This is a genomic window from Streptomyces sp. NBC_01116 (assembly GCF_041435495.1).
Taxonomy (GTDB): domain Bacteria; phylum Actinomycetota; class Actinomycetes; order Streptomycetales; family Streptomycetaceae; genus Streptomyces.
The window spans coordinates 5,887,882-6,002,020 of the sequence record NZ_CP108644.1 but is presented as its reverse complement, the minus strand read 5'-3'; the positions used below and the strand labels follow the sequence as shown (position 1 = coordinate 6,002,020).

General features: G+C 72.1%; 103 protein-coding genes, 1 tRNA gene and 1 pseudogene (2 of these 105 running past the window's edge). 44 read left to right on the top strand and 61 right to left on the bottom strand.

Features of this window, described 5'->3' with window-relative positions:
- Positions 1–447, bottom strand: the 5' portion of a protein-coding gene (locus OG245_RS26585; RefSeq protein WP_371625940.1) for a hypothetical protein. 126 nt of this gene lie to the left of the window's left edge; only the first 447 of its 573 coding nucleotides appear in the window; its start codon is at positions 445–447; its stop codon lies off the left edge, out of view.
- A gap of 150 nt (positions 448–597) precedes the next feature.
- Here OG245_RS26585 and OG245_RS26580 point away from each other — a divergent pair, with 150 nt between their 5' ends.
- From OG245_RS26580 to OG245_RS26570, 3 genes are all read left to right on the top strand, one after another.
- Positions 598–1,839: a sensor histidine kinase gene (locus OG245_RS26580; protein ID WP_371625939.1), complete on the top strand. Its 1,242-nt coding sequence runs from the start codon at positions 598–600 to the stop codon at positions 1,837–1,839.
- Positions 1,836–2,498, top strand: a complete 663-nt coding sequence (locus OG245_RS26575) for a response regulator (RefSeq protein ID WP_371625938.1) — start codon at positions 1,836–1,838, stop codon at positions 2,496–2,498. Before OG245_RS26580 ends, OG245_RS26575 begins: the two co-directional genes overlap by 4 nt.
- A gap of 153 nt (positions 2,499–2,651) precedes the next feature.
- Positions 2,652–4,523: a glycosyl hydrolase family 18 protein gene (locus OG245_RS26570; protein WP_371625937.1), complete on the top strand. Its 1,872-nt coding sequence runs from the start codon at positions 2,652–2,654 to the stop codon at positions 4,521–4,523.
- A gap of 242 nt (positions 4,524–4,765) precedes the next feature.
- On the opposite strand, the gene OG245_RS26565 is transcribed toward OG245_RS26570, so the two are convergent.
- From OG245_RS26565 to OG245_RS26440, 26 genes are all read right to left on the bottom strand, one after another.
- The gene (locus OG245_RS26565; protein WP_056702475.1) at positions 4,766–5,212 is read right to left on the bottom strand and encodes a DUF2550 domain-containing protein; all 447 of its coding nucleotides are present in this window, start codon (positions 5,210–5,212) and stop codon (positions 4,766–4,768) included.
- 133 nt (positions 5,213–5,345) lie between these two features.
- Complete coding sequence (locus tag OG245_RS26560) at positions 5,346–5,720, bottom strand: F0F1 ATP synthase subunit epsilon (protein WP_003966248.1); 375 nt, start codon at positions 5,718–5,720, stop codon at positions 5,346–5,348.
- A gap of 109 nt (positions 5,721–5,829) precedes the next feature.
- Positions 5,830–7,272 carry a F0F1 ATP synthase subunit beta gene (atpD, locus tag OG245_RS26555; RefSeq protein ID WP_371625936.1) on the bottom strand — a complete coding sequence of 481 codons (1,443 nt, stop codon included), beginning with the start codon at positions 7,270–7,272 and terminating at the stop codon, positions 5,830–5,832.
- On the bottom strand, positions 7,272–8,189 hold the full coding sequence (locus tag OG245_RS26550) for a F0F1 ATP synthase subunit gamma (RefSeq protein WP_371625935.1): 918 nt from the start codon (positions 8,187–8,189) through the stop codon (positions 7,272–7,274). The genes atpD and OG245_RS26550 overlap by 1 nt, the downstream gene beginning before the upstream one ends.
- Before the next feature lie 3 nt (positions 8,190–8,192).
- Positions 8,193–9,764, bottom strand: a complete 1,572-nt coding sequence (gene atpA / locus OG245_RS26545; RefSeq protein ID WP_030626271.1) for a F0F1 ATP synthase subunit alpha — start codon at positions 9,762–9,764, stop codon at positions 8,193–8,195.
- A 128-nt stretch (positions 9,765–9,892) separates the two neighbouring features.
- Positions 9,893–10,708, bottom strand: coding sequence for a F0F1 ATP synthase subunit delta (locus OG245_RS26540; protein WP_371625934.1), 816 nt, complete (start codon positions 10,706–10,708; stop codon positions 9,893–9,895).
- A complete protein-coding gene (locus OG245_RS26535; protein WP_003966253.1) occupies positions 10,705–11,241 on the bottom strand; it encodes a F0F1 ATP synthase subunit B in 537 nt (178 codons plus the stop codon). Before OG245_RS26535 ends, OG245_RS26540 begins: the two co-directional genes overlap by 4 nt.
- A gap of 37 nt (positions 11,242–11,278) precedes the next feature.
- The gene (gene atpE, locus OG245_RS26530; RefSeq protein WP_003966254.1) at positions 11,279–11,515 is read right to left on the bottom strand and encodes an ATP synthase F0 subunit C; all 237 of its coding nucleotides are present in this window, start codon (positions 11,513–11,515) and stop codon (positions 11,279–11,281) included.
- A 94-nt stretch (positions 11,516–11,609) separates the two neighbouring features.
- Positions 11,610–12,437: a F0F1 ATP synthase subunit A gene (gene atpB / locus OG245_RS26525; RefSeq protein ID WP_003966255.1), complete on the bottom strand. Its 828-nt coding sequence runs from the start codon at positions 12,435–12,437 to the stop codon at positions 11,610–11,612.
- A 200-nt stretch (positions 12,438–12,637) separates the two neighbouring features.
- A complete protein-coding gene (locus OG245_RS26520) occupies positions 12,638–13,078 on the bottom strand; it encodes a hypothetical protein (RefSeq protein ID WP_371625933.1) in 441 nt (146 codons plus the stop codon).
- Between the two features lie 270 nt (positions 13,079–13,348).
- On the bottom strand, positions 13,349–14,737 hold the full coding sequence (locus OG245_RS26515; RefSeq protein WP_371625932.1) for an MraY family glycosyltransferase: 1,389 nt from the start codon (positions 14,735–14,737) through the stop codon (positions 13,349–13,351).
- A 132-nt stretch (positions 14,738–14,869) separates the two neighbouring features.
- Positions 14,870–16,150, bottom strand: a complete 1,281-nt coding sequence (glyA, locus tag OG245_RS26510; RefSeq protein WP_371625931.1) for a serine hydroxymethyltransferase — start codon at positions 16,148–16,150, stop codon at positions 14,870–14,872.
- Between the two features lie 151 nt (positions 16,151–16,301).
- Positions 16,302–16,943, bottom strand: coding sequence for a low molecular weight phosphatase family protein (locus tag OG245_RS26505; protein WP_007447717.1), 642 nt, complete (start codon positions 16,941–16,943; stop codon positions 16,302–16,304).
- Entirely contained in the window at positions 16,940–17,587 is a 648-nt protein-coding gene (locus OG245_RS26500) for an L-threonylcarbamoyladenylate synthase (protein WP_007447713.1), read from the bottom strand. Before OG245_RS26500 ends, OG245_RS26505 begins: the two co-directional genes overlap by 4 nt.
- 52 nt (positions 17,588–17,639) lie before the next feature.
- On the bottom strand, positions 17,640–18,485 hold the full coding sequence (prmC, locus tag OG245_RS26495; protein ID WP_003966261.1) for a peptide chain release factor N(5)-glutamine methyltransferase: 846 nt from the start codon (positions 18,483–18,485) through the stop codon (positions 17,640–17,642).
- A 46-nt stretch (positions 18,486–18,531) separates the two neighbouring features.
- Complete coding sequence (gene prfA, locus OG245_RS26490; RefSeq protein WP_073802672.1) at positions 18,532–19,608, bottom strand: peptide chain release factor 1; 1,077 nt, start codon at positions 19,606–19,608, stop codon at positions 18,532–18,534.
- 157 nt (positions 19,609–19,765) lie between these two features.
- Positions 19,766–19,990 carry a 50S ribosomal protein L31 gene (gene rpmE / locus OG245_RS26485; protein WP_018958997.1) on the bottom strand — a complete coding sequence of 75 codons (225 nt, stop codon included), beginning with the start codon at positions 19,988–19,990 and terminating at the stop codon, positions 19,766–19,768.
- Positions 19,991–20,144: 154 nt separating this feature from the next.
- On the bottom strand, positions 20,145–21,248 hold the full coding sequence (locus OG245_RS26480; RefSeq protein WP_371625930.1) for an LCP family protein: 1,104 nt from the start codon (positions 21,246–21,248) through the stop codon (positions 20,145–20,147).
- A gap of 188 nt (positions 21,249–21,436) precedes the next feature.
- On the bottom strand, positions 21,437–23,158 hold the full coding sequence (locus OG245_RS26475; protein ID WP_371625929.1) for a trypsin-like serine protease: 1,722 nt from the start codon (positions 23,156–23,158) through the stop codon (positions 21,437–21,439).
- Between the two features lie 150 nt (positions 23,159–23,308).
- A complete protein-coding gene (gene rho, locus OG245_RS26470; protein WP_371625928.1) occupies positions 23,309–25,354 on the bottom strand; it encodes a transcription termination factor Rho in 2,046 nt (681 codons plus the stop codon).
- A gap of 391 nt (positions 25,355–25,745) precedes the next feature.
- Positions 25,746–26,663: a homoserine kinase gene (gene thrB / locus OG245_RS26465; protein ID WP_371625927.1), complete on the bottom strand. Its 918-nt coding sequence runs from the start codon at positions 26,661–26,663 to the stop codon at positions 25,746–25,748.
- A 398-nt stretch (positions 26,664–27,061) separates the two neighbouring features.
- A complete protein-coding gene (gene thrC / locus OG245_RS26460) occupies positions 27,062–28,132 on the bottom strand; it encodes a threonine synthase (protein ID WP_371625926.1) in 1,071 nt (356 codons plus the stop codon).
- Positions 28,133–28,139: 7 nt separating this feature from the next.
- Positions 28,140–29,438 (bottom strand): homoserine dehydrogenase, encoded by a 1,299-nt coding sequence (locus tag OG245_RS26455; RefSeq protein ID WP_371627995.1) that lies wholly within the window; start codon positions 29,436–29,438, stop codon positions 28,140–28,142.
- Positions 29,439–29,536: 98 nt separating this feature from the next.
- Positions 29,537–30,928, bottom strand: coding sequence for a diaminopimelate decarboxylase (gene lysA, locus OG245_RS26450; RefSeq protein ID WP_371625925.1), 1,392 nt, complete (start codon positions 30,926–30,928; stop codon positions 29,537–29,539).
- Positions 30,929–30,960: 32 nt separating this feature from the next.
- Positions 30,961–32,202: an ArgS-related anticodon-binding protein NrtL gene (gene nrtL, locus OG245_RS26445; protein WP_371625924.1), complete on the bottom strand. Its 1,242-nt coding sequence runs from the start codon at positions 32,200–32,202 to the stop codon at positions 30,961–30,963.
- Positions 32,203–32,378: 176 nt separating this feature from the next.
- Complete coding sequence (locus OG245_RS26440; RefSeq protein WP_371625923.1) at positions 32,379–32,813, bottom strand: response regulator; 435 nt, start codon at positions 32,811–32,813, stop codon at positions 32,379–32,381.
- Between the two features lie 190 nt (positions 32,814–33,003).
- Between OG245_RS26440 and OG245_RS26435 the strand changes: the two genes are divergently transcribed.
- Positions 33,004–33,075 (top strand) — tRNA-Arg (locus tag OG245_RS26435).
- A 123-nt stretch (positions 33,076–33,198) separates the two neighbouring features.
- On the opposite strand, the gene OG245_RS26430 is transcribed toward OG245_RS26435, so the two are convergent.
- Positions 33,199–33,771: a hypothetical protein gene (locus OG245_RS26430; RefSeq protein ID WP_371625922.1), complete on the bottom strand. Its 573-nt coding sequence runs from the start codon at positions 33,769–33,771 to the stop codon at positions 33,199–33,201.
- A 226-nt stretch (positions 33,772–33,997) separates the two neighbouring features.
- Complete coding sequence (locus OG245_RS26425) at positions 33,998–34,324, bottom strand: hypothetical protein (RefSeq protein WP_371625921.1); 327 nt, start codon at positions 34,322–34,324, stop codon at positions 33,998–34,000.
- Between the two features lie 256 nt (positions 34,325–34,580).
- Here OG245_RS26425 and OG245_RS26420 point away from each other — a divergent pair, with 256 nt between their 5' ends.
- Positions 34,581–35,207: a hypothetical protein gene (locus OG245_RS26420; RefSeq protein ID WP_371625920.1), complete on the top strand. Its 627-nt coding sequence runs from the start codon at positions 34,581–34,583 to the stop codon at positions 35,205–35,207.
- A 130-nt stretch (positions 35,208–35,337) separates the two neighbouring features.
- Positions 35,338–36,990, top strand: a complete 1,653-nt coding sequence (locus OG245_RS26415) for a hypothetical protein (protein ID WP_371625919.1) — start codon at positions 35,338–35,340, stop codon at positions 36,988–36,990.
- Here the strand turns inward: OG245_RS26415 and OG245_RS26410 are convergent.
- Positions 36,959–38,845: a protein kinase gene (locus tag OG245_RS26410; protein ID WP_371625918.1), complete on the bottom strand. Its 1,887-nt coding sequence runs from the start codon at positions 38,843–38,845 to the stop codon at positions 36,959–36,961. The genes OG245_RS26415 and OG245_RS26410 overlap by 32 nt on opposite strands.
- Before the next feature lie 159 nt (positions 38,846–39,004).
- A complete protein-coding gene (locus OG245_RS26405) occupies positions 39,005–40,120 on the bottom strand; it encodes a Ku protein (RefSeq protein WP_371625917.1) in 1,116 nt (371 codons plus the stop codon).
- A 125-nt stretch (positions 40,121–40,245) separates the two neighbouring features.
- On the opposite strand from OG245_RS26405, the gene ligD reads away from it, so the two are divergent.
- From ligD to OG245_RS26355, 10 genes are all read left to right on the top strand, one after another.
- Positions 40,246–41,136: a non-homologous end-joining DNA ligase gene (ligD, locus tag OG245_RS26400; protein ID WP_371625916.1), complete on the top strand. Its 891-nt coding sequence runs from the start codon at positions 40,246–40,248 to the stop codon at positions 41,134–41,136.
- A gap of 223 nt (positions 41,137–41,359) precedes the next feature.
- Positions 41,360–43,594: a PBS lyase gene (locus OG245_RS26395; RefSeq protein WP_371625915.1), complete on the top strand. Its 2,235-nt coding sequence runs from the start codon at positions 41,360–41,362 to the stop codon at positions 43,592–43,594.
- Positions 43,591–43,908 (top strand): zinc-ribbon domain-containing protein, encoded by a 318-nt coding sequence (locus tag OG245_RS26390; protein ID WP_371625914.1) that lies wholly within the window; start codon positions 43,591–43,593, stop codon positions 43,906–43,908. The genes OG245_RS26395 and OG245_RS26390 overlap by 4 nt, the downstream gene beginning before the upstream one ends.
- Before the next feature lie 208 nt (positions 43,909–44,116).
- Positions 44,117–44,872 (top strand): hypothetical protein, encoded by a 756-nt coding sequence (locus OG245_RS26385; protein ID WP_371625913.1) that lies wholly within the window; start codon positions 44,117–44,119, stop codon positions 44,870–44,872.
- The gene (locus OG245_RS26380) at positions 44,869–46,248 is read left to right on the top strand and encodes a histidine kinase dimerization/phospho-acceptor domain-containing protein (RefSeq protein ID WP_371625912.1); all 1,380 of its coding nucleotides are present in this window, start codon (positions 44,869–44,871) and stop codon (positions 46,246–46,248) included. Before OG245_RS26385 ends, OG245_RS26380 begins: the two co-directional genes overlap by 4 nt.
- Positions 46,249–46,340: 92 nt before the next feature.
- Positions 46,341–46,841, top strand: coding sequence for an SH3 domain-containing protein (locus tag OG245_RS26375; protein WP_371625911.1), 501 nt, complete (start codon positions 46,341–46,343; stop codon positions 46,839–46,841).
- A gap of 147 nt (positions 46,842–46,988) precedes the next feature.
- Entirely contained in the window at positions 46,989–48,368 is a 1,380-nt protein-coding gene (locus OG245_RS26370; protein WP_371625910.1) for an FtsW/RodA/SpoVE family cell cycle protein, read from the top strand.
- Positions 48,365–49,822 (top strand): penicillin-binding transpeptidase domain-containing protein, encoded by a 1,458-nt coding sequence (locus tag OG245_RS26365; RefSeq protein WP_371625909.1) that lies wholly within the window; start codon positions 48,365–48,367, stop codon positions 49,820–49,822. The genes OG245_RS26370 and OG245_RS26365 overlap by 4 nt, the downstream gene beginning before the upstream one ends.
- Before the next feature lie 38 nt (positions 49,823–49,860).
- Positions 49,861–50,943, top strand: coding sequence for an amidase family protein (locus tag OG245_RS26360; RefSeq protein WP_371625908.1), 1,083 nt, complete (start codon positions 49,861–49,863; stop codon positions 50,941–50,943).
- Complete coding sequence (locus tag OG245_RS26355) at positions 50,940–51,425, top strand: DUF3291 domain-containing protein (protein WP_371625907.1); 486 nt, start codon at positions 50,940–50,942, stop codon at positions 51,423–51,425. The genes OG245_RS26360 and OG245_RS26355 overlap by 4 nt, the downstream gene beginning before the upstream one ends.
- Positions 51,426–51,483: 58 nt before the next feature.
- Here the strand turns inward: OG245_RS26355 and OG245_RS26350 are convergent, their stop codons facing one another.
- Together OG245_RS26350 and OG245_RS26345 are read right to left on the bottom strand one after the other, a co-directional pair.
- Positions 51,484–52,371 carry a hypothetical protein gene (locus OG245_RS26350; RefSeq protein WP_371625906.1) on the bottom strand — a complete coding sequence of 296 codons (888 nt, stop codon included), beginning with the start codon at positions 52,369–52,371 and terminating at the stop codon, positions 51,484–51,486.
- 172 nt (positions 52,372–52,543) lie between these two features.
- A complete protein-coding gene (locus tag OG245_RS26345) occupies positions 52,544–53,656 on the bottom strand; it encodes a ferritin-like domain-containing protein (RefSeq protein ID WP_371625905.1) in 1,113 nt (370 codons plus the stop codon).
- A gap of 247 nt (positions 53,657–53,903) precedes the next feature.
- On the opposite strand from OG245_RS26345, the gene OG245_RS26340 reads away from it, so the two are divergent.
- From OG245_RS26340 to OG245_RS26320, 5 genes are all read left to right on the top strand, one after another.
- Positions 53,904–54,839 carry a diiron oxygenase gene (locus tag OG245_RS26340; RefSeq protein ID WP_371625904.1) on the top strand — a complete coding sequence of 312 codons (936 nt, stop codon included), beginning with the start codon at positions 53,904–53,906 and terminating at the stop codon, positions 54,837–54,839.
- Positions 54,840–54,889: 50 nt separating this feature from the next.
- Entirely contained in the window at positions 54,890–55,666 is a 777-nt protein-coding gene (locus OG245_RS26335) for a TetR/AcrR family transcriptional regulator (RefSeq protein WP_371625903.1), read from the top strand.
- A gap of 4 nt (positions 55,667–55,670) precedes the next feature.
- A complete protein-coding gene (locus tag OG245_RS26330) occupies positions 55,671–55,958 on the top strand; it encodes a hypothetical protein (protein WP_371625902.1) in 288 nt (95 codons plus the stop codon).
- A 104-nt stretch (positions 55,959–56,062) separates the two neighbouring features.
- Positions 56,063–58,939 (top strand): PQQ-binding-like beta-propeller repeat protein, encoded by a 2,877-nt coding sequence (locus OG245_RS26325; protein WP_371625901.1) that lies wholly within the window; start codon positions 56,063–56,065, stop codon positions 58,937–58,939.
- Between the two features lie 184 nt (positions 58,940–59,123).
- Positions 59,124–60,488 (top strand): NlpC/P60 family protein, encoded by a 1,365-nt coding sequence (locus OG245_RS26320; RefSeq protein WP_371625900.1) that lies wholly within the window; start codon positions 59,124–59,126, stop codon positions 60,486–60,488.
- Positions 60,489–60,559: 71 nt separating this feature from the next.
- On the opposite strand, the gene OG245_RS26315 is transcribed toward OG245_RS26320, so the two are convergent.
- The 5 genes from OG245_RS26315 to OG245_RS26295 form a co-directional block, all read right to left on the bottom strand.
- Positions 60,560–61,795 carry a styrene monooxygenase/indole monooxygenase family protein gene (locus OG245_RS26315; RefSeq protein ID WP_371625899.1) on the bottom strand — a complete coding sequence of 412 codons (1,236 nt, stop codon included), beginning with the start codon at positions 61,793–61,795 and terminating at the stop codon, positions 60,560–60,562.
- 219 nt (positions 61,796–62,014) lie between these two features.
- Entirely contained in the window at positions 62,015–62,665 is a 651-nt protein-coding gene (locus OG245_RS26310; protein ID WP_371625898.1) for an ATP/GTP-binding protein, read from the bottom strand.
- Complete coding sequence (locus OG245_RS26305; RefSeq protein ID WP_371625897.1) at positions 62,646–63,062, bottom strand: DUF742 domain-containing protein; 417 nt, start codon at positions 63,060–63,062, stop codon at positions 62,646–62,648. The genes OG245_RS26310 and OG245_RS26305 overlap by 20 nt, the downstream gene beginning before the upstream one ends.
- Positions 63,059–63,538 carry a roadblock/LC7 domain-containing protein gene (locus OG245_RS26300; protein WP_371625896.1) on the bottom strand — a complete coding sequence of 160 codons (480 nt, stop codon included), beginning with the start codon at positions 63,536–63,538 and terminating at the stop codon, positions 63,059–63,061. Before OG245_RS26300 ends, OG245_RS26305 begins: the two co-directional genes overlap by 4 nt.
- Positions 63,535–66,867 (bottom strand): nitrate- and nitrite sensing domain-containing protein, encoded by a 3,333-nt coding sequence (locus OG245_RS26295; RefSeq protein ID WP_371627994.1) that lies wholly within the window; start codon positions 66,865–66,867, stop codon positions 63,535–63,537. Before OG245_RS26295 ends, OG245_RS26300 begins: the two co-directional genes overlap by 4 nt.
- Before the next feature lie 363 nt (positions 66,868–67,230).
- On the opposite strand from OG245_RS26295, the gene OG245_RS26290 reads away from it, so the two are divergent.
- A complete protein-coding gene (locus tag OG245_RS26290) occupies positions 67,231–68,025 on the top strand; it encodes a hypothetical protein (protein ID WP_371625895.1) in 795 nt (264 codons plus the stop codon).
- Between the two features lie 22 nt (positions 68,026–68,047).
- On the opposite strand, the gene OG245_RS26285 is transcribed toward OG245_RS26290, so the two are convergent.
- Positions 68,048–68,530, bottom strand: coding sequence for a MarR family winged helix-turn-helix transcriptional regulator (locus tag OG245_RS26285; RefSeq protein WP_371625894.1), 483 nt, complete (start codon positions 68,528–68,530; stop codon positions 68,048–68,050).
- A gap of 259 nt (positions 68,531–68,789) precedes the next feature.
- On the opposite strand from OG245_RS26285, the gene OG245_RS26280 reads away from it, so the two are divergent.
- Both OG245_RS26280 and OG245_RS26275 read left to right on the top strand, forming a co-directional pair.
- The gene (locus OG245_RS26280) at positions 68,790–69,653 is read left to right on the top strand and encodes a lysozyme (RefSeq protein WP_371625893.1); all 864 of its coding nucleotides are present in this window, start codon (positions 68,790–68,792) and stop codon (positions 69,651–69,653) included.
- A gap of 187 nt (positions 69,654–69,840) precedes the next feature.
- Positions 69,841–70,593, top strand: coding sequence for a polysaccharide deacetylase family protein (locus tag OG245_RS26275; protein ID WP_371627993.1), 753 nt, complete (start codon positions 69,841–69,843; stop codon positions 70,591–70,593).
- Between the two features lie 135 nt (positions 70,594–70,728).
- Here OG245_RS26275 and lon read toward each other — a convergent pair whose 3' ends face one another.
- Entirely contained in the window at positions 70,729–73,173 is a 2,445-nt protein-coding gene (gene lon, locus OG245_RS26270; protein ID WP_371625892.1) for an endopeptidase La, read from the bottom strand.
- A 253-nt stretch (positions 73,174–73,426) separates the two neighbouring features.
- On the opposite strand from lon, the gene OG245_RS26265 reads away from it, so the two are divergent.
- From OG245_RS26265 to OG245_RS26245, 5 genes are all read left to right on the top strand, one after another.
- Complete coding sequence (locus OG245_RS26265; protein ID WP_371627992.1) at positions 73,427–74,146, top strand: spermidine synthase; 720 nt, start codon at positions 73,427–73,429, stop codon at positions 74,144–74,146.
- 233 nt (positions 74,147–74,379) lie between these two features.
- The gene (locus tag OG245_RS26260) at positions 74,380–75,117 is read left to right on the top strand and encodes a response regulator transcription factor (protein WP_267001914.1); all 738 of its coding nucleotides are present in this window, start codon (positions 74,380–74,382) and stop codon (positions 75,115–75,117) included.
- A complete protein-coding gene (locus tag OG245_RS26255; protein WP_371625891.1) occupies positions 75,114–76,190 on the top strand; it encodes an ATP-binding protein in 1,077 nt (358 codons plus the stop codon). The genes OG245_RS26260 and OG245_RS26255 overlap by 4 nt, the downstream gene beginning before the upstream one ends.
- A 282-nt stretch (positions 76,191–76,472) precedes the next feature.
- On the top strand, positions 76,473–80,282 hold the full coding sequence (locus OG245_RS26250) for a multifunctional oxoglutarate decarboxylase/oxoglutarate dehydrogenase thiamine pyrophosphate-binding subunit/dihydrolipoyllysine-residue succinyltransferase subunit (protein WP_371625890.1): 3,810 nt from the start codon (positions 76,473–76,475) through the stop codon (positions 80,280–80,282).
- 136 nt (positions 80,283–80,418) lie between these two features.
- Positions 80,419–80,613: a DUF6104 family protein gene (locus OG245_RS26245; RefSeq protein WP_175515220.1), complete on the top strand. Its 195-nt coding sequence runs from the start codon at positions 80,419–80,421 to the stop codon at positions 80,611–80,613.
- Between the two features lie 10 nt (positions 80,614–80,623).
- Here OG245_RS26245 and OG245_RS26240 read toward each other — a convergent pair whose 3' ends face one another.
- Positions 80,624–81,469, bottom strand: a complete 846-nt coding sequence (locus tag OG245_RS26240) for a hypothetical protein (protein WP_371625889.1) — start codon at positions 81,467–81,469, stop codon at positions 80,624–80,626.
- 221 nt (positions 81,470–81,690) lie between these two features.
- Here OG245_RS26240 and OG245_RS26235 point away from each other — a divergent pair, with 221 nt between their 5' ends.
- Together OG245_RS26235 and OG245_RS26230 are read left to right on the top strand one after the other, a co-directional pair.
- Positions 81,691–82,548 carry a DUF4097 domain-containing protein gene (locus tag OG245_RS26235; protein WP_371625888.1) on the top strand — a complete coding sequence of 286 codons (858 nt, stop codon included), beginning with the start codon at positions 81,691–81,693 and terminating at the stop codon, positions 82,546–82,548.
- Between the two features lies 1 nt (position 82,549).
- Complete coding sequence (locus tag OG245_RS26230) at positions 82,550–83,608, top strand: helix-turn-helix transcriptional regulator (RefSeq protein ID WP_371625887.1); 1,059 nt, start codon at positions 82,550–82,552, stop codon at positions 83,606–83,608.
- Positions 83,609–83,678: 70 nt separating this feature from the next.
- Here OG245_RS26230 and OG245_RS26225 read toward each other — a convergent pair whose 3' ends face one another.
- From OG245_RS26225 to OG245_RS26200, 6 genes are all read right to left on the bottom strand, one after another.
- Positions 83,679–84,260, bottom strand: coding sequence for a Clp protease N-terminal domain-containing protein (locus tag OG245_RS26225; RefSeq protein ID WP_371625886.1), 582 nt, complete (start codon positions 84,258–84,260; stop codon positions 83,679–83,681).
- Positions 84,260–84,469, bottom strand: coding sequence for a sigma factor-like helix-turn-helix DNA-binding protein (locus OG245_RS26220; protein WP_007447814.1), 210 nt, complete (start codon positions 84,467–84,469; stop codon positions 84,260–84,262). Before OG245_RS26220 ends, OG245_RS26225 begins: the two co-directional genes overlap by 1 nt.
- Positions 84,470–84,500: 31 nt before the next feature.
- Entirely contained in the window at positions 84,501–85,040 is a 540-nt protein-coding gene (locus tag OG245_RS26215; RefSeq protein WP_371625885.1) for a GNAT family N-acetyltransferase, read from the bottom strand.
- Positions 85,018–86,448 (bottom strand): cellulase family glycosylhydrolase, encoded by a 1,431-nt coding sequence (locus OG245_RS26210; protein ID WP_371625884.1) that lies wholly within the window; start codon positions 86,446–86,448, stop codon positions 85,018–85,020. Before OG245_RS26210 ends, OG245_RS26215 begins: the two co-directional genes overlap by 23 nt.
- Before the next feature lie 99 nt (positions 86,449–86,547).
- Entirely contained in the window at positions 86,548–87,516 is a 969-nt protein-coding gene (locus OG245_RS26205; RefSeq protein WP_371625883.1) for a zinc-binding dehydrogenase, read from the bottom strand.
- A 179-nt stretch (positions 87,517–87,695) separates the two neighbouring features.
- Positions 87,696–88,937, bottom strand: a complete 1,242-nt coding sequence (locus OG245_RS26200; RefSeq protein ID WP_371625882.1) for an NADP-dependent malic enzyme — start codon at positions 88,935–88,937, stop codon at positions 87,696–87,698.
- 524 nt (positions 88,938–89,461) lie between these two features.
- Here OG245_RS26200 and OG245_RS26195 point away from each other — a divergent pair.
- Genes OG245_RS26195 through OG245_RS26185 form a run of 3 tightly spaced genes read left to right on the top strand, consistent with a single transcriptional unit; the run spans position 89,462 to position 92,182 of the window.
- Positions 89,462–90,424: an ABC transporter substrate-binding protein gene (locus tag OG245_RS26195; protein WP_371625881.1), complete on the top strand. Its 963-nt coding sequence runs from the start codon at positions 89,462–89,464 to the stop codon at positions 90,422–90,424.
- A 28-nt stretch (positions 90,425–90,452) separates the two neighbouring features.
- Positions 90,453–91,421, top strand: a complete 969-nt coding sequence (locus OG245_RS26190; protein WP_371625880.1) for an amino acid ABC transporter permease — start codon at positions 90,453–90,455, stop codon at positions 91,419–91,421.
- Positions 91,418–92,182 (top strand): amino acid ABC transporter ATP-binding protein, encoded by a 765-nt coding sequence (locus OG245_RS26185; RefSeq protein WP_097962994.1) that lies wholly within the window; start codon positions 91,418–91,420, stop codon positions 92,180–92,182. The genes OG245_RS26190 and OG245_RS26185 overlap by 4 nt, the downstream gene beginning before the upstream one ends.
- Positions 92,183–92,261: 79 nt before the next feature.
- Here OG245_RS26185 and OG245_RS26180 read toward each other — a convergent pair.
- Both OG245_RS26180 and OG245_RS26175 read right to left on the bottom strand, forming a co-directional pair.
- Positions 92,262–92,480: pseudogene (locus OG245_RS26180) on the bottom strand (SigE family RNA polymerase sigma factor); the annotation flags it as partial.
- A 38-nt stretch (positions 92,481–92,518) separates the two neighbouring features.
- Positions 92,519–93,280, bottom strand: a complete 762-nt coding sequence (locus OG245_RS26175; protein WP_371625879.1) for a trans-aconitate 2-methyltransferase — start codon at positions 93,278–93,280, stop codon at positions 92,519–92,521.
- A 98-nt stretch (positions 93,281–93,378) separates the two neighbouring features.
- On the opposite strand from OG245_RS26175, the gene OG245_RS26170 reads away from it, so the two are divergent.
- Positions 93,379–93,999 (top strand): ABATE domain-containing protein, encoded by a 621-nt coding sequence (locus OG245_RS26170; RefSeq protein ID WP_018959073.1) that lies wholly within the window; start codon positions 93,379–93,381, stop codon positions 93,997–93,999.
- On the opposite strand, the gene sodX is transcribed toward OG245_RS26170, so the two are convergent.
- Positions 93,912–94,340 carry a nickel-type superoxide dismutase maturation protease gene (gene sodX, locus OG245_RS26165; protein ID WP_003966341.1) on the bottom strand — a complete coding sequence of 143 codons (429 nt, stop codon included), beginning with the start codon at positions 94,338–94,340 and terminating at the stop codon, positions 93,912–93,914. The two genes, OG245_RS26170 and sodX, sit on opposite strands and share 88 nt — an antisense overlap.
- A 188-nt stretch (positions 94,341–94,528) precedes the next feature.
- Here sodX and sodN point away from each other — a divergent pair, with 188 nt between their 5' ends.
- The 8 genes from sodN to OG245_RS26125 all read left to right on the top strand — a co-directional run bounded on the left by sodN (position 94,529) and on the right by OG245_RS26125 (position 102,947).
- The gene (sodN, locus tag OG245_RS26160; RefSeq protein WP_032794992.1) at positions 94,529–94,924 is read left to right on the top strand and encodes a superoxide dismutase, Ni; all 396 of its coding nucleotides are present in this window, start codon (positions 94,529–94,531) and stop codon (positions 94,922–94,924) included.
- A 161-nt stretch (positions 94,925–95,085) separates the two neighbouring features.
- A complete protein-coding gene (locus OG245_RS26155) occupies positions 95,086–95,958 on the top strand; it encodes an alpha/beta fold hydrolase (protein WP_371625878.1) in 873 nt (290 codons plus the stop codon).
- 246 nt (positions 95,959–96,204) lie between these two features.
- Complete coding sequence (locus OG245_RS26150; RefSeq protein ID WP_371625877.1) at positions 96,205–97,173, top strand: alpha/beta hydrolase; 969 nt, start codon at positions 96,205–96,207, stop codon at positions 97,171–97,173.
- Positions 97,166–98,338 (top strand): acyltransferase, encoded by a 1,173-nt coding sequence (locus OG245_RS26145; protein WP_371625876.1) that lies wholly within the window; start codon positions 97,166–97,168, stop codon positions 98,336–98,338. Before OG245_RS26150 ends, OG245_RS26145 begins: the two co-directional genes overlap by 8 nt.
- A gap of 37 nt (positions 98,339–98,375) precedes the next feature.
- Positions 98,376–99,725: a sensor histidine kinase gene (locus OG245_RS26140; RefSeq protein ID WP_371627991.1), complete on the top strand. Its 1,350-nt coding sequence runs from the start codon at positions 98,376–98,378 to the stop codon at positions 99,723–99,725.
- Positions 99,722–100,396, top strand: coding sequence for a response regulator transcription factor (locus OG245_RS26135; RefSeq protein WP_050360462.1), 675 nt, complete (start codon positions 99,722–99,724; stop codon positions 100,394–100,396). Before OG245_RS26140 ends, OG245_RS26135 begins: the two co-directional genes overlap by 4 nt.
- 218 nt (positions 100,397–100,614) lie before the next feature.
- Positions 100,615–101,766 (top strand): DUF1266 domain-containing protein, encoded by a 1,152-nt coding sequence (locus OG245_RS26130; RefSeq protein ID WP_371625875.1) that lies wholly within the window; start codon positions 100,615–100,617, stop codon positions 101,764–101,766.
- Positions 101,763–102,947, top strand: a complete 1,185-nt coding sequence (locus tag OG245_RS26125; RefSeq protein ID WP_371625874.1) for a DUF1266 domain-containing protein — start codon at positions 101,763–101,765, stop codon at positions 102,945–102,947. The genes OG245_RS26130 and OG245_RS26125 overlap by 4 nt, the downstream gene beginning before the upstream one ends.
- Before the next feature lie 126 nt (positions 102,948–103,073).
- Here OG245_RS26125 and OG245_RS26120 read toward each other — a convergent pair whose 3' ends face one another.
- The 5 genes from OG245_RS26120 to OG245_RS26100 all read right to left on the bottom strand — a co-directional run bounded on the left by OG245_RS26120 (position 103,074) and on the right by OG245_RS26100 (position 108,112).
- The gene (locus OG245_RS26120) at positions 103,074–103,955 is read right to left on the bottom strand and encodes an SDR family oxidoreductase (protein WP_371625873.1); all 882 of its coding nucleotides are present in this window, start codon (positions 103,953–103,955) and stop codon (positions 103,074–103,076) included.
- Complete coding sequence (locus OG245_RS26115) at positions 103,952–104,302, bottom strand: DUF952 domain-containing protein (protein ID WP_371625872.1); 351 nt, start codon at positions 104,300–104,302, stop codon at positions 103,952–103,954. Before OG245_RS26115 ends, OG245_RS26120 begins: the two co-directional genes overlap by 4 nt.
- Before the next feature lie 33 nt (positions 104,303–104,335).
- On the bottom strand, positions 104,336–105,913 hold the full coding sequence (locus OG245_RS26110) for a choice-of-anchor A family protein (RefSeq protein WP_371625871.1): 1,578 nt from the start codon (positions 105,911–105,913) through the stop codon (positions 104,336–104,338).
- Between the two features lie 115 nt (positions 105,914–106,028).
- On the bottom strand, positions 106,029–107,027 hold the full coding sequence (locus OG245_RS26105) for an NAD-dependent epimerase/dehydratase family protein (protein ID WP_371625870.1): 999 nt from the start codon (positions 107,025–107,027) through the stop codon (positions 106,029–106,031).
- A 65-nt stretch (positions 107,028–107,092) separates the two neighbouring features.
- Positions 107,093–108,112, bottom strand: coding sequence for a LysR family transcriptional regulator (locus OG245_RS26100; protein WP_371625869.1), 1,020 nt, complete (start codon positions 108,110–108,112; stop codon positions 107,093–107,095).
- Between the two features lie 315 nt (positions 108,113–108,427).
- On the opposite strand from OG245_RS26100, the gene snpA reads away from it, so the two are divergent.
- Positions 108,428–109,081 carry a snapalysin gene (gene snpA, locus OG245_RS26095; protein ID WP_371625868.1) on the top strand — a complete coding sequence of 218 codons (654 nt, stop codon included), beginning with the start codon at positions 108,428–108,430 and terminating at the stop codon, positions 109,079–109,081.
- A gap of 204 nt (positions 109,082–109,285) precedes the next feature.
- On the opposite strand, the gene OG245_RS26090 is transcribed toward snpA, so the two are convergent.
- The 6 genes from OG245_RS26090 to OG245_RS26065 form a co-directional block, all read right to left on the bottom strand.
- Positions 109,286–109,642 carry a GntR family transcriptional regulator gene (locus OG245_RS26090; RefSeq protein WP_371625867.1) on the bottom strand — a complete coding sequence of 119 codons (357 nt, stop codon included), beginning with the start codon at positions 109,640–109,642 and terminating at the stop codon, positions 109,286–109,288.
- A 2-nt stretch (positions 109,643–109,644) separates the two neighbouring features.
- On the bottom strand, positions 109,645–110,613 hold the full coding sequence (locus OG245_RS26085) for a DUF1648 domain-containing protein (RefSeq protein WP_371625866.1): 969 nt from the start codon (positions 110,611–110,613) through the stop codon (positions 109,645–109,647).
- 263 nt (positions 110,614–110,876) lie between these two features.
- Positions 110,877–111,545, bottom strand: a complete 669-nt coding sequence (locus OG245_RS26080) for a DUF6304 family protein (protein ID WP_371625865.1) — start codon at positions 111,543–111,545, stop codon at positions 110,877–110,879.
- Positions 111,546–111,601: 56 nt separating this feature from the next.
- Positions 111,602–112,198, bottom strand: a complete 597-nt coding sequence (locus tag OG245_RS26075) for a GNAT family N-acetyltransferase (protein WP_371625864.1) — start codon at positions 112,196–112,198, stop codon at positions 111,602–111,604.
- A gap of 89 nt (positions 112,199–112,287) precedes the next feature.
- Positions 112,288–113,331 carry a family 2 encapsulin nanocompartment cargo protein polyprenyl transferase gene (locus OG245_RS26070; protein ID WP_371625863.1) on the bottom strand — a complete coding sequence of 348 codons (1,044 nt, stop codon included), beginning with the start codon at positions 113,329–113,331 and terminating at the stop codon, positions 112,288–112,290.
- Positions 113,332–113,391: 60 nt separating this feature from the next.
- Positions 113,392–114,139 carry the 3' portion of a family 2B encapsulin nanocompartment shell protein gene (locus tag OG245_RS26065; protein ID WP_371625862.1) on the bottom strand. The gene runs 659 nt beyond the window's last position, so only the last 748 of its 1,407 coding nucleotides appear in the window; the start codon falls outside the window, past its right edge; its stop codon occupies positions 113,392–113,394.

The window sequence follows — 114,139 nt, the reverse complement described above, 5'->3', positions numbered from 1 at the left end:
CCGCAGCGAGCTGATCTCCCCGCCGGGGCCGACGTACCAGATCGCCGCCTGGAGCAGGCCCGCCGCGACCACCGCGGCCAGGATCCAGCGGGCGGCGGTACGCCACTCGTGGACGGCGCGCGCCATGCCGTACTTCGGCGGCTTCACCGGCGGCGGGCCGCCGAACCAGCGGTGGGCGACCCAGGCGTCCACCTTCTTGATGGTGTGGTGGCCGAGCCCCACCGTGAAGCCGATGTAGACGGCGGCCAGCCCGTGCTTCCAGTCGGGCTCGGCCCCGTTCTTCAGGTCGATGGCCGTCACGACCAGCAGCACGACCTCCAGCAGCGGCTCGCACAGCAGCACCGCCGCCCCGAGCCCCGGTTTCCTCGCGACGTACCGCAGGGCGAGTCCGGCGGCCAGCAGAACCCAGAATGCGACCTCGCAGGCCACGACCAGTAGGGCGATCACGACTCTCTCCTCCCGTTCTCCTCCAGCCTCCCGGCCGCCGGGCGCGGAGACGTCGTCGGCAGTGACGAAACGGGACTGCATCCTTCGATGTAGTCGCGGATCGGCCCGCGAAGGGAGGTACGGGGGCGGCGGTGCGTGTTGGATGGAGAAGTGCTCACCTCGATCCGCCCCGACCGCGACGCGGTGGCCCTGGCCTGCTCCGGGCTGCTCGGGGGGCTGCTGCTGTGGCTGCTGGGCCTCCACACCCAGGGCGGCCGGTCCTTCTCCGCGGCCTGGGTCACCCTCGTACCGCTGACCGCCATGGCCGCGGCCGAGCTGCTGCGCCGCACCGCCCCGCGCACGGCACTGACGGTCGGCACACTCGCGCTGGTGGCGGACCAGTTCACCTGGGGCAACCTCGCCACCGTCCTGATGTTTACGGACGTCATGTACGCGGCCGTGCTGTACGGGCCCCCGGCCGCCGCCCGCCGCCTCCCGGTAGCCACGCTCCTGATCACCGTCGCGTCCACGATCGGCTTCCTGGCCTGGTTCCGTAAGCCTGAGGCACTGTTGATCGGCCTGGTCATCGGGCTGGTCTCCTTCGTCCCCGCCCTCACGGGCGTCAGCGTGCGCACCCACCGCACCTCCGCCGAAGCCGCCCGGCTGGCCGCCGCACAGACCGCGCGGCTGGCCGAGATGGACCGGACGCAGGCGGTGATCGCCGAGCGGGCCCGGATGGCCCGGGAGCTGCACGACATGGTGGCCAACCACCTTTCCGCCGTGGCGATCCACTCCACCGCCGCCCTGTCCATCGACGACCCGGACACCTCCCGGAACGCCCTGAAGGTGATCCGCGAGAACAGCGTCGAAGGGCTGTCGGAGATGCGCCGGCTGATCGGTCTGCTGCGGGAGGGCGGCGAGGACCAGGCCCCGGCCGCGGCCCCGACGCTCGCCGCCCTGGACAGCCTGGTCGAGCAGACGAACGTCAACGGGACGTCCGGCGGGCTGGTCTGCACCCTGGAGGACACCCGGGAGGAGGCGGCCGGGGCGCTGCCGACGCCGGTCGAGCTGGCCGCGTACCGGATCGTCCAGGAGTCCCTGACCAACGCCCTCAAACACGCCGCGCCCGGCCCGGTGGTGGTGCGGATCGGCCGGGCCGGGGAGCTGCTGACGGTCGAGGTGACCAGTGTGTTCGGCAGCCGCCCCGGCCCCACGGCGCCCGGTTCGGGGGCGGGCCTGGTGGGCATGCGGGAGCGGGTGACGCTGCTCGGCGGGACGTTCGACGCCGGGGCCGAGCCGGGAGACGACAGCGACCGCGACGGCGACGGCGACAGCGACGGTGGTGGCGGCGGGACCAAGATCTGGCGGGTGCGGGCTCAACTGCCCGTGACGGAAGGGACGATGCGGGGATGACGATCCGGGTACTGGTCGCGGAGGACCAGGCGGCGGTGCGCGCGGGGCTGGTGCTGATCCTCTCCAGCGCGCCGGACATCGAGGTCGTCGTAGAGGCGGGGGACGGCGAGGCGGCGGTGCGCCTGGCGCGTGAACTCCGCCCGGACCTGGTGCTGATGGACGTGCAGATGCCGCGCCTCGACGGGGTGGCGGCGACGCGGCAGGTGGTCGAGGAAGGGCTCGCGGACGTCCTGGTGCTGACCACGTTCGATCTGGACGAGTACGTCTTCGGGGCGCTGCGCGCGGGGGCCTCCGGCTTTCTGCTGAAGAACACCGACGCCCGCGATCTGCTGGAGGCGGTACGGACGGTGGCGCGCGGCGAGGGGCTGATCGCCCCGGCCGTGACCCGGCGGCTGATCGCGGAGTTCGCGGGGGCGTCCCCCGCACCCGGCCGCGGGACGGCGGATCCGACGGTGCTGGACGCGCTCACCCGGCGCGAGCGCGAGGTGCTGGGGTGCCTGGGCGAGGGCCTGTCGAACGCGGAGATCGCGCTCCGCCTCTCGATGGCCGAGGCCACGGTGAAGACCCACGTCAGCAGGCTGCTGGGCAAGCTGGAGCTGCGCAGCCGGGTTCAGGCGGCGGTCCTGGCGCAGGAGTTGGGTATCCGGGCCACGTCCTGATCTTTGGTCCAGACCTCTTGACGATTGGTCCAGACCTTCCTACTGTCACCGTCACACACTGCGGTGAGTACGAGAGCACCCGTACTCAGGGCGGCGCAGGGTTTGCAGTCCACGAATCACCCCCGTTTGTTGGACCTCACCCGAGGAGCACCGTTGAGCACTGATACCCCCCAACGTCGATCCAGATTCAGATGGATCCCGTCCGTGAGCGGCCGTTCCAAGGTCGTCGCGGGCCTGACCGCACTGGTCGTGCCGCTCGCCGCGATGGTGGGCCTCGCCTCCCCCGCCTCGGCAGCCGCGTCGGCCACGGCGACGTACACCAAGAAGTCGGACTGGGGCAGCGGCTTCGAGGGCCAGTGGACGGTGAAGAACACCGGCACCACCGCGCTCTCCTCCTGGACCGTCGAGTGGGACTTCCCCTCGGGCACCACGGCCGGCTCCGCCTGGGACGCCACCCTCACCAGCAGCGGCGGCCACTACACCGCCAAGAACCTTTCCTGGAACGGGTCCGTGGCGCCCGGCGCCAGCATCAGCTTCGGCTTCAACGGCACCGGCTCCGGCTCCCCCACGGGCTGCAAGCTGAACGGCGCCTCCTGTGACGGTGGCAGCGTCCCCGGCGACAACGCCCCCTCGGCGCCCGGCACCCCGACCACCAGCGATGTCACCGACACCTCGGTCAAGCTCAGTTGGAGCGCGGCGACCGACGACAAGGGCATCAAGAACTACGACGTCCTGCGGGACGGCGCGAAGATCGCCACGGTCACCGGCACCACGTACACCAACACCGGTCTGACCGCCGGCACCGACTACTCCTACGCCGTGCAGGCCCGGGACACCGCCGACCAGACGGGCCCGGCCTCCGGCGCCGTCTCCGTGCGGACCACCGGCGGCGGTGGCGGACAGCCCGGCGGCGACAAGGTCAACCTGGGTTACTTCACCAACTGGGGCGTCTACGGGCGCAACTACCACGTCAAGAACCTGGTGACGTCCGGCTCGGCCGCGAAGATCACGCACATCAACTACGCCTTCGGCAACGTGCAGAACGGCAAGTGCACCATCGGTGACTCGTACGCCGACTACGACAAGGCGTACACCGCCGACCAGTCCGTCGACGGCGTCGCCGACACCTGGGACCAGCCCCTGCGCGGCAACTTCAACCAGCTGCGCAAGCTGAAGGCCAAGTACCCGCACATCAAGATCCTCTGGTCGTTCGGCGGCTGGACCTGGTCCGGCGGCTTCGGCCAGGCCGTGCAGAACCCCGCCGCCTTCGCCCAGTCCTGCTACGACCTGGTCGAGGACCCCCGCTGGGCCGATGTCTTCGACGGCATCGACCTCGACTGGGAGTACCCCAACGCCTGTGGTCTGACCTGTGACACCAGCGGTCCGGCCGCGCTGAAGACCATGGCCGACGCCATGCGGGCGAAGTTCGGCACGAAGAACCTGGTCACCGCCGCCATCACCGCGGACGGCTCCAACGGCGGCAAGATCGACGCTGCCGACTACGGCGGCGCCTCCCAGTCCTTCGACTGGTACAACGTGATGACGTACGACTTCTTCGGCGCCTGGGCGGCCAAGGGCCCGACGGCCCCGCACTCGCCGCTGACCCCGTACACCGGCATCCCGCAGGCCGGCTTCTCCTCCTCCGAGGCCATCGCCAAGCTGAAGGCCAAGGGTGTCCCGGCCAAGAAGCTGCTGCTCGGCATCGGCTTCTACGGCCGCGGCTGGACCGGCGTCACCCAGTCCGCCCCCGGCGGCACGGCGACCGGCGCGGCCCCGGGCACGTACGAGGCGGGCAACGAGGACTACAAGGTCCTGAAGAACACCTGCCCGTCCACCGGCACCATCGCCGGCACCGCCTACGCGCACTGCGGCACCAACTGGTGGAGCTACGACACCCCGGCCACCATCGGCACCAAGATGACCTGGGCGAAGAACCAGGGCCTCGGCGGCGCGTTCTTCTGGGAGTTCTCCGGTGACACCACCAACGGTGAACTGGTGAACGCCATCAAGAGCGGCCTCCAGTAGTCACGCCGGTGCTCCCCACGCCGTAACGGCAAGCACCACCCCGGAAAAGCACCGGGGAGACGGGTCCGCCCCCCGTCTCCCCGGTTTTTCGCTGTGTACGCGCGGTTACGCGACGCCCTCGGGCCCCATCGACCCGCCCCCGGGCTCCGTCCGGGAGGGACCCCCTCCCAGCGGGGCCGCCCGGGAGGACCTCCTCCCAGCGGGGCCGCCCGGGAGGGACCCCCTTCCAGCGGGGCCGCCTGTCAGGCCACGTTCACCCGCTGGCCGGGCGGCGCCGCCTCCAGCCAGGCGAGGAAACCGGTCAGGGCGTCCTCGCTCATCGCCAGCTCCAGGCGCGTCCCGCGGTGGAGACAGCCGAGCACGACGGAGTCGGACAGGAGCGCGAGCTCCTCCTCGCCCTCCGGCAGCCGGCGGGCGATCACCTCGATCGCAGAACGCTCCAGGCCCCGGCGGGGGCGAGGAGCGTAGGAGAAGACCCGGAACCAGTCGACGCGGTCACCGCTGTAGCGGGCGACCCCGTAGACCCAGCCCTTGCCGAGCGCATCGGGTTCCTCCGACACGTCCCAGCGCAGGCTGCAGTCGAAGGTCCCTCCGGACCGCTGGATCAGCCTCCGGCGCAGGCCGAAGACGAACAGTCCCAACAGGACCGTGACGATGACGGACGCGCCCACCCACAACGCGAGGACCATCTCCACCGACCTCCTCGCATCGTCGAGTAACGAACACCGAAACCGTATTGCACCTGCATCGCCTCAGCCGCGACACGGCTGGATTGCTCCAGCTCGGGCCGCGGCTGAGTAAAGACATCTGTCCGTGGGGGTGCTAGCGCACCGCCACCGCGCGCAGTCGCACGTCGGCACGCCGCTGGGCAGCGGCGTCCGCGTCCGACTTCGCGAGTTCCAGCGCCCGCTCGGCGCGCTCGACATCGATCTCGTCGGCCAGCTCGGCGATCTCGGCCAGCAGCGACAGCTTGTCGTCCGCGAACGAGATGAATCCACCGTGCACAGCGGCGATGACGGTGCCGCCCTCACTCGTGCGGATCGTCACCGGGCCCGATTCCAGCACACCGAGAAGCGGCTGGTGACCGGGCATGACGCCGATGTCGCCGGACGTGGTGCGCGCGACGACCAGGGTGGCCTCGCCGGACCAGACACTTCGGTCGGCGGCGACCAGCTCGACATGCAGCTCAGCAGCCAAGGGTGGCTCCTCGGGTCACCACCCGGCCGCCCGGCCGGGTGTCGGTTCAATTCTACGGGGCGTGGTGAGGGGGGCGGGACACACCCACCCCCCTCGGTGAGCCGGAGGCTCAGGAGACGCCGAGCTCCTTGGCCTTGGCCTTCAGGTCGTCCAGGCCACCGCACATGAAGAACGCCTGCTCGGGGAAGTGGTCGTAGTCCCCGTCGCAGATCGCGTTGAACGCGGAGATCGACTCGTCGAGCGGAACGTCCGAACCGTCCAGGCCGGTGAACTGCTTGGCGGCGTGGGTGTTCTGCGACAGGAAGCGCTCGACGCGACGGGCACGGTGGACAACGAGCTTGTCCTCCTCGCCCAGCTCGTCGATACCGAGGATCGCGATGATGTCCTGGAGGTCCTTGTACTTCTGGAGGATCCCCTTGACGCGGCTGGCCGCGGCGTAGTGGTCCTGCGAGATGTAGCGCGGGTCCAGGATGCGGGACGTGGAGTCCAGCGGGTCCACGGCCGGGTAGATGCCCTTCTCGGAGATCGGACGGGAGAGAACCGTCGTCGCGTCGAGGTGGGCGAACGTGGTGGCCGGGGCCGGGTCGGTCAGGTCGTCCGCGGGGACGTAGATCGCCTGCATCGAGGTGATCGAGTGACCACGCGTCGAGGTGATGCGCTCCTGGAGCACACCCATCTCGTCGGCCAGGGTCGGCTGGTAACCCACCGCGGACGGCATGCGGCCGAGCAGCGTGGAGACCTCGGAGCCGGCCTGCGTGAAGCGGAAGATGTTGTCGATGAAGAGCAGCACGTCCTGCTTCTGCACATCGCGGAAGTACTCCGCCATGGTCAGGGCGGACAGGGCCACGCGCAGACGCGTCCCCGGCGGCTCGTCCATCTGGCCGAAGACGAGCGCGGTCTTCTCCAGAACGCCCGACTCGGTCATCTCGTCGATGAGGTCGTTGCCCTCACGGGTGCGCTCACCGACGCCGGCGAACACCGACACACCGTCGTGCAGCTTCGCCACACGCATGATCATTTCCTGGATGAGGACCGTCTTGCCGACGCCCGCACCACCGAACAGACCGATCTTGCCGCCCTTGACGTACGGGGTCAGCAGGTCGACGACCTTCAGGCCGGTCTCGAACATCTCGGTCTTCGACTCGAGCTGGTCGAAGGCCGGGGCCTTGCGGTGGATCGGCCAGCGCTCGGTGATCTGCGCCTCGGCCTCCGGCTCGTTCAGGATCTGACCGAGGGTGTTGAACACCTTGCCCTTGGTGATGTCACCGACGGGGACGGTGATGCCCGTGCCCGTGTTGGTCACCGGGGCCTGGCGGACCACGCCGTCGGTGGGCTGCATCGAGATCGCGCGGACCATGCCGTCGCCCAGGTGCTGGGCGACTTCGAGGGTCAGCGTCTTGCGGGCGCCGTCCTCGGCCGGGTCGGCGACCTCGATGTGGAGGGCGTTGTAGATCTCCGGCATCGCGTCGACGGGGAACTCCACGTCGACGACCGGGCCGATGACCCGGGCGACGCGGCCCGTGGCAGCGGCCGTCTCAACTGTCGTCGTCATTACTTGTCACTCCCCGCGGTCGCGTCGGCCAGAGCACTGGCACCGCCGACGATCTCGCTGATTTCCTGGGTGATTTCGGCCTGTCGGGCCGCGTTGGCAAGCCGGGACAGGCTCTTGATGAGGTCTCCGGCGTTGTCGGTGGCCGACTTCATCGCGCGGCGGCGGGCAGCGTGCTCGGAAGCTGCTGCCTGCAGCAGTGCGTTGTAGATGCGGCTCTCGACATAGCGCGGCAGAAGGGCGTCCAGGACGTCCTCGGCCGACGGCTCGAAGTCGAACAGCGGAAGGATCTCACCCTTGCGGGTGCTCTCCTCGGCCACCTCGTCGAGCGAAAGCGGCAGCATCCGGTCGTCGACCGCGTTCTGCGTCATCATCGACACGAATTCCGTGAAGACGATGTGCAGCTCGTCGACGCCGCCCTCGGCCGTGTCCTTCTGGATGGCCTCGATCAACGGGGCGGCGATGCTCTTGGCATCGGAGTACGCCGGGTTGTCGGTGAAGCCGGTCCAGGAGTCCTCGACCTTGCGCTCGCGGAAGCCGTAGTACGCGACACCCTTGCGGCCGACGATGTACGTGTCGACCTCCTTGCCCTCGGAGGCAAGGCGCTCCCGCAGTCGCTCCGCGGCCTTGATGGCGTTGGAGGAGTAGCCGCCGGCCAGACCGCGGTCGCTCGTGACGAGCAGGACCGCGGCCCGGGTCGGGGCGTCGACCTCGGTGGTGAGCGGGTGCTTGGCGTTGGAGCCGGTCGCCACCGCGGTCACCGCACGGGTGAGCTCGGTCGCGTACGGCTGGGACGCCGCCACCTTGCGCTGTGCCTTGACAATGCGCGAGGCGGCGATCATCTCCATCGCCTTGGTGATCTTCTTGGTCGCGGTGACGGCTTGGATGCGGCGCTTGTAAACGCGAAGCTGAGCGCCCATCGATCAGCCCTCGCCCAGGAGCTTGCCGTCCGAGGTCTCGAACTGCTGCTTGAAGGCGGCGATCGCGTCGGCGATCGACTGCAGCGTGTCGTCGGACATCTTGCCGCCCTCGGCGATGCTGGTCAGGAGGTCCTTGCGCTCACGGCGCAGGTACTCCAGCAGCTCGGACTCGAAGCGACGGATGTCCTCGACCGGGACGTCGTCCATCTTGCCCGTGGTGCCGGCCCAGACCGAGACGACCTGCTCCTCCATCGGGAACGGGGCGTACTGCGGCTGCTTCAGCAGCTCGACCATGCGCTTACCGCGCTCCAGCGAGGCCTTCGAGGCCGCGTCCAGGTCGGAACCGAAGGCGGCGAACGCCTCCAGCTCGCGGTACTGGGCGAGGTCCACGCGGAGCCGGCCGGAGACCTGCTTCATGGCCTTGTGCTGGGCGGAGCCACCGACTCGGGAGACCGAGATACCGACGTTGAGCGCCGGACGCTGACCCGCGTTGAACAGGTCGGACTCCAGGAAGCACTGGCCGTCGGTGATGGAGATGACGTTGGTCGGGATGAACGCCGACACGTCGTTCGCCTTGGTCTCGACGATCGGGAGGCCCGTCATCGAGCCGGCGCCCATCTCGTCGGAGAGCTTGGCGCAGCGCTCCAGCAGACGCGAGTGCAGGTAGAAGACGTCACCCGGGTAGGCCTCGCGGCCCGGCGGGCGGCGCAGCAGCAGGGACACGGCGCGGTAGGCGTCGGCCTGCTTCGAGAGGTCGTCGAAGATGATCAGGACGTGCTTGCCCTGGTACATCCAGTGCTGGCCGATGGCCGAACCGGTGTACGGCGCCAGGTACTTGAAGCCGGCCGGGTCGGACGCCGGGGCGGCGACGATGGTCGTGTACTCCAGCGCACCGGCCTCTTCGAGCGCACCACGCACGGAGGCGATGGTGGAACCCTTCTGACCGATGGCGACGTAGATGCAGCGCACCTGCTTGTTCACGTCGCCCGAGCGCCAGTTGTCGCGCTGGTTGATGATCGTGTCGACGGCCAGAGCGGTCTTACCCGTCTGACGGTCGCCGATGATCAGCTGACGCTGGCCGCGGCCGATCGGCACCATGGCGTCGACGGCCTTGTAGCCGGTCTGCATCGGCTCGTGCACCGACTTGCGGACCATGACGCCAGGGGCCTGCAGCTCGAGGGCGCGGCGGCTGTCGGTCGCGATCTCGCCGAGACCGTCGATCGGGTTGCCGAGCGGGTCGACGACGCGGCCGAGGTAACCCTCGCCGACGCCTACGGAGAGCACCTCACCGGTGCGCTGCACCGGCTGGCCCTCCTCGATGCCGCTGAACTCGCCGAGGACGATCGCACCGATCTCGCGCTCCTCGAGGTTGAGGGCGAGACCGAGGGTGCCGTCCTCGAACTTCAGCAGCTCGTTCGCCATGGCGGAGGGAAGACCCTCCACCTTCGCGATGCCGTCGCCGGCAACGCTGACCGTACCGACCTCCTCGCGCGAGGCCGCGTCCGGCTGGTACGACTGGACAAAGTTATCCAGTGCGTCCCGGATCTCCTCCGGCCGGATCGTGAGCTCCGCCATCTGGGTTCCCTGCTCTCCTTGTTGGGCCCGAAGTTTCTTAAGGGGGTCTGGGGGCCGACCCCCAGGAATCTTCTGCAATTTCTGCACGGCCCAACCGGGCCGCTGGTCTTGCTTGTTCTTGCTCTGTGTCAGCCGGCCATGCGCCGGGTCGCCTCTTCGAGGCGCTCCGCGACGGTGCCGTTGATGATCTCGTCACCGACGCGCACCGAGATCCCGCCGAGGACCGCGGGGTCCACGTCCAGGTTCAGGTGCATCTGCCGACCGTAGAGCTTCGCCAGGGCGTCGCCCAGGCGCTGCTTCTGCCGGTCGCTGAGCGGCACCGCCGAGGTGACGACGGCGACCATGCGGTCCCGGCGCTCCGCGGCGAGCTTGGACAGCGAGTCCAGCCCTGCTTCCAGGCTACGTCCACGGGGCTGGGTGACCAGGCGGACGATGATCCGCTCGGTGACCGGCTGCGCCTTGCCGCCGAGCAGGCTGCGGAGCAGCTCGCCCTTGGCGGACGCCGTGGCCGTGCGGCTGGTGAGCGCGGAGCGCAGCTCCTTGTCGGAGCCGACGATCCGGCCGAACCGGAACAGCTCGTCCTCGACGTCGTCGAGGCTGCCGCCGCGCTGGGCCGCGGTGAGGTCTGCGGTGTTCGCCAGCTCCTCGACCGAGTCCACCAGGTCACGCGACTGCGACCAGCGGGACCGGACCAGTCCGGAGACCAGGTCGACGGTCTCGCCGCCGACCTGCCCGCCGAGCAGACGCGCGACCAGCTCGGCCTTGCTCTCGCCGCTCTGGGCCGGGTCGGTGAGGACCCGGCGCAGGGATACTTCGCGGTGGAGCAGCGCGGTGACCGATGCCAGCTCCTCGGCGAGCTTCGCCGCGTCGACCGACGTGTTGTCGGTCAGCGCGTCGAGACGCTCGCGTGCGGCAGCCAGTGCTTCGCGGCTCGCGCTGTTCATCGGGCGGCCTCGGCCTTCGCCTCGAGCTCGTCGAGGAAACGGTCGACGGTGCCGCTCTGCCGGGCGTGGTCCTGGAGGGACTCGCCGACGAGCTTGCCGGCCAGGTCGGTGGCGAGCTTGCCCACGTCCTGACGCAGCGCCGAGGCGGCGGCCTTGCGGTCGGCCTCGATCTGGGTGTGGCCGGCGGCGATGATCTCTTCGCGCTGCCGCTGACCTTCCGCCTTCATCTCCTGGATGATGACGGCACCCTGCTCCTGCGCCTCCTGGCGCAGACGGGCGGCCTCGTGGCGGGCCTCGGCGAGCTGAGCCTTGTACTGCTCAAGAACGCTCTGGGCCTCGATCTGAGCCGATTCGGCCTTCTCGATGCCACCCTCGATCGCCTCGCGGCGCTCTTCCAGGGTCTTGTTGATCACCGGAAGCAGCTTCTTCGAGAAGACGAAGAAGACGATGCCGAAGCAGATCAAGCCGATGACGACTTCAGGCCAGACCGGGAGCAGAGGCATCTGCGGTTCCTCGGCTGCCAGGTACATCATGGTGGACCTTTCGTCGAATGGGGCTACAGCCACAACGTCACTTGACGATGAACGGAACGACGAAGCCGATCAGGGCCAGGGCCTCGACGACGGCGAAGCCGAGCAGCATGTTCTGGCGGATGAGGCCGGCAGCCTCGGGCTGGCGGGCGATGGCCTGCACACCGTTACCGAAGATGATGCCGATGCCGATGCCGGGGCCGATCGCGGCGAGGCCGTAGCCGATGGTGCCGACGTTGCCGTTCACGGCCGCGAGGGTCTCGAAAGCAGCAGACATGTCTGTGGTTCCTTCTCTTGGTGGGTCCGGTGGAAATGGTCTCCGCACCGGGCGACTGGGGAGCTGAGGGCGGGAGCCGGGAGCCGGCAGGTCCTCAGTGGGCTTCTTCGAGCGCCTGGGAGAGGTACGTGGCGGTCAGCACGGTGAACACGTAGGCCTGAAGGGCCTGGATGAACATCTCGAACACGGTGATGACCAGCGTCATGATGAACGACGCGCCGGCGTAGACCGTGCCCAGGACCGTGCCGAGCATGTACCAGGTGGCGATCGTGAAGATCAGGATCAGGATGTGGCCCGCGAACATGTTCGCGAAGAGTCGGACAGCCAGCGTGAACGGGCGGACGATCACGTTGGAGATGAACTCCAGCGGCGTCAGCAGCACGTAGATCGGCTTGGGCAGACCGCTCGGGACGCAGAGGTTGCGGATGCCCCCGACGAATCCGTTCGACCGGAACGTCACCGTCATGTACGTGACCCAGACCACCAGCGCGAGGCCGACGGGGTAGGCGATGACGGAGCTGACCGGGAACTGGGCGAGCGGGATGAGGGCCCAGAGGTTCAGGATCCAGACGAAGAAGAACAGGGAGACCAGCAGCGGGACGAAGGGCTCGCCCTTCTTGCCGATAACCTCCTTGGCGATACCTCGGTGGACGAAGTCGTACAGCGCCTCGGCGACCATCTGCAGCTTGCCCGGGACGACCTTCGGCTTCGAGAAGCCGGCCCAGAAGAAGGCCAGGATCGCGAAGGTTCCGATGATCGCGAGCAACATGGGCTTGTTGAACTCGACAGACCCGACAGTGAAGAGCGGGTCGAAGATGAACGACCACACACTGGGAGCTTGGAACCCGCAGTCCTTGAACAGGTGGCAGTTCGTCTCGAAGGCGAGCGTCTGGGCGTCAGTCACCAAGAGCTCCTTCTGCATGGCGCATGGATGCGGCTACCTCGTTGTGTCGGAGCGGCGGGTGGCCGCAGGTCGGCACCGGACTGGTTCTTACGGTGAGGAGGCGGCGGCCGGGCCCGAAGCCTCGCGATGATTCAAGCGACCGCCTTGTTGCCCGCGCTCGCACTACCGCAACCGAGACCGGACGATAGCAGCACGTCGAACATGGCTTTATTCCGCCCCTACTCATCACGATCTCCCCCAGGGCCGCCCGGACGGTTCCGGGTGTCCGCGTCGGGATCGACGTAGAGGGTCTTGCTCCGGGAGTGCAGCACTGCCTGCGTGGTGATCCACGTGATGACGGCCGCGACAAGCGAGAGGGCGAAGACCTGAAGATCGAAGAGTGAGGTGTTCCTGATGCTCAGGATGAAGATGAGCAGGAGCACGAGCTGACCCGAGTAGATCATCAGCCCCATGCCCTGGAACAGGTGGGGCATGGCCTTGCCGACCCAGTTGAGCGCCAGCAGCCCGAGCGCCATGAAGACGATCACGACCACGCAGCCCACCGCGGCACCGATCGCCCCCTCGCCGCCGGCGAGCAGACCGCCGACAAGCGTGGCGATGGCTCCCACTGCGGCGGTGGGGGTGGCGATGCGCAGTAGTTCGCGCATGTCGGACTGCATGGCGGCAGCTCCACTGGTCTTGGGCGGGAAGAATGGGGCGTCGTCATGGACGAGCGTAGGCCCGGCTCCGCGAGGCGGATTTTCGGGCCAATGGACCGTCCTACCAGGGTCCTTCGGCTCCACCGCCGGGTCTCGTGAACGGTATCACAAACTATTTGATGAGGTCTTTACCTCAAACGTGTGCCAACTGTCACACATGAGAGTTAATCCGCGCGCGTGTGCACGACAAAGCGGCGCAATGTCTGGTAATGCACCGCGAGTTCCGAATCGTCAGCGCGAGCTGTCGATCGAGCGGCGATCCGGGAACCGAGAACGGGTACCGATCGCGGTAGCGCCGTTGACGCCCGACACCCCGACCGCCACGGGAGCCCGTTCCTCGGCCTCCTCGCCCATCCGGGCGTCTGCCGAGCCCTGTTGGACACCGGCGCCCGCGGGCGCCGACTTCTCCTCGTACGAGGGAGTGGGATCCGCCTCCGCTCCACCGTGGCGGTACCGCGGCGGAACGAAGCGGTTGGCCCAGTGCGGGGCGCGCGGGGTGAAGCGCGGCATCAGCAGCAGGACGAGGCCCACCGCGCTCGCCGCGATGATCACGAACACGATCCACGAGGACGCCGAGTGCACCGAGTAACCGACGGCGCCGAAGGCGATGAGGGCCGACCAGAAGTACATGATCAGCACGGCCCGGCTGTGCGAGTGGCCGATCTCCAGCAGCCGGTGGTGCAGGTGGCCCCGGTCGGCGGCGAACGGCGACTGGCCGTTCCAGGTGCGACGGACGATGGCGAGGACCAGGTCGGCCGCCGGGATCGCGATGATCGTCAGCGGCAGCACCAGCGGGATGAAGACCGGGAGCAGCGCGTGGGTGGCCTCGCGCTCACTGCCCTCGAAGATCTTCATGAGGTCCGGGTCGACCTGGCCGGTGATCGAGATCGCGCCCGCCGCCAGCACCAGGCCGATCAGCATCGAGCCCGAGTCGCCCATGAAGATCCGCGCCGGGTGCATGTTGTGCGGCATGAAGCCGAGGCACATCCCCATGAGGATCGCCGCGAACAGCGTCGCGGGGGCCGCCGCCTCGATGCCGTACCCCATCCAGAGGCGGTACGCGTACAGGAAGAACGCCGCCGACGCGATGCACACCATGCCCGCCGCGAGCCCGTCCAGGCCGTCGACGAAGTTGACCGCGTTGATCGTGATGACGACCAGCGCCACCGTGAGCAGCGTGCCCTGCCACTGGGTGAGGGCGACCGTGCCGACGCCGGGGATCGGCAGCCACAGGATCGTGAGCCCCTGGATGACCATGACGGCGGCGGCGATCATCTGGCCGCCGAGCTTGATCAGGGCGTCGATCTCGAACTTGTCGTCGAGGACGCCGATCAGCCAGATCAGGGCGGCGCCGGAGAGCAACGCCCTCGGCTCGTTGGAGAGTTCGAAGACGCCCTTCAGGTTGAAGAGGTGGTCCGCGACGATCAGCCCCGCGCACAGTCCGCCGAACATGGCGATCCCGCCGAGCCGGGGTGTCGGCTCGCGGTGGACGTCACGCGCACGGATCGCGGGCATCGCCCCGACCGCGATGGCGAACTTACGCACCGGTCCGGTCAGCAGATAGGTCACCGCTGCCGTGACACAGAGCGTCAGCAGGTAATCACGCACGGGCTGCCCCACAGAACTCGCCGGTCATCCAAAAACCACACCCTAGTCTCTGAAACAAGGACTCCACGGTACGGATGATGGTTGCACAGGGTTCGTGTGCCCCGGACAGGGCGGAGTGCTCCTCTCCGGGTGCCGCGGAGTTCGCTATCCGGGGTACGGCGGATTGCGCGCGACGAGCTCACGGACCTCCGCCGCGATCGGGCTCACGTCCCCCGGCTCCCGTACCGCCGCTCCGAACAGGGCGGCGATCCGGGCCATGTCCCCGTCGTCCATCCCCTGGGTGGTGACGGCCGCCGTGCCCAGGCGGATGCCCCGGGCGTCCCCGTACGGCAGCGCGCAGGTGTCCAGGACCACACCGGCCGCCGCCAGCCGCTCCCGGGCGGTGCGGCCGTCGACGCCGAGCGGGGCCGGGTCCGCGACGACGATGTGGGTGTCCGTACCGCCCGTCGTGACCTCGAAGCCCTCCGCCTCCAGGCCGGCGGCGAGCACCCGGGCGTGGGCGACGACCTGGTGGGCGTAGAGGGTGTACGCGGGGGTCGCCGCCTCCCCGAACGCGACGGCCTTCGCCGCCACGGTGTGCATCTGCGCGCCGCCCTGGGTGAACGGGAACACCGCCCGGTCGATCCGCTCGGCCAGCTCCGCGCCGCACAGGACCATGCCGCCGCGCGGGCCGCGCAGCACCTTGTGCGTGGTGGCGCAGACCACGTCGGCGTACGGGACCGGGCTCGGCGCCGCTCCCCCGGCGATCAGCCCCATCGGGTGGGCGGCGTCCACGATCAGGTAGGCCCCGGCCTCGTCGGCGATCTCCCGGAACAGCTCGTAGTCGGGGTGGCGGGGGTAGGAGATCGAGCCGCAGACGATCGCCTTGGGGCGGCGGGCGCGGGCCAGGGCGCGCAGCCGGGTGTAGTCGATCAGCCCGGTGTCCGGGTCCACGCCGTAGCCGACGAAGTCGAACCAGCGGCCGGAGAAGTTGCCCGGCGCCCCGTGGGTGAGGTGTCCCCCGTACGGGAGCCCCATCGCGAGCACCGTGTCGCCCGGGCGCAGCAGCGCGGCGTAGGCGGCGAGGACGGCGGAGGAGCCGGAGTGCGGCTGGACGTTGGCGTGTTCGGCGCCGAAGAGGGCGGTGGCCCGGCGGAGCGCGATGCGTTCGGCGGCGTCCGCGTGCTCGCAGCCGCCGTGGTGGCGGGCGCCCGGGTACCCCTCGGCGTACTTGTTGGCGAGCGGGGAGCCGAGGGCCGCGAGGACCGCGGGCGACTGGAAGTTCTCGGCGGCGATCAGCTGGAGGGTGGCGGCCTGTCTGCCGGTCTCCGCCAGCAGCACCCCGGCGATCTCCGGGTCCTGGCGGAGCAGGGCGTCGAAGTCCTGGGGCAGGGCGTCGGGCGCGGGCGACACGGCTGCGGGTGCGGCGGGAGAGGTGACCGGCATGGGACGGCTCCGGGCCTGGAGGCGGGTGCGCCGGCGAGGGGTGCCGGTGTCAGCTCCAACGTACGCCGGGGCCGGGCGCCGTGCCCGCTGTCGCGGGGTGCCGTACGCCGGTCGGCGCACCCGCGCCCGTCGCGGCGCGGGCGGCTCCCCGTCAGTGCGGGGCGCGTACGCCGGTGAGGGCGGTGACGACGGGGTCCAGCGCCTGGTTGATCTCGTCGCCGATGGAGCGGAAGAAGGTGATGGGGGCGCCGTAGGGGTCGTAGACCTCGTCCGCCTCCGCGGTCGGGGCCAGCAGCCAGCCGCGCAGCGCGGCGGCGGCGCGCACCAGGGCGCGGGCGCGCTCGACGACGCCCTCGTCGCGCGGGTCGGGCAGGGTGGCCGGGTCTATGGCCCGCACCAGCCGGGTGAACTCCTTGAGGGTGAAGGTGCGCAGGCCCGCGGAGTGGCCCATGGAGATGACCTGGGCGCGGTGGTCGCGGGTGGCGGTGAGGACCAGGTCGGCGCGGATGACGTGCTCGTCCAGCAGTTCGCGGCCGACGAAGCCGGTGGCGTCCGCGCCGAAGTCGGCGAGGACGACCTCGGCGTTGGCCTCCATGGGCGCGCCCTCGTGGCCCCAGGTGCCCGCGCTCTCCACGACCAGGCCGCCGCTGAGCGGGTCGCCGAGGCGGTCCACCAGGGCATGGCGGGTCAGCCGCTCGGTGATCGGGGAGCGGCAGACGTTGCCGGTGCTGACGTGGAGGATGCGGAAGGTGTCGGTCCGCCCCGCTATGCCACGCCCCTCGGGGGCGGTCAATTGGCCACCTCGAGGTCGGGGACCACCTTGCGCAGCTCCTCCGCGGAGAGGGCGCCGGCGCGCAGCAGGACCGGGGTGGCGCCGGTGACGTCGACGATCGAGGACGGCACGATGCCGGGCGTCGGGCCGCCGTCGAGATAGACGGAGACGGAGTCGCCGAGCATGCCCTGGGCGGCGTCGCAGTCCTCGGGCGAGGGGTGTCCGGTGAGGTTGGCGCTGGAGACGGCCATCGGGCCGACCTCGGTGAGCAGCTCGATGGCGACCGGGTGCAGGGGCATCCGGATGGCGACGGTGCCGCGGGTGTCGCCGAGGTCCCACTGGAGGGAGGGCTGGTGCTTGGCGACGAGGGTGAGGGCGCCGGGCCAGAAGGCGTCGACGAGCTCCCAGGCCTCCTCGGAGAAGTCGGTGACCAGGCCGTGCAGCGTGTTCGGCGAGCCGATGAGGACGGGGGTGGGCATGTTGCGACCCCGGCCCTTGGCGTCCAGCAGGTCCGCGACGGCCTCCGAGGTGAAGGCGTCCGCACCGATCCCGTACACGGTGTCGGTGGGCAGCACGACCAGTTCGCCGCGGCGGACGGCCGATGCGGCCTCGCGCAGGCCCGTGGTCCGGTCGGTGGCGTCGTTGCAGTCGTATCGCCGAGCCATCAGCCGGCCTCCTCGGACAGGTGCGGGTACGGGTGGTGGTGCCGGGGGCCGGTCACGGCATGGCCTTGCGGGCGGTGGCGAACCGGGGGCGCTTGTTCAGGTCGGGGTGGTCGGCGGCGTCCGCCCAGCCCCGCTCCTCGGTGAAGATCCACGGCACCTGGCCGCCCTGGGTGTCGGCGTGCTCGATGACGACGAGGCCGCCGGGGCGCAGCAGGCGGTGGGCGGTGCGTTCGATGCCGCGGATGGTGTCGAGGCCGTCCTCGCCGGAGAACAGGGCCATCTCCGGGTCGTGGTCGCGGGCCTCGGGGGCGACGTACTCCCACTCGGTGAGCGGGATGTACGGCGGGTTGGAGATGACCAGGTCGACCTGGCCGTCGAGCTCCGGAAGGGCGCTCAGGGCGTCTCCGCGGTGCACGGTGACCCTGGACCCCTCGGCGTTCTTCCGCGTCCACCTGAGGGCGTCCTCGGACAGCTCCACGGCGTGCACACGGGAGCGGGGGACCTCCTGTGCCATGGCGAGCGCGATGGCGCCCGATCCGGTGCACAGGTCGACGACGACGGGCTCGACGACGTCCATCGCGCGCACCGCGTCTATGGCCCAGCCGACGACGGACTCGGTCTCCGGGCGGGGCACGAAGACACCGGGGCCGACCTGGAGCTCCAGGTAGCGGAAGAAGGCGCGGCCGGTGATGTGCTGGAGGGGTTCGCGGGCCTCGCGGCGGGCGATCGTCTCCCAGTACCGGGCGTCGAAGTCGGTGTCCGGCACCGTGTGCAGCGCGCCCCGCTTCACCCCGTGGACGAAGGCCGCGAGTTCCTCGGCGTCGAATCGCGGTGAGGGGACACCGGCGTCGGCCAGCCGCTGGGTGGCCTGGGCCACCTCGGCGAGCAGCAGGTTCATCGCGGTTCTCCGTACGGGTTACGGGTGTGCGGGGCGGGCGGGTCGCTTACGCGTTGGCGAGCTTGGCGGCGGAGTCGGCGTCGACGCAGGCCTGGATGACGGCGTCCAGCTCTCCGTCGAGCACCTGGTCCAAGTTGTACGCCTTGAAGCCGACGCGGTGGTCCGAGATGCGGTTTTCCGGGAAGTTGTACGTCCGGATCTTCTCGGAGCGGTCGACGGTGCGGACCTGGCTGCGGCGTACGTCGGAGGCCTCCTGCTCGGCGGCCTCCTGGGCGGCGGCCAGCAGCCGGGAGCGCAGGATGCGCATGGCCTGCTCCTTGTTCTGGAGCTGGCTCTTCTCGTTCTGGCAGGACGCGACGACGCCGGTCGGCAGGTGCGTGATGCGGACGGCGGAGTCGGTCGTGTTGACGGACTGGCCGCCGGGCCCGGAGGAGCGGTAGACGTCGATGCGCAGGTCGTTGGCGTGGATCTCGACGTCGACCTCCTCGGCCTCGGGGGTGACGAGCACGCCCGCGGCGGAGGTGTGGATGCGGCCCTGGGACTCGGTGGAGGGCACGCGCTGCACGCGGTGCACGCCGCCCTCGTACTTCATCCGGGCCCAGACGCCCTGGCCGGGCTCGGTGGCGCCGTTGCCGCCCTTGGTCTTGACCGCGACCTGGACGTCCTTGTAGCCGCCGAGCTCGGACTCGGTGGAGTCGATGATCTCGGTCTTCCAGCCGACGCGCTCGGCGTAGCGCAGGTACATGCGCAGCAGGTCGCCCGCGAACAGGGCGGACTCGTCGCCGCCGGCGCCCGCCTTGATCTCCAGGAGCACGTCCTTGTCGTCGCTGGGGTCGCGCGGGACGAGGAGGAGGCGGAGCTTCTCGGTGAGCTCTTCGCGCTGCTTCTCCAGGTCCTTGACCTCGGCGGCGAAGTCGGGGTCGTCCGCGGCGAACTCGCGGGCGGTCTCGATGTCCTCGCCGGTCTGCTTCCAGCTCCGGTACGTGGAGACGATCGGGGTCAGCTCCGCGTAGCGCTTGTTCAGCTTGCGCGCGTTGGCCTGGTCGGCGTGGACCGACGGATCGGCGAGCTTCTTCTCAAGACCGGTGTGTTCACCGATCAGTTCCTCGACCGCCTCGAACATTCGGGGGCTCCTGATTGGTTGTGCGGCTGCGGGCCTGCTGGAGGGCGTACTGCCCGGTGGGGTGTCCGGCGGGGGTTCCCCCCGCGCACCCGACCGGAAAAAACGCCGGTTCCGACGCCCCCGGGAAGAGGGCGCCGAGAACCGGCGCAGTGGCTCGCTACTTGCTGGCGGAGCCGGCAGCCTTGCCGAAGCGGGCCTCGAAGCGGGCCACGCGGCCGCCGGTGTCGAGGATCTTCTGCTTGCCCGTGTAGAACGGGTGGCACTCGGAGCAGACGTCGGCACGGATGTTGCCGCTGTCGATGGTGCTCCGGGTGGTGAACGACGCACCGCAGGTGCAGCTGACCTGCGTCTCGACGTACTCGGGGTGGATGTCGCGCTTCAAGGTGTCTCCTAGTTTCGGGAGGGCGCCGGGTCGTCCGCGCGGATTGCGCGGCCGTGAACCGGGGCCGACGTACCAGTCTGCCAGGACCGGCCGTATCTCCCAAAACCGGGGGCGGGGCGCAGGTATTCCCCGACGGAGCGTGACGGGTGGGTGGCTACTCGACGACCTCGTCGGCGTCGCCCTTGTCGCCGGCCGACTTCTCGGTGGCGGAGGCGGGGATCGGCCGGTCGTGCTTGAGGGCGGCCCAGACCTGCCGGCCGGCCTTCTCCTGCGGCAGGACCCGGTTCGGGTCGGCCGGGTCGTACTCCACGGGCAGGGTCACCATGTGGACGTTCTCGGCGTTCAGCCCCTTGAGGCCGCTCGCGAAACCGGTGAGTTTCTTGACGGAGCCGAGCCCGGAGTCGGTGGTGACGGCCTTGGTGGCGGCGTCCGCGAGGCCGTAGAGCTTGGTGGGGCTGGTGAACGCCCCGACGCTCTTCGCCTGCTCCATCAGCGCCTTGATGAACGCCTGCTGGAGCTGGATGCGCCCGAGGTCGCTGCCGTCGCCGACGCTCTTGCGGGTGCGGACGAGGCCGAGGGACTCCTCGCCGTTCAGCGTGTGGGTGCCCGGCTCCAGGTCGAGGTGGCTCTTGGAGTCGTCGATCGCGGTCTTCGTGGTGATCTCGACGCCGCCGAGTTCGTCGATGAGCTCCTTGAAGCCGGTGAAGTCGACTTCCAGGTAGTGGTCCATGCGGATGCCGGACATCGACTCGACGGTCTTCACCGCGCAGGCGGGCCCGCCGACCTCGTAGGCGGTGTTGAACATCGCCCGGTGTTCGGCGCCGACCGGGTCGCCCGTCGTGTCACTGGCGCAGGCGGGGCGCTCTATCAGGGTGTCGCGGGGTATCGAGACGACGCTGGCGGACTTGTGGCCCTTGTCGACGTGCACGACCATCGCCGTGTCGGAGCGGGCCGCGCCCTCGTCGTCGCCGTACTTCCCGTTGTCTCCGGAGCGCGAGTCGGAGCCCAGGACCAGGATGTCCTGCGAGCCGTCGTCGACGTCGTCGGGGCGGTCGGTGCCGAGCTTGGCGTCGATGTCGATGCTGGAGAGGTTGCCGTCGAGCGCCAGGTAGGCGTATCCGAGTCCGGCCCCGCCGACGACCACGACACCCGCCGCCGTCCAGGCCGCGACGACCTTGGCACGGTGCCTGCGGGACGGTTTCCTCCGTCGGCTGCCGGTGCCGCGCATGCGACCGGTGCCCCTGCTCTGCTCGCTCACGCGTCTCCTTGTCGTTCCCGTGGCCCGTCTGCCCCCCCTGCCGTGGTGTTCCACGCCCGGTCGGCCTCTCCCGGAGGGACGGCCGAAGCAGCAAGAAGGGTTGCACACGCGCCTGTGGCCCCCGTCGGGGACGGGGGCCACAGGGCGTCCGGGCGGGTGGGCGGTGATCAAACCGCTCACCTGCGGTTTCAGCCGACGGTGTAGTAGCTGTTCCAACCGCTGCCGAGCTTGATCTGTGTGGTGAAGATCTCCGGGCCGGCCTGGCCCGTGCCCTTGAGGAGGTACAGGCCACCGGAGGTGGAGCGGGCCACGAGGTCGGCCTTGGCGTCCCCGTTCACATCACCCGGGGTGACCAGGAGGTCGTAGGTGGACCAGTCGCTGCGGACCTTGACCGGCTCCTCGAAGGGTGCGGTGGACTTTCCGGTGCCCTTGATCAGGTAGAGGTCGTTGGTGCCGCCGCGGCGCACGAGCAGATCGTTCTTGCCGTCGTAGGTGAGGTCGCCGTGGCCCCGCACCTGGTTGTAGACCTGGTACCCGGTCCCCGACCTGACCGCGGTGTTGAACTTGCCGTTGCCGTAGCTCGGGTAGGTCATGAGGTCGCCCTTGGCGGTGACCGCGAGGATGTCGCCCTTGCCGTCGTTGTTCACGTCACCGGGGGCGACGATCGCCCGGACGGTCTTCCAGTTGCTGAAGATCTTCGTCTTCGCGTAGGTCGCGCTGCTCGCCGAGCGGTGCAGCCAGTAGACGTCCCCCGTCGACCCATCACGGGCGATCAGGTCCTGGTGGCCGTCCCGGTCGAGGTCGGTCTGGATGAACAGGTTGTACGCGCTGTAGGAGCCGGCGAGCACCTTGCGTGCGGCGAGCTTCTCGCCCGACGAGGGGAAGGTGTACGCGGTGGCGCCGGTGGACCGGGCGAACAGGTCGGCCCGGTGGTCACCGCTGAAGCTGGTGTCGTCGATGCGGGGCTGGATCGACCGGTAGTAGGTGGAGACCTTCGTGTAGGCGTCGTACGTGCCCCGGAGGTTGCATGCCTGGAAGTCGGTGGCGGGGCCCCAGGAGGTGATGCCGATGATGCGTCCGGTGACGAACATCGGACTGCCGGAGTCGCCGGGGCAGGTGGCCTGTCCGGTGGCGTCGTCGCCGGTGCCGCCGACACCGGCGCAGATCATATGACCGGGCTTGTAAGCGCCCGGGACGCCGATGGCCCCGTCGAGGTTCTCGGAGCACTCCGCGTCCGAACGCAGTGGCTGCTCCAGCCGCAGCAGGGTGTCCGACAGAGGGGAGAAGTCCCAGTCGGAACCGGTCATGCCCCAGCCATAGGTGGTGGCGGTCGTGCCCGGGACATAACGCGCGGTGTCGCCGTACGAAGCAGGCTGCGCCGACTTGTAGGGAAGCGGCTTGGAAAGCGTCAGCAGCGCGATGTCGTTGTCGATCTCGGCCGCGTTGTACGAACCCGCGAAATAGGAACGGGATATTCCGACGGCGGTGCCTTCGTCGTTGGGTCCGCCGGCAAGTTTCGCCGTTCCCGCCAGCACGAGCCCGCGGCCGGCCATGTCGAGGGCCTTGCCGTTCTCGTCAGTGACGCAATGGGCTGCCGTCATCACCTTGTTGGGGGCGACCAGGGTGCCCCCGCAGGAGAAGTAGAAGATGCCGTCGTTGTCGTACTCGAAGAGGAGCTGCACCATCCAGGGCGCGTCCTTGAAGGCCGTGTTCGTCCCACCGATGATCTTCGGTGAGAGCTTCTGCGGGCTGACCACCTCGACGCCCTTCGGCGGCAGGAATCGCTCACCGCCCTCGGCCGCCTGGGCTCCGGCCGTCAGGCCTCCGCCCAACAACGCCAGTGCGGCGGCGGCGGCCGCCACCAGACGACCGGCTATGCGTACTGATCCGGCATGGCGCGATATGCGCACGCAAGTCTCCCGTTTTCCCAAAGGCGTCGAGTGAATGTGCCGCAAGTGGGGGGAGATTGTCGGCGATTTGATATTACATGCAGGAATCCGCCCCGTCACTTGAGTAACGGGGCGGATTCACCGGACAGTTGCCGAACGACGAAACAGCGGTCAGTCGTTGCCGTTTCCGCTGCCCGGCGTCGTCTTCTGGATCTGGAGCAGGAACTCCGCGTTGGACTGGGTCTTCTTCATCCGGTCCAGGAGGAGCTCGATCGCCTGCTGCTGGTCGAGCGCGTGCAGCACCCGGCGCAGCTTCCAGACGACCGCCAGCTCGTCGGTGCCGAGCAGGATCTCTTCCTTGCGGGTGGAGGACGCGTCGACGTCCACCGCCGGGAAGATGCGCTTGTCCGAGAGCTTCCGGTCGAGCTTGAGCTCCATGTTGCCGGTGCCCTTGAACTCCTCGAAGATCACCTCGTCCATGCGCGAGCCGGTCTCGACGAGCGCGGTGGCCAGGATGGTCAGCGAGCCGCCGTCCTCGATGTTGCGCGCGGCGCCGAAGAAGCGCTTCGGGGGGTAGAGCGCGGTCGAGTCGACACCACCGGACAGGATGCGGCCGGAGGCCGGCGCCGCGAGGTTGTACGCGCGGCCCAGGCGGGTGATCGAGTCGAGCAGGACGACCACGTCGTGACCCAGCTCGACGAGGCGCTTGGCGCGCTCGATGGCCAGCTCGGCGACGGTGGTGTGGTCCTCGGCGGGACGGTCGAAGGTCGAGGAGATGACCTCGCCCTTCACCGACCGCTGCATGTCGGTGACCTCTTCCGGACGCTCGTCGACCAGGACGACCATCAGGTGGCACTCGGGGCTGTTGACCGTGATCGCGTTGGCGATGGCCTGCAGGATCATGGTCTTGCCGGTCTTCGGCGGGGCCACGATGAGTCCGCGCTGGCCCTTCCCGATCGGGGCCACCAGGTCGATGATCCGCGTCGTCAGGATGTTGGAGTCGGTCTCCAGGCGGAGCCGGTCCTGCGGGTAGAGCGGGGTCAGCTTCTGGAACTCGGGGCGGCCGCGGCCCGACTCGGGGGCCATGCCGTTGACCGAGTCGAGGCGGACCAGCGCGTTGAACTTCTCGCGCCGCTCGCCGTCCTTGGGCTGGCGCACCGCGCCGGTGACGTGGTCACCCTTGCGCAGGCCGTTCTTGCGGACCTGGGCGAGCGAGACGTACACGTCGTTCGGGCCCGGCAGGTAGCCGGAGGTCCGGATGAACGCGTAGTTGTCGAGGATGTCCAGGATGCCCGCGACGGGGATCAGGACGTCGTCGTCGGCCACCTGCACATCGCTGGCGAAGTCGTCGCGCCCGCGACGGCCACGGCGGTCGCGGTAGCGGCCGCGACGGCCACGGCGGCCGCCCGCCTCGTCGTCGAAGTCGTCCTGCGGACCGTTGTCGCGGTTCTGCTGGCCCTGCCCCTGGCCGCCACCGCCCTGGCCCTGGCGCTGCGGGCGCTGCCCGCCGCCGCCCTGCTGGCCCTGGTCGTCGCCCTTGCCGCGACGGTCGCGCTGGCGCTCACGGCGCTCGCCGCGCTCACCCCGCTCACCGCGGTCGCGACGGTCTCCGCGACGGCCCTCGGCCGTGTCGGCGGAGGCCTCGGCCCTGGCGTCGCCCTTGGGCTCGCCCCGCTCCTCGGTCTTCTGCTCGGCCTGGGGCTCCGCCTTGGCCTTGACCTCGGTCTTCGCCTCGGTCTTGGTGTCGGGGCTGCCCGCCTGCGCGGTCGCACGGCGGCGACGACGCTCGCCCGCGGGCTGGTCGTCGCTGGCCGGCTGACCGGGGATGTCGATCTGCTGCTGGGCCGTGTCCTTCTCGGCTGCGGCAGCGGCGGGCTCGTCCCCGGTGCGCGCCTTCGAGGTCGCGCGGCGCTTCGGCTTGCTCTCCGCCTCGGCGGGGGCCTCTGCGGCCTTGGAGGAGGCCTTGGGGGCGGCGGATCCGCCACCCGCCTGCGCCTCCTTGATGACCTCGATCAGCTGGCTCTTGCGCATCCGCGCAGTGCCCCTGATGCCGAGGCCGGACGCGACCTGCTGCAGCTCGGCCAGGACCATGCCCTCAAGGCCGGTGCCGGAGCGGCGGCGCCGTGCGGTGGTGCCAGTGGCAGCACCTTCGGCGGGCGCGGCGCTGTCGACGCTCTTGTCGGCAGTCACGCCCATCAGATCGGTGGTGTCGCTCACGAAGGGTCCTTCCCTGGAGCGGACGTCGGCCTTCTGGCTCGGCGACCGGTTGTGCTGTCCGACTGCGGTCTGTTGATCTTGCTGGATCGCGGACCTTGCCGGGGCGGTGGTCCGCCGGGTGTACGGCGGAGAGATGAACGTGCGGGGTCCGGCGCGAGATCCCCCTGCTCGGCCCACTCCTGGACGAGCGAGGGGTGTCGTGCCGGTTCCGGAGCGTGCTCGAAACTGCTCAGGCAGGCTGCTCAGGCAGTTGGGGAGGCTCCCGGAAGAATGGTGGTCCCGGAGGGGGACACGAAGCAACGCGCCTCAAAGACGTCGGTTGCAGACTTGAGGTTAACACTACCGGCTCCAACAAACATTCCCCCTCTCGCTCACCGGTAATCACATGTGGTCACGCGGCCAGCGGCAGCACACTGGCGCCCGTCGCGTCGAGGGCCAGCCGGTTCGCCGCCCAGCCCTCCCCCGCCAGTCGGGCGACCTTGTCGGCCGAGCCCTCCTCCGTCAGCGCGAGGACCGTGGGCCCGGCGCCGGAGATGACCGCGGGCACGCCGTCGGCGCGCAGGCGGTGGACCAGTTCCACGCTCTCCGGCATGGCGGGGCCCCGGTATTCCTGGTGGATCCGGTCCTCGGTCGCGGCGAGCAGCAGTTCCGGGCGACGGGTCAGGGCCTCGACGAGCAGTGCCGCCCGGCCTGCGTTGAGGGCCGCGTCGACGTGCGGGACGGTGCGCGGGAGCAGGCCGCGCGCCGTCTCGGTGAGCACCGGGCGCCCGGGGACGAAGACCACCGGGACGACGGATCCGGCGGGGTCCATCCTGATCGCCCGGGCCGCGCCGCCGTCCATCCAGGCGAGCGTGAAGCCGCCGAGCAGACAGGCCGCGACGTTGTCGGGGTGCCCCTCGATCTCGGTCGCCAGCTCCAGCAGCGCCGCGTCGTCGAGGCGGGCGTCGCCGCCGGTCGTCACGGCGCGGGCGGCGACGATTCCGGCGCAGATGGCGGCGGAGGAGGAGCCGAGGCCGCGGCCGTGCGGGATGCGGTTGGCGCAGACGATCTCCAGACCGCGGGGCTGGCCTCCGAGCAGGTCGAACGCGGTGCGCATCGAGCGCACGAGCAGGTGGCTCTCGTCGCGGGGCAGCGTCTCGCTGCCCTCACCTGCGATGTCGATGTTCAGCCCGGAGTCGGCGACCCGGACGACGACGTCGTCGTACAACCCCAGCGAGAGGCCCAGGGCGTCGAAACCCGGACCCAGGTTGGCGCTGGTTGCGGGGACGCGCACCCTGACGGCGGCGGCTCGGAACGCGGGACCGGCCATCGGTCGGACCACTCCTTGTAAGGCGGCGGGGATGCAGTGCGGTGGCTCTGCGGCGGCGGGGCCTGAGGGCGGGGCTCAGGGGCGGGGGCGAACGGCGGGGGTCATGGCGGTGGGGGTCGCGGCTGTGCGGAGGGCTCCGAGACGGTGCGGGAATCCGGCGGCCGGCCCGGCGGCCACGACGGGGACCGCAACCGTGGCGGTCCGGCGGGCGGATACCGGGCGGATGGGGTACAGCTTATCGAAGGAAGGTTCTGCGGCGACATAGGGCGCACAGGAGGCGCACGATGCGTGTCGCCCGCCTCCCATGCGCTCTCGGCCCGGGAAAGGGGCTGGTTGAGCGGGTTGCCACGGTTGCCCGGGCCGGCCGCGGCGCTGGGCCGCGACCGGCGCGCGAGGGATCAGACGAGTCCGAGCTTCTCGGCGGCGGTGGCCGCGTCGACCGGGACGGTGACCGGCTGCGGGGCGCCCGCGACGGCCCAGTCGGGGTCCTTGAGGCCGTTGCCGGTGACCGTGCAGACGATGCGCTGGCCGGGGTCGACCTTGCCCTCTTCGGCGGCCTTGAGCAGGCCGGCGACGGAAGCCGCCGACGCGGGCTCCACGAAGACGCCCTCCTGGGAGGCCAACAGCCGGTACGCGGACAGGATCTGCCGGTCCGTCACCTCGTCGATGAAGCCGCCCGACTCGTCGCGCGCGGCGAGCGCGTAGTCCCAGGAGGCCGGGTTGCCGATGCGGATCGCGGTGGCGATGGTGGAGGGGTCCTTGACGACCTCGCCGCGCACGATGGGCGCGGAACCGGAGGCCTGGAACCCCCACATACGCGGGGAGCGGGTCGAGACGCCGTCACCGGCGTACTCGGTGTACCCCTTCCAGTACGCGGTGATGTTGCCCGCGTTGCCGACCGGCAGGACGTGGATGTCGGGGGCGTCGCCGAGCGCGTCGACGATCTCGAACGCGGCGGTCTTCTGGCCCTCGATACGGACCGGATTGACCGAATTGACCAGCGCCACCGGGTAGTTGTCCGAGAGCGATCGGGCCAGGGTCAGGCAGTCGTCGAAGTTGCCGTCGACCTGGAGGATCTTGGCGCCGTGCACGAGCGCCTGGCCCATCTTGCCGAGCGCGATCTTGCCCTGCGGTACGAGGACGGCGCAGACCATCCCCGCGCGCACGGCGTACGCCGCGGCGGAGGCCGAGGTGTTGCCGGTGGAGGCGCAGATGACGGCCTTCGCCCCCTCCTCCTTGGCCCGGGTGATGGCCATGGTCATGCCGCGGTCCTTGAACGAACCGGTGGGGTTGGCGCCCTCGACCTTGAGGTGCACCTCGCAGCCCGTGCGCTCGGAGAGGACCTGCGCCGGAACGAGCGGCGTGCCGCCCTCACGAAGCGTGACGACGGGCGTCGTGCTCGTGACCGGAAGCCGGTCCCGGTACTCCTCGATGATGCCGCGCCACTGGTGGGTGCCCTTGCTGGTCATGGGTCCTTTACTCCCCTTCAACACGCATGATGCTGGCGACACCGCGCACGGTGTCGAGCTTGCGCAGCGCTTCGACGGTCCCGGAGAGGGCGGCGTCGGGCGCGCGGTGGGTGACGACGACGAGGGATGCCTCGCCGTCTCCGTCCGGACGTCCCTGCTGACGTACCGTGTCGATGGATACGCCCTGCTCGGCGAAGACCGTCGCGACCTGGGCGAGCACGCCCGGCTTGTCGGCCACGTCGAGGCTGATGTGGTAGCGCGTGACGACCTCGCCCATGGGGCTGACCGGCAGGCGCGTGTAGGCGGACTCACCGGGGCCGGTGGCCTCGCCCAGTTTGTTGCGGCAGACGGCGACGAGGTCGCCGAGGACCGCGGACGCGGTCGGCGATCCGCCGGCGCCGGGCCCGTAGAACATGAGCTGCCCGGCCGCGTCGGCCTCGATGAAGACCGCGTTGTACGCCTCGCGGACCGAGGCCAGCGGGTGGCTGAGCGGGATCATCGCGGGGTGGACGCGGGCGGTGACGGAGGCCCCGTCGGCGGCGCGCTCGCAGATGGCCAGCAGTTTGACCGTGCAGCCCATCCGGCGGGCCGAGGCGATGTCGGCGGCGGTGACCTCGGTGATGCCCTCGCGGTGCACGTCGCCGATCTTCACCCGGGTGTGGAAGGCGATCCCGGCGAGGATGGCGGCCTTCGCGGCGGCGTCGAAGCCCTCGACGTCGGCGGTCGGGTCCGCTTCGGCGTACCCGAGGGCGGTGGCCTCGTCGAGCGCCTCGGAGTAGCCGGCGCCGCTCGTGTCCATCTTGTCGAGGATGAAGTTGGTCGTGCCGTTGACGATGCCGAGCACCCGGTTGACCTTGTCCCCGGCGAGCGACTCGCGCAGCGGCCGCACCAGCGGGATGGCCCCGGCGACGGCGGCCTCGTAGTACAGGTCGCGGCCGTACTTCTCGGCGGCGGCGTGCAGGGCCGCACCGTCCTCGGCGAGCAGCGCCTTGTTGGCGGAGACGACGCTCGCGCCGTTCTCGAAGGCGGTGGTGATGAGCGCCCGGGCGGGCTCGATCCCCCCGATGACCTCGATGACGACGTCGATGTCGCCGCGCTCCACGAGCGCGGTGGCGTCGGTGGTGATCAGTGCGGGGTCGATGCCCTCACGCACCTTCGAGGGCCGGCGGACGGCCACGCCGGCGAGCTCGACGGGCGCGCCGATGCGCGCCGCGAGGTCGTCGGCGTGCGTCGTCATGATGCGCGCCACCTCTGAGCCGACCACACCACAGCCCAGCAGCGCCACCTTCAGCGGACGCGTACGCATCATCCGACCTCGTTTCTCATACATGCTCATTGGGGACCAGTCTCACTCACCGGACGGGAGTTTCTGACCCCCGTCCGGATCCTGAGATGACTATTTCATCAGCCGACATCGAGACGCAGGAGATCTTCCTCCGTCTCGCGCCGGACGATGACGCGTGCCTCTCCGTCGCGGACCGCGACGACCGGCGGACGCAGTGCGTGGTTGTAGTTGCTGGCCATGGAACGGCAGTACGCGCCGGTGGCGGGGACGGCGATCAGGTCGCCGGGGGCCAGGTCGGCGGGCAGGAACGCGTCCTTGACCACGATGTCACCGCTCTCGCAGTGCTTGCCGACGACCCGGACGAGCATGGGTTCGGCGTCCGAGCTGCGGGAGACGAGCGCGACGCTGTACTCGGCGTCGTACAGCGCGGTGCGGATGTTGTCCGACATGCCGCCGTCGACGCTGACGTACGTCCGCAGCCCCTCCAGGGGCTTGATCGTGCCCACCTCGTACAGCGTGAACGCGGTGGGTCCGACGATGGCGCGGCCCGGCTCGACGGAGATGCGGGGGGTGCGCAGCTTCGCCGCCTCGCACTCGCGGGTGACGATGTCGCTGAGCGCCTTGGCGATCTCGTGCGGTTCGCGGGGGTCGTCCTCGGAGGTGTACGCGATGCCGAGACCGCCGCCCAGGTCGATCTCGGGCAGTTCGACGCCGTGCTCGTCGCGGACCTCGGCGAGCAGCTGCACCACGCGCCGGGCGGAGACCTCGAAGCCGGCCATGTCGAAGATCTGCGAGCCGATGTGCGAGTGGACGCCGATGAGGTCGAGGCCGTCGAGGGCGAGGGCGCGGCGCACCGCCTCGGCGGCCTGCCCGTCGGCGAGCGCGATCCCGAACTTCTGGTCCTCGTGCGCGGTGGCGATGAACTCGTGGGTGTGGGCCTCGACGCCGACGGTGACGCGGATCTGCACCCGCTGGCGGACTCCGTGCCGCTGGGCGATGTGGGCGACGCGGACGATCTCCTGGAAGGAGTCGAGCACGATCCGCCCGACGCCCGCCGCGACGGCCCGCTCGATCTCGGCGACGGTCTTGTTGTTGCCGTGGAAGGCGATGCGCTCGGCGGGCATCCCGGCGTCGAGCGCGGTGGTCAGCTCACCGCCGGAGCACACGTCGAGGTTCAGCCCCTCTTCCTTCAGCCAGCGCACGACGGCGCGGGAGAGGAAGGCCTTCCCGGCGTAGAAGACGTCGGCGTCCGGCCCGAAGGCGTCGGACCAGGCGCGGCAGCGGGCCCGGAAGTCGCTCTCGTCGAGGAAGTAGGCGGGCGTGCCGAACTCCTCCGCGAGCCGGGCGACGGCGATCCCGCCGACGGTGAGGGCGCCGTCCGCGTCGCGGGTGACGGTGCGCGACCAGACCTTCTCGTCGAGGACGTTGAGGTCGGCGGCGGGCGCGGAGTAGTGCCCCTCGGTGAGGACGTCGGCGTGACGGGGTCCTGCGGGGTGTGCGGAGCGGCTCATCGTGATGTTCTCTCGGGTCTCTTCTGATCGCGTCAGAGGTGTTCGGGCGCGCGGATGCCGAGCAGGGACAGGCCGCCTGCCAGCACCGTCCCGGCGGCTTCGGCGAGAGCCAGCCGGGCACGGTGGGCGGCCGAGGGTTTCTCGTCACCGACGGGCAGGGGCGGGCAGGAGTCGTGGAAGTCGAAGAACGCGTGGGCGACGGCTTCCAGCTGCCGGGCGACCCGGTCGGGCGCGCGGTGACGAGCTGCTGCGAGCAGGACGCCGGGGTGGTCGGCGAGGAGGTCGAGGAGGGGGCGGGCCGCGCCGTCGTAGAGGACGGCGGCGTCGCCGTACGGGACGGGCGGGACATGCGGGGTGTACGGGACGGGCTGGGCGGACCGCGCCGACCGGGCCGGGCCTACGCCGTGGGCGGCGGGCTCGGCGTACGGGGCCGGCTCGGCGTGGCTTCCGCCGTGCGTGGCCCGCTCGGCGTACGGGGCCGGCTCGGGGTGCGGGGCCGGCTCGGCGGTGAAGCCGAGGAGGGCGGCCCCGCGGGTGAGCGCACGGGTCCTGGCGTGGGCGTAGCGGACCCGGAAGAGCGGGTTGGCCTCGCCCTGGACGAGCAGTTCGGGGCCGAGGGCGGCGCGGTCGTGGCCGGCGGGCCGCAGGAGCCCCCAGCGGGCCGCGTCGGGCCCGAGCCGCTCCAGCAGCTCTCCCGCGGTGGCCCCGGCGGGCACGGGCCGGACCTCGGTGAGCGGCACGGGGGGCGTCCCGTGCGCGTCGACGGTGACGCCGAGGCGGGCCCAGTCCGGGTCGGACGCCTGCTCGCAGCTGACCCGGACCCGGGCGCCCTGGGAGATGACGAGCCGGCGGACGGCGTGGGCGGTGACGGCGGCGCGGACCTCCCGCGCGTGGTGGAACTGGAGGATCTCGTCCCGGAGCGCGTCGCCGTGCCCGTACGCGAGGCCCTGTTCCCGTACGGCGTCGAGCACGGCCCGGTCGCCCACGGCCGGTGCGTCGAGGGTGAAGCTCAGGAACCCGGGTCCGGTGATCTCGACCCGCCCGACGCCGGGCTCGGCGGCGACGCGTTCCCGCAGGATGCGGGCGACCTCCAGGGCGGGCAGCGCGGCGGGCCCGGCGAGCTGGAGCGCGACGGCGCAGGCGTAGTCGCCGCTGCCGCCGGGCCTGGTCCTCTCCACCCGCACGCGCGCGGGCACGGGTGCGCGCAAGGCATCCTCGTCGACCGCGCGGCGCACGGCGTGCAGCACGGTTCGGGAGAGGTCGGCGGGGGTCACGGGTCAAGCGTAGGCGAGAGAGGGGGGCACTTCGCGACCCGGTTTCGCCATCCGGTCGGCAGGCCCCGGTCCGGCGCCCTCGACCGGCCGGCCGCTGTTCGGCACCGCGTCCGCGTCCGGGGCCGCGTCCGCGTCCGGGGCCGTGTCCGCGACCGGGGCAGGAGTCGTCGGCCCGGTCAGCCGGTGGCGCTCCCCGCCCGCCCGGCACCGCGCCGCCCGTCCGCCGAGGGCTCTTCCTCACCCGTCACCAGCCGACGGACGATCCGCACCAGCTCGCTCGGCTCGAACGGCTTCGCCAGGAACGCGTCGACCCCGGCTGCCACGCCCGCGTCGACCTCGTAGGGCGTACAGGCGCTGATGACGGCGATGGGAAGACGGCGGGTCCGCGGGTCGGAGCGAAGACGGGTGGCGGTCTCCAGACCGTCCAGCCGGGGCATCACGACATCGAGGGTGATCGCGTCGGGGCGGACCCGCTCGACCAGGTCCAGGCACTCGACACCATCGGCCGCGGTCACGACCTCGAAGCCCTCCAGCTCGAGATTGACCCTGATCAGCTGCCGGATGACCTTGTTGTCGTCGACAACAAGCACGCGGCCGTACGCCCCTGACACCCTTCGAGAGTAGGTCGACCGCAGGTGCGGCGTCCGGGTTTTGTCCACTTCCGCCCCGGACGGGTGGCCACCGCCCGCACGGGCCTCCCGGCAGGGAGGAAAAGGAGCGAAGGCACGGCGGAATACCTGTTCACGGACACCCCGTGGGAGCTGGTAGTGTTTCACCCGTCGCAGAGCAACACCGCGATACGCCCCCGTAGCTCAGGGGATAGAGCATCGGCCTCCGGAGCCGGGTGCGCAGGTTCGAATCCTGCCGGGGGCACTTCCGGATTGAAGAACCGGACCAGCAGAGGCTGGTCCGGTTTTTTCGTGTGTCAGACGCACTCCGCTCCCCCGCGGGGGCGAGCGGAGCATGGTCCCGCTCGCCGCCGCGCGGTGGGACGGGTCAGTACTTCCCGTCGACCGGGATCCAGCCGGACCAGGACTCGGGCTGGTAGAACTTGCCGGTGTCGCCGTCGTAGCGCAGGGCCCGGAGGCGTACGTCCCCGCCCTCGCGGTAGTCCTTGTCGCAGGTCGCCCAGGTGTCCACGCCGAGCCTGTTGACGCAGACCTCCTCGGCGCGGCCGTAGTCGGTGTAGACCCCGATGGCGGCGGACATGCCGTCCTTCTTCGTGTCGCCCGACCAGATGACGTCGCCGTTGTGCTGGAAGCACCCGCTGGAGCCGTAGGCGGTGGTCGAACCGAGGCACGCGCTCGACGACGGAGCGGTCTTGGCCGCGGCCACGGCTTCCGCCTGTCCGCCCGGTGCCGGGGTTTCCACCGGACCCGCCGGGGAGGGAACGTTCTCCCCGGGCTCCGTGGCCCCGCCCTCGACGATCCGCACGTCGGCCGGCATCCGTACTTCCTGGGGGCTCACCGGTGCGTCGTCGGCCAGCGCCGGCGGCCCGGTGACCGCCGAGAGCGCCAGCGCTGACGCGCCGGCGAGAACGCTCAACCTCGAGCGCCAGTTTCCACGCATGCCGCACTACCCCCGCGCCTGACCTCTGTTGCGAGATCATCAAATATCAATATGTGAACAGAGTGTGAGACTAAGAGATCGTCGTGACGGATGGAAGGGGCTTCTGTGACGCAGGGGCTCCATGGTGAGGACGGTGCGCACGCGGCGCGCACCCCGTGGGCACGCTGTGAGCACAGCGGGAGGGGCGGGCACACCTGGGTGTGCCCGCCCCTCCCGCGTACCGGTGTCACCGCGCGGGAGGCCCCGCGGCCGGTTCCCCCTCGGCGATGTCGTGGAACGAGAGATCGAGGGCGCACTCCGCCGGGATCGCGGCGGCGGACGTCTCGCACGCGGCGGGACCCGCCCCGGCCCGTCCGTCCGTCCCGGGCGGGCCGGCCCGACGCTCGCCCGTCTCGATGTAGCCCGCCATGCCGTCCACGGGAACCGGCGTCGCGGAGGCGGCGGGGCCGACGGGCCGGGTGGCGTCGGGGCTGTCCGACGACGAGCAGGCGGCTACGCCCGCCGTGGCGCACAGGACGAGTGCGGCTGAGACCGCGACGGTGCGAAATCGCATGAAGATCCCCCTACGCGGGCGCCCGGACATCCGGGGCGTCAGTTGATCCACGGTGCCACACCGCGCGGGGCGGAGGGCGGAGAACGGGTGAAGATGACGCGCGGGCCGCGTCCTGTGCGCTGGGCCGAGGGCCCGCCTCCCGTCAGGGACCGCCGCGGCCGGGCGAACCCGAGCGCGAGGGCGAGGGCGAGGGCGATGGCGACCGGGCGGATCGAGGTCGCGGGAAGCGGAAAGCCGGAAGCGGGATGATTCTTCGGTGGACGCCTTCCGTGAGAACACTGCCGACGTGCGGCCCGTGCGTCGCCGCCGGGTGCCGGTCGCGTGCGTCGTCGCTCTCGTGCTCCTCGCCTGCGCCGCCGCCACGGTCGGCGTGTTCTCCTGGGTCGCCGACGAGGTGTCGTCCGACCTGACGGACCAGGAGATGACCTGCTGCTGGGAGGACGGAGCCACGCCCGGCTGGATGAGCGGCCAGTTGGGCATCCGCGTTCCGGAGGGAGCGTCGGACCGGCGGGCGGGCTACAAGGTCGGGCAGCGTTACGACACCGGGCTGCTCTCCTTCGTCCTGACGAGCGAGGAAGCGGAGACGTACACCGGCCGGCTCGTCGAGAAGGACACGGTGATGGTCGGGAACTCCCACCCCGAGGAGAAGGGGTACCGCCCCGCGGCCGCCTTCGGCCACCTCGGACTTCCCGAGCCGGAGACGCTCGTACGGGGGCTGCGGACGACCAGCCTCTGCCCCGATGACCTCACGACCCCGGAGGGCACGTACCTCCAGCGCTGCGTGGACCTCTTCGTCCACGAGCTCGACGCGGACACCACGCGGATCTACGTCCGGTCGACCGTCGAACCCTCCGTGACGCCTCCCGTGAAAGAGGCTCAGTAGGCCTGTCGGGCGGGCCGGGCCGGACTTTTCGGTGACCGGGCGGCAGTCCGCGACGGGCCTCGTGCGTGGCGCCGGACAGAACCGGGCAGAGTGAGGGGGACTGTTAAGGCTCGGCGGTGGGGGGACCGTTATGGAGTCCGACGATCGGTACGGGGCTGCGGGGCAGGGAGCCGACGGGTTCGGGTTCGGCGGGCCGGTGCCGCCGCCGCCCCCTCGCGCGCCGGCGGTCGGGCCCCCGCCGCCCGGTGCGCCCCTGCGTATGGCCGGTGCCGCGCTGCTCAATCTGACCGGACTCGGGCTCGGTTACGCCCTGGTGGGGCACTGGGTGCGGGCCGCGGTGTGCTGGGCGGCCACGGCGGTGCTGCTGTGGGCGGCGTTGCCGGCCGATCCGGACGGGGTGCCCGGGGGCGTCCTCGCCGGATATCTGCTGGTGCTGGTGCCGGCCGCCGCCGACGGGGCGCGGATCGCCCGGCGTTCGGCGTTGGGCGGGGCGTGGCGGCCCGTCCTGGCGGTCGGGCTCGGCGTGGTGCTGCTGGCCGTGCCGACGGGCGGGGCGGCGGTGTACGGCTCCGCGCGGGACGAGGCGCGGGAGCGGATGCTGCTGGACCGGCTGGCGGCCGGGGACGAGCGGGTCACGGCGGCCTCGCGGCAGCCGTTCGGCACGGCGAAGGGCGAGTACGAGCAGGCGCTCGGCGTGTACCGCGCGCTCGGCCGGGACCATCCCGGCTCCCGGGCCGCGAAGCTCGTCCCGGACCGCCTGAAGACCTACTACGACGCTGTCTCCGCCCCGTACGCCGAGAAGCGGCTCTGTGAAGCCGTCGCGCCGTTGACCTATCTGCGGACGCTTCCCGACTCGGTGGACGGGAAGCTGCTGGGCGCGCTCGCCGCGTGGCCCGACGAACCGCTCGCCGCGTCGTTGTACGGGTGCGGTGTGTCGCGTCTGGGCGGATCGGGCGGCGGCGGCACCGAGTTGGGTGAGCTGTTGCGTACGTTCCCGGATTCCGCCCCTGCCCAGCAGGTGGGACCCGCGATCGGGAAGCGGATCGAGGAGCAGGTCGCGGCGTTGAAGGGGGCCGAGCCGTGTGCGGCCACCGAGGTGCTGCGCGGCCTCGGCACCACCGCGTCCGGCCTCCCCGGCGAGGGCCTGAAGGCGCTGCGCGGCGATGCCGACAAGGGTGTCGTGGACGGGGTGTACGCCTGTGGGGTCGACCAGTTCGAGGACAAGAAGTTCGACGACGCGCGCACGACGCTGAGCGACTTCGCCCGGACGTACAGGAGTGACGGGCGGGTGCGGCAGGCGCGGAACATCGCCATAGCCGCGGAGATCGCCGACGACCGGCCGTCGGCGGGCAAGCGGCTGCCGCCGTCGAAGCGGCCCGGTGGGGCCCGCATGGAGCTGGTCATCAGCAACGACGCTCCGAACGCGGTCGAGGTGCTCTACACCGGTCCGGTCACCGGCACCGTCAAGCTGAGGACGTGCGCCGGCTGCGAGCGCTACCGCGCCTCCGCCGGAGCGCGGCAGGCCTGCAAGGCCGGCGGCAGGAACTACCCGAAGGCACGGCTCCGGCTTCCCGCCGGCGAGTACCACTTCCTGTACAAGCACGGCACGGGCGCGACCGCCCGGGTGGACAGCTACTCCTCCGGGACGAAGGTGCAGCCGGGCTACACCTACACCAGTTGCACGTATGTCATCGAGCGGAGCCCGTTCGACCTGGATCTGCCGCAGCTTCCGGATCCGGTCCAGCCGGCGCTCAGCCCTTGGGGCGGGGGTTCTTCCCGATGACCCGGCCGTCCAGTCCGGCGGTGAGGAAGGCGCCGCCGTGCGAGTCGGAGACGTGGACGCGCAGCACCGGGCGGTCGTCGTGGAAGGGCGACGCGGGGTCGACGATCACGTAACGGCTCTCCGGCTCGTCGACGTTGAGCGTCTCTTCCGCCGTCTTCAGCAGGGCGGGCAGCACGTCCCAGTCGATGGAGTCCAGGTCGATCGTCCTGGACCCGGACATCAGCGTGCCGCCCACGTCGTCGTTCTTCGCCCGGCCGTCGCGGTAGCTGAAGCGGTCGTACAGCGCGGAGTTGGACTTCAGCGGGGCCTCGGCGTAGGCGTGCACGTCGTAGAGGGTGAAGTCGGTGACCTTCGTGCCGCCCATGAGGGGTTTCAGCGCCTTGATCGCGGTGCGCGCCCCGTCCGGGGTCAGGAGGTCCACGGTCTCCGGGGTCTCCTCCTCGGAACCACCGGTGTCACCGGGGCCGGCGGAGTCGTCGGCCACCGGGTCCGGCGCCGGGGCGGAGACCTGCGGGGCGCTCGCCCGGTCGCGCGGGCGGTCGTCGCTGTCGGAGCCTCCGGACGAGAACGGGTCGGCCGTCCAGATGATGGCGCCCGCGATCACCACGGCCGAGACGACGGAGGACGCGGCGCTGATCCGCCAGACCCGGCGCTCGACGCGGCGGCCGCGCTCGTGCGGGGCTTCGTAGGGGTCGGTGGCGGACCGTCGGTAGGGGTCGCCGCCGGACGCGGGCGTGGGGGTGGAAACGCGGGGCGGGACACCGTAGCCCGTCGGCATGCGGTCCTCCGGGCCTGCGGACGGGGAGGACGGCGCGGAGGGCCCGCCCGGCCGGGCGGAGGCGGCAGGCTTCCGGTCGGACCCGGGCGGCGGAGGCGGCGGGGGCGCGGACGTGGGTCCCCGCCCGGGCGGCGGCGTGGCGGCCGTCTGCGTGGGAGTGGCGTGCACGGGCCCGGAATGCGTGGACGCGGGCCGCTCCCGTACGGGCTCCGTGGGCGTCGGGGCCGGGCTCCCGCCCGTCCGCGCGGCCTCGGCGAGCAGGCGGTCGAGCGCCTCGGCGTCCGGGCGGGCCGGGATGTCCCTGGTGAGGAGCGCGTTGAGCACCGGGGTGAGGGACCCGGCCCGCACCGGTGGCGGGATCTCCTCGTCGAGCACGGCGGCCAGGGTGGCCAGGGTGGTGGCCCGGCGCAGCGGGTGGCGGCCCTCGACGGCCACGTACAGCATCATGCCGAGGGACCAGAGGTCGGAGGACGGGTCGCCCTCGGTGCCGCGGATCCGCTCGGGGGCTATGTAGTCGGGCGAGCCGATGAGGGCGCCCGTCATGGTGAGGCTGGTCGACTCGCGGATGGCGGCGATGCCGAAGTCCGTGAGGACGGGGCGGCCGTCGGTGCGCAGCAGCACGTTGGCGGGCTTGACGTCGCGGTGCTGGATGCCGGAGGCGTGGGCGGCGCGGAGGGCGGAGAGGATGCCGCGTCCCAGCTCGGCGGCCTCGGCGGGCTCCATGGGTCCGTGGGCGAGCCGGTCGTGGAGGGAGGAGCCGGCCACCAGCTCCATCACGATCCACGGGTAGCCGTCCTCGCCGGGGTCGACGATGTGGTGGACGGTGACCACGTTGGGGTGGTCGACCCGGGCCAGCGCGCGGGCCTCGCGCAGCACGCGGGCGCGCAGGGTGCGGGCGCCTTCGGGGTCGTACTCCGCGAGCGCCGGGTCCGGGGGCCGTACCTCCTTGAGGGCGACCTCGCGGTGGAGCGCCTCGTCGCGGGCCCGCCAGACCATGCCCATGCCACCGCTGCCGAGCCGCTCCACCAGCGTGAAGCGGCCGTCGATCACCCGTCCCGAGGGGGCCTCTGCGCTCATGGGCCGTAGCGTACGGGGCGCGTAGGACAGCGGGGCGGCGGTGGGGCGGTACAGGCCGCCGGATCGCAACAGGCCCTCGGCCGTGACCCGTTGGCGAGGCGCCGTCGGGCCGGCTCGGCCTCGGGCCTCGGGCCGCGTCCCCGTCAGGCCGCGGCTCCGTCAGGCCGAGGTGCGTTTGCGGGAGTGGGTCGTCTTCTTCGCCGCTGCCCTGCCGTCGCCCGACGACGTCCGCTTCTTCGCCGTGGTCTTCTTCGCCGCGGTCTTCTTCGAAGTGGCCTTCTTCGCCGTGGACTTCTTCGCGCCGGTGTCCTTGGGTGCGGACTTCTTCGTCGCGGAGCTTCCGGAGCGGGTGACCGTCTTGCCGGTCGGGGTGCGGTGCGTGGTCCTCCTCGTGGGCTCGGCCGCCTGCCCGGACTTCCGGGGCGCCTTCGACGACGTCTTCCTGATGGGGTGGACGTCGGCCATGTCGCCGCCGCTGCCTCCACCGCCCTCGCCGTCCTGGGACTTCCTGGCCGCCCGCACGCTGTTCTCCAGGGCCGCGATCAGGTCGATGACCTTGCCCTCGCCGGTGTCCTCGGGCTCGGCCGTAAGCACGTTCTCGCCGGCGGCCTTCGCGGCGACGAGCTCCTCGACCGCCTCCCGGTAGTCGTCGTGGAGGCTGTCCATGTCGACCTCGCCGAGGGTGTTCATCAGGGCGTCCGCCAGATCGAGTTCGGCGTCGCGGACCGTGACGTCGCCGTCCGGGGCGGCGTCCTCCGGGGCGCGGATCTCGTCCGGCCACAGGAGGCCGTGCATGGCGATCACGTCGTCCACGACGCGGAGCATGCCGAGCCGTTCGCGGCCGCGCAGGGCGAACTTGGCGACGGCGACCCTGTTGCTGCGTTTGAGGGCCTCGCGGAGCAGGGTGTACGGCTTGGCGGCCGGGACCCCGTTGGCGGAGAGGTAGTACGCCGAGTCCATCTGGAGCGGGTCGATCCGGTCGGCGGGCACGAAGGCGACGATCTCGATGGTCTTCGCCGTGGGCAGCGGGAGCTGGGCGAGGTCCTCGTCGGTGACCGGGATCATCGTGCCGTCGGCGTCCTCGTAGGCCTTGCCGATCTCGCCGCCGGACACCTCCTCCTCGTCGAGTTCGCAGACCTTTCGATACCGGATCCGGCCACCGTCGGCGAGGTGGATCTGCCGGAAGCTGATCGAGTGGTTCTCGGTGGCGTTGACCAGCTTGATCGGGATGCTGACCAGCCCGAAGGAGATCGCGCCGTTCCAGATGGACCTCACCGTTCACCCCTTGCCGACCCTTGAGCACTCCGAGGCGTTGCGGACGCCGTTGAAGAGAAGACGCCGTGGAGACGTTTTGGCATGCTTTCGTGTGACTCTTCAGGATTTCGTGTGACTCTTATCGTATGACGCCGATCACCGAGGTGGAGGGGCGACGGGTCTCGCTCAGCAATCTCGACAAGGTCCTCTATCCGGCCACCGGGACGACCAAGGGCGAGGTGCTGCACTACTACGCGGCCACCGCCGGCGGCGTGATCCTGCCCCATCTGCGCGATCGCCCCGTGTCGTTCCTGCGCTACCCGGACGGGCCGGGCGGCCAGGTCTTCTTCACCAAGAATCCGCCGCCCGGTACGCCCGCCTGGGTGGAGACCACCGCCGTCCCCCGGAGCGAGGACCCGGGCGCCCGGCAGGTGGTCGTGCGGGATCTGGCCTCCCTGATGTGGGCGGCCAACCTGGTGGTGGAGTTCCACACCCCACAGTGGCGTGACGAGGCGCCGGAGATCGCCGACCGGATGGTCTTCGACCTGGACCCCGGCTCCCCCGCGACCGTCGTGGAGTGCTGCGCGGTGGCGCTCTGGCTGCGGGAGCGCCTCGCGGCCGACGGTCTGGCGGCGTACGGGAAGACGTCCGGGTCCAAGGGGTTGCATCTGCTGGTCCCGCTGGAGCCCACCCCGTCCGGCGAGGTGTCCGCGTACGCGAAGCGGCTCGCCGTGGAGGCCGAGGCGGCTCTTCCGGGGCTGGCCCTGCACCGGATGAAGCGCGCCCTGCGGCCGGGCAAGGTCTTCGTCGACTTCAGCCAGAACGCCGCGGCGAAGACGACCGCGACGCCCTACACCCTGCGTGCCAGGCCCGAGCCCACCGTGTCGGCCCCGGTCACCTGGGACGAGATCGCGGGGTGCCGGGAGGCCGGTGCGCTGGTGTTCCTCGCGGGGGACATGGCGGCCCGGCTGGACCGGCACGGCGATCTGCTCGCGCCGCTGAACGACCCGGAGCGGGCGTGTCCGCTGCCCGCGTGACACTCCCCCGGTTCACAGGAATCCACAGCCGCATCGTCTTGACCGGGTCATGACCTGGTTACGGCACGAGGAAAGGCCACAAGTGGCGGGTGGATTGTCGGACCCGTGGTGCACACTCTGCGCAGGCGCTTTCTCCAGGGCGCGCCGGGAGGGGTGTGACGGACAGGACGCGCCACGGGGCGCGCCGGTCCGGGCGCCGCCGTGATCGTGGGGAGGGGATGGCGTGTTCTCGGGGATCGACGAGGTCGACTGGGCCTCGATGGAGCATGCCTACGGGCCTGCCGACGATGTGCCGGAGCTCCTGCGGGGGCTGGCATCGGACGATCCGGCGGAGCGCGAGGCGGCGCTCGACGGCATGTACGGCGCGGTGCACCACCAGGGCGACGTGTACGCGTGCACGCTCGCGTGCATCCCGTTCCTGTTCGAGCTGGCCGTGGACCCGGGGGTGCAGGACCGCGGCAGCGTGGTCGAACTGCTCACCAGCATCGGCGGCTTCGACCTCGACGAGGACGACGAGGCGGAGATCGACGAGGACGAGATCGAGGGCGCCGCGAACTACGCGATGGCGGCGGCGGCGGTCACCGCGGGCGCGGGGGTGTTCTTCGAGCTGATCGCCGACGAGGACGCCGGCGTGCGGCTCGCGGCCCCGCTGGCGCTCGCCACGCTGCACCGGCACCCCGTGCGGGTCCTCGCGCTGCTGCGGGAGCGGCTGCCGGTGGAGCCCGAGGAGGAGGTGCGGCTCGCTCTCGTGGAGGCGGCCGGGCGGGTCGCCCTGCGGCACCGGCCGCTGGCGGGGCGGGTCGCGGAGTGGCTGGGTCGGCTGGCGTCGCGGGCGCACTCGCCGGGGCTGCGGCTCGCGGCCCTGGCCCAGCTGGCGCGCTGTGCTCCCGACGGGCTGCCCGGCGATGTGGTGCCGGTGGTCTCGGGGCTGCTGCGCGAGATGCGTTCCCTGCCGGAGCGGTCCGCCCCGGCGGAGGACGAGCCGGCTCCCGGCCGGGAACCGGACGCGGAGTCGCGCTGTCCGGACGCCGCCGAGCCCGCGGACCCGGAGGCGGTGGACGTGGAGCCGGTGGAGACGGAGCCTGTGGAGACGGAGCCGGTGGCCGCCGCGGAAACCTGTCGGGGCGAGCAGGTCGCGACGCCGACGCTCGTGGGGCAGCTGCGGTCCCTGTCCGCGCAGGAGAACGCCGGGCGCGGTGCTCCCTGGGCGGCGGACCTGCTGCGCACCCTGCACGTCGGCCTCGACGACCGGGTGGGCGACCGCACGGCACTGCTCGCCGACCAGTTGCGCAGCCCCGACCGCAGGCAGCGCATCGACGCCGTGCGGATGAGCGGCGGGCTGATACGGGCCTGGCGCGGCCCCTACGAGGAGCTGGTGGCGCTCGTCGGCGACCAGCTGGCCGACCCCGAGCCCCGGCTGGCCGAGGCCGCGTCCCATGTGCTGGAGGAGCTGTTCGGCCTCGCCGCCCCCGCGGCGGACGCCCTGGCCGCCCGGCTGGCCGACCGCCCCGAGGACTGGGTGAGGTCCTGGGCCAGCGGTCCCCCCGGGCTCGGCTCCATCGTGAAGGCCCTGGCGCGCCTCGGTGACGCCCGGGCGGTGCCCGCCCTCGCGGCGGCGCTGGAGCTTCCGCAGGTGGCGCACGACGTGGGGTTCGCGGTGGGCCACCTGGGGACGGCGGCCCAGCCGCTCGCCGGGGCGCTGCGGCGCAGGCTCGCCGAGGTGGCGCTGGACGAGGGGGCCTACGACCGGGCGAGCCCGCTGCTGGCCGGGCTGACCGGGCTGCGGGCGGGCGAGGCGACCCCCGAGGTGCTGCGGGTGCTGCGCGGCGCTCCGGAGTACCGGGGCGAGTGGCTGCGTACGGCGGCGCTGCGGGCGCTGGGTTCGTTCGGGCCCGCGGCACGGGAGGCCGTCCCGGAGCTGCGGGCACTGATCCGCCGCCCGGGGGCGGCCTCCGCGACGGAGGCGGCCGAGGCGCTGTGGGCGATCTCCGGGGACGCCGAGGCGGTGCTGCCGGCGCTGATCGAGGGCCTCCAGTCGCACCAGGTGCACGACCGGCGGGCCGCGGCGGTGGCGCTGGGCGCCCTCGGGCCGCGCGCCGCTGTGGTCGCGCCCCGGCTGCGCGGGCTGCTGGCACACGAGGAGCTGTGGCTGCGGGTCGACGCGGCGATCGCGCTGTGGGAGGTGTCCGGCCGGTCCCGGGAAACCCTCGAAGCACTGCTCGCCGACTGGGATCGGAGCCGTCATGTGCGGGTCCGGGTGGCAGAATGCGTGGCACGGATGGGGCCGGTCCCGGAGGGGTCGGCCGCAGCACACGTCCTGCGGAGCGAACTCGCCTCCGTACGCCGTCACAACGCGATGGACGGCGGGTACGGCAGTCATGACATCCACGAGGACGAGAAGCTCCTGGCACTGTGCCGACGGGCACTGCGGGGGACGGGGAAAGGAACCACGGCATGATCATTTTCGGTACCAAGGGCTACCTCTACCAGCTGGCCATCCTGACGATGGTGTGCGGCTGGTGCGGCAATCCGGCGGCGCACACCCTGCGCAAGCGGGTCACGAAGTTCACGCTGTTCTTCGTGCCGCTGTTCCCGTTCTCGACGAAGTACGTCACGCAGTGCACGTTCTGCGGCGGGGAGCGGCAGATACCCAAGGAGGAGGCGGACCGGCTGCTCGCCCAGGCCGCGGCCGGGCAGGACGGCAACGCCCACGGCCAGGCCCCGCAGCAGCCCGGTTTCACGCCTCCCGGGCAGAACCCGTACCAGCGCTGAGCCGCCCCGGCGGTGAACCCGACCGGCTACCAGCACTGATTCTGCGGCCCTCCTGACCGCTCCGGCCCCGTGGTCCCATGACCGCGGGGCCGCACGGCGTTACACAGAGGTACGAAGTCGGTACGAAGTCGACATTGCGCACGGTCGTCCGATTAGGGTGTGAGACCGCTGTGTCGTCCGTCGTCCGTCGTCGAAGAGGAGGCGAGCCTTGCGCCCGCACCGCGCCCCGGCGGCGACCCGTACCGCCGTGTTCGCCCTCGCCGTGCTGATCCCGCTGTCCGGCTGCGGCGCGGCCGGCGGGCTGAAGAGCGCGGGGGACGCGGCGTCGGCCGTCGAGCCCAAGAGCCTCTGGCCGGAGCTGCCGCCCGCCTCCGCCGCCCCGTACGACTACGGCGAGGGCGAGACCGCGCGCATCCCGGGGATCCGGGTGGCCGGCGACGATGTGCGGCGGCTGGACCCGGTGACCGTGGCGCAGGCCGGGCTGAAGGCGAAGACGGACCGGGACAGCGGGCTGGACGAGCTGCCGGACGGGACGGTCCGCCGGATCGAGGCGTGCCGGACCGCCCCGGACGACTGCCCGGTCCTCCCGCCGTACTACCGCGATCTGACGGGCGACGACAGGGACGAACTGGTGCTCGGCATCCGGATGCCCGACCGGCAGCTCGCCGTGCGCGTCTACATGCCGGACGAGGGCCGGCTGACCCGGATCATGTCCACCTACGACGCCGTCATCAGCGTGGAGCTGGCGGGCCGGGACCTGATCATGCGGGCTCCCTCGGTGATCCCGGGGTACGAGTACCGCACCGCGTGGTCCTGGGACGACCGGCAGCGCGCGATGCTGCCCACCCGGGACGAGATCCTGCGGACGCCCGAGCACCGGAAGGCCCCGAAACCCTCCCCGGAATCCACCACGCCCTCCCCGGAATCCTCCTCGTCCGCCTCGTCCTCCACGGGGACGCGATGAGGCGGCGCGGGTTGCGCTCGCCCTCCTGGACCGCGAGCCTCACCTGGAAGTCCGCGGTCTTCCTGACCGTCATGTGCTGCACCCTGGCGGCCCTCCTCGGCCTCCTGGTGCACACGGCGGTCACCCGGCAGACGGTCGAGCAGGCCCGGGAGAAGACGCTGGGGCGGCTGGAGGTGGTCACCGACGCGTACGAGGCCGGGGAGCCGCTGCCCCCCGGCTCCGGCGTCGACCCGCCCGGCCTGCCCGCCTCGCTGCGCGCCCTGGCCGCGGGCGGCGAGCGGGGCACCCTCGTCGCGGACGGCCCGCACCGGCCGGGCGACCCGGACGGGCGGAACGGCCCCGCCATGTGGGCGGCGGGCCCGGCGGACGGGCGGGCGCTCGCCACCTGGACGGACTACAGCCACCACGCCCGCACCATCGGCGGCCTCGACCGGGCGATCATCGGCTCCTCGCTGCTGGCCATCGCCGCCACCCTGCTCGTCGGCCTGTTCGCCGTCGGCCGGGTGACCCGCAGACTCCACCAGAGCGCCCGGGTGGCCCGCCGGATCAGCGCGGGCGATCTCGACGCCCGGGTGCACGACCCCCGGACCGCGCGCCCGGTCCGCGCCCAGGACGAGGTGGCGATCGTGGCGGGCGCGCTCGACACCATGGCTTCGACCCTCCAGCGCAAGCTCCAGACCGAGCAGCGGTTCACCGCCGACGTGGCGCACGAGCTGCGCACTCCGCTGACCGGCCTCTCGGCCGCCGCCGAACTCCTGCCGCCCGGCCGCCCGGCGGAGCTGGTGCGCGACCGGGTACGGGCGATGCGGGCGCTGACGGAGGACCTGCTGGAGATCTCCCGGCTCGACGCCCGTACCGAGGAGGTCGACCTCGCGGTGCACGACCTCGCGCCGCTGGCGGAGCGGGTCGTCCGGGCGTCGGGCACCGACACCGAGGTGCGGGTGACGGGCGCGGCCCGGGTGGAGACGGACCGGCGGCGGCTGGAGCGGGTGATCGGCAATCTGGTGGCCAACGCCCATCTGCACGGGCGCCCTCCGGTGGTGCTGAGCGTGGACGGCGCGGTGGTCTCCGTGACCGACCACGGTCCGGGGTTCCCGGCGTATCTGCTGGACGGCGGGCCGCAGCGGTTCCGTACGGACGGCGCGGGCAAGGGGCACGGCCTCGGGCTGACCATCGCCGTCGGCCAGGCCCGGGTCATCGGCGCCCGGCTGGACTTCGGCAATCCGCCGGGCGGCGGGGCGCTCGCCCGGATGACCCTGCCGGAGTACGTACGCCTGGATGACGGGGAAGGCGACCGGAATCCCGGCGGTGACGGGGGTCCGGAGGGCCGGGACGACCCGGACGGCTCAACAGGGAGCAGCCCTCACGGACCGTGACGCGTTGCCGACCGTGGGTGGTGAACCTAGCGTGACGAGCACGAGCCCAGCTCGTGTCCCCCACGGTCCCTTCCTCATCGCATGGAGGCAGCATGTCCCCCCTGTCCCGCTCCTCGCGGCTCCGCCGGCTCGGTCTCTGCGTGGCCACCGGCACGCTCGCGGCGCTCACCGCCGCCGCTCCCGCCGCGCTGGCGGCCGACCCCCAGCCCGTCGGACAGCGCGCGGAGGCCGCCGCTCCGGACCCGACGTCCGACGAGCTCTCCGCCTCGGCCCTGCAGCGCGAGCACCAGGCGCAGCAGAAGCAGGCCCGCGAGGAGGCGCAGAAGCAGGGGCAGGCGAAGCCCCAGGCGCCGAAGCGGACCTACAAGGGACGCGTCATCGCCAAGCCGTACCTGCTGCTCCGCGACAAGCCGACCCGCAGCAGCCGCGTCGTCGGCTCGGCCGAGTACGGCGAGATCGTCAACATCTTCTGCAAGACCGAGGGTGACAACGTCGACAACAACAACCGCTGGTACCTGCTGACCAACGGCACCTGGGCCTGGGGTTCGGCCCGCTACATCGAGAACATCGGCGCCGCGCCGAAGTGGTGCTGACCTCGCGTCACCCGCACATCCGCCCGCCCGCGGAGCCCGGCCGCATCGCCGTCGGCTCCGCGGGCGGGCGCAGGTCCGCCAGGCACCGCCCGAGGCAAAGGTGTGACATAAAGGAAATACCGCCCACCTCTTGCTACGTTGCGGGGCATGACCGCAACGACGGCGGACGCTCCCCCGCCCGAGCTACGCCTGCCCAAGCGGCGCGGGGTGGAGCTCGCCCTCCTCGTCGGGGGTGTCCTGATCTCCGTCCTCGGCTACGCGGCGGTCGGCCTCGCCCACGACGGCGTCGTGCCCCCCGATGTCGCCGGATACGGCGCCGGGCTCGGCACGCTCGCGCTGCTCGCCCATGTCGCGGTCCGCTTCCGCGCGCCGTACGCCGATCCGCTGCTGCTGCCGATCGCCGTCCTGCTCAACGGGCTCGGCCTGGTGCTGATCTACCGGCTCGATCTGGAGACCCCGAGGGACCAGGCCGCGCCCACCCAGCTCGTCTGGTCCACGCTCGGCGTCGCGCTGTTCGCCGCCGTGGTGGTGCTGCTGCGCGACCACCGGGTGCTCCAGCGGTACGCGTACCTCTCGGTCGCCTCGGCGCTCGCGCTCCTCATCGTGCCGATCTTCTTCCCGGCGGTGAACGGGGCGAAGATCTGGATCCGGATCGGCGGACTCTCCTTCCAGCCCGGCGAGTTCGCCAAGATCCTGCTGGCGGTGTTCTTCGCCGCCTACCTGGCGGCCAACCGCAACGCGCTCGCGTACACCGGCCGCACCTTCTGGAAGCTGCAACTGCCCTCCGGCCGGGTGCTCGGTCCGATCGTGGCGATCTGGCTGCTGAGCGTCGGGGTGCTGGTGCTGGAGCGGGACCTCGGCACCTCGCTGCTGTTCTTCGGGCTCTTCGTCATCATGCTGTACGTGGCGACCGGCCGGACCGGCTGGATCGCGGTCGGTCTGCTCCTGGCCGGTGTCGGGGCCTTCGTCGTCGGCTCGTTCGAACCGCACGTCCACAGCCGGGTGCAGGACTGGCTGGACCCGTTCGCGTCGATCGACGCGGGGCAGGGGCCGGGCCAGCTCGCCCAGTCGCTGTTCGCCTTCGCCGCGGGCGGGATGCTCGGGACCGGGCTCGGCGCGGGCCACTCCATCCTGATCGGCTTCGCCGCCAAGTCCGACTTCATCCTGGCGACCGCGGGCGAGGAGCTGGGGCTGAGCGGGCTGACCGCGGTCTTCCTGCTCTACGCGCTGCTCGTGGCGCGCGGCTACCGGGCCGGGCTCGCCCTGCGCGATCCGTTCGGGCGGCTGCTCGCCATCGGCCTGGCGTCGATCCTGGCGCTCCAGGTGTTCGTGATCGCGGGCGGGGTGATGGGGCTGATCCCGCTGACCGGGATGGCGATGCCGTTCCTCGCGCAGGGCGGCTCGTCGGTCGTCACCAACTGGATCATCGTGGCGCTGCTGATCCGGCTCAGCGACGTCGCGCGCAGACCCCACCCCGAACAGGTCGAGACCGGTGTCATCGCGGCGGCCGTGGAGGAGGACCGGTGATCCGCTACATCCGGCGGGCCGCCGCCCTCTGTCTGCTGCTGCTGGTGGCGCTGCTCGTCAACGCGGCCAGGATCCAGGTCTTCGAGGCCGACGAGCTGGACGGCAATCCGGCCAACCGCCGGAACACCATCGCCCGTTACGACCAGCCGCGCGGCAACATCCTGGTCGGCGACCGGCCCGTGACCGGCAGCAAGGAGACCGGCGAGCAGCTCAGCTTCGAGCGCACCTATCTGCACGGCCCGCTCTACGCCCCGGTGACCGGATACGCCTCGCAGACGTACGGCACGACGCTCATCGAGAACGCCGAGGACGCCGTCCTGTCCGGGACGGCCTCGGTGCTGGCGCCGCTGCCCTTCTGGAACGAGTTCACGCGGGGCCGGCAGCCGGGCGGCGACGTCGTCACCACGATCAGGGCGTCGATGCAGCAGGCCGCGTACGACGGGCTGAGCGGGCGGCGGGGGGCGGTCGCGGCGCTGGATCCGTCGACGGGTGCGATCCTGGCGCTGGTCTCGACCCCGTCGTACGACCCCGAGCGGCTGTCGGGGACCGGTTCCGCGGTGACCGACGCGTGGGCCCGGCTGAACGCGGCCGAGAGTCTGCCGATGCTCAACCGGGCCATCCGGCAGACCTATCCGCCGGGCTCCACCTTCAAGATCGTGACGGCGGCGGCGGCCCTGGACGCCCGGGCCGTGACGGACGCCGACGCGCCCACGGACACCCCGTCGCCGTACGTCCTGCCCGGCACGAGCACGACCCTGCCGAACGAGGCGAGGGGCTGCGAGCAGGCGTCCCTGGCGGACGCGATCCGGGTCTCCTGCAACACCGTGATGGCCCACCTCGGGGTGGAGGTCGGCCTGGAGGGGATGGCGGAGACGGCGGAGGGGTTCGGCTTCAACGACACCGGGCTGCGCATCCCGTCCGGGGTGGCGAGGAGCAACTTCGACACGGACATGAGCGACGACCAGCTCGCGCTCTCCTCCATCGGGCAGTTCAACACGACGGCGACCCCGCTCCAGATGGCGATGGTCGCGTCGGCGGTGGCCAACGGCGGGGATCTGCGCCGCCCCCATCTGGTGGACCGGGTGACCACCAACGACGGGGACACGGTCCGGCAGCAGGGGTCCGGACCGTCACAGCGTCCGATGAGCCCGTCGACGGCCGTGCAGCTCCAGCGGATGATGGTCGACGTGGTGGAGAACGGCACCGGGGCGAACGCGGCGATCGACGGGGTGAGGGTCGGCGGCAAGACCGGTACCGCCCAGCACGGCGTCGACAACTCCGGTCTGCCGTACGCCTGGTTCATCTCCTGGGCCCAGGCCCCCGACTCCGGCCGCCCGGCCGTCGCCGTGGCGGTGGTCGTGGAGGACGCCGCCGCCGACCGGGACGACATCAGCGGCGGCGGCAGCGCGGCCCCGATCGCCCGGGCCGTGATGGAGGCGGCGTTGGAGGAGTAGCCGGGGCGCGCGGAGGGGCGCACCGGCAGACTGGACCCATGACTCGGACGATCTCCGCGGTGACGCGGGCCCTGGAGCGGATCGACCGGCTGGACCCGGCACTCAACGCGTTCATCGAGGTCTGGCCGGACGAGGCGCTCGCCCGGGAGCGTGAGGCCGTGGCACGGCGACTCCCCCTGGGCGGGCTGCCGTTCGCGGTGAAGGGCCCCACCGGCATCCGCTCGTACGCGGCCCGTCGGCTGGTCGTGGCGGGCGGGGTCCCGGTCGGGGCGACCTCCGTCCCCGGCCCCGGGACGGTCTGGCAGACCTGGGGCCGGGGCGCCCACGGGCGTACGGTCAACCCGTGGCGGGCCGACCGTACGCCCGGCGGTTCGTCGGCGGGCTCGGCGGTCGCGGTGGCGGCGGGGATGGTGGAGCTGGCGACGGGCAGCGACGGGGCCGGGTCGGTCCGTATCCCGGCCGCCTGGTGCGGGGTGTTCGGGCTGAAGACGACGAACGGGCTGCTCCCCTCCCCCGACCGGTCGGGGCTGGCCTCGGCCGGGGTGCTGGCCCGGACGACCGCGGGTGCCGAGCGGTATCTCCGCCATGTGCTGGAGGGATACGAGCCACCCGCCGCCCCGGCTCTCCCGCTTCCCGCCGTCTACAGCGAGGACCTCGGCTTCGCGGACGTGGACCCCGAGGTGGCGGCGGTCGTCCGGGCGGCGGTGGGCCGGCTCGTCGCCGCGGGGACCGTGCGGCTGCTGGACGCCGACTGCGCCCTGCTCGACCCGGCGCGGGCCTGGCAGGCGATACGGGGCGGGACGCCGGAAGACCCGGAGGCGGCGGCGGTCCGGCGGGCGAACGACGACCGGCTCGACGACCTCTTCGCCGCCGCACCCCTGTTGCTGACCCCGGCCACGCCGAACCGGCCGCACGGGCACGAGGGCCCGGGCGACCTCTACTCCACCGCCCTGACCTGGGCGTTCAACCTGGGCGGCCATCCGGCGGCCAGCCTGCCCGCCGGATTCACCTCGGACGGCTGCCCGGTGGGGCTCCAGCTGGTGGCGGCGCGCGGGGCGGACATCTCGCTGCTCGGAATGGCCCGCGCGGTGGAGCACGCCCTGCCTACCCTGCCGTCATGACCTCCATCGGGACCGACCCCGGCCGCAGCCCGCACGAGCTGGCGCAGGTGAATATCTCACGGCTCGGATTTCCCCTGGATTCACCGCGGTTGAAGGACTTCGTCGAGGGGCTGGACCCGGTGAACGCGGTCGCCGACGGAGCAGACGGGTTCGTCTGGCGGCTGCGCTCCGCATCCGGGAACGCCACGGACGTCCCGGTACTCGGGGACGACTGGCTGATCGTGAACATGTCGGTGTGGCGGGACGTCGAAGCGCTCACCGGCTTCATGTTCGCGGGGCGGCACCGGGAGCTGATGAGCCGGCGCCGCGAGTGGTTCGAGCAGATCCGGGAGGCGATGACCGCCCTGTGGTGGGTGCCGGCCGGGGAACGCCCGACGGTGGCGGACGCCGAGGAGCGGCTGCTGCATCTGCGCGAACACGGCCCCACCGAGCGGGCGTTCACCCTGCGCGCCCGCTTCCCGGCGCCGGCCGGGGTGCACTGACCGGCGACGGGGAGGACGGGCCGGGGAGCCGCGGCCCGCGCACCCGGACCGCGACGGGTCAGCCGATCGGCCGGCGGATCTCCTCGCGGATCTCGGCGGTCTCGACCGCCGCCGCCTCCAGGTCGATCGCCGCGGGGTCCTTGAGGGCCGTCTCGGGACGGATGATCCCCACGGACGCCCCGGTGTTGTCGTCGCCCCAGGCGCACATCGGGATGTTCGCCCGGACGCCGTTCTGGTTCGACTGGAGCACCTGGCACTTCAGCGTGATGTCGTGACCGGCGGGGGTGAACTCCTTCGGAGGGACGGCGACGGTCGCGCCGTTCCCCTCGGCCCCGCCCTCCATCATCTTGCCGGTCATGGCCTCCGGCTCCGTGAACCGCCCGTACATCCCGGAGACCACCAGCGCTCCGCCCTTGGCCGAGCTGTACTGGCCGACGACGGCCTTCGCGTCCCGGACGGTGGGGTCGTACATGTCCTCGATCTTCTTGCCCTCGCTCGACGAGAGGTCCTGGGCCAGGGTGAACTCGCCGTCCATCAGCTCCTTCTGCAGGACCAGCTCGTACTCCGCCTCCGGGAACGCCGCGTCGGTGGCCCTGCCGACCAGCTGGGAGACGCCGTAGGCGATTCCGCCCGCCGCCAGGACCGCGCCGGCCACGATCCCGACGATCAGTACGGTCCGCTTCTTCCGCGGCGGCCGCGGCCCTTGGGGCGGCCACCCGGCAGCGCCGGGACCGCCCGCGCCGGGTATGCCGGGCTGCTGCCCCCAGCCGGGCTGACCCCAGCCGCCCTGCTGGGGCGGCGGGGGCTGCTGCGGGTAGCCGTAGGGCTGCTGTTGCGGCACGGGGGCGGGCGCGGCCGGCGGCGCGCCGTAGGGGTTCTGGCCGTAGGGGTTCTGCGGGGACGGCGGCCCGTACGGGCCCTGCGGCGGGTGCGGCGGGGTGGTCATGCGCTCACCGTACGACACGTTTGCGAACGGGATTTCGATGCGTCCGGCATCGGTATCGGGTCGAGAGCACCGGACCGGAACGGCGGCCCTGAACGGCGGGAGGCCCCGGCTCCGGCGCGGCCCCGCGGCCCCGGCCCCGGCGCGGCCCCCGCCGCACCGGGGCCGCGGCCCCTCAGGCGGTGTCGGCCGCGCCCTCCCCGATCGCCTCCGCGACCTCCGCCACCCGGGCCTCCTCCTCGGCGGCGAAGCGCTCGCGGTCCAGTTCCTCGGCCAACTCCTCGTCCCTCGACATCAGCAGGTCGAGGTTGGAGTCGCCGAGTTCGAGGACGCCCATGTCGACGTACGCCTTCTGGAGCCGCGGGCCCCACAGGCCGATGTCCTTGACGCACGGGACGATCCGGCTGAACAGCAGCTTGCGGAAGAGCTGGAGGAACTCGGAGTGCTCCGAGAGCTCCTTCGCCTCCTGCTTGCCGATGCCGAAGTTCTCCAGGACCTCGACGCCGCTGAGCCGGTCGCGCATCAGGTAGCAGCCCTCGATGACGAACTCCTCGCGCTCGCGGAGTTCGGCGTCGCCCAGCTGCTGGTAGTAGTCGCGCAGCGCCATCCGTCCGAAGGCGACGTGCCGGGCCTCGTCCTGCATGACGTACGCCAGGATCTGCTTGGGCAGCGGCTTGGTCGTGGTGTCGCGGATCATCCCGAAGGCGGCCAGCGCCAGACCTTCTATGAGCACCTGCATCCCCAGGTAGGGCATGTCCCAGCGGGAGTCGCGCAGGGTGTCGCCCAGCAGCCCCTGGAGGCTGTCGTTGACCGGGTAGAGCATGCCGATCTTCTCGTGCAGGAAGCGGCCGTAGATCTCGGCGTGCCGGGCCTCGTCCATGGTCTGGGTGGCGGAGTAGAACTTGGCGTCCAGGTCGGGGACGGACTCCACGATGCGCGCCGCGCAGACCATCGCGCCCTGTTCGCCGTGGAGGAACTGGCTGAACTGCCAGGAGGTGTAGTGCGTGCGCAGCTCGCCCCGGTCCTTCTCCGTCATCCTCGCCCAGTGCGGGGTCCCGTACAGGGTGAGCGCCTCGTCGGGGGTGCCGAGCGGATCGGCGGGGTCGACCTCCAGCGACCAGTCGATGCGCTTGTTGCCGTCCCACTGCTTGTCCTTGCCCTTCTGGTAGAGGGCGAGGAGGCGTTCGCGGCCGTCGTCGTAGTCCCAGCTGAACCGGGCGGCTCCGGTGGCGGGAACCTGCCAGGTCGGTGCGGCGGGCGGGGTGGTGTAGAGGTCATGGGTGGACACGGACGGCTCCTTCGCCTCGACTGGCTCGACCTGATGGACAAGTTCCGTGACACCGACGGCAGTTGAGTCCGCGCGAGCAGGCGCACCGGCCGCCTCCCCGGCAGGTTCACACGTTGGTAGACGGCGAGTCAACAAGTCGAACGCAGTCGCACCCAAGGGATTGACGGCCTTGCTGACAGGCAGTCTCATAAGAGGTGACCGCCGGTAACTCCCGTTCCCGGCAACCCCCGTGTGAGGTGCTCCCGCCATGACGCCCGTCACCGCTCGCGATGCCACCGCGCTCCGCGACGCACTCGGTCCGCTCCGCGACCGCGAGCAGGTCGCCCTGCGGCTGCTCGAATCCTCCGCCAAGCACTCCTTCGACCCCGACACCGAACTCGACTGGGACGCGGCCGTCGAGGAGGGCAAGTGGTTCTGGCCGCCGGAGCTGGTCTCGCTGTACGGGACCCCGCTGTGGGACCGGATGTCCGAGGAGCAGCGCCTGGACCTCTCCCGGCACGAGGGCGCCGCGCTCGCCTCGCTCGGCATCTGGTTCGAGATCATCCTGATGCAGCTGCTGGTCCGGCACGTCTACGACAAGCCGGTGACCAGCAACCACGTCCGCTACGCGCTCACCGAGATAGCCGACGAGTGCCGGCACTCGATGATGTTCGGCCGCATGATCGACTGGGGCGGCGCCCCGACCTATCCGGTGCCGCGCGTCTACCACAACCTCGCGCGGGTCCTGAAGACCGTCTCCACCACCCCCGGTTCGTTCGCCGCGACCCTGCTCGGCGAGGAGATCCTCGACTGGATGCAGCGCCTGACCTTTCCGGACGACCGGGTGCAGACCCTGGTGCGCGGGGTGACCCGGATCCATGTGATCGAGGAGGCCCGGCACGTCCGGTACGCCCGCGAGGAGCTGCGCCGCCAGATGGTGACCGCCCCGCGCTGGGAGCGGGAGCTCACCAAGGTCAGCTGCGGCGAGGCGGCCCGGGTCTTCTCCGTCTGCTTCGTGAACCCGCAGGTGTACGAGAACGTCGGCCTGGACCGCCGTGAGGCCGTCGCCCAGGTGAAGGCCAGCGGCCACCGCGCGGAGGTGATGCAGTCGGGCGCGAAACGGCTGACCGACTTCTTCGACGACATCGGCCTGCTGAACGGCGTCGGCCGCCGGCTGTGGCGCAGCTCCGGGCTGCTGGCCTGAAAGCCCTGCGGACGGGAGACGCGGCCCCCGGTGGCCTTAGGGTCGGTGGCATGACCTCCACCGCCGCAGTCCCGCCGCCCCGGGCGACGTACCGCAGGCTCAGCGTCGAGGAGCGCCGCGCCCAGCTGCTGCTCGCCGCACTCGGCCTCTTCGCCCACCGGGCACCCGACGAGGTCTCGCTCGACGAGGTGGCGGTGGCGGCCGGGGTGTCCCGGCCGCTGGTCTACCGCTACTTCCCGGGCGGACGGCAGCAGTTGTACGAGGCCGCGCTCGGCTCGGCGGCGGACGAGCTGACGCTGTGCTTCACCGAGCCGCCGGCGGGCCCGCCCACCGAGCGGGTCGCCCGGGTGCTGGACCGCTATCTGCGCTTCGTCGACGAGCACGACACCGGGTTCAGCGCCCTGCTGCGCGGCGGCAGCGTCGTGGAGACCTCCCGCACGACGACGATCGTGGACGGGGTGCGGCGGGCGGCGGCGGACGAGATCCTGCGCCACCTCGGGCGGATGGGCGAGACCGGGGAGCAGCCGGCCGGGCCGCGGCTGCGGATGATGGTGCGCAGCTGGATCGCCGCCGTCGAGGCGGCCTCGCTGATCTGGCTGGACGACGGGAAGCGGCCGGCCGCGGCCGAGCTGCGCGGCTGGCTGGTCGACCATCTGATCGCCCTGCTCGCCGCGACCGCCGCCACCGACCCGGAGACCGCGGCCGTGGTGAACGACCTGCTGGCGCTGGAGACCTCCGACGGCCCGGCCGGGCAGCTGGCGGTACGGGTGATTCCGGTCGTCGCGGAGGCGGCGCACCTGCTGCCCGCCGCCGCTGCGTCAGACTGACCGGGTGAAGAGCGAGAACACCCCTTTCCGAGGCGGCCCCCTGGACGGCCGGGTCCTGCCGATCCTGCTCGGCCCCACCGGCCATCCGCCGAAGTGGTACGAGGTCCCGGTGCCCTCCCCCGACGGCGGCCCCGCCACGGTGTACGCCTACCAGCGGGTCCCGGCCGGCTACACGAAGCGGCTCGGGCTCCAGCGCGGCTGGGTGTACGAGTACGCCCCCGGGGGCCGCGAGCACCGCACCCTCAAGTGGCCCTGGTCGAAGACTCCCCCGAGCTCCCCGGGCCGCGACTGAGCGGCGGGCGGACGCCCCGTGGGGCACAGGCCCTAAGATCGACGGTCAGGCGCCGGAGGACGGGTCACCCGGTCGCCGTAGGACGGTCACAAGGGGGGTGCGCCATGGAGGCGCTGCGTCAGGACGATCCACGCCGCTTCGGCCGCTTCACCGCGCTGGCCCGCTTCCACGAAGGCGCGAGCGCCGTGCAGTACGTGGCGCGGGACACCGCGTCCGGCGAAGTGGCCCTCATCACCGCCGCGCGCCCCGAGCTGGCCGCCCTGCCGGCCTACCGCCGCCGCTTCCAGGCCGAGGCGCGCACCGCCGAACGCCTCGCGGGCGGCTGGGTGGCCCCGCCCCTGGAGACCGGCGAGGAGCCGGAGGCCACGGCGGACGGGCCGGAACCCCTGTGGACGGCGGCGGGTTACGTCCCCGCGCTGCCGCTGGCCGAGGCGATCGGGATCGCCGGTCCGCTGGACGAGCGGGCCCTGCGGATACTGGGCGCGGGCATCGCCGAGATCCTCTCCCGGGTGCACGCCGCCGGTTCCGTGCTCCAGGGGCTGGCCCCCGGCACGGTGCTGCTGGCCGCCGACGGGCCCCGCCTCACCGCCTTCGGCCCGCTGGGCGCGGCCGCGTCGGCCCAGGCGCGGCCGGGCGGCCAGCTCTCGGTACGGCTCGGCTATCTGACGCCCGAGCAGATCGAGGGCAAGGAGGTCTCCGCCGCCTCCGACCTGTTCGTACTGGGGCTGCTGCTGGCGTACGCGGCGACCGGGACGACCCCGTTCACGGAGGGCCCGGCCGAGGAGGCCGCCCGCCGGATCGCCGGGGACGAGCCCGAACTCGACGCCGTGCCGGAGGCGTTGCGCGAGCTGATCACGGACTGCCTGGCGAAGGACCCGGCCGAGCGGCCCACCGCCGGCACGGTCGCCGCCGAACTGGCCCTGGAGGGCGCGGCGGGCCTCGCGCGGAGCGGCTGGCTCCCCGAACGGCTCGCGGCGGCGGTCGCGGACCAGGAGGCGCGGGTGCTGGCCCTGGAGGCGCCGGGGGACGCGGAGGAGCTGGAGGAGAGCGCGGAGTCGCCGGAGAAGGACCGGCAGGCTCCGGAGCAGGACTCGGAGACGCCGGCGAAGGGCCCGGCGGTCCAGGAGCCCGAGGACGCCCGGCCGGTGGACGCGCCGTCGCCGGACGCGCCCGCCGCGCCGGTGGCGACCTCCGCGGCACCAGCGCCCCGGGAGCCGGAGGACGCCCGGCCTGCGGATGCCCGGCCCGTCGACGCCCGGCCCGTCGGCGCGCCCGCACCCGCGGAGCCCGCCGCCGCGCCGGTCTCCCCGGGCGACGGGGGCATCGGGGAGGACCGGGGCACCACCCGGTTCCTCAACACCGGGCCGCGGCCGCCGCACAACGACCGTCCGACGACGCAGCTCTCCCTCCCGCACGAGCTCACCGCGCCCCCGGGGTCCGCCCCCGCCCCGGCGACGTACCCGCTGCCGCCCGCCCTGCCCACCGCACCCGGCGCGTCCGCCGCGCCCTTCACCCCCGCCGCCCCGCGGCAGCAGGCGGGCCATCCGCACGGCGGGCCCGCCCCCTACCCCGCGGCGGCGCTCCCGGCCGGCCCCGGAGGCGCGGGCGGGGGCCCGATGGTTTCGTTGCCGCTGCCTCCCGCGCCGGCCCCGGCGCCCGGCCCCGCCGCGAACCGCCGGACCCTGCTGACCATCGCGGCGGCGGCCGTCGGCGGGCTGGTCGTGGGCGGCGGTTCGGTGGCCGCTCTCGGGTCCGGGGACACGGCCGTGGCGACGGACGACAAGCCCGCGCCGAAGCCCCGCCGCACGCTCCCCGGGCAGCCCCCCGAGCCGCGCTGGACCTACGCGCACCCGGCCTCCGAATCGTCCCCGCTCACGGCCGCCGTCTGGGGCGACAAGCTCCTCGTGGTGACCAGCGAGAGCCAGGCGAGCGCCGTGGACCTGCGCACCGGCAAGCGGCTGTGGCAGCGCGCGGACGGGGCGAAGGGGCAGGCCGCGCTGGCGGCGGGCGCCGAGCTGGTCTTCATCGCGAGCCCGACGGAGTTCCTCTGGCTGTCGCCGAAGAACGGCAAGGTCGTGCACCGCGTGCGCTACACGGACGCCTTCGCCGACCTGCCGGGCCTCGGCGTCGGGCGGCTGGCCGGGAATTCCGGGCCGGTCATCTGGTTCACCGGTTCGCACACGGTCACCGTGAAGGCCCCGAAGCCGAAGAAGGGCAAGAAGAAGGGCAAGGACAAGGAGGTCGTCCGGGCCTACTTCTTCGCGTACGACATCGTGCAGCGCAAGGAGCTGTGGCGGACGCCCGTGCCCGCGGGCCGCGCCCCGGGCACCCCCGCCTACCGGGTGGTCGTGGACCGCTCCGCCGACGTCCTCGTACGCCAGGACGCGGCGAGCCTGACGGCGGCCGAGGTCAAGGCGGCCAGGAAGAAGGGTTCCGTCCGCTCGTTCGACCAGAAGACGGGCAAGCTGCTGCGGACCGAGCAGTACGGCGCGGCCTCCCCCGAGGCGGCCACCGCGGCCGACGAGGACGGGTCGCTGTACGCGGCGGTCGGCAGCGACCTCCAGGCCTTCGAGGCGGACACCGCGAAGCCGCTCTGGCGCGTCGAGGGCAGCGACGGCTCGGTGTTCGGCACCCCGCTGGTCGCCGGGCCCCTGCTCCACACCACCGAACGCAGCCGGCTGGTCGGCGCGGTGGAACGGGAGAGCGGCCGGCTCGTGTGGCGGCGCTCCACGGAGGTGCCGGGCATCGGGAACGCCCCGTCGCTCACGCTCAGCGGCAGCGAGAAGACCCTGATCGCCTCCGACGCCTTCCAGGTCACGGCGTTCTCGGCGGCCGACGGCGAACGGCTGTGGAAGTTCCAGGACATCGGTTCGGCCGATCCGAAGGGGGCGACGGTGAGCGCGTCGTACCGAACGCTCGCCGCCGGGGAGATCGTCGTCGTCCAGCGGGACAGGGCCTTCTACGCCTTCCCGGTGGCCTGAGGTCCTGCCCGCCCGCCGCCCGGCCTCCTTCACCGTCGCCACCGCCGTCCGGGGGGTCCCCCGGACGGCGCGCCGACCGGTGCTTGCATCACCTGACACCACATGACCGGATGATCGGATTCGCCCCTTCACGGACGAGCCCGTAGCCGGGCTGCGTCTCCGTCTCCGTCACGGAGGTGATGTCGTGTCAGGCAGACTCCTGCGCGCGGTCCGCACGACCGCGCTGGCCGCGGCGCTCACGGTCTCCCCCGCCACGGCCGCGTCGGCCGGGCCGGGCCCCTTACCGCCCGGGGAATCCGTACCGCTCGCCGAGGAGACCGCGGGGACGGCCGCCACCGACGCGGAGGACGGCGAGGACGCGGAGGACACCGAGGAGGAGCCCGCCGCCCCAGCCGATCCGGAGACGGCGGAGGAGTCCCCCGACACGGCCGATCCCGACGCGGCGGAGGAGTCCGCCGGGTCCGGCGCCGCCGAGGTCGACGCCGAGACCGCCCTCGGTGCGCCCGGGGCGACCAGGAGCGTCGCCGCCCTGCTGCGCGAGCTGCAGACCCGCTACCGGGCGGCGGAGGAGGCGAGCGAGACCTACAACACCACCGCCGAGAAGCTGAAGCAGCGGACCGCACAGGTGAAGAAGGTGAACGCGGACCTGGCGAAGGCGAGGGCCGCGCTGGAACTCAGCCGCGGGGACGCGGGGCGGCTGGCCCGGGAGCAGTACCAGGGGCGTACCGAGTTCTCCGCGTACCTCCGGCTGCTGCTGTCCCGCGACCCGCTGCGGGCCCTGGACCAGACCCACGTCGTGGAGCGGCTCGCCGCGAACCGCGCGGCCACGGTCGACCGGCTGACCGGCGACGCCCGGCGGGCCGACCGGCTGGCCGCCGCCTCCCGCAAGGCGCTGGACCAGCAGAAGAAGCTGACCGAACGGCAGAAGAAGCAGCGCGACGCCGTGCGCGGCAGGCTCAAGGAGATCGAGGGGCTGCTGGCCACGCTCTCCGAGGAGCAGCTGGCCCAGCTCGCCGGTCTCGAACAGCGGGGCGTGGACGAGGCCCAGCGCGAGCTGGTGGCCTCCGGGGCGCTCAGCTCCGCCCGGCCGCCCACCCGGCAGGGCGGCGACGCCGTCGCGTACGCGGTCCGGCAGGTCGGCAAGCCGTACGTGTGGGGGGCCGAGGGGCCCGAGTCCTTCGACTGCTCCGGGCTCACGTCCCAGGCCTGGTCGGCGGCGGGGCGGACGATCCCGCGCACCTCGCAGGAACAGTGGAAGCGGCTCCCGAAGGTGCCGGTCTCCGCCCTGCGCCCCGGTGACCTGGTGATCTACTTCCCGAAGGCGACCCACGTGGCGCTGTACATCGGCAACGGCCTGGTGGTGCAGGCGCCCCGCCCCGGATCGAAGGTCAAGGTCTCACCGCTGGCGTCGAACCCGCTGCTGGGCGCCGTCCGGCCCGACCCCGGCGGCGCCCCGCTCGCCGCGTACACGCCCCCGGAGCTGCCCGAGGGCGCACGCGACGGCGCGGACACCGGCTACGGCACGGACGCGGCGCCGGACGCCCCGTAGACCGGTTGGGACAGAGCCCGGCGGCCGGACCGGCGGTGCGGGTCCGGCCGCCGAAGCGGTGGGAGGGGCGGTCAGGCTCCGGTGAGCGAGGCCAGGTAGGCGTTCGTCTTCTCGGGCTCGTAGAAGAAGTTCTCGAAGTCCGCCGGGTTGTTGAACCCGTTGGCGAAGCGGTCCGCGGCGGGCTGGAGCTGGCCGGCGGCGCCGATCAGGTTCAGCACGTGCTCCGGCGGGACGCCGAGCATCGCGTTGGTCCACTTCGTGACGTGCTGCGCGGTCTCCCAGTAGCGGTCGAACGTGGACTGCATCCACGCCGCGTCGAACTCCTTCCCGCCGTGCTCGATGATCGAGTCCAGGTAGGCGTTCGCGCACTTGGAGGCGGAGTTGGAGCCCTGGCCGGTGATCGGGTCGTTGGCCACGACGACGTCCGCGACGCCGAGGACCAGGCCGCCGCCGGGCAGCCGTCCGATCGGCTTGCGGACCGTGGGGGCGTAGCGGCCGGCGAGGGTGCCGTTGGCGTCGGTCAGCTCGACCTTGGTGGCGCGGGCGTACTCCCAGGGCGTGAACCTCTCCATCAGCTCCAGCGTCTTCGCCAGGTGCTCGGAGGGGTCCTTGATGCCCTGGAAGGCGTCGAGCGGTCCGCCCGGGACGCCCTCCCAGAAGAGGATGTCGGCGCGGCCGGAGGTGGTGAGCGTCGGCATCACGAACAGCTCGCCGACGCCCGGCACCAGGTTGCAGCGGACCGCGTCGAACTCCGGGTGCTCGGGGCGCGGGCCCATGCCGTGGACGTAGGCGACGGCCAGCGCGCGCTGCGGGGCGTCGAACGGCGAACGGGCCGCGTCCCGGCCGAACATGGAGACCAGCTCGCCCTTGCCGGCCGAGACCATCACCAGGTCGTAGGTGCGGGAGAAGTAGTCCAGGTCGGAGACCGCGGCCCCGTGGATGACGAGCTGGCCGCCCCGCTGGGCGAAGGTCTCCATCCAGCCGGCCATCTTCACGCGCTGGTCGACGGACTGGGCGAAGCCGTCCAGCTTACCGACCCAGTCGACGGCACGCGAGGAGTCGGGGGCCGCGACGGAGACGCCGAGGCCCTCGATCCTCGGGGCCTGGGACTCCCAGAAGTTCAGCTGGTAGTCCCGCTCGTGCTGGAGCGCGGTGTGGAACATGCACTGCGTCGACATGACCCGGCCGGTGCGGATCTCGTCGGCCGTGCGGTTGGACATCAGGGTGACTTCGTAGCCCCTGGACTGCAGTCCCAGGGCGAGCTGGAGCCCGGACTGGCCGGCTCCGACTATGAGTATCTTCCGCATCGCGGCTCTCCGTTGTCTCTGATTTCGAGGAGGTCCAGGGGGACGCCCCGGCAGGGCCTAGGGTCTTTCGTTCGGATCAGGTCGGATCAGGGAGCGGGGTCCGGTGCGTGCGGCTGCAAGGCGGAGGAGGGAGTCACTGCGGAGCATGGGCGACTGACGACAACGCCGCAGGTGCGCGCACCGGACCCCGCGAGCCCGACATGATCCACACGAGAGGCCCTAGGCGGGGGTGGCGTCGAGAGCGTGGCCCACCAGGGCGAGCAGCGACTCGACGACCGTGATCCTGTTACGAGCGTCCATGATCACTATCGGGACCTGCGGGGGTACGGTCAGGGCCTCCCTGACGTCCTCCGCCTCGTAACCGGGCGTCCCCTCGAAGTGGTTGACGGCCACGATGTACGGCAGCCGGCAGCTCTCGAAGTAGTCGAGCGCGGGGAAGCAGTCCTCCAGCCGCCGGGTGTCGGCGAGGACGACCGCGCCGATCGCCCCGCGCACCAGGTCGTCCCACATGAACCAGAAGCGCTGCTGGCCCGGGGTCCCGAAGACGTACAGGACGAGGTCGTCCTCCAGCGTCAGCCGGCCGAAGTCCATGGCCACGGTGGTGGTGGTCTTCTCGGGCGTCGCGGAGAGGTCGTCGGTCTCCTCGCTGGCCTGGGTCATCAGCGCTTCGGTCTGGAGCGGTGTGATCTCGGAGACCGAGCCGACGAACGTCGTCTTGCCGACGCCGAATCCGCCCGCCACCACGATCTTGGTGGCGGTGGGCGCGCGGGTGTGGTCGAGCTGCCAGGCCTGGAGGGACTCCTCGGCCTGTTCCCGGGGCCCCGGCTGGCGCGGGGCGAAGAGCGGCGCCTCAGAGACGGCGGAGTCCATTGAGCACCCTTTCGAGCAGTGCGCGGTCGGGCTGGCCGGCGCCGTGGCCGGTTCCGTACACGCGGATCTTTCCCTGGTCGGCCAAGTCGCTGAGCAGCACCCGGACGACTCCGAGCGGCATCTTCAACAAGGCCGAGATCTCCGCGACCGTACGCATCCGGCAGCAGATTTCGACGATGGCCCGGAGCTCCGGCATGACCCGCGAGGCGAGGTTGCCGTTGGTGAGTTCGCGGCGCTCGTCGGGTGCTTCGAGGGCCGCGACGAACGTCTCGACCAGCAGGACGTGCCCGAACCGGGTGCGACCGCCGGTGAGGGAGTACGGGCGGACCCGGGCGGGGCGTTTCTCCGCCCCGCGGACGGGAAGCCGGGGGGCGGGTTCTGCGGCGGCGGTGGTCACAGGGCGCTCTCCATCGATGTGCGCAGCTCACTGCGGAGTTCGGGGGTGAGTACGTGTCCGGCCCGGCCGACGAAGAGGGCCATGTGGTAGGCGACGACGCTCATGTCGCAGTCCGGGGTGGCGTGGACGCCGAGGAGGGAGCCGTCGCTGATCGACATGACGAAGACGCTGCCCTCGTCCATGGCCACCATCGTCTGTTTGACGCCGCCCCCGTCCATCAGCTTGGCCGCTCCGACCGTCAGCGATCCGATGCCGGAGACGATCGTGGCCAGGTCGGCGCTGGATCCCCTGGGGCCGTCCGACGGTCCGGCGGCCTTCGGGCCGTGATGGCCGGGGTCGGAGGAGAGCAGCATCAGGCCGTCGGACGAGACGACGGTGACCGAGTGGACCCCTGGCACCTCCTCCACGAGATTGCTCAGCAACCAGTGAAGGTTCCGGGCTTCGTTACTCAGCCCGAATGTGCTGGGCGCAGTCAACTGCGTGCCTCCTCGACTGTGTCCCCCGTCTCATCGTTCCGACCGTCCGCCCGGCCGCCGGTCCCGGCGTTCCGTGCGGTCCCTGCGTTACGTGCGTCCTGTGCGGCGCCTGTGGCGTGCGCGATGGTGTTCTCGTGCCCCGTACGCCCGTCGGCTACGCCCCCGGAGTCGGCGACGGTGATGCCGCCGGTCCCGGCGATCTCCGCCTCGACGTCGCGCCGGCCCTCCTTCGCCGCCTGGTGGAAGCTGCCGAGCCGGCGGCGCAGGGCGTCCCGGTCGAGGCTGCCGGTGCGCCCGGGAGCGGGGGTCGCGTCGGGCCGGACCACCTTGGGGGTGCGCTTCGGCAGCCCCTTGTCCGTAATTCGTCCGGCCTCGGGGCGGCGGGGGCCGGGGACCGTTTCGGCGGGGGCCGCGGCCGCTTCGGCGTGGGGCGCGCGGAACGCGGGCCCGTCCGGGTCCTGGTCCCCCGGGCCGGTCTCGGCCGGGCGCTCGTGGCGGTCGGGGCCGATCGCGTACGGGTCGGCGGTGGCCGGGACGGCCGGGGTGCCGCCTGCCGCCGGGACGTCGGGGGCCGTGGGGGCCACCGGGTCGGCCGGGGCCGGGGGAGGCTTCGGGAGCCGGACCTGAAGGGTGATCTCGGAGTCCGACTCGGCTCCGGCCCCGGTGCCGGACTCGGCTCCGGACTCGGTCCCGGCCGCGGGTTCTGCTTCGGCACCGGCACCGGCGCCGGCGACTGCTTCGGTCCCGGTACCGGGTTCCGCGACCGGCTGCCGCGCGTCCTGGTCCTGCCGGCTCGCGTCCTGCTCCCGCCGCGGTACGACGATGGCTTCCGGGGCCTCGTCGAGCGCCGCGTTCCCGGCCGCCGTCTCCTGAATCGCGGTCTCCTCGGCCGCCGCGTTCTCGCGGATCGTCCGCTCGGCGGCGACGATCAGCGGGTCGACCGCGGGCAGGGGCTCGCCGGCCGCCTCGGGGGCGCTGTCCCCGTCGGGGGCGCTGTCCGCCCCGAGGTCCGAAGCGGCCTCGGGCTCCGGAGTCGGGGCCGGAGTCTGGGCCGGGGTCGGCTCCGCTTCGGCGGGCTCCCCGGGGCCGGCCGCCGCCGGGAGCGGGAGCGGTGAACGGCTGGGCAGAGCGTTGGAGTTCGCCTCCGCCACCGAGCCCGGCAGGTTGAGCGTGGGCGCTTCACCGGGCAGCTGCACGGCGGGCGGCGAGGAGGCGGGCAGGGAGTTGGGGAGCAGAGCGCTCGGCAGGACGACGACGGCCGTCACACCACTCCCCTTCTGCTCGCGCAGCTGGACCCGTACTCCGTGCCGGGCGGCCAGCAACGACGTGACCTGGAGACCCAGTCCGGCCCCGGTCATGTCGATGTGCCGCTCCCCCGGCTCGAACGAGGCCGGGTCGGCCAGCCTGGCATTGAGTTCGCCCATCCGGACCGTCGACATGCCGATGCCCGTGTCCGACACCGAGAGCATCACCTCGCCGCTCTCCAGCAGCCAGCCCGACAGCTCGACCTGGGAGTCGGGCGGCGAGAAGGAGGTCGCGTTCTCCAGGAGTTCGGCGAGGAGGTGGCTGAGGTCGTCGGCGGCGAACCCGGCGATCTGGGCGTGCGGCGGCAGGGACTGGATGGTGACCCGCTCGTACCGCTCGATCTCGCTGACGGCCGCGCGCGCCACGTCGACCAGCGGGATCGGCTCCGCGTGGCCGTGGCCGTGCTCCGCGCCCGCGAGGACCAGCATGTTCTCGCTGTGCCGGCGCATGACCGTGGCCATGTGGTCGAGCTTGAACAGGGTGGCCAGGCGCTCCGGGTCCTGCTCGCGCTCCTCCAGGCCCTCGATGACGCCGAGCTGCCGCTCGACCAGCCCGAGGGTGCGCAGCGAGAGGTTGACGAAGGTGTGGTTGACCGTGTTCCGCAGCTGTTCCAGCTGGGTGGCCAGCTCGGCGGCCTCCGACTGGAGCTCGGCCCGCTGGGCGACGAGGGTCTCGCGGCCGGCGATCAGCTTGGACCGCTCCTCGGTGAGGCTCCCGACGCGTCCGCCGAGGTCCTGGTGGAGGGTGGTGAGCCTGCCGTGCAGGGAGTTCATCGACCGGACGACCTGGGCGAACTCGTCGTTGCGGCCGGTGTAGCGGACCGGTTCGGCGCTCTCGGGGTCCTCGGCGAGGCGCGCGGCGCCGATGCGCAGGACGGCGAGCGGCTGGGTGAGGGTGCGGGCCACGGCGGTGGAGACGCCGACGGCGAGCAGGAAGCAGCCGCCCAGCAGGGCGATGCTCAGTTCGAGGGCGGTGACGTCGTCGTCGCGGATCCCCTCCAGGTGCTGGACCTGGCCGGTGGTCAGGGCCGACTCGACGCTGCGCATCCGGTCGACGCGGCCGGAGAGCGCGGCCTCCAGCTTCTTGGGGCTGGTCCCGCGCTCCGCCTTGGAGAGTTCGGGGCGGTCGGTGAGGCGGGTGAGGTACTTCTCCGCGTTGTTGACCTGGGATCCGGTGACGGTGGCGGAGAGCCTGTCCCGGGCCTCCGGGTCCGCCGCCTGGTCGAAGTCGGCCAGCGCGGCCTGCTCCCGGACGCGGGCCTGCTGGGCGGCGGCGCTCAGCTCGTCGCGTTCGCGGCCGACGCGGGTGTCGCCCTCGTCCTCGGTCGCCACGGGCAGCCCGGTGAAGGGGTCCGTCTGGCCGGTCGGCTCGGGGCTCGGCACGGCGAGCGCGGCGAGGAGCAGCCCGCGGGTGGCGGCGGCCTGTTCGGACGCGGCGCCGAGGGTGAGCGGGGCCCGGGTGGCGTCGGCGGCCCGCGGCGGGGTCTTCTCCGCCAGCTCGGCGGCGATGCCGTGCAGCTTGGCGATGACGTCGGAGTACGCCTGGTGCGCCTCCAGGGCGGAGCCCTTGCCGGTCAGCGCTTCACGGCGCAGGGAGGGAACCGTCGAGAGGTCGCGGCGCAGGGCCGCGGAGGCCGCCTCGTGGATCTCGTCGATCTGCTGGTCGACGCGGGTGGTGCGGGCGGTGCGGTTCTTCGCGCCGTCGCTGTCGTCGGCCTTCTCGTCCCGGCCGTCGGCGATGTACGCGGTGATGGCGTCGCGCTCGTCGGCGAGGGCGTGCCCGAGGGTGACCGCCTGCTGGTTCAGCTCGGCGAGGGTGACCAGCCGCTGGGACTCGGTCAGATCGGTGGAGGCGCCGAGCACGGCGGGGGCGCCCGCCGCTATGACGATGACGCCGACGACCGCGACACCGGCGACCAGTCGGCTGCGCACCCGCACGGTCCGCTTCTCCGCACCGGGCGCCGGAGGCGTCGCCCCGGAACCGTCGCGCGTCGTGCCCTTGCTCCGCGGCCGCTTCTTCTGCACCGGTGCTCGCAATCTTGACTCGTCCACCCTTGAAGCAGAGGTGACGCACGGTCACATGGAAGGGCGCCCCGCTCCTGGTACGGCTTCCGACCATTCCAGCGCTTTTGAGAGGGGGGCGCGCATCAACCGCTCCGCCACTCGAAGGAGTGAACATCACTCTTGAGTTGGCGAACAAGTCTCCCCCGGCGCGCCTCTGACCATGCGTGGACCACGGGGTGGAACTTCCGCGCAGCCTTTGGGAGGATGCCCGCCCGCATCGCTCCGGAGCCGCCCCTTCCGCCCCGTGCGCACGCGTTGACCTGCTGGTACAGGCCGTTTCCGGCCGCGTGCGGAGATGGTGAAGGGCTCGTGCAGACTGGCGGTATGCGCATCGAACTCGCCACCGCGCCCGGAAGCCCCGAACACCCCAACGAGGACTGGGCCTCCGGGGCCCTTCCCGCGTCCGGCCAGGGCGGTGTACTGGTCCTGCTGGACGGCGTCACCCCACCGCGGGGGGACGACGGTTGTGTGCACTCGGTGCCGTGGTTCACCGCGCGACTGGGCGGCGCACTGGTGGAACTGTCCGGTTCCCGCACCGACCTGACGCTGACCGAGGTCCTGGCCGAGGCCATCTCCCGTACAGCCGACACGCATCGAGCCACCTGTGACCTTTCTCACGTACGTACGCCTCAGGCAACCGTGGTGCTGGCCCGCTGGGACGAACGCGTGATCGAGCACCTGGTGCTCTCCGACTCGGCCCTGCTGCTGGAGTCCCTCGACGGCACGGTCCGGGCGGTCCTCGACGACCGGCTGGACCGACTGCCGCCGGGCTCGCTCGCCTCGAACGAGATCGCCGACGCCACGGTGCGCAACAAGGAGGGCGGCTTCTTCACCGCCGCCGCCGATCCGTCGGTGGCGGCGCGCGCGGTGACGGGCAGCACGCCGGCGGCCGGTGTCCGGGCCCTCGCCGCGCTCACGGACGGCGCGACCCGCTGGACGGAGGTGTTCGGCGAGGGCGACTGGGCGGATGCGCTGGAGCTGCTGCGGAAGGCGGGGCCGCAGGGCCTGATCGACCGGGTGCGGGAGCTGGAGGCCGCCGACGCGGAGGCCGGGCGCGTACGGCTGGGGCGGGGCAAGACGCACGACGACGCCACCGCGCTCCTGGTGGAGCTGGACTGAGCGCGACGGGCGGCCGGGCGGTTCAGCTCTCGGCGCGGGCGTTCAACTGGTGCAGGAGCCGGGCCAGCTCGGCGACCTCGGCCCGGTCCCAGTCGGCCAGCTTGCGCACGTAGCGCCCCCGGCGGGCGTCCCGGACGCTGCGGAAGCGGGCCAGGCCGTCGTCGGTGAGATGGACGAGCCAGGCCCGCCCGTCGGCCGGGTCGGGTTCGCGGGCCACCAGCCCGAGGTTCTCCAGGGAGCGCAGCTGGCGGCTCATGGTGGCCTTGCCGACGCCGAAGTAGGCGGCCAGCTCGGTGGCCCGCTGCCGGCCCGCCGCCTCCAGGCGGACGAGCAGGCCGTAGGCGGCGGGCTCCAGTTCGGGGTGGACCTCCCGGGCCATGTCGCCCGAGGTGGCGCGCGCCCGGCGCAGGAACACGGCCAGCTCGCGCTCCAGTGCCAGAAATTCGTGGTCCACACCACTTCCGCCCGTCGCGCCCGGCTCCGGCTCGCTGTCGTTCCCGCGCACGTCAGTACCCCTCGTACGTTTCCCGCCGATGAAAACTTCTTCCGCGACCGGTCGACGCCGCAGTTCGGCCAGTATTTCGCAGGAGTAGACCAACGGCGGCGGCCCGGCCCTCTTCCGCACCCGGGTCTACGTGCGTAGCGTCAACCGCGACAGGGGCTTATGACATGGACACACCATGTCACGGCCCCGGCGCATCTCCGCACCTCCGCACCCGCACCCCGCCCTTCCCGGCTCCCCACCCCACCCCGGAGGCACGCTCATGCCCGCGCACAGATCCGGCACGCCCAGGACGTCCCGCACGCCCGGCGGGTCCCGCCGTCGGCGCCTCGCCGCGGCGGGATCGCTCCTGGCCGCCCTCGCCCTCCTCCTGGCCCTGCCCGGCGCGGCCACCGCCGCCGCCCCCTCCGACGACGCCCCCGCCCGCGGCACCGCCCGGATGGGCCAGGGCGTCATCGAGCACGACGGACAGGGCGGCCTGCCGCGCGACTCCCGGGCGGCCCAGACCGAGGGCGTGGACGTCAGCAGCCACCAGGGCGACGTCGCCTGGGGGACGCTCTGGAACAGCGGTGTGAAGTGGGCCTACGTGAAGGCCACCGAGGGGACCTACTACAAGAACCCCTACTTCGCGCAGCAGTACAACGGCTCGTACAACGTCGGCATGATCCGCGGGGCTTACCACTTCGCCACCCCGAACACCACGAGCGGCGCCGTGCAGGCGAACTACTTCGTGGACAACGGGGGCGGCTGGTCGCGGGACGGAAGGACCCTGCCGGGCGTGCTCGACATCGAGTGGAATCCGTACGGCGCCCAGTGCTACGGGCTCAGCCAGGCGGTGATGGTCAACTGGATCCGCGACTTCACGAACACCTACCGGGCGCGCACCGGACGGGACGCGGTGATCTACACCGCGACCAGCTGGTGGAAGGACTGCACCGGCAACAACGCGGGCTTCGGCGCCACCAACCCGCTGTGGGTGGCCCGGTACAACACGACGGTCGGCGAACTGCCCGCCGGCTGGGGCTTCCACACGATGTGGCAGTACACCTCGACCGGCCCGACGGTCGGCGACCACAACCGCTTCAACGGCGCCCTCGACCGCGTACAGGCGCTGGCCAACGGCTGATCCGGCCGGCCCCGCACCGACCGACCGCTCGACCGGCCCCGGCGACCGCATCCCAGGTCACCGGGGCTGCTCGCTGCCCCGGCCCCCACTATGCACTCCATGTATACGCACTATGTATAGTCCTCGACGTGCCGCACACCTGTGCGGAATTTCCCGCACAGAGGAGTGATGTGTCGTGCCCAGAAAGATGCCGTCGTCCAAGGTGGGGTTGACCGCGGCGCTGGTGACGGCGCTCACACTGGCGGTGAGCGGCTGCTCGATGGACACCACCGCGCCGGGCTCGGCACGCGGGGAGGCGGCCTCCGACGCCAAGGGCTCGTTCGGGCCGGTCGACTGCCGCGAGGCCAAGTGCATCGCCCTGACCTTCGACGCGGGTCCGGGCAAGGACACGCCGAGGCTGCTGGACATCCTGAAGGAGAAGAAGGTGCACGCCACCTTCTTCCTGCTGGGCAAGCACCACGTCATCAAGTACCCCGATGTGGTGCAGCGCATCGAGGACGAGGGCCACGAGGTCGCCAACCACACCTGGACGCACAAGGTGCTGACCGACCGGAAGCCGGACGAGATACGCGCCGAGCTGGAGAAGACGCAGCTGGCCATCGAGAAGATCACCGGCAAGAAGCCCCGGCTGATGCGCCCGCCGCAGGGCCGCACCGACGACACGGTCTCGGACATCAGCAGGGACCTGGGGCTCTCCCAGGTGCTGTGGAGCGCCACCGCCAAGGACTACTCGACGAACGACTCCGCGCTGATCGAGAAGCGGATCCTGGACCAGGCGGGCAAGGACGGCATCATCCTGCTGCACGACATCTACAAGGGCACCGTCCCCGCCGTGCCCGGGATCATCGACGCGCTCCAGAAGGACGGCTACACCTTCGTGACCGTCCCCGAGCTGATGGCCCCGGCCGTGCCGGAGCCGGGCACGATCTACCGCCCCTGACCGCCGAGGACCACCCTCGACCGGTCCGGCACGGCACGCGGAACGGCCCGCCCCCGTCGACTCGGGGAGCGGGCCGTCCAGGAGCCGTTCGGGACAGACCGTTGCGTACGGCCGTTGCGTACGGCCGTTCCGCCGTCAGGCCGCGGCGGGCATCCTCTCCTCGGTCCTGGGCCCGGTCCTGGCCACGGGGGCGGCCGAAGCCGGGGCGAGGGCGATCTCCAGCACCTGGCGGACGTCGGCGACCGGGTGGACGTCCAGCTTCTCCAGCACCTCGGCCGGGACGTCGTCCAGGTCGGCCTCGTTGCGCTGGGGGATCACCACGGTGGTGATGCCCGCCCGGTGGGCGGCCAGCAGCTTCTGCTTGAGGCCGCCGATCGGCAGCACCCGTCCGGTCAGCGACACCTCACCGGTCATCGCCACATCCGTACGGACGAGGCGTCCGGAGAGCAGCGAGGCCAGCGCGGTCGTCAGCGTGATGCCGGCGCTCGGGCCGTCCTTGGGGATGCCGCCCGCCGGGAAGTGGATGTGCACGCCCCGGTCCTTGAGGTCCGCGACCGGCAGCTCCAGCTCCGCGCCGTGCGACCGCAGGAAGCTCAGCGCGATCTGCGCCGACTCCTTCATGACGTCCCCGAGCTGGCCGGTGAGGGTCAGCCCGGAGGCCCCGGTCTCCGGGTCGGCGAGCGACGCCTCGACGAAGAGGACGTCACCGCCCGCCCCGGTCACGGCGAGCCCGGTGGCCACGCCCGGCACCGCGGTGCGGCGCCCGGCCGGGTCCTGGGCGGACTCGGGCACGTGGTGCGGGCGGCCGATGAGGCCGCGCAGATCCGCGTCGGTCACCGCGAACGGCAGCTCGCGGTCGCCCAGTTCGTGCTGGGCGGCGACCTTGCGGAGCAGCCGCGCCACGGCCCGCTCCAGATTCCGTACGCCCGCCTCGCGGGTGTACTCGCCGGCCAGCTTGCGCAGCGCCGACTCCTCCAGGGTCACCTCGTCCTTCTCCAGTCCGGCCCGCTCCAGCTGGCGCGGGAGCAGGTGGTCCCGGGCGATGACGACCTTCTCGTCCTCGGTGTAGCCGTCGAGGCGGACCAGCTCCATGCGGTCGAGCAGGGCCTCCGGGATGGCGTCGAGCACGTTGGCGGTGGCGAGGAAGACCACGTCGCTGAGGTCGAGCTCGACCTCCAGGTAGTGGTCGCGGAAGGTGTGGTTCTGCGCCGGGTCGAGGACTTCGAGGAGGGCGGCGGCCGGGTCGCCCCGGAAGTCGGAGCCGACCTTGTCGATCTCGTCGAGCAGGACGACCGGGTTCATCGAACCGGCCTCCTTGATGGCCCGCACGATACGGCCGGGGAGCGCGCCCACATACGTACGCCGGTGGCCGCGGATCTCCGCCTCGTCCCGGACGCCGCCGAGCGCGACACGGACGAACTCGCGGCCCATGGCGTGCGCGACGGACTCGCCGAGGGAGGTCTTGCCGACGCCGGGCGGGCCGACGAGGGCGAGCACGGCGCCGCCGCGACGCCCGCCGACAACTCCCAGCCCCCGGTCGGCACGGCGCTTGCGCACCGCGAGGTACTCGGTGATGCGTTCCTTCACGTCGGCGAGTCCGGCGTGCTCGGCGTCCAGGATCTCCCGGGCGCCGCGGATGTCGTAGGCGTCCTCGGTCCGCTCGGTCCAGGGCAGTTCGAGGACGGTGTCCAGCCAGGTGCGGATCCAGGAGCCCTCGGGCGACTGGTCGCTGGACCGCTCCAGCTTCTCGACCTCCTTGAGCGCGGCCTCGCGGACGTGCTCGGGAAGGTCGGCGGCCTCGACGCGGGCCCGGTAGTCGTCGGACGCGTCGTCCGGGTCGCCGTTGAGCTCGGAGAGCTCCTTGCGCACGGCGTCCAGCTGGCGGCGCAGCAGGAACTCGCGCTGCTGCTTGTCGACGCCGTCCTGGACGTCCTTGGCGATGGATTCGGCCACATCCTGCTCGGCGAGGTGCTCGCTCAGCCACTGGATGGCGAGCTTCAGCCGGGCGATCGGGTCCACGGTCTCCAGGAGCCGGACCTTCTGGGCGGTGGTGAGGAACGGCGAGTATCCGGAGTTGTCGGCGAGCGCGGAGACGTCGTCGATCTGCTGGACCCGGTCCACGACCTGCCAGGCGCCGCGCTTCTTCAGCCAGCTGGTGGCGAGTGCCTTGTACTCCTTGACCAGCTCGGCGGCGGATCCGGGCAGGGGGTCGGGGGCGGCGGTCCCGATCACGGTCCCCTCGACCCACAGCGCCCGGCCGGGCCCGTTGGTCCCGGCGCCGATGCGGACCCGGTCGCGGGCCCGGATGAGCGCGCCCGGGTCGCCGTCCGACAGGCGTCCGACCTGCTCGACGGTGCCGAGGACACCGGTCCCCGTGTACGTGCCGTCGATCCGCGGGACCAGCAGCACCTGGGGCTTGCCACCGCCGGGACGGACGGCGGCCTGCGCGGCCTCGACGGCGGCGCGCACCTCGGCGTCGGACAGGTCGAGCGGCACGACCATGCCGGGCAGGACGACCTCGTCGTCGAGCGGCAGCACGGGCAGGTCGATCGGTGTGAACGCCTCGGACTCGTTAGTCATGATCTCCCCTTCGGCAGGCAAGTTGAGCTATGTCGACTCAATGCTCCTGAGCCGCCGAATGTTCCCCACCGCCTGTTCGCTCTGAGCGATCAGCCGCTTTCCCCCGGTCCGCCCCCCGGGGAGCACCGCGGGACGGGCCGTTGTTCCCCGCCCCCCGGAAGAGGGAACTCGCTGGCCTTCACCCCCGGCGCGGGACAGGATGACGGAACCCCACCGCCACGACCGGAGACCGGAGAGCCACCCGATGCCCGCGATGCACCCGCTGCGTGCGATGCCCGCCCCCGACCCGATGCCGGCATGCTCCGCCGACACCCCCGTCGTCCTCGACCGCCGCGAGGGCCCCTTCGGCGAAGTCGTGCTGCGGGAGCGCGGGGAACACTTCGAGATCATCGCCAACGGCTGCTTCCTGATGGACACCTCCGACGGGCGCTCCGAGCGGCTGCTGATCGACGCCGCGCTGGCCGCCCTGCCCGCCGGACGGACCGGCCCCTCGGTGCTGATCGGCGGGCTGGGCGTCGGGTTCTCGCTGGTGCGGGCCGCCGAGGAGGGCCGCTGGGGGCGGATCGTGGTCGTGGAGCGGGAGCAGGCGATCGTGGACTGGCACCTGGCCGGGCCGCTGGACCGGATCACCGGGCCGGCGCTGGCCGACCCCCGGACCGGGATCCTGCACACGGATCTCGTCGCCCACCTCCGTACCGCCACGGAGCGTTACGACGCGCTGTGCCTGGACATCGACAACGGGCCGGACTGGACCGTCACGGAGGACAACGGAAGCCTCTACTCCCCCGCCGGCCTGGCGCACTGCCACGACCGGCTGACCCCGGGCGGAGTGCTCGCCGTCTGGTCCGCGCAGCCGTCGCCGGCCTTCGAACAGGCGTTGCGGAATGCCGGGTTCAGTGAGGTAAGGACGGAAGAGGTGGCCGTTGCCCGAGGTGTGCCCGACGTGGTCCATCTCGCACGCCGGGCGGTGTGAACCCCCTCCCGGTACACGCGGACCGGCGGCGGCACGGGCCAACCGGCACAAGGCCGACGATCCGGCCACCCGGTCGGGGCGGACGCGCACCTCCGGGGCAACACCCTGCGTAGCCGGGAGCCCTCCGCTGCCTTTACGCTGCTGACCGGCACACAGGATCACCCACGAAATCCACGAGCGAGAACCGTGCCTCCGGGGGAATGGCCCTCGCGAGAACGGGCAGGGGCGGGGCGATGGAACAGACACACACCACCCACAACGGCGTCGCGGCCACCCCGGGGGCTCAGCGCCGGGTGCTGGTGGTCGAGGACGACGCCACGATCGTCGACGCCATTTCCGCGCGACTGCGGGCGGAGGGCTTCCTCGTGCAGACCGCGCTGGACGGTCCCGCGGCCGTGGACGCGGCCGAGGCCTGGCAGCCCGACCTGATGGTGCTCGACATCATGCTCCCCGGCTTCGACGGGCTGGAGGTCTGCCGCCGGGTGCAGGCGACGCGTCCGGTACCGGTGCTGATGCTCACCGCACGCGACGACGAGACCGACATGCTGGTCGGGCTCGGGGTCGGCGCCGACGACTACATGACCAAGCCGTTCTCCATGCGGGAGCTGGCCGCCCGGGTGCACGTGCTGCTGCGCCGGGTGGAGCGCGCCGCGCTCGCCGCCGTCACCCCGCGCAGCGGGATACTGCGTCTGGGTGAGCTGGAGATCGACCACGCGCAGCGCCGGGTCCGGGTGCGCGCCGAGGACGTCCACCTCACGCCGACCGAGTTCGACCTGCTGGTCTGCCTCGCCAACACCCCGCGCGCGGTGCTCTCCCGGGAGCAGCTGCTGGCCGAGGTGTGGGACTGGGCGGACGCCTCGGGCACCCGCACGGTCGACAGCCACATCAAGGCGCTGCGCCGGAAGATCGGCGCGGAGCGGATCCGTACGGTGCACGGCGTGGGCTACGCCCTGGAGACTCCCGCGCCATGACGCGGCCAGGGTCCGGACTGCGGCCCTTCTCGATCAAGGCCAAGCTCGGCACGCTCGTCGTGGTCTCGGTGTTCATCACCACGGGGCTGCTGATCGTCGCGTTGCGGACCCGTACGGAGTTCCGCTTCATCACGGTGTTCTCGGTGATCGCCACGCTGCTGATCACCCAGTTCGTGGCACACGGTCTGACCGCGCCGCTGGACGAGATGAGAGCGGTGGCCCGGTCCATCTCGCACGGCGACTACACCCGCCGGGTGAGCGGCGCCGGGCGGCGGGACGAGCTGGGGGACCTGGCGCAGACGATCAACCGCATGGCGGACGATCTGGAGGCGGAGGACCGGCATCGCAAAGAGCTGGTCGCCAATGTCAGCCATGAGCTGCGCACCCCCATCGCGGCGCTCAGAGCCGTGCTGGAGAACGTGGTGGACGGGGTGTCCGCCGCCGATCCGGAGACGATGCGCACGGCGCTGAAGCAGACGGAGCGGCTCGGCCGGCTGGTCGAGACGCTGCTGGACCTGTCGCGGCTGGACAACGGGGTGGTGGCGCTCAAGGCCCGCCGTTTCGAGGTCTGGCCGTATCTGTCGGGCGTACTGAAAGAGGCCAACCTCGCCGCCTCCCACCGACGCCTGTCCTCGGGTTCGGGCAATCACTCCCGTACGGACGTCCACCTGCATCTGGACGTCTCGCCGCCGGAGCTCACCGCGCACGCGGACGCGGAGCGGCTGCACCAGGTGGTCGCCAACCTCATCGACAACGCGGTCAAGCACAGCCCGCCGCACGGCCGGGTGACGGTGCTCGCGCGGCGCGGGGACCGTCCCGAGTCGCTGGAGCTGGAGGTCGTGGACGAGGGGCCCGGCATCCCGGAGGCGGAGCGCCACCGGGTGTTCGAGCGCTTCAACCGGGGCCAGGCGCCCTCCCCGCACGGTCCGGGAAGCGACGGCGGCACGGGACTGGGGCTGGCCATCGCCCGCTGGGCGGTCGATCTGCACGGCGGCCGGATCGGAGTGGCCGAATCCGCGAAGGGCTGCCGCATCCAGGTCACCCTCCCGGGAATCCCCGAGCCGCGCGGTTGACGGCACGCTTGACATAGGGTCGAACCGGAAGGGCACGTTCTCCCGTGTCCTACCAGCACGGGACCTCACAGGCATACGGTCGGATGACCGTATCCTCGGTCCCGCGTACCCGAAGTGCAGTGGAACCTCGCTTGTTTCCCGCCATTTCCTGCGCCGAAACCCGCCTTCTGATGTGATGTGCACGACGAAGCACCGGCCCGGCCTGCAAGGAACGGTTCGGGGGGCGTAGCCTTGATTTCCGCTGTCCATCACCTTGTGAAGCGGAAGAGGGCGGTTGCCGCCGTGTCGTCTCAGTCCCCCAGTAACTCGAGCATCTCGACCGACCAAGCCAGCCCGGGTACGAACCCGGCCGCTGCGTTCGGCGCCAATGAATGGCTCGTCGACGAGATCTACCAGCAGTACCTCCAGGATCCCAGTTCGGTCGATCGCGCCTGGTGGGACTTCTTCGCCGACTACAAGCCGGGTGCCTCCGGCACGGCGGACAAGCCCGTTCCCGGCGTCGCACCGGTGACCGAGGCGCCCGCCGCCCCGGCCGCGCCCGCCCCGGCAGCCGCTCCGGCTCCGGCGAAGGCCGCGCCCGCGCCCGCTCCGGCGGCTCCCGCGGCTCCCGCGCAGCCGGCCCCCGCCAAGGCCGCCCCGGCCCCGGCCCCGGCGAAGCCCGCGGCGGCGAAGCCCGCCGCCGCGCCCGCCAAGGCCAAGGCGGACGATTCCACCGAGGCTCCGGCCGGCCCGGAGTACGTGACGCTGCGCGGCCCCTCGGCCGCCGTCGCGAAGAACATGAACGCCTCGCTGGAGCTGCCGACGGCCACCTCCGTCCGCGCGGTCCCGGTGAAGCTGCTCTTCGACAACCGCATCGTCATCAACAACCACCTCAAGCGCGCCCGCGGCGGGAAGATCTCCTTCACGCACCTCATCGGGTACGCGATGGTGCAGGCCCTCAAGGCCATGCCGTCGATGAACTACTCCTTCGCCACGAAGGACGGCAAGCCGACCCTGGTCAAGCCGGAGCACATCAACCTGGGTCTGGCCATCGACCTGGTGAAGCAGAACGGCGACCGCCAGCTGGTCGTCGCGGCCATCAAGAAGGCCGAGACGCTCAACTTCTTCGAGTTCTGGCAGGCGTACGAGGACATCGTCCGGCGCGCCCGCATCGGCAAGCTCGGCATGGACGACTTCTCCGGCGTCACCGCCTCGCTGACCAACCCCGGCGGCATCGGCACCGTCCACTCGGTGCCCCGCCTGATGCCCGGTCAGGGCCTCATCATGGGCGTCGGCGCGATGGACTACCCGGCGGAGTTCCAGGGCACGTCGCAGGACACCCTGAACAAGCTCGGCATCTCGAAGGTCATGACGCTCACGTCGACCTACGACCACCGGGTCATCCAGGGCGCCGCCTCCGGCGAGTTCCTGCGGGTGCTGTCCCAGCTGCTGCTCGGCGAGAACGAGTTCTACGACGAGATCTTCAAGGCGCTGCGGATCCCCTACGAGCCGGTCCGCTGGCTCAAGGACATCGACGCCTCGCACGACGACGACGTCACCAAGGCCGCGCGGGTCTTCGAGCTGATCCACTCCTACCGGGTCCGCGGCCACGTCATGGCCGACACCGACCCGCTGGAGTACCACCAGCGCAAGCACCCCGACCTGGACATCACCGAGCACGGCCTCACCCTGTGGGACCTGGAGCGGGACTTCGCGGTCGGCGGGTTCGCCGGCAAGACGATGATGAAGCTCCGCGACATCCTCGGCGTGCTGCGTGAGTCGTACTGCCGCACCACCGGCATCGAGTTCATGCACATCCAGGACCCGAGTCAGCGCAAGTGGCTCCAGGACCGCGTCGAGCGCGCGCGTCCGAAGCCCGAGCGCGAGGAGCAGCTGCGCATCCTGCGCCGACTGAACGCGGCCGAGGCGTTCGAGACGTTCCTTCAGACGAAGTACGTCGGCCAGAAGCGGTTCTCGCTGGAGGGCGGCGAGTCCGTCATCCCGCTGCTCGACGCGGTCATCGACTCCGCCGCCGAGGCCCGCCTCGACGAGGTCGTCATCGGCATGGCCCACCGCGGCCGGCTGAACGTGCTGGCGAACATCGTCGGCAAGTCGTACGCGCAGATCTTCCGCGAGTTCGAGGGCAATCTCGACCCGCGCTCGATGCACGGCTCCGGCGACGTCAAGTACCACCTGGGCGCCGAGGGCACCTTCACCGGTCTGGACGGCGAGCAGATCAAGGTCTCGCTGGCCGCCAACCCCTCGCACCTGGAGGCGGTGGACCCGGTCCTGGAGGGCATCGCCCGCGCCAAGCAGGACATCATCAACAAGGGCGGCACGGACTTCACGGTCCTGCCCGTCGCGCTCCACGGCGACGCGGCCTTCGCGGGCCAGGGCGTCGTCGCCGAGACGCTCAACATGTCGCAGCTGCGCGGCTACCGCACCGGTGGCACCGTGCACGTGGTGATCAACAACCAGGTCGGCTTCACCGCCGCCCCGGAGTCCTCGCGCTCCTCGATGTACGCCACGGACGTGGCGCGCATGATCGAGGCGCCGATCATCCACGTCAACGGCGACGACCCGGAGGCCGTGGTCCGCGTCGCGCGGCTCGCCTTCGAGTTCCGGCAGGCGTTCAACAAGGACGTCGTGATCGACCTCATCTGCTACCGGCGCCGCGGTCACAACGAGACCGACAACCCGGAGTTCACCAACCCGCAGATGTACACGCTGGTCGACAAGAAGCGCTCGGTGCGCAAGCTGTACACCGAGTCCCTCATCGGTCGCGGCGACATCACGCTGGAAGAGGCGGAGCAGGCGCTCCAGGACTTCCAGGGCCAGCTGGAGAAGGTGTTCGCGGAGGTCCGCGAGGCCACCTCGCAGCCCGCCGCCCCGCACGTCCCGGAGCCGCAGGCCGCGTTCCCGGTGACCGTGGAGACGGCCGTCTCCGCCGAGGTCGTCAAGCGGATCGCCGAGTCGCAGGTCAACATCCCCGACTCGATCACCGTCCACCCCCGCCTGATGCCGCAGATGCAGCGTCGCGCGGCCTCGGTGGACAACGCCACGATCGACTGGGGCATGGGCGAGACGCTGGCCATCGGTTCGCTGCTGATGGAGGGCACCCCGGTCCGGCTCGCCGGCCAGGACACCCGCCGCGGCACGTTCGGCCAGCGCCACGCGGTCCTGGTCGACCAGGTCACCGGCGAGGACTACACCCCGCTGCTGTACCTGGCCGAGGACCAGGCCCGGTACAACGTCTACGACTCGCTGCTCTCGGAGTACGCGGCGATGGGCTTCGAGTACGGCTACTCGCTGGCCCGTCCGGAGTCGCTGGTCATCTGGGAGGCCCAGTTCGGTGACTTCGTCAACGGCGCGCAGACCGTCGTGGACGAGTTCATCTCCTCGGCCGAGCAGAAGTGGGGCCAGACCTCCGGCGTCACGCTGCTGCTGCCGCACGGCTACGAGGGCCAGGGCCCGGACCACAGCTCCGCACGCCCCGAGCGCTTCCTCCAGATGTGCGCGCAGGACAACATGACGGTCGCGATGCCGACCCTGCCGTCGAACTACTTCCACCTGCTGCGCTGGCAGGTGCACAACCCGCACCACAAGCCGCTGATCGTCTTCACCCCGAAGTCGATGCTGCGTCTGAAGGCCGCGGCCTCGTCCATCGAGGAGTTCACCACCGGCGGCTTCCGCCCGGTGATCGGCGACGCGTCGGTCAAGCCCGAGAACGTCCGCAAGGTCGTCTTCTGCGCGGGCAAGCTGTACTACGACCTGGACGCCGAGCGGGAGAAGCGCGGCGACACGGAGACCGCGATCATCCGGCTGGAGCGCCTGTACCCGCTGCCGGGTGCGGAGATCCAGGCCGAGATCGCCAAGTACCCGAACGCCGAGAAGTACCTGTGGGCCCAGGAGGAGCCGGCGAACCAGGGTGCCTGGCCGTTCATCGCGCTCAACCTGATCGACCACCTGGACCTCGGCGTCGGCGCGGACCTCCCGGCCCGCGAGCGCCTGCGCCGCATCTCGCGGCCGCACGGCTCGTCGCCGGCGGTCGGCTCGGCCAAGCGTCACCAGGCGGAGCAGACGCAGCTGGTCGACGAGGTCTTCGAGGCCTAGGACCCCGTCGGCAGCCGTACGGGCTGTTCCTCCGTCACAGGGACCCGGTTCCGCGTTCGTCGCGGGGCCGGGTCCCTGTGACGTATCCGGCGTTCCGGCGTTCCGGCGGGCGTCGGGGCCTCGATATCCTGTGCGCATGTACTTCACGGACCGTGGCATCGAGGAACTGGAGAAGCGGCGCGGCGAGGAGGAGGTCACCTTCGAGTGGCTCGCCGAGCAGCTGCGGACCTTCGTCGATCTCAACCCCGACTTCGAGGTGCCGGTCGAGCGCCTCGCCACCTGGCTGGCCCGGCTGGACGACGAGGACGACGAGGACGACGAGGACGCGTGACCCGCCCCTTCTAGGGGGCTTCCGCGCCCGCCCTGGCCCGCTCGTACGCGAGCCCCAGCGCGCCCTGCGCCAGCAGCACCGCACCGGCCGCCGCCCAGCCGCCGCTGCGGCGGCGGGCGCCCCACAGCAGGAGCGGGAGCCCGGCCGCGAGCTGGACGGCGGCGACGGCACGGGCGCGGGGGCCGCGGACCCACGGGCCGATCCTGCTGCTCTCGACCGCGTCCAGTTCGACGCGTACGGCATCGCGCCAGCCCGCCCACTCGACGCGTTCCACCCCGCGCTGCACCGCCGCGACGCTGCGCAGCCGGTCCGCGCTCTCGCCCGGTGAGAGCCCGGCCGGCAGGGTCAGCCCGGTGCGGGTGAGAACGGCGAGCAGTCCGCGCAGCCGGGCTTCCGCACTTCCCTCGGGATCGGGGCGGGTCAGCTCCTCCAGCGCCTGTACGTCCAGCACCGGGTCGAGGCCGAGCCGGACCGCGAAGGTGCGCATGGCCTCGTCCTCGCCCACCGGGGTGCCGTCGGTCAGCCAGACGTAACCCACGGGCCTGCGGAATCCGGCGGCGAGGGTGAATCCGGCCCGGTCGGCGTCCCACCACAGGGCGAGCACCGGCCAGGTGGAGCCGACGGCGAGCGCGGTGGCCCAGCCGCCGAGGACCCGGTCCACCGGCTCGGCGTCCTGCTCCTCCGCGTCCCTCCGGGCGCCATCACCCCGCCAGGGCTTCCCCTCCGGGACGAGCACGCTCCACTCCTCGCCCGCGCGGGCCAGCAGCATCTGCTCGCGCAGCAGGTGGGCGAGCGGCCGTACGGTCTCGGGGTCGGCCCGGCACAGCAGGAGGGCCCCGGTGGATGTCGCGTTCATGGATCACACGCTAGGGCAATTTGCCCAGATTTCCGGCTGTTGCGCGCACTTTGCCGTCGCCACCCCTCCTCCGAGCCTCCCCGGCTCCTCCCGACCCCCGCCTCCCCCTCGACCCTCCGGGACTTTCCGGGACTTCGCTTGACTTCACCCATCCGCGATATATCGTGTTCTGGACGAGACGCGATATGTTGCGTTGCCACGCTTTCCGGGAGGTCACATCCATGCCTGTGTCGACATGGACCATCGCCGAGCCGCGGAAGCTCGCCTTCGAGGATCCGGTGGCGGCGCTCCACGTGCGCATCGTCGACGGCACGGTCAACGTGGTCGGGACCGACGAGCCGGACGCCCGGCTGGAGGTCTCCGCGATCGAGGGCCCGCCGCTGATCGTGACCCAGGAGGACGACCGGCTCACCGTGGCCTACGAGGACCTGCCCTGGCAGGACTTCCTGCGCTGGTTCGACCCCAAGGGCCGCCGCCGCAGCGCCGTGGTCACGCTCGTCGTGCCGGCCGCCTCCTCGGTCGAGGTCGGCGTGATCGGAGCCGGGGCCGTCGTCTCCGGCATCGACGGCCGCACCGAGGTCCGCGGCATCACCGGTGACTCCACGCTCGTCGGGCTGACCGGCGCGGTGCGCGGGGAGTCCGTGTCGGGCAGCCTGGAGGCCCAGGGCGTCACGGGGGATCTGCGCTTCCACTCCGTGTCCGGCGATCTGACGGTGATCGACGGGGCGGGGACCTCGGTCCGGGCCGAATCGGTCAGCGGCGCCATGGTGCTGGACGTCGACCCGTCCGGGAGGCCCACGGACATCCGGCTGGCCACGGTGACCGGCGAGATCGCGATCCGGCTGCCGCACCCCGCCGACGCCAGGGTCGAGGCGAACACCGCGAGCGGGGCCGTCTCCAACGCCTTCGAGGACCTGCGGGTCGGCGGGCAGTGGGGAGCGAAGAAGATCACCGGCACGCTGGGAGCCGGGACGGGGACCCTGCGGGCGACGACCGTGTCCGGTTCGATCGCCCTGTTGCGCAGGCCGCCCGCCGAGGACGACGCGTACGCCGCCGAGCCGACCGGAAAGGTTCTCTGACATGCCTCCCGTATTCGCCCACGGCCGTCTGCGGCTGTACCTCCTCAAGCTCCTGGACGAGGCTCCCCGCCACGGCTACGAGGTCATCCGCCTGCTGGAGGAGCGTTTCCAGGGCCTGTACGCCCCGTCCGCCGGCACGGTCTACCCGCGGCTGGCCAAGCTGGAGGCCGAGGGCCTGGTCACCCACGCCACCGAGGGCGGCCGCAAGGTCTACTCGATCACCGACGCGGGGCGCGAGGAGCTGGCGGGCCGCGGCGGGGAACTGGCCGATCTGGAGCTGGAGATCCGCGACTCGGTCTCCGAGCTGGCCGCCGAGATACGCGACGACGTGCGGGGCGCGGCGGGCCGGCTCCGCAGCGACATGCGGGCCGCGGCGTCGGAGTCCCGCCACGGTACGGAGGCCGGGGCCGGCAGCGACGGGTCCGGAGGGAAGGCCAAGGACGAACAGACGTCCCCCTTCGGTGACTTCGGTGACTTCGGCGGCCTGGGCGACCTCGGCGACAGCGAGGCGTGGCGCACGGCGAAGGAGGAGCTGCGCCGGGCCAAGCACGAGTGGAAGGAGCAGGCCCGCCGGGCGAAGGACGAGTCCCGGCGCGCCCGCGAGGACGCCCAGCAGGCCCGCCGCCAGGCCAAGGAGGCCCAGGAGAAGGCGCGCGAGCAGATGCAGACCGCCGCCCGTCAGGTGCAGGAGCACTTCGCGCGGGGCGACTGGCCCTCCGGCGTACGGGAGGGCCTCGCGGAGATCACCGGCCAGCTCGGCGGCTTCGCCCGGTCCGGCGCCTGGCCGCCGTTCGGCAGGCCCGAGCAGGACACGGCCCCGGCGGCCCCGTCGGCACCGGTTCCCGACGACGGCTTCGACTGGGGCGAGAGCGCACCGGCCACCGGCGATCCGGCGCGCGACCTGGACCGCCTGCTGGATCATTTCCGCGACGGCGTCCGGGACGCGGCCCGCGATCACGGGGTGACGGAGACCCAGCTCACGGAGGCCCGCCGCCATCTGGGCGCGGCGGCGGCGCGGATCGAGGCGCTGCTGACGGCGGAGGACGAGGGAAGGGCCTGAGCCGACACGGCCCGTACGGGACGGGGCGGGCGTCCGGCATCGGACGCCCGCCCCGTCGCCTACGCCCGTCTCACCCGGCCTTGGCGTGCCCCTGGCCCCCGTCCGCGTCGGGGCCGTACAGCGCGCGCCGTACGGTCGCGTAGGTCGCTCCGTGCTCGGCGAGGACGTCGGCGACGACTCCGGGCTTCGCCGTGAGGGCGAGGAGCAGATGTTCCTCGCCGATGAAGCGGTCGCCGCGCCCCAGGGCGACCCGGAGCGAGTTCTCCAGGACGGTCTTCGCGCCCGGGGTGAAGGGGCGGTGCCCCGACCACCACCGGCGGCCTCCCCGGCCGGTCGCCAGGGCTCCCTCGCCGTGGGCTCCTTCGACCCGGGAGACGATCGCGCCGAGGTCGATCCCGATGCCGGCGAGGGCGTCGGTGTCGGCCCTGGTCAGCCCGCCACGGCGGCGGGCCTCGGCGAACGCGGCGTCCAGGGAGGCGCGGCGGTCGTGGAGGCCGAGTGCGGTGACGGCGAACGAGGCCCGGCCGCCTTCCTGTTCCAGCAGCGCGAGCAGCAGATGTTCCTCGGTGACCGAGTCGGCGCCCGCCTGCTCCGCCTGGGCCACGGCGCCCTTCACGGTCGCGCGGGCTCCTCGGGTGAATCGCTCGAACATCAACGCCTCCCGTACTTCTTGTGCACGGCCTGCCGGCTGACTCCCAGCTCGGCGGCGATCTCCTGCCACGACCAGCCCTGGACGCGGGCACTTCTCACCTGTACGGCTTCGAGCTGCTCCAGCAGGCGCCGCAGCGCGGCCACCGACCGCAACCCGACCCGCGGGTCACGGTCGCCTGCACGTGCGGCCAGATCCGTTGCTTCGGTCATGGTGTCAACTTACATTGACACCACCCTTCCGTCAATCAAGGTTGACATCATCGTCGGCCAGGCGCGCGTGCCGCTCGACGTCGTACCGGACGTCGCCGTACCGCAGTTTGGCCCGGTCGATTCCCTCGGGCGCGAACCCCGCCCGGATCGCGACCCGGCAGGAGGCCGGGTTGTCGGTGCGGTGGCCCAGCTCCAGCCGGTACAGCCCCAGCTCGTCGAAGGCCCAGCGCGCCAGGGCCCGCACTCCGGCCGGGGCGACGCCCCGGCCGCGCGCCTCCTCCGTGGTCCAGTAGGAGACCCAGCCGGTGTCATGGGCCCGGTTGACGGAGCCGACCGCGACACAGCCCAGCGCCTCGCCCTCCTCCCCCACGACGGCCCACGAGTAGCCCGTGCGCGCTCCCCGTTCGCGCGTGCGGTCCGCGATCCAGGCCAGCGCCCCCGGCCGGTCGAACACCGGCCGGTCCGTCTGGCGGCCCATGTCGGCCGGGGCGAAGGCGCGGAGCACCGCCGAGGCGTCGGCGGGCTCCCAGGGGCGCAGCAGAAACCCTTCAGGGGTGGTCAGTTCGTCCATACGGGCCAGCCTCCCCCACGGTCACCACCACCTCCGCCCCGGGCCACGCCAGCACGACCGGCCATCCCTCGCGCGACGGCTTGCCGAGAAGGCGGGCCGGACCGGTGACGGAGACACGCCAGCCCCGGGGCGAGGGCGGGAGGGACAGCTCCGTCACTCCGGGGCGGGCGGCGGCGCGGTAGGCGAGCCGGTAGGAGCGGGTGTCCGCGTCGTACGCCTCGGAGCGGACGGTCCCGGCGACGGCCGGGGCGTACGGCGTGGCCGTCCGCTCCTTGTTGGTACGGAAGCGGCCGCGCTCGTCGACCGCGCAGTAGCCGCCGCCGTAGCACCAGACGTACCCCGCCCAGCCGGAGCTGTAGCGGTTCAGGGAGTCGACGGCCTCCCGGTAGAAGCGGCCCATGTTGGGAAGGGAGTTGTTCAGGGGGCCCCACTCGCCGACGACCACGGGCATCCGGTGGCGGGCCGGGTAGGCGGTGACGGCGGCCTCGTACGCCTCGATCCAGCCGGCCGAGGGGTCGTAGTCCGCGCCCGCCTCCATGGCGGTGTTGTAGAAGTGTGGGGCGTACACGGTCCGGCGGTCCTCGATCCGGCCGAGCCCGGTGGGGACGCCCTCGCCGACGATGGGCGTCGGCTCGACGAAGAGCCAGGTGTCGCGGTCCTTCGCCCGGACGGCGCGGGCGAGCCGGTTGTACATCGGGGTGAGGTGCTGGGCCTCGATCCGGCGTGCGGCGGTGGGCAGGTCCTCGCCCTCGCGCAGCTCCCCCATCGGCTCGTTGATCAGGTCGTAGCCGATCACGGCCGGGTGGTCGCGGAAGCGTTCCGCGAGGACCTGCCACATGGCGGCCTGGGCGCGCTGGAGGTCGGGGTCCTCGTAGAGGTGGGTGAAGGCCCGCTGGACGGCGGGCTGGAAGTACTCCGAGAACCAGTCGTCGGGGTTCGGGGTGAACGGCAGCCCGTCGGTCCTGGTGGCCCAGGCGGGGATGCCCCGGTGCCCGAACGCGGGGCCGAAGACATCCTGGTGGGCGTCGATGAGGACATGGACACGGTGCTCGTGCGCCCAGTCCAGGATGCGTTCGACGCGCCGGAGATACCGTTCGCTGTACTGGCCGCGGGTGGGCTCCAGGTCGTCCCAGAAGACCAGCAGCCGGGCGAAGTTGAAGCCGTGTCCGCGCAGGTCGCGGAAGTGCCGTTCGGTGATGGCGGTGAGGGCGTCCTCGCCGCGGTTCGCCTTGTCCTCGACGTTCCAGCCGCGCAGGGTGAGGACGCGGCCCCGGTCGTCGGTCAGCGGCGGGATGCCGTGCCGTGCGGACGCGGGGGCCGGAGCCGGGGCGGGTACGGATATGGGGCGTGCCGTAGCGGCGGGGGCGAGGGCCCCCGCCGCGAGCACGGACGCGACGACAACTGCCATGAGTGCTCTGCCCATTCGCATGGGCCGATCTCACCAGCAGAGCTGAGCATCCCTCAAGTCTCTGTCACCGAGGAGTTCCCGGAGAGGCCCCGACCACCCTCAGGAAGTCGGCGTGAACACGATCTTCCCGAAGAGGTCGCCCGACTCCAGCCGCCGGAACCCGTCCCTGGCCCGGTCCAGCGGCAGCACCTCGTCGATGACCGGGCGCACCCCGGTGGTCGCGCAGAACGCGAGCAGGTCCTCCAGCTCGTCCTTGGACCCCATGGTGGAGCCGACGACCTTCAGTTCCAGGAAGAAGATGCGGGTCAGCTCGGCGTGCGCGGGCCGGTCGCCGCTGGTGGCCCCGGAGATGACGAGGGTGCCGCCGGGACGCAGCGACTTCACGGAGTGGGACCAGGTGGCGGCCCCCACGGTCTCGATGACGGCGTCCACCCGCTGCGGCAGCCGGGCGCCGGGCTCGTACGCCTCCAGAGCGCCGAGTTCGACCGCCCGCTCACGCTTGGCCCGGTCCCGGCTGGTGGCGAAGACCCGTAGCCCGGCGGCCTTCCCGAGCACGATGGCGGCGGTGGCGACACCGCCGCCGGCACCCTGGACGAGCACGGAATCGCCGGGCCGCACACCGGCGTTGGTGAACAGCATCCGGTACGCGGTGAGCCAGGCGGTGGGCAGACAGGCGGCCTCCTCGAAGCTGAGCTCCCTCGGCTTGGGCAGGACGTTCCAGGTGGGAACGGTGACCTGCTCGGCGAAGGCTCCCTGGTAGCGCTCGGTGAGGATGGAGCGCGGCTCCTTCGGCCCGACGCCGTGCCCCGACTGCCCGATGACGGAGTGCAGGACGACCTCGTTGCCGTCCTGGTCGACGCCGGCCGCGTCGCAGCCGAGGATCATCGGCAGCCGCTCCGGCGGGAGACCCACGCCCCGCAGGGACCAGAGGTCGTGGTGGTTGAGGGAGGCCGCCCGGACGGTGACGGTGGTCCACCCGGGACGCGCCTCGGGTGCCGGGCGGTCACCCAGCTCCAGGCCGTCGAGGGGATGGTCGGGATCGATGCGGGCTGCGTATGCGGCGAACATGGCTCGACGATAGGCGGGGCGGACGGCCCGCGTAACCGCCTCCGCGTGTGACGCACACCAAGCGGCTTCAAGCCCCTGCGGCGATTGAGCAGCGGGGGTCCGCACATCAAGCCGGGACAGAAGCGGGCGGGGCCCGTACAGCTACAGGCCCCGCCCACCCACAACCGCCCAACGCGACCTCAGCGCCGAGCCACACCCTCCGCACGGGCCGCCGCGGCCACCGCCGCGGTGACCGCCGGGGCGACCCGCTCGTCGAACGGGGACGGGATCACGTAGTCCGCCGCCAGCTCGTCGCCGACCACGTCGGCCAGCGCGTTCGCCGCGGCGATCTTCATGCCCTCGGTGATCCGGGAGGCCCGGACCTGGAGCGCGCCCGCGAAGATGCCCGGGAACGCCAGCACGTTGTTGATCTGGTTCGGGAAGTCGGACCGCCCGGTCGCCACGACCGCCGCGTACTTGTGCGCGACCTCCGGATGGACCTCCGGGTTCGGGTTGGCCATCGCGAAGACGTACGCGCCGGGGGCCATCGAGGCCACCGCCGCCTCCGGGACCGTACCGCCGGAGACGCCGATGAAGACGTCAGCGCCGGCGAGCGCCTGCTCCAGCGAACCGGAGAGGCCGGCCCGGTTGGTCAGCTCGGCCAGCTCGCGCTTGACCTCGGTGAGGTCGTCGCGGTCGCGGCTGACGATGCCCTTGCGGTCGGCCACCGCGATGTCGCCGATGCCCGCCTCCAGCAGGAACTTGGCGATGGCCACGCCCGCCGCGCCCGCGCCGGAGATGACGCCGCGCAGATCGCCGAGCGTCCGCCCGGAGAGCTTCGCGGCGTTGCGCAGAGCGGCGAGGGTGACGACCGCGGTGCCGTGCTGGTCGTCGTGGAAGACCGGGATGTCCAGGCGTTCCTGGAGCTTGCGCTCGATCTCGAAGCACCGGGGCGCCGAGATGTCCTCCAGGTTCACCCCACCGAACGAGGGGGCGAGCCGGACGACGGTGTCGACGATCTCGTCGGTGTCGGTGGTCGCGAGCGCGATCGGCACCGCGTCGACGCCGCCGAACTGCTTGAAGAGGATGGCCTTGCCCTCCATGACCGGGAGGGACGCCTCGGGCCCGATGTCGCCGAGGCCGAGCACGGCGGTGCCGTCCGTCACGACGGCCACGACCTGTGATTTCCAGGTGTAGTCGTGGACGAGCTCGGGGTTGTCGGCGATGGCGCTGCACACTTTCGCCACGCCGGGCGTGTACGCCAGGGAAAGGTCGTCCTTGTCCCGGATCGGAACGGTGGCCTGCACGGCCATCTTCCCGCCCCGGTGGAGGGCGAAGGCCGGATCGAAGGGCTCGTCGGCCCCGATGTCCGCTGCGCTCGTGCGCTGGATGCCGCTGTCGGTGGTGCTGTCGCTGCGAGGATTGACGATCTCCGCTGCCATGGTGTTGACCCCTTAAGTCTTCATCGTTTGAGGGTGGCCACTCCTGGTTGAGGAGGGGTGGGCGGGCACCGCGTACGCGCCTCGCACCGGGCGGTCGGCCCGCCCGGCTGGGATGAGGTACATACGCGCGGACGCGCCGCACACGCGCCCTGAGCCCCGGATGAGGGGTGTAAACGTCTTTCTTACCGGACGAACGATGTTACGGACGAGTCCATTTCGACGCGGTGACGTGACTCATAGTCGAATATCTGGACAAGTCGGCAAACCGGTATAAATGCCGTCCACTAGTCGAGACATGCCGAAGATTCTCCGGCAGGAGGAATGAATCCCCACAGATGGTCCGGTCCTCGCGCACCGGCCGTTGATGTTCGGGGGTCGCCCGTTATCCGATTTTGACATGGCCGGACCCCTGAATGGGCCGGTCCAAATGGCAGGATGCCGTCATCACACAAGGTGGCGACACTCGAAGGTGCGTGCCAAGCCGCCCACCAGCACCTCACCCTCACCTGCCGGAGGATCCCGACATGACCGCAAGCACCACGCGTCGTACGACCGCGAAGTCCCGGATTGCGGCGATCGGCGCCATCGCGGTCGCCGGCTCCTTGCTGCTCACCGCCTGTGGCGACCAGACCGACAGCTCCTCCCAGGAGAGCGGCAGCGGCAAGGAGACCAAGAGCGGCGCTCCGCTCTTCTCGAAGCTGCCGGAGAAGTACCAGAAGTCCGGTGTGATCAAGGTCGGCACGAATGCGGAATACGCCCCGATGGAGTCCGTCGAGAACGGCGAGATCGTGGGCGTCGACCCCGATCTGGCCGAGGCCCTCGGCAAGCAGCTCGGGGTGAGGTTCGAGTTCACCTCCGGGTCCTTCGACGGCCTGATCACCGCCCTGAACAGCGGGCGTCACGACATCGCGATGTCGTCGATCACGGACAACAAGCAGCGCCAGGAGGGCCTGGACGAGTCGGGCAAGAAGCTGGGCGAGGGCGTCGACTTCGTCGACTACTTCCTCGCCGGCACCGCCGTGTACACGAAGAAGGGCAACCCGCAGAACATCAAGTCCATCGAGGACCTCTGCGGGAAGGCCGCGGCCGTGCAGCGCGGCACCACGTACGAGAAGGCCCTCAAGACGCAGTCGAAGGCCTGTACGGACGGTGGCGAGAAGGCTGTCAAGATCGAGTCGTTCGAGAACGACACCGAGGCGCAGACCCGTGTGAAGTCCGGCGGTGCGGTCGCCGGCGTCAACGACTACCCGGTCGCGGTCGACCTGGCCCGCAAGGCCGACGGCGGCAAGGCGTTCGAGGTCGTGGGCGAGCAGGTCGACGCCGGCCCGTTCGGCATCGCCGTCAAGAAGGACAACACCGGGCTGCGCGACGCCCTGAAGGAGGCCGTCGACGCGATCATCGCCGACGGCTCGTACCAGAAGGTGCTCGACAAGTGGGGCGCCGGTACGGGAGCGATCGACAAGGCCGCCATCAACGGCGGCAAGTGACCGGACGCTCCACTGAAGGGCAGTCACCATGACTGACAAGTTCGACAGGACACCCGCCGGTTCACCGGCCGGCCCGGTGTCCGTCTCCAAGGGCGCCACCCCGGCCCCGGAGAACATCAAGGCCATTCCGGTCCGCCATGTCGGCCGCTGGATCAGCGGCATCGTGGTCATCGGCCTCCTCGTCGCCCTCGGGTACGCCTTCTCGCAGGGCAACATCCAGTGGCATGCCGTGGGCGACAAGCTGTTCGACAGCACCGTCGTCGCCGGTGCCGGCCGCACCCTGCTCATCAGCGTCCTCGCGATGGTGCTCGGCGTGATCCTCGGCGTCGTGCTGGCCGTGATGCGGCTCTCGAAGAACCCGGTCACCAGCTGGGTGGCCTGGCTGTACATCTGGTTCTTCCGGGGCACCCCGGTCTACGTACAACTGCTGCTCTGGTTCAACCTGGCGCTGATCTTCCCGGTCCTGAACATCCCGTTCATCTACAAGGACGAGATGACGGACGTCATGACCCCGTTCATGTGCGCCCTGCTGGGGCTCGCGCTGAACGAGGCCGCCTACATGGCGGAGATCTGCCGGGCTGGCATCCAGTCGGTCGACGAGGGCCAGACCGAGGCCTCGCACGCGCTGGGCATGACCCAGGGCAAGACCATGCGCCGCGTGGTCCTCCCGCAGGCGCTGCGCGTGATCATCCCGCCGACCGGCAACGAGTTCATCAACATGCTGAAGACCTCCTCGCTGGTGTACGCGGTCACGTACAACGAACTGCTCCGCTCCACCTCGCAGATCGGCTCCACCTCGTACGCGGTGATGGAGATGCTGTTCGTCGCGTCCATCTGGTACATCGTGATGACCAGCGTGTTCAGCGTCGGCCAGTACTACCTGGAGCGCCGCTTCGCCCGCGGCTCGCTGCGCTCGCTGCCGCTCACGCCGCTGCAGCGCGTCAAGACCAACCTCGCCGCGTTCGGCAACCGGCCCTCCGGAGGTGTCTCCGCATGACCACCCCCATGGTGAAGGCCGAGGGCGTCCACAAGTCCTTCGGTGCCGCCCACATCCTCAAGGGCATCGACCTGGAGGTCGCCCCGCGTGAGGTGTTCTGCCTGATCGGCCCGTCCGGCTCCGGCAAGTCGACCTTCCTGCGGTGCATCAACCACCTGGAGAAGATCAACGCCGGCCGGCTCTCGGTCGACGGCGAGCTGGTCGGCTACCGGCAGAAGGGCGACAAGCTCTACGAGCTGAAGGACAGCGAGGTCGCCCTCCAGCGCCGCGACATCGGCATGGTCTTCCAGCGCTTCAACCTGTTCCCGCACATGACGGCCATCGAGAACGTCATGGAGGCCCCGGTCCAGGTCAAGGGCGAGACCAAGGCCGTGGCCCGGGCCCGCGCCGAGAAGCTGCTGGACCGGGTGGGCCTCTCCGACAAGGCGGGGAACTACCCCACCCAGCTGTCCGGCGGGCAGCAGCAGCGCGTCGCCATCGCCCGTGCGCTGGCGATGGAGCCGAAGCTGATGCTCTTCGACGAGCCGACGTCAGCGCTCGACCCGGAGCTGGTCGGCGACGTCCTGGACGTCATGCGCGGTCTGGCCGAGGACGGCATGACGATGATCGTCGTCACCCACGAGATGGGCTTCGCCCGCGAGGTGGGCGACGCGCTGGTCTTCATGGACGACGGCGTGGTGGTCGAGTCGGGCCACCCGCGCGACGTACTGACCGACCCGCAGCACGACCGGACGAAGTCGTTCCTGTCCAAGGTGCTGTAGGGCGGGTACCCGTCGCATACGGGAGGGCGGTACGGACCACGGTCCGCACCGCCCTCCCGCGCGTCGGGCCGCACTCCCCTGCCCGCCGACTGCCCGTGAGCCGGGCGAGCGCCTCCCTCACGACCGGACCGGTGTCCGGGTCGGCGGTGTTCCCGGGGCGGTCGGGCAGTTCGCCGTACGCGCGTACCCGCCGCCGGAACCGCCGACGGCTCGCGATGAACGTGTCGACCAGCGTCTTGCGGGCGAACGCCTCACGACGGAGAAAGAGGGGCGGCAGGAGCCCGAGACCCCTACCGCCCCTCTCAGCGCCGTGCGGCTGCCGTCGTTCGCGGGCGCCTACTTCACCGCGAGGACCAGGGTGTCGGAGGGAGACGCCCAGACCGCGCGGGCCTCACCGAAGCCGGAGGCCAGCAGGGTGCGGGCGTGCCAGTCGGCGGAGGGCATGTCGCCGTCCGCGTGCTCGCCGTAGATCGCGAACCGCTCGGCGGTGGGCGCGGCCAGGACGGGGTCCTTCGCGGCGACGGCCCACCACTCGGCCCAGTCCAGCGCCCCGGCGGCCTTGGCGCGGTCCATCGCGGCGTGCCGGTGGGCCCGTTCGGCGGCGTTGATACGGGGGGTGGCCGGGTCGATCGTGCGGTCGGCGTTCATGAACACCCCGCCGTCCCGGACGAGGCCGCCGAGCTGCCCGTAGAGCGTGGTGAGCGGGTCCCTGTGCAGCCAGTGCAGCGCGGTGGCGGTGAGGACGGCGTCGTACGAGGTGTGGGGCAGCCGGGCCGTCCAGTCGGGGTCCTTGAGGTCGGCGGTGACGAAGGCGACCCGGTCGTCGCCGTCGAACGTGCCGCGGGCGATGGCCAGGAGCGCGGGGTCGAGATCGACCCCGGTGCTCGTGGCGTTCGGGAACCGCTTGAGGAGCCGGTCCGTAATACTTCCCGTACCGCACGCGAGGTCGAGCACCCGCGGTTCCGGTCCGACGACGGCCTCGACCATGTCCAGCATCACCCGGAACCGCTCCTCGCGGTCGGGCATGTACCACTCCTGCTGCCGGTCCCAGCTCTCCTGCCAGGACTGCCAGTCGGTGCCCGTAGCCGTCTCCGTCACGCCAACCTCCACATAATTCCAGGTAATACCCGTTTAGGGCAGCAGCCCATTACACTGGCCGATGCCCCGACTCTAGACCGACACCGTAAGGACTACAAGTGGAACTGGCCTATTACTCGGACTACGCCGTGCGCCTGGTCAACACCGAGGAGCCGGCCCGCAACAAGGACGCCCTCACCTCCGTCGAGGCGGTCCGGGAGCTGTTCGGAGCGAATCAACAGGCGGCACGGCGGACCACGGACGCCGACGTGACCCGGTTCCGTTCCGTACGGGCACGGCTGCGCGCGGTCTTCGACGCGGCGGACGGCGACGACGAGACGCTCGCGGTCGACCTGCTGAACTCGCTGCTGCTGGAGTTCCCGGTGAGCCCGCAGATCTCGGGGCACGACGTACGCGACCAGGACGGCAGGCCGGACTGGCACATGCACCTGGCCGACCACCCGTCGAACGCGACCGCCGGCTACGCGGCCATCGCGGCGATGGGCCTGGCCTTCCACCTCACCGAGCACGGCGTGGACCGCCTCGGCCTGTGCGAGGCGGCGCCGTGCCGCAACGCGTACCTGGACACCTCCACCAACCGCTCCAGGCGCTACTGCTCGGACCGCTGCGCGACCCGCGCGAACGTGGCCGCCTACCGGGCCCGCAAGCGCGAGGAGGCCGAGCGCACCGGCCGCAGCGCGGAGACCGCCCAGCCCAGCACCGCCGTCACCGACCGCTGACCCTTCGCCAGGGGCCGGTAGCGGGCCCGCACCCGGGCCAGCACCAGCTCCTCCGGCACGGTCCCGTAGTCGGTGCTGTCCCCGCCCGCGAAGGTGTTGTCGCCCCGCACCCACCAGCCGCCGGGCCGCCGCTCGGTGGCCCGCTTGACCACCAGCAGGTCCTGCTGGAAGGGGTGCCGCAGGATCACCACGTCACCGGGGCTCACGGGCGCCCCGTACTGCACGAGCAGCAGGTCGCCGTGGTAGAGCGTGGGCACCATCGAGGGCCCCGTCACCTCCACCACCCGCAACGGACGCCGCGTCACCCGCCCGCCTCCGGACACCTGTCGCCGCTCCGGCATCTCCGGCACCTCCCGGTTCCTCCTCCAGCACATCGTCAGCACATCGGCAGCGCACCGCTCCGTACGTTCGGCCGACCGCCCGATTCTCACACCGGACTTTTGACCTAAGCCCCTGGGGCAGCCACGGAAAGCGGCGCTCCACGGAGTAATGTCCCACCTGAGAAGACGATCACGAGGAGGACAGCTCCATGCTTTCCCGCCTGTTTGCCCCCAAGGTGAAGGTCAGCGCCCACTGCGACCTGCCCTGCGGCGTGTACGACCCGGCCCAGGCCCGCATCGAGGCCGAGTCGGTCAAGGCCGTCCAGGAGAAGTACCAGGCCAACGAGGACGCGGACTTCCGCACCCGCGCCGTCCTGATCAAGGAACAGCGCGCCGAGCTCGCGAAGCACCACATCTCGGTGCTCTGGAGCGACTACTTCAAGCCCCCGCACTTCGAGAAGTACCCGGAGCTGCACCAGCTGGTCAACGACACCCTGAAGGCGCTCTCCGCGGCCAAGGGCTCGAACGACCCGAAGACGGGCCAGAAGGCTCTGGACCTGATCGCCGAGGTCGACCGGATCTTCTGGGAGACCAAGAAGGCCTGATCTCCGGATCAGCGCTTCGACGGCCCCGGCCCGCGCGTCATCGCGTGCGGACCGGGGCCGTTCTCGTACCCACTGGTCCCGCACCCGGCGGTGCGTTACTCTCGACACGAGACGGTCCGTATCGTCTCAGTCGTTGACTCATCAGGACAGCGAGGTCCCCCATGGAACGCTTCGTCGAAGCAGCCCCCGGCATACGCCTCTGGGCCGAGGAGCGCGGCGCTCCCGACGCCCCCGCCCTGCTGCTGGTCATGGGCGCGCAGGCGTCCGGGCTCGGCTGGCCCGACGAGCTGGTGGAGCTGCTCGCCGCCCGGCATCGTGTGATCCGCTACGACCACCGGGACACCGGCCGGTCCACCTGGGCCTTCGACGAGCGGCCCTACCCGCTCACCGTGCTGGCCGAGGACGCCGTGGCCGTGCTCGACGCGTTCGGTGTGGAGCGCGCGCACCTCCTGGGGATGTCGCTGGGCGGCATGCTCGCCCAGTTGCTGATCGCCGACCGTCCCGAGCGGCTGCTGAGCGCCACGGTGTTCGGGACGAGAGCGCTCAGCTCCCTCCCCTACACCGCGCCGGACGGGACACCGGTCCCGCCCGAGCAGCTTCCCGGCGTCGCGCCCGCCCTGCTGGAGATGTGGTCCCGGCCCGTGGAGGACCGGGGCGTCGAGGCCGAGTTGGGGCGGCGCGTGGAGCACTGGCGTGCGCTCGGCGGCGGTGTGATCCCCTTCGACGCCGACCGCTCCCGAGCACTGGAGCGCCGGATCATCGAGCACACCGGACACCACCACGCCGGTTCCGCGCACGCCCGCGCCGACCACTCCGGGATGGACCGCACCGAGCAGCTCGCCCGGACCCGCGTGCCCACCCTGGTCGTCTCGGCCCTCGCCGAACCCGTCTTCCCGCCCCCGCACTCCGAACACCTCGCCCAGGCGATCCACGGCGCGCGGCTCGTCGAGATCCCGGGCATGGGCCACGCACTCCCCCGTGAGGTCCACGCCCCGCTCGCCGCCGCGGTTCTGGAGCACACCGGCCGGGGCTGACGCCGAGCAGGACCGGCCGCGACCGGCGCGTGCCCGAACGGCCTCGGCCGCCGTGTGCCTCACCGGGCGGAGCCGACCCCTGCCACGTCCTCCACGCGTCCGCCGGCCGCGCTGCCGCCTCCTCCACGTCATACCTGAGAGCCACGCCGCAGGTGCCCCCTCCAGCGGGACGCCGACTACCGGCCCCTGTTCATAACTTCTGTACCGGAAGCACGCGTTGCCCCTGGTACGGAAGGACCTCACCCCATGCCCGACCGCCCGCGCAGACCCCGCCGGCTCCGCGCCCTGCTCGCCGCGCTCGTCACCTTCGCGGTGGCCGTGCCGGTGTCCGGCGCGGCCCGGCCCGCCGCCGTGCCCGCCCCCGCGCCGACCGCTCAGGGTCCGCTGCGGGAAGCGGGGCAGGCGGCGCTCGCCCGGCGGTACGCGGTGAGCCGGCAGGACATCCGGGCGGCCGAGCGGACGGCGGAGGCGCACGGGGACCTCAGGCGAGCGGCCTCGCTGCGCGGGATGGCCGCGCCCGGGCGGCAGTTCCTCGCCTTCGACGGGCGGGACGGCGGCCGGAGCACGGAGGTCGTCGGGGAGCTGTCCACGGCCCGGCGGATCGCTGTGCTGGTGCCCGGTGCGGGCGTCGGACTGGACGCGTACGGGCGGCTGAAGCGCGACGCCAGGGCGCTGCACCGGGAGTTGGAGGCGGGCGGGGCCGTCGTCGTCTGGCTCGGCTACCGCTCGCCCGGCACCGTCAGCCCGGCCGCGCTGACGACCGGGCGGGCCGACGGGGCCGCGCCGGGGCTGCGCGCGCTGGTGGACGGGCTGCGTGCCGTGCGGCCCGCCGCCCGGATCAGCCTGCTCTGCCACTCCTACGGTTCGGTGATCTGCGCCCGGTCCGCGCCGGGTACGGCGGCCGACGCCCTCGTCCTCTACGGCAGCCCCGGGGTCGGAGCCCGGGACACCGCCTCGCTGCGCACCGGGGCCCGGGTGTGGGCGGGCCGCAGCGGCGGGGACTGGATATCCCGGGTGCCCCACGTCCGGGTGCGGGTGCCGTTCCTCGCGACGGTCGGCTTCGGGACCGATCCGGTGGCGGACCGCTTCGGGGCCGAGGTGTTCGACACGGGCGACGGCGGCCACAGCGACTATCTGCTGCCCGGCTCGCGCTCCTTGACGAACCTGGCCCGGATCACGGCGGGCGCCGAACCTCTGGGGGCCTCCCGTGACTAGTCTCGTCGCACGGATCGAGGCTGCCACCCCGCCCGGCCGGGACCGGGCCGTCGACGCCCTGCGGGCCCTGGCGATCCTCGGCGTGGTGGGCGGGCACTGGCTGGTGACCGGGCTGGTCACCGACAGCGGCACGGTGCGCGGGGCGAGCCCGCTGACGCATCTGCCCCACCTCGCCCCGGTCTCCTGGGTGTTCCAGACCCTCGCGGTGTTCTTCCTGGTGGGCGGGCGCGTGGCGGCGGGGAGTTGGGCCTCGGCCCGGCAGCGCGGCGTGCCGTACGGGCGGTGGGTGGGCGGCCGGCTGGAGCGCCTGTTCCGGCCGGTTGCGGCGGTGCTCGTGGTGTGGGCGCTCGCGGCGGCCGGGATGCTGGTGGCCGGGGTGGGTGATGCGACGGTCCGGGCGCTGGTCAAGCTGGTCTGGTCCCCGCTGTGGTTCCTGCTGGTCTTCGCCGCGCTGACCGCGATGACTCCGCTGGTGGCGCGGCTGCACCCGCTGTGGCCGCTCGTGGTGGTGCTGCACGTCGACCTCGTACGCCTGGGCCTCGGCGGCCCTCGCGAGCTGGGGTGGATCAACGTGGTCGCGGGCTGGCTGGTGCCCTACTGCCTGGGGGCGCTGGTGGCCCGGGGCGGGGTGCGTGGCCGGGCGGGTCGTTGGGCGCTGCTGCTCGGCGGGGCCGCGGCGGCCGTCTCGCTCGTGCTGTGGGCCGGGTATCCGGCCTCCATGGTCGGCGTTCCGGGCAGCCCGATGTCCAATCTCGATCCGCCGAGCCTGGCCGCCGTGGTGTTCGGCCTGGCGCAGTGCGGGGCGGCGCTGCTGCTGCTCGGGCCCCTGCGCCGGGTGCTGCGGAGACCCGCGGTCTGGGCGGTGGTGGCCGTGGTGAACCTGTCGGCGATGACCGTCTTCCTGTGGCACCAGACCGCGATGATCATCGTCACGGCGAGTGGGTCGCTGATCGCGGACGGCCCGCTGCCGGGGCTGCACACCGTGCCCGACGGCGCCGGCTGGGTGCTCGCCCGGTTGCTCTGGCTGCCGGTGTTCGCCCTGGCCCTGCTGATGTGCTGGGCCGCGTTCCGGGGTTACGAACAGGGCGGGCGGCGCTCCGGCGGGGGCTCCCTCGTCGTACGGGGCTCCTCCCCCGAGCGGAAGGGACACGCGCGTCGTGCCTAGTCTGAGCAGGAGTGGAGCCGAGGGGGCGGTGGGGGCGGTGGGGGCGGTGGCGTCATCGAGGGCGGTACGGCTGCGGGCGGCGGTGCGCCGTGCGCCGCATGCCCTGTACGAGGAGTTGTGGGCCGCGCCCGCCGACCGGATGCCGCGCATGGGCGAGCCCGGCGCCCCGGTGTGGCGGCCGTCGTTGCTGGTGCTGCTGGTCATCACCGCGGTCGCCATCATGGTGGTCCGTACCAACGAACTCGTCCCTCACGGAGGCCCCGTCTACCTGTTCGCGGCGCTGTCCGCCTGTGCGCAGTCGGCGGCGCTCGTGGCCGGAATGATCCGTCCCGTGGGGGCGTGGTGGACGGCGACCGCCCTGTCGGTCGTGACGGGGCTGGTCACCGCGGCCACCGCGCCCACGGAAGGCTCGCGCCTGTGGATCCCCGGCGTCTTCCCCATGCCGGAGCTGCTGTACCCCCCGCCCTTCGCGGGATTGGCCCTGCAGGGCGGTGCCCTGTTCCTGCTGGCGCTGCGGGTCCGGCCCCGGCGCGCGGTCTCCGCACTCGTGATCGCGATGGGGGTGACGCTGCTCCTGGCCCTGTACCTGCCGCTGCTGCCGCACATCAACCCCTACGTGTCCGCTTCCGTGTTCGTCGTGGCACTGGCCCTCGGCATCGCGCTACGCAGTGTGCGCCTCGCCCGTAAGGACCTCGTCGTGCAGGTGGAGTTGACCTCCGAGGAGCGGGCCCGGCGCACTCTGCTGGAGGAGCGCAACCGGATCGCCCGCGAGCTGCACGACGTGGTCGCCCACCACATGTCGGTGATCTCCATCCAGGCGCAGGTCGCCCCGCATCTGGTCGAGCACCCCACCGACGAGCTGCGCGAGAATCTGACCGGCATCCGCGAGAACGCCCTCGAAGCCCTCGCCGAGCTGCGCAGGGTCCTCGGCGTCCTGCGCTCGGAGGACGCGCCGGCGCAGAGCACGCGGCACGCCCCGCAGCCGGGCCTCGACGGGATCGACGGGCTCCTCGCCACCGTGCGCTCCGCCGGTCTCGCCGCCACTCTCTCCACCACCGGCGCACCTCGCCCCCTCTCACCGGGCGTCGAGCTGTCGGCGTACCGCATCGTGCAGGAGGCGCTCAGCAACGTGATGCGTCACGCGCCCGGTGCGAGAGCCGAGGTGGTGATCGGCCACCGGCCCGCCGGGCTGACCGTCCGGGTCGTCAACTCGCCGCCGGACCGCCCGGCCGCCCACTCCCCCGGGATACGCCACGGCCTGCTCGGGATGCGCGAGCGCGCGGCGATGCTCGGCGGCGAGCTGGCCACCGGCCCCACGCCCGACGGTGGCTGGGAAGTCACCGCGATCCTGCCCACCAGCACCGAGACGACCGAGGACGCCCCATGACACCGCCCATCCGCGCCGTGATCGCCGACGACCAGATGATGGTCCGCCAGGGCTTCACGGTCCTGCTGAACGCCGAGCCGGACATCGAGGTCGTCGGGCAGGCCGTCAACGGGCTCGACGCGGTCGCCAAGGTCGCCGAACTCGCCCCGGACGTCGTCCTGATGGATATCCGGATGCCGGAGCTGGGCGGCATCGAGGCGACCCGGCGGATCACCTCCCCCGAGGGCTCGACGGTGAAGGTGCTCGTGCTGACCACCTTCGATCTCGACGAGTACGTCTACGAGGCATTGCGCGCGGGCGCTTCGGGCTTCCTGCTGAAGGACGCTTCCGCCGACGAACTCGCCCACGCGGTACGGGTGGTGGCGGCGGGTGACGCACTGCTCTCCCCGAACATCACCAAGCGGCTCATCGTGGAGTTCTCGCGGACGGCCGGGGCCCCGCGCCCGCCGCTCAAGGCGCGCGTCGGGGACCTGACGGAACGCGAGACCGAGGTACTGACGCTGATCGCGGGCGGCCTGTCGAACGCGGAGATCTCCCGACAGCTCATCGTGGCGGAGCAGACGGTGAAGACCCATGTGGGCCGGATCCTGGTCAAGTTGGGCGTCCGCGACCGGACGCAGGCGGCGGTGTTCGCGTACGAGTCGGGGCTGGTGCGCCCGGCCGGGCTCTGATCTCTCCCGGTACCCCCACCCCCCGTGCCGGCCCGCGAGGCCTCCCCGGCGGGCCGCCGGGCCCCGTTCCGTAGGATCTCACCGTGACAACGGGGAACGGGGCAGAGACAGAGAGCGGCCGGGCGGTGGCCGCCGCGCACGGCGGGTACGGTCGGGAGCCGTCGCCGTACGCGCGAACGGCTCCACACCCACCACCACACCCAGCGGCGCACCCGCCTGTGTACCCCCCGTCCGCACCGCCCACGGAGATCGAGCGCGCGCTGTCCGCGGCCGTCGCGGGCGGCAGCGCCGACGCGGTCGTGGAGCTGCTCGCGCGGACCCGGCTGTACGTGCTCGTCGCCCGGCTGCACGCGGACATCCCCGGCTGGACGGCCCCCCTGCCCGCGATCCGCGACGAGGCCTCCGGCCGGACCTGCGTCCCGGTCCTGACCCAGGGGATGCTGCCGCCCTGGCACCCGGAGTGGGTCTTCCGCGAGGTGAGCCTCGGTGGGCTGGCCCGGGTCTGGCCGTACGACGTGCGTCGGCTCGCGGTGAACCACGGCACCCCGTACGCGGCGATGGTCGACGCCCGGCCCAAGCGACTGAAGGCCTGGGTGAGGGCCGACGAGCACTCCGGCGGAGCCCAGCGGCGCGTCCTGCTCACCGACGTCGGCGGGCCACTGCACGGACCGCTCGCCCACGGGCTGGCGCTCGGCGCCCATCTGGCCGTCACCAACGGCCTGATCTGGAACCGGCTCGGCGCCGCCTACGAGGACTACACGACCGACCGGGCCCGGCTGCGCAGCCCGTGGGGCATCCCGCACCGCGCCGAGTACCGTGACCGCCTCGCGTCCTTGATGAAGAACCAGCTGGTCGGGCGCGTCCAGGAAGCCGTCCTGCGCACCCGGCACACCCTGGCGCACCGGCTGGGGCGCACGCCGACGCGCGAGGAGTGGTCCGACGCGGTGGCCCACGCCCTCGCGGCCCGCGACGCGGAGGACCGGGCGGTGGCCGAACGGGCGCTGCGTCACGTCACCCTGTACGAGGCGAAGTTCCGTGCCGACGGCGTGCTCGCCCCGGACGACCGCGTCGACACGCTGGCCGCCTTCGACCTCGGCCGGGCGGTCAACGTCGTACGGCTCGCGCTCGGCGCCCGGTACGGCGATCCGCACGAGGCCGAGCAGGACGTCCTGCGGCTGGGGCAGCAGGCCCGCGCCGCCTACTCCTCGTGGGCGGACTTCTCCCTCGGCTACCTCATGGCCCGGGTGGTCCACCGGGCCGAGGACGACGGCCCGGAGGCGGCGGAGGCAACGTACCGGCAGTCGCTCGCCGAGCACCACATCCTGGCCCAGGACCCCACCGGCCCCTACCGGAACATCCCGTGGTCATGAACCCGAATCCCCCCACCGCACCCCCGGCCCTCTGGCCGCCCGCACCCTGGGTCCCACCGTCCGAGACCGAGCAGCTCCTCCACGAGGCGACGCTGCGCGGTGACGCCCGGGCCCAACTGGCCGCGCTCGCAGGGGCCGAGCTGTACATCCCGGCCCCGCGCGCCGAGGTGGACGCGAAGCCGGACACCATCACCTGGCGCGCGCACCACGACCCGGCCGGCTTCGTCTGCCGGCCGGTGCTCACCCGAGGAATGCTGCCCGCCTGGCATCCGGACTGGGTCTTCCACGGGGTCACGCTGCGCTGGGCCGCCGAGTTCGGCTGGTCCGATCCGCAGGTGTTCCTCGGCGTGAACGTGGGGACGCCCGGGCAGTTGCTGCTGCCCACCGGCCCGATGGACCTAGCGTTGTGGCAGCGCGCGTACGCGGAGAACGACCGCCTCCCGGAGAACCGGCTGCTCGCGCTCCGCCACGGCGCGCTGCACGGGCCGCTGGCGTACGGGCTGGCCTGCGGGGCGCATCTGGCGATCGGGAACGCGGTGCCGTGGAACGAGGTCGGCACGGTCTACCGCGAATACACCACCGAGCGCGCCCAGCTCCGCAGGTCCTGGGGCATCACCGGCCACGCGGAGTGGCGTAAGCAGCTGGACGCCCTGCTGGAGGCCCGTAACAGCCCGCCGGAACCGGACTTCGTGCTGCGCACCCGTGATCAACTGGCTTCCGCGCTCGGCGAGTTGCCCTCGGCCGACCTGTGGCGGGAGACCGCCGCGGGCCACGCCCAGGACCTCGGGGCGGACTCCGGCACGGTGAAGGGCATCGAGGAGTTGGTGCGGCGGATCATGCGCTACGAGGCCCGGTTCCGCGCGGACGGGCTGCTGCCGCCGGACGGCCGGGTCCGCACGACGGTCGCCTACGACTACGGGCGGGCGGTGAACCTGGCGCGCTGGGGGCTGGCGGCGCGCTACTGCGGCCCGGCCGACGCGGAGCAGGCGATCGTCTACGCCGGGGCGCTGAGCAAGTCGGCCCACCGCTCCTGGGAGGAGTTCTCGGCGGGCTACTCGCTGGGGCGGGTGCTGCGGTTCGACGAGGAGGAGTACGGGCCGTTCTACGAGCAGAACGTCCTCGCCCACCGCCTGCTGGCGGAGAGCGAGGGCAGCCCGTGGCGTCACATCCCGTGGCGCTGAGCACGGCGTGACCCGCGTGACCGGCGTGACCCGCGTGATCTCGTGTGCCCTGTGTGACCCCTGCGACCCCTGCGACCTGCTGGGGCCGAGTGGTCCGCGTCGGCCGGGTGCGGGGCACGCGGCCGGTCAGCCGCCCGGCAGCAGATGACGGTAGCTGTCCGGGTTCTCCACCAGGAACTGCGCGAAGCTCTTGGCGGGGTGCCCGGTGAGCACGGGCACCGCGTCGGATACGGCGGCCAGCTCCCCGCCCGCGATGGCCTCGTACGAGGTGACCCAGCCGGCCACCTCCCAGTCCTCCGCGCCGTAACCGGCCCGGGAGGCGTAGGCCTCCTCACGGGTCTCGGGGACGTAGACGACGGGGCGCCCGGTGACCCGGCTCAGTTCGTCGGCCGCCTCGGCGAGGGTGAACGCCTCGGGTCCGGTGAGGTCGTAGACCCGGTCGTCGTGGTCCGTGCCCTCGTCCAGCAGCACGGCCGCCGCCGCGTCGGCGATGTCCTCGTGGGCGACGGCCGCCACCCGTCCGTCGCCGCCCGGCCCGCGCAGCACCCCGTCGGTCCCGGTCATCGCGGGCAGCCCCGCCAGATACCAGTTGTCCCGCAGGAAGGTGTGGCGGATCTCGGCCGTACGGATGTGGGCCTCGGTGTCCCAGTGGTCGCGGGCGAAGGTGAACGTGGCGTCGGGCGCGGCCCCTTGGAAGGACACGTACACGATCCGCTCCACGCCCACCGCCACGGCCGCGTCGATCGCCGTGGTGTGCTCGCGGACCCGGTAGGGGCTTTCGTGGGCGGAGACCAGGAACAGGGTGTGGGCCCCGTCGAGGGCCCTGCGCATGGCCTCCGCGTCGCCGTAGCGGGCGGCGGGCGCGTGGTCGGCGCCGGGCAGGTCGGGCAGCCGGGCGGGGTCGCGGCCGAGGAGCCGTACGGGCACACCTGTCCGGGCCAGCCGTCGGGCGACCCGGCCGCCGACCGCTCCGGTCGCTCCGGTCACCGCGATGAGGGGGCCGATCACTGGGGTTCGTCTTCCTCTCGTCGTCCTCCGTCCCAGGGCCGCACCTCCACGACCGCGCTCACCGGGAGCGGTCCGTACAGGTGCGGGAACTCCTCGCCGCCGGGCTTCATCGCCTCGTACCGGACGGGGTCGGCGAGGCGGGCGGGGTCGGCGACCAGGACCACGAGGTCCCGGTCGCCGTCCCCGTACAGCATCCGGGCCACACCGGGGAGTTGGTGGGGCAGCGAGAGGTGGATGAAGCCCTCCTCCTGGAGGGTGCGGCCGCGGGTGGACATCTCGTACGTCCCTGTCCCGCGGGCCGCCTCCCACAGAGGTGCTTCGGCGAGGTGCAACAGCGGTTCGGTCATCGAACCACGCTAGCGGGCAGTGCTCCGTGCCTGCTAGAAGGTGCGGCGACGAGCCCTGCGCGTGGCCACGAGAACCGTGCCGCCGGCGGCGACCAGCGCTGCCGCGATGGACCCGATGATCCATTCGCCGCCCCGGGAGCCGGTGTCGGGCAGCTCACCCGGGTGGCTCGGCGAGTGCGTGGGGTGCGGCGTGTGGCCGGTGCGGGTGGGCGTGGGCGTGGGTTCGGTGGGCGTGGGCGTCGGTTCCGTCGGCGTCGGCGTCGGTTCGGTGGGGGTGGGCGTCGGGTCGGTCGGGGTGGGCGTCGGGTCGGTCGGCGTCGGCGTCGGGTCGGTCGGCGTCGGCGTCGGGTCGGTCGGCGTCGGCGTCGGCGTCGGGTCGGTCGGCGTCGGCGTCGGGTCGGTCGGCGTCGGCGTCGGGTCGGTCGGCGTCGGTTCCGTCGGCGTGGGCGTCGGTTCCGTCGGCGTGGGCGTCGGGTCCGTCGGCGTCGGCGTCGGGTCCGTGGGAGTCGGAGTCGGATCCGTCGGCGTCGGCGTCGGCGTCGGTTCTGGCGAGCAGGTCGGCAGATCGCCGTCGAAGGGGTACGCGTGGATCTCCTGGCCGCCCGACGCGCCCGACGAGGTGTGGGTGAGCGAACCCGCCGTGTAGAAGCGGCCGTTGGTGCCGCTCATGCTGAGCACGGTGGTGCTCGTCGGCTGGCCCACCAGCACGCTGCCCTCGAACTGGGCCGGACCGGTCAAGGACAGGTCGGTAGCGTCCGGGAAGTTCCACAGCAGGTTCTCCCGGAGACCCTCGTTGGGGAACGAGCCCATGAACGTGGCGACGCTGCGGGTGGAGCCGTAGACGTTGACGAGGACCGTCGCACCCTCGGGGATTCCGTTGAACACGAACCCCGTGTTGCCGCCCGCCTCCGACTCCAGGTCCGCGTCCACGTCGAAGATCTGGATCGCGGACGAGCCGTCACCGGTGAACGTCATCAGGTCACCGGTCTTCACCCACGTGCCCGTCGCCTCCCGGTGCTCGTCGCCGTCGTACGCGTAGCACTGGCTGGCCTCGGTGAGCTGCGGGCGCAGCCCCGTGTACGGGGCGGCAGCGTCCTCGTCGAAGCGCGGGGCGGTGGTGGGGTTGACCGTGCCCGTGAGCTCGCCCGCGTACGCGACGCGGCCGGAGTGCGTGCCCTCCTCGGCGAGCAGGCGCTCGCCGGCGGCGATGGTCACGTCGCCGCCCGCCGTCAGGTAGTCGGAGCCGTCCGGCGGCGGCACGCGCGACCCGACGCCCGCGATACCGACGTTGTAGATCTGCGAGACCCCGTCCCGCTTGTCCATGTCGAACCGTCCGAGGGTGACGACCTTCCCCTCCGCCTCGGCCGCCGCCTCCCGGACCAGGAAGTCACCGCCGACGTAGACGTTGATATTGCTGTCGAAGTTGGTGACCGGGCCGTTGTTGGGGTCGTTCCAGCTGGGCGGGCAGGAGCTGCCGAGGCAGGGTCCCAGTCCGCCCGGCAGCGGATCGGCACCCGCGGCCGGGGCCAGCACGCCCACCATCGCCGCGGCCGTGGCCACTGTCACTGCTGCCCGGATTGCGTTGCCGCGCCTGCGCGCCTTCTGTTCCATGCCGCGCAATATGCATGGTTAACACTTAGTCATATTGACTGACACGCCGCTCTTGCCCCTTTGCGTAGGCCTATAGGAGGTTTCTTCGCCGCGACACGCAGGCGGAAGCGGTGCGTCAGAGGGCCAGCAGCTTCGCCTCCAGCACGGGGTCGAGGCCGACGACCGGGCGGTCGGGGCGCTGGGGTGCCACGCCGCCGAGGGCGCACAGCCAGTCCCAGGTGTCCGCGACGGTCTCCCCGGCCGGGCGGCAGCGCAGCCCGGCGGCGTACGCCCTGGTGTGGCCGCCCCGGTGCAGCGTGTCGTACAGCTCGCCCGGCGGGAGCCAGATCGGCAGGTCGCTCCAGGGCTCGGCCCCGGCGGCCAGCAGGACCTCCGGATCGGTCCAGCGCAGCTCGGCGTCGGACCCGGTGACGCGCACGCAGGCCTCCAGCAGCTCGCCCATGGTCGTGTGGCCGGGGCGGCTGACGGTGTTGTACGCGCCGTACAGCCCGCCCGCCGCCGCGTCCAGGATCCAGTCCGCGAGGTCCCGGGCGTCGATGTACTGGAGCTCGGTCCCGGGCCGGCCGGGGGCGACGACCGGTCCGCCCCGGGCGATCCGCGACAGCCACCAGGGCAGCCGGCCGATGTTCTCGCCGGGGCCGATGATCAGCCCGGCCCTCGCCAGCAGGGCCCGGTCCCCGAAGGCGTCGAGGGCGGCCAGCTCACCGCCGCGCTTGGCCCGGTCGTACGGCACGTCCCCGCGGTCGTCGGGCGAGGCGCCGGTCACCAGCGGCCCGTCCTCGTCGAGCCCCGGGGCGGCCGGGTGGGCGTACACCGAGCGGCTGGAGACGTAACTGAAGTGCCCGGCCCGGCCGGACAGCAGACGGGCGGCGTCCCGGACGGCGGCGGGCGCGCCGCTCCAGGTGTCGACGACCAGGTCCCAGTCCTGCCCGCTCTCCGCCAACGCCGCGAGTCCGGGCCCGCCCGCGGTCCGGTCCCCGGTCAGCGCGCTCACTCCGGGCGGAGGCGCGTGACGGCCCCGGTGGAACACCGTGACATCCCAGCCCCGCCCCAGGGCGGCGTCGGTGACGGCCCGTCCGACGAATTCCGTACCACCCAGCATCAGAAGCCTCATGGAACGACTCTGCCCACCGGGAGGCGGCAGGGGAACCCGAGCACGCTGTCAGCAGAACGGGGAACTCACCGGCGCGGGTCGACTCCCTTACGTGCGGTCGGCACGGGCTGCACGGCGGGCACGGCGGAGGGTCGGGGTGTGCGGGCCAGCGGGGAGCGGTGGCGCAGCAGCCACTCGTGGTAGCCGCTGGCCCGTCGCGCCGCGTCCCGGTAGGCGTCCTCCAACTGCGCGTACACCACCTCGGTGTCCGTCCCGGGCCGTGAGGCCAGGAGCAGCCGTACCGCGAGCGGGTCGCCCAGCAGGGGGCGGATCACCATGTCGTCGCGCGGGCCCGACGTCGGCTGGCAGGGCGCGACGGCCTCGCCGAGCACGACGAGGGAGGCGGCGGTGAGGTAGTCGCCGTGCAGGACCGGCGGGTTCAGCCCGGCGGCCCCGAGCACCCGGCGCACGCCGTCCCACTCGCCGTCCACCGTCGGATCGACCATCCACGGGTCGCCCGCCAGGTCCCCGAGCTCCACCACGCGGCGGCGGGCGGCCGGGTGGTCCCGGGAGAGCGAGATGAACTGCGGTTCCCGGTCCACGAGCACGCGCTGCTCCAGGCCCTCCGGCACGGCGAGCGGGGAGCCCTCCACCTCGTGCACGAAGGCGACGTCCAGGCGGCCTTCCTCAACCGAGCGCAGCAGCGCGTGGGCGGAGACGTCGACCCGCAGCGAGATGTCGGTGCCGGGCAGGGCGACGCGCAGCCGGCGCAGCCAGTTGCCGATGACCCGGCTCGCGGTGGAGCCGATGCGCAGCCGGGAGCCGCGCGGCAGGGCGGCCTCGGCCTCCGCCAGCGCCTCGGCGACCAGGTCGCTCATGCCGTCCACGAGGGGCCGGGCCCGGCTCAGGACGGCCTGCCCCAGGGAGGTCGGGCGGCAGCCGGTCCGTTCGCGGCGGAACAGTTCGGCGCCGAGCACGTTCTCGATCCGCCGGAGCTGAGTGGTCAGGGAGGGCTGGCTGACGCCGAGGCGGCGGGCCGCCTGATGCAGGCTGCCCGCGTCGGCGATGGCGCAGAGCGCCCTGAGGTGCCTCACCTCCAGCTCCATGCAGCGGAGACTATGACCGTCGCACTCCGTGCACCAGACGTCGCAACCCCACCAAACGGCCTCAATTCAGGGAGTGTTGGGCTCCTGGACATGTGACGATGCGGTGCCGGTGGCGTGAGCACGGCATGCCCATGGGCGGCTGACGTGCACGAAGAGAGAGCCGGGCCGGCGATAGGGCGGCACTATCGCCGTTCGGCATCATCCCCGGCAACTGTGTGCTGCCCCACACTCTTCCCCGTACCGCCCCACGCCTTGTCCGCCCAGCGGACACCCCCACGGCGCGGGTTCGATCGGACAGGTAGGAGAAATCCCCCCATGAGACACCTCAGGACCGCCGTCGCCACCGCCGCCGCCGGGCTCGGCCTCGTCGCCGCGCTGGGCACCGCACCCGTCGTCGCCGCCGCTCCGGCCCCTGCCGCTCCCTCCTCCACCACCATCGCCGCGTACAACGGCTCGGGCGAGAACGCCGCCGCCAACCGCGCCTTCCTCGACGCCGTCATGAAGTCCGTAGCCGAGAAGCGCGCGGCCAACCCGGGCATCAAGGCCGTCACGGTCACCTACGACGCGTCGGGCGCCCCGTCCTTCCGCGGCCAGATAGCCAGCAGCACGCAGATCTGGAACAGCTCGGTCTCCAACGTCCAGCTCCAGGAGGGCTCCGGCGCGGACTTCACGTACCGCGAGGGCAACGACTCCCGCGGCTCCTACGCGAGCACCGACGGGCACGGTCGCGGGTACATCTTCCTGGACTACGCCCAGAACCAGCAGTACGACTCGACCCGGGTCACCACGCACGAGACCGGACACGTGCTCGGGCTGCCGGACAACTACTCCGGTCCGTGCAGCGAGCTGATGTCGGGCGGCGGCCCCGGTCCGTCCTGCACGAACTCCCAGCCGGACGCCAACGAGCGGGCCCGGGTGAACCAGTTGTGGCAGAACGGTCTGGCCGCACTCGCCCGCTCCGCCTCCTGACGCCGGGACACTCCGGCAGCCCGGTGGCCCGACAGCCCGGCAGTCCGGCAGTCCGGCAGTCCGGTAGTCGGGCGTAGGACGGCCGGTCCCGTGTCCCGGGACCGGCCGGCACCCCCCACACGACAGAGGACCGCTCCGATGACGGAACGGTCCTCTGCGCGGTCCTCGCCCGTGCAGGTCGGGCCGGGAGCGCCCGCGTGCCGGTCAGGCGTCCAGTTCGCCGCGGACGAGGGTCAGCAGTTCGTCCTCGGTCATGCCGAGGTCCCGGGCGTCCGCGACGGCTTCGCGGACGCGCTCCAGCAGCCGGGCCCGCTGCGGCGAGGCCCCGGCGGTGATCGCCGCGCCCCGGCCGCGGCGCAGCTCGATGAGCCCTTCCTCGCGCAGCCGTTGGTAGCCGCGCAGCACCGTGTGGACGTTCACGCCGAGGGATTCGGCGAGGACGCGGGCGGCGGGCAGGCGCTCGCCCGGGGCCACCGCGCCCTCGGCGACCGCACGCCGGACCGAGGCGGCGATCTGATCGCCGAGCGGGACGGTGGAGGTCGGGTCGACCCGGAAGAGCATGGTCAGCGCCCCGTCCGCTGCCGGTCGAGCAGGGTGTTGAGCAGGGCCGCGCCGGTGGCCGAGTCGTCGACGGTGACGGCGAACTCGCGGCCGCTCGTCAGGCTGACGACGATGGCCTCGCCCGAGCGGGTGATGACGCCGCTGCGCTCGGGACGGACGCGGTAGCCCCAACCCCCGTACTCCGCGAGCGCGTTGACTCGGCGGCTGTCCGCCCCCTCCATCCGCTCCAGCGACACCCGCACCCGGGGCCGGGGCAGCAGGCCGGAGACGGTGAGGCCCCGCCCGTCCACGGTGACGTGGGGGCGGCAGAAGGTCGCCGTCACCAGGGCGAGAAGAAGCAGCGGCGCCCCGATGAACCAGTTCTGCGCAAGGCCGACGACGACGCCGGCAGCCAGCAGCACCAGCACGGCGACCGGCGCCCACCACGCGCCGATCCCGCGCGCCCAGCCGGCCACTTCGCCGTCGGCGAGCGCGATCCGCTCCCGGCTCGCCGGGTCCCGGTCACGGGGGTCGTCGACCGCGGGGACGAGTCGGGCCGCCAGCAGGCCGAGGGCTCCGGCGAGGGCGGCCACTCCGAGGGCCAGGGCGATGTGCCACAGCGGGAAGCCGTCGGCCGGGCCGTTCTCCGGCGCGTCCACATTGACGGACAGGACGGCGATCAGCAGGTATCCGAGGAACGCGGCGACGGCGAACCCTCCGCCGATGAACCAGCGATGGGCACGGCCGTAGAGCCTGCCGTTGACCGAGGTATAGGACCACAGCGCGCCGAGCACCACCAGCGAGGCGGCCGTGCCGAGGAGATGAGCGGTGACGCCCATGTAGCCGTTGGCGGAGCCGACGGCGTCGAAGTGGACGGCCAGCCGCGCGGGCAGACGGTCCTGGACGGTGAGATGGACGACGAGGTCGGTGAGGAGAGCGAGCACAAAGGGCAGGGCTGCGAGCGTTGCGCGGCCAAGGTTCTTGCTTGTCATGGAAAACCTCCGTTGTTCGCATGTTAGTAGAACAATGGGGAGGGAGCAACGGCAGGACGCGCGTCCGCCCCGTACCGGCATGCGGCACGGGGCGGACGGACGGCACGGATCGGATGGAATAGGGGCGGACGCGATACGGGGCGGACGCGGGCGCCTCCGGTAGCGGCAGACACCTCAGGGGGCGGCACGCGCTTCCGGTGGCGGCAGGCGGCTCAGGAGGCGGCAGGCGGCTCCGGTGGGTGGCCGGCCACCCCGGGGTCGGATCAGGCGAGTTCCAGCGGGAAGGCTCCCCGATGGCCGGTGCCCGCGCCGTCGGCCGGGCGCACCTCGAACTCGCGGCAGCTCCAGACCTCCTGGACGAACCCGGACCGCTGGTCCCAGAGATCCAGCACGTCGTCCTCGCCCGCCGAGCCCCGGTAGGCGTCCTTGGCCCCCCGGAAACAGGCGAGCCCTCCGGAGAGGCCCCGGCCGGGGGCCGGGAAGTAGTCGGAGAAGGCGCAGGCGATACAGGTCTGGATCCGGACGCCGTCCGGGAGGATCCGCTGGACGGCGGTCAGGGCGGCGTTGAAGTCGCGCTCGGCACGGGCCGATTCGTACACCGCGCCGTCCAGGTGGAGGGCGAGGTGGAGGTCCGGGTCGACGCGGCGCAGGGAGAGCAGGCAGCTGAGCGTGGCGTGGCGGAGCGCGCCCGCCACGAGGACGGGCAGCGGCAGATCCCATTCCAGTACGCAGTCGGTGAGCGCCCCGTCCGCGAGGGCGAACATCCCGCTCACCGGCGGCATACCGGCGACCGGCTCCAGGTCGTCGAAGCTCTCGCCCTCGAAGTCGACCCCCCTGATCCGGATCCGGAGCTGCCGCCCGTCCGTGGTGAGAACGACGGCGTCGGAACCCTTGGTGTCCCGGTACCAGCCGGCCCACGACTCATCTGTCATGAGCAGGGACTGTAGTCCCTGCCCCGGGCGGCCTCCGTACCACCCTCCACCGGAGCTCAACCCGCTTGGGGCTCCCGCCACATGGGGTACATCTGCGGGCCGTCCGGCAGGTCGACGGAGCGGCCGAGGAAGCGGAATCCGAGCCGCTCGTACAGCGCCCGGCTCCGGGCGCTGCTCGCCTCCAGATAGGCGGGCAGCCCCTCCCGGTCGCAGCGCTCCAGCTCCACTCCGATCAGCTCCGCGCCGATGCCCTCTCCCTGGCGGTCGGGGGAGACGCCGATCATCAGCAGATAGGCGTGCGCGCGGTCGTGCGGGTGAACGGCCCCGGTGAGCCTGCCCACGAGTTCGCAGCGCTCGTTGTCGGGGTCGGCGATCCGCCGCATCAGGGCGGGCGTGGTGTCCGCCGTCTCGGAGGCCCCGGCGGACACCGGCAGCCAGAGGGCCACCGCGGCGCCGCCCTCGGCGATGTCGATACGGCCCTCGGCGAGGGCGATGTCGACGAAGACGCCGAGGAACCTGCCGTGGACCGTACGACGGTGGGCCTCGTCGGGGAACACCCAGCTGCTGACCGGGTCGTGGTGGAACGCCTCTTCCATGACCGAGACGACCAGCTCCCGGTCGTGCTGCTCCGCCCGCTGAATCCGTATGCCCATGAGCGGCTACCGCCCTTCCGTGCTGTTTCCGTCCAACCGACCTCCTGAATACTAGAGTTGAGAAGGCGTCGGCGGTCGCCAGGAGCGGGTCAGCTGGTCCTGCGGGTGACGAATTCGGCCAGTGCCAGCAGGTCTCCGGCGGCGCTCGGGTCGGGGACCGCCCGGGAGAGGTGGTGGACCGCGCGGGCCATCCGGTCGGCCGCGCAGACCTGGGCCCAGTCCCGGCCGCCGGCCCGGTCCACCGCGTCGGCCGCCCGGTCCACCTCGCCGGCGGTGGCCATGGGGCCCCGGTAGAGCGCGGCGAGCTCGGCGGCGGCCGGGGTGCCCGAGGTGAGGGCGGCGACCACGGGCAGGGACTTCTTGTGGGCGGACAGGTCGGCCCCGACGGGCTTGCCGGTGCGGTCCGGGTCGCCCCAGATGCCGATCAGGTCGTCGATGAGCTGGAACGAGAGGCCCGCCTCCCGCCCGAACCCGTCCATCGCGCGGACCGCCCGGTCCTCCGCCCCGGCGTAGAGGGCTCCGAGCGCACAGGCGCATCCGAGCAGCGCGCCGGTCTTGGCGGTGGCCATGGCGAGGCACTCGTCGAGCGTCACCTCGTCGGGGCCGCGCTCCTCGAAGGCGCAGTCGGCCTGCTGGCCCGCGCACAGCTCGATGACGCAGGAGGAGAGCCGGGCGACGGCGGAGGCGGCGGCCGGGTGCGGGTCCTCGGCCAGCAGCCGCTGGGCCAGGGCGAGCATGGCGTCGCCGGTGATGATGGCGTCCGGGACGCCGAAGACCGCCCAGGCGGTGGGCCGGTGCCTGCGGGTGGTGTCCTCGTCGATGACGTCGTCGTGGAGCAGGGTGAAGTTGTGGGCCAGTTCGACGGCGACGGCGGCGCGGACGGCGCGTTCCGGATCGCCGCCCAGCGCACGGGCGGCGGCCAGCACCAGGGCCGGCCGGATGGCCTTGCCCGCCTGGCCCGCGGCGGGGCTCCCGTCGGCGTTCTGCCAGCCGAAGTGGTACATCGCGATGCGGCGTATGCCGCCGGGCAGCGATTCCACGGCCGATCGCAGATGCGGGTCGACGACGGCACGGGTGCGCTCCAGGAGCGCCGCGGCCTCGTGCCCTTCCGTCGCTGCGTCCGTACTGGTCATGGTCACGGTCACTCCCTGGGGCGAGGCGAAGGTGTGCGGGCCCCCGGGGGTGCGATCGGGTCAGTGCCAGCGGCTGACCTCGACGTTCTCCAGCACTCCGAGGGCGTCCGGTACCAGGATGGCGGCGGAGTAGTACGCCGTCACGAGGTAGGAGATGATCGCCTGCTCGTCGATCCCCATGAAACGGACCGAGAGACTCGGCTCGATCTCGTCGGGGATACCGGTCTGCTGGAGGCCGATGACGCCCTGCTCGGCCTCGCCGGTCCTCATGCAGATGATGGAGGTGGTGCGGGCGTCGGAGACGGGGATCTTGTTGGACGGGAAGATCGGCACCCCGCGCCAGGCGGGCACGTGGTGGCCGCCGATGTCGACGCTCTCCGGGACGAGCCCGCGCCGGTTGCACTCGCGGCCGAAGGCGGCGATGGCCTTCGGGTGGGCGAGGAAGAGCTTGGAGCCGCGGCGGCGCGAGAGCAGCTCGTCCATGTCGTCCGGGGTGGGTGCCCCGTCGTGCGGCTGGATCCGCTGCCCGTAGTCGCAGTTGTTGAGCAGTCCGAACTCCCTGTTGTTGATCAGCTCGTGCTCCTGGCGCTCACGCAGCGCCTCGACCGTGAGCCGCAACTGCTGCTCGGTCTGGTTCATCGGCTGGTTGTAGAGATCGGCGACCCTGCTGTGCACCTTCAGCACCGTCTGGGCGACGCTCAGTTCGTACTCGCGCGGCGCCGCGTCGTAGTCGACGAACGTGTGCGGGACGACCGCCTCGCCCACATGGCCGGCGGAGAGGTCGATCGCCGCCTCGCCGTAGTGGTTG

Bases quoted from the DNA above. Each gene is read 5' to 3' on its own strand.
- OG245_RS26335 (WP_371625903.1), top strand. From the start codon at position 54,890: ATGACCTCCACCGCCGCAGTCCCGCCGCCCCGGGCGACGTACCGCAGG.
- OG245_RS26230 (WP_371625887.1), top strand. From the start codon at position 82,550: ATGCCTCCCGTATTCGCCCACGGCCGTCTGCGGCTGTACCTCCTCAAG.
- lysA (WP_371625925.1), bottom strand. From the start codon at position 30,928: ATGAGCCGCTCCGCACACCCCGCAGGACCCCGTCACGCCGACGTCCTC.
- thrB (WP_371625927.1), bottom strand. From the start codon at position 26,663: ATGGCCGGTCCCGCGTTCCGAGCCGCCGCCGTCAGGGTGCGCGTCCCC.
- OG245_RS26195 (WP_371625881.1), top strand. From the start codon at position 89,462: ATGACCGCAAGCACCACGCGTCGTACGACCGCGAAGTCCCGGATTGCG.
- OG245_RS26265 (WP_371627992.1), top strand. From the start codon at position 73,427: ATGCACCCGCTGCGTGCGATGCCCGCCCCCGACCCGATGCCGGCATGC.
- thrC (WP_371625926.1), bottom strand. From the start codon at position 28,132: ATGACCAGCAAGGGCACCCACCAGTGGCGCGGCATCATCGAGGAGTAC.
- sodN (WP_032794992.1), top strand. From the start codon at position 94,529: ATGCTTTCCCGCCTGTTTGCCCCCAAGGTGAAGGTCAGCGCCCACTGC.
- OG245_RS26575 (WP_371625938.1), top strand. From the start codon at position 1,836: ATGACGATCCGGGTACTGGTCGCGGAGGACCAGGCGGCGGTGCGCGCG.
- OG245_RS26255 (WP_371625891.1), top strand. From the start codon at position 75,114: ATGACGCGGCCAGGGTCCGGACTGCGGCCCTTCTCGATCAAGGCCAAG.
- OG245_RS26200 (WP_371625882.1), bottom strand. From the start codon at position 88,937: ATGGCAGCGGAGATCGTCAATCCTCGCAGCGACAGCACCACCGACAGC.
- lon (WP_371625892.1), bottom strand. From the start codon at position 73,173: ATGACTAACGAGTCCGAGGCGTTCACACCGATCGACCTGCCCGTGCTG.
- OG245_RS26260 (WP_267001914.1), top strand. From the start codon at position 74,380: ATGGAACAGACACACACCACCCACAACGGCGTCGCGGCCACCCCGGGG.
- OG245_RS26315 (WP_371625899.1), bottom strand. From the start codon at position 61,795: ATGCGGAAGATACTCATAGTCGGAGCCGGCCAGTCCGGGCTCCAGCTC.
- OG245_RS26280 (WP_371625893.1), top strand. From the start codon at position 68,790: ATGCCCGCGCACAGATCCGGCACGCCCAGGACGTCCCGCACGCCCGGC.
- OG245_RS26075 (WP_371625864.1), bottom strand. From the start codon at position 112,198: ATGGGCATACGGATTCAGCGGGCGGAGCAGCACGACCGGGAGCTGGTC.
- OG245_RS26390 (WP_371625914.1), top strand. From the start codon at position 43,591: ATGATCATTTTCGGTACCAAGGGCTACCTCTACCAGCTGGCCATCCTG.
- OG245_RS26380 (WP_371625912.1), top strand. From the start codon at position 44,869: ATGAGGCGGCGCGGGTTGCGCTCGCCCTCCTGGACCGCGAGCCTCACC.
- OG245_RS26275 (WP_371627993.1), top strand. From the start codon at position 69,841: ATGCCGTCGTCCAAGGTGGGGTTGACCGCGGCGCTGGTGACGGCGCTC.
- OG245_RS26100 (WP_371625869.1), bottom strand. From the start codon at position 108,112: ATGGAGCTGGAGGTGAGGCACCTCAGGGCGCTCTGCGCCATCGCCGAC.
- OG245_RS26085 (WP_371625866.1), bottom strand. From the start codon at position 110,613: ATGACAAGCAAGAACCTTGGCCGCGCAACGCTCGCAGCCCTGCCCTTT.
- OG245_RS26235 (WP_371625888.1), top strand. From the start codon at position 81,691: ATGCCTGTGTCGACATGGACCATCGCCGAGCCGCGGAAGCTCGCCTTC.
- OG245_RS26520 (WP_371625933.1), bottom strand. From the start codon at position 13,078: ATGCAGTCCGACATGCGCGAACTACTGCGCATCGCCACCCCCACCGCC.
- snpA (WP_371625868.1), top strand. From the start codon at position 108,428: ATGAGACACCTCAGGACCGCCGTCGCCACCGCCGCCGCCGGGCTCGGC.
- prfA (WP_073802672.1), bottom strand. From the start codon at position 19,608: ATGTTCGAGGCGGTCGAGGAACTGATCGGTGAACACACCGGTCTTGAG.
- OG245_RS26310 (WP_371625898.1), bottom strand. From the start codon at position 62,665: ATGGACTCCGCCGTCTCTGAGGCGCCGCTCTTCGCCCCGCGCCAGCCG.
- OG245_RS26360 (WP_371625908.1), top strand. From the start codon at position 49,861: ATGACTCGGACGATCTCCGCGGTGACGCGGGCCCTGGAGCGGATCGAC.
- OG245_RS26070 (WP_371625863.1), bottom strand. From the start codon at position 113,331: ATGACCAGTACGGACGCAGCGACGGAAGGGCACGAGGCCGCGGCGCTC.
- OG245_RS26215 (WP_371625885.1), bottom strand. From the start codon at position 85,040: ATGGACGAACTGACCACCCCTGAAGGGTTTCTGCTGCGCCCCTGGGAG.
- ligD (WP_371625916.1), top strand. From the start codon at position 40,246: ATGACGCCGATCACCGAGGTGGAGGGGCGACGGGTCTCGCTCAGCAAT.
- OG245_RS26105 (WP_371625870.1), bottom strand. From the start codon at position 107,027: ATGAGGCTTCTGATGCTGGGTGGTACGGAATTCGTCGGACGGGCCGTC.
- OG245_RS26210 (WP_371625884.1), bottom strand. From the start codon at position 86,448: ATGGCAGTTGTCGTCGCGTCCGTGCTCGCGGCGGGGGCCCTCGCCCCC.
- OG245_RS26375 (WP_371625911.1), top strand. From the start codon at position 46,341: ATGTCCCCCCTGTCCCGCTCCTCGCGGCTCCGCCGGCTCGGTCTCTGC.
- OG245_RS26430 (WP_371625922.1), bottom strand. From the start codon at position 33,771: ATGCGTGGAAACTGGCGCTCGAGGTTGAGCGTTCTCGCCGGCGCGTCA.
- atpE (WP_003966254.1), bottom strand. From the start codon at position 11,515: ATGTCTGCTGCTTTCGAGACCCTCGCGGCCGTGAACGGCAACGTCGGC.
- OG245_RS26080 (WP_371625865.1), bottom strand. From the start codon at position 111,545: ATGACAGATGAGTCGTGGGCCGGCTGGTACCGGGACACCAAGGGTTCC.
- OG245_RS26535 (WP_003966253.1), bottom strand. From the start codon at position 11,241: ATGATGTACCTGGCAGCCGAGGAACCGCAGATGCCTCTGCTCCCGGTC.
- OG245_RS26135 (WP_050360462.1), top strand. From the start codon at position 99,722: ATGACACCGCCCATCCGCGCCGTGATCGCCGACGACCAGATGATGGTC.
- OG245_RS26370 (WP_371625910.1), top strand. From the start codon at position 46,989: ATGACCGCAACGACGGCGGACGCTCCCCCGCCCGAGCTACGCCTGCCC.
- OG245_RS26540 (WP_371625934.1), bottom strand. From the start codon at position 10,708: ATGAACAGCGCGAGCCGCGAAGCACTGGCTGCCGCACGCGAGCGTCTC.
- OG245_RS26455 (WP_371627995.1), bottom strand. From the start codon at position 29,438: ATGCGTACGCGTCCGCTGAAGGTGGCGCTGCTGGGCTGTGGTGTGGTC.
- OG245_RS26415 (WP_371625919.1), top strand. From the start codon at position 35,338: ATGGAGTCCGACGATCGGTACGGGGCTGCGGGGCAGGGAGCCGACGGG.
- OG245_RS26500 (WP_007447713.1), bottom strand. From the start codon at position 17,587: ATGGCTCGGCGATACGACTGCAACGACGCCACCGACCGGACCACGGGC.
- OG245_RS26290 (WP_371625895.1), top strand. From the start codon at position 67,231: ATGCGCATCGAACTCGCCACCGCGCCCGGAAGCCCCGAACACCCCAAC.
- OG245_RS26185 (WP_097962994.1), top strand. From the start codon at position 91,418: ATGACCACCCCCATGGTGAAGGCCGAGGGCGTCCACAAGTCCTTCGGT.
- OG245_RS26340 (WP_371625904.1), top strand. From the start codon at position 53,904: ATGACGCCCGTCACCGCTCGCGATGCCACCGCGCTCCGCGACGCACTC.
- OG245_RS26190 (WP_371625880.1), top strand. From the start codon at position 90,453: ATGACTGACAAGTTCGACAGGACACCCGCCGGTTCACCGGCCGGCCCG.
- sodX (WP_003966341.1), bottom strand. From the start codon at position 94,340: ATGCCGGAGCGGCGACAGGTGTCCGGAGGCGGGCGGGTGACGCGGCGT.
- OG245_RS26220 (WP_007447814.1), bottom strand. From the start codon at position 84,469: ATGACCGAAGCAACGGATCTGGCCGCACGTGCAGGCGACCGTGACCCG.
- OG245_RS26205 (WP_371625883.1), bottom strand. From the start codon at position 87,516: ATGTTCGCCGCATACGCAGCCCGCATCGATCCCGACCATCCCCTCGAC.
- OG245_RS26125 (WP_371625874.1), top strand. From the start codon at position 101,763: ATGAACCCGAATCCCCCCACCGCACCCCCGGCCCTCTGGCCGCCCGCA.
- atpA (WP_030626271.1), bottom strand. From the start codon at position 9,764: ATGGCGGAGCTCACGATCCGGCCGGAGGAGATCCGGGACGCACTGGAT.
- atpD (WP_371625936.1), bottom strand. From the start codon at position 7,272: ATGACGACGACAGTTGAGACGGCCGCTGCCACGGGCCGCGTCGCCCGG.
- OG245_RS26550 (WP_371625935.1), bottom strand. From the start codon at position 8,189: ATGGGCGCTCAGCTTCGCGTTTACAAGCGCCGCATCCAAGCCGTCACC.
- OG245_RS26425 (WP_371625921.1), bottom strand. From the start codon at position 34,324: ATGCGATTTCGCACCGTCGCGGTCTCAGCCGCACTCGTCCTGTGCGCC.
- glyA (WP_371625931.1), bottom strand. From the start codon at position 16,150: ATGCCGGTCACCTCTCCCGCCGCACCCGCAGCCGTGTCGCCCGCGCCC.
- OG245_RS26150 (WP_371625877.1), top strand. From the start codon at position 96,205: ATGCCCGACCGCCCGCGCAGACCCCGCCGGCTCCGCGCCCTGCTCGCC.
- atpB (WP_003966255.1), bottom strand. From the start codon at position 12,437: ATGCAGAAGGAGCTCTTGGTGACTGACGCCCAGACGCTCGCCTTCGAG.
- OG245_RS26325 (WP_371625901.1), top strand. From the start codon at position 56,063: ATGGAGGCGCTGCGTCAGGACGATCCACGCCGCTTCGGCCGCTTCACC.
- OG245_RS26155 (WP_371625878.1), top strand. From the start codon at position 95,086: ATGGAACGCTTCGTCGAAGCAGCCCCCGGCATACGCCTCTGGGCCGAG.
- OG245_RS26245 (WP_175515220.1), top strand. From the start codon at position 80,419: ATGTACTTCACGGACCGTGGCATCGAGGAACTGGAGAAGCGGCGCGGC.
- OG245_RS26240 (WP_371625889.1), bottom strand. From the start codon at position 81,469: ATGAACGCGACATCCACCGGGGCCCTCCTGCTGTGCCGGGCCGACCCC.
- OG245_RS26565 (WP_056702475.1), bottom strand. From the start codon at position 5,212: ATGGTCCTCGCGTTGTGGGTGGGCGCGTCCGTCATCGTCACGGTCCTG.
- OG245_RS26350 (WP_371625906.1), bottom strand. From the start codon at position 52,371: ATGACCACCCCGCCGCACCCGCCGCAGGGCCCGTACGGGCCGCCGTCC.
- OG245_RS26115 (WP_371625872.1), bottom strand. From the start codon at position 104,302: ATGACCGAACCGCTGTTGCACCTCGCCGAAGCACCTCTGTGGGAGGCG.
- OG245_RS26090 (WP_371625867.1), bottom strand. From the start codon at position 109,642: ATGCTCTTCCGGGTCGACCCGACCTCCACCGTCCCGCTCGGCGATCAG.
- OG245_RS26410 (WP_371625918.1), bottom strand. From the start codon at position 38,845: ATGAGCGCAGAGGCCCCCTCGGGACGGGTGATCGACGGCCGCTTCACG.
- OG245_RS26355 (WP_371625907.1), top strand. From the start codon at position 50,940: ATGACCTCCATCGGGACCGACCCCGGCCGCAGCCCGCACGAGCTGGCG.
- OG245_RS26110 (WP_371625871.1), bottom strand. From the start codon at position 105,913: ATGGAACAGAAGGCGCGCAGGCGCGGCAACGCAATCCGGGCAGCAGTG.
- prmC (WP_003966261.1), bottom strand. From the start codon at position 18,485: ATGAACCTGCTGCTCGCCGAGGTGGCCCAGGCCACCCAGCGGCTGGCC.
- OG245_RS26225 (WP_371625886.1), bottom strand. From the start codon at position 84,260: ATGTTCGAGCGATTCACCCGAGGAGCCCGCGCGACCGTGAAGGGCGCC.